Origin of the sequence: Streptomyces sp. BK340 (genome assembly GCF_007827595.1) — a bacterium.
Taxonomy (GTDB): Bacteria; Actinomycetota; Actinomycetes; order Streptomycetales; family Streptomycetaceae; genus Streptomyces.
On sequence record NZ_VISR01000012.1, the window covers coordinates 170,580 to 255,431 of the forward strand.

The window sequence follows — 84,852 nt, forward strand, 5'->3', positions numbered from 1 at the left end:
GCTCGCCCTCGCCGAAGGAGCGCAGGAGGAGGAAGGACCGCAGGGCCGCACGGACGGCGTCGCGGGAGTGCGCCGCCGGGACGACGCGCCCGAGTGGCGCGACCCCGGCACCGGCTACCGGCGCCGCCAGATCACCGGACCGCACTTCCCCGCGGAGATCGCCGAGATCCGCCTGCCCGCCGGTGCCCGGGTGCCGTATCCGGCCGCGGCCTTCGCCTTCGTCCGCCAGGTCGTCTGGGTCCTCGACGGCCGTCTGACCTTCCACGACGGCGAAACGGTCCACGAACTCGACGCGGGCGACACCATCGAACTCGGCGAGCCCGCCGAGCGCGTCTTCGTCAACGCCACCGACGCCGAGTGCCGCTACGCCGTCGTCCTCACCCGGGGCGCACAGCCGTGACCCACCCCCTTCCCCGGGGCGGCACGTTCCTGCTCGCCTCCATAGCCGGGACGGCGATCGCCAACAACTACGCCCTGCAGCCCGCGCTCACCGCGGTCGCCGCCGACCTCGGCGTCCCCCTATCCGTGATCGGCCTCGTGCCGACCGCCGCACTCGCCGGCTGTATGACGGGCTTCGCCCTCCTGCTCCCGCTCACCGACCACCTGGCGCCCAACCGCCTGGTGGCCGCACAGCTCACCGCCCTGGCCGCCGCCCTCACCCTCGCCGCGGAAGCACCCGGTGCACTCGCGCTCCTGGCCGCCTACCTGCTCATCGGCGCGGCCGCCAGTGTCGCGGCCCAGGCCGGCAGCATCGCGGGCCGGCACGCCCCGCCCGGAAGCCGGGGAACCGGAGTCGCCACCGTGGCCGCCGGCATGTCGGCCGGCATCCTGCTCAGCCGGCTGGCGGGGGGAACCCTCGCGGACGTCCTCGGCTGGCGGCGGATGCTCCTTGTGTTCGCCGCCCTCGCCCTGCTCGGGGCGGTCGCCGCCGCCACGCTCCTGCCCCGGCAGCGGCCGCACTCCGGCCGCGGCTACCGCGCGACCCTCGGCTCGCTTCCCCCGCTCCTGCGCCGCCACGCGCAGCTGCGCCGCGCGGTGGCCACCGGCGGGCTGTGGTACTTCGCCTTCAACCTCGTCTGGGTCGCCCTCGCGCTGGCTCTGGCCCAGCCGCCCCACTCCCTCGGCCCGACCACCATCGGCCTGTACAGCCTGGCCGGACTACTCGGTTTCGCCGCACTCCCGCTCACCGGACGCCTCGCCGACCGGTACGGTCCCCGCGCCGTGATCACCGCTTCCATGGCGGCCGCCGCGGCCGGGGCGGCCCTCCTCGCCACCGGCCTGAACACCCCGTCGGTCACGGCAGCCGGACTCGCGCTCTGCGACGCCGGCTGCTTCGCCGCCCAGGCCGCCAACCAGAGCCGCGTCATCGCCCTCGACCCCCAGCGCTCCGGCAGCCTCAGCAGCGTCTACCTCGTCCTGTACTTCACGATCGGCGCCGTCGGTACCGGCCTCGCCGCACCCCTGCTCAGCACCCTCGGCTGGCAGGGCACGGCCCTGACCGCCCTCGCCGCGCTGCTCCTCGCCGCCGCCTGCGGACGCGGCAACGCCCGGCAGACCTGAGCGCCTGCCGGCAGCCGGCTTCGCGACGACGGGTGCGGCCCGCTGTACGGGCAGCGGCCCGCTGTACGGGCAGCACAGGGCGCCGGGCGGGCGGACTGCCGTACGATCCGCGCGCCCCTGCCCGGCGCCTCCCCGTTGGTGTCCTCGGATTCCCCGGACCGCCCTAGGGCAGCAGCTTCTCCACGGCTGCCTGGCCCTCGGTCTCCAGCTTGCGGCGCGCCCAGTCGAGGTTCGCCGGAGTGACGTCCCTGCCCGCTGCCATCACCAGGTCCTCCGCGCTGACGTCCCTCGGCGGAGCGGAGTGGAGCAGGGCGTCCGGGGTGCAGTGGTCGTCGGACGAACGGGACTCTTCGGGTGTGGATGTCGACATGATGCCTCCTCCTCGGTCCGGATGACCGCATCCGTGCCGGTGCCGCCGAACGGGGCACACTCTCACCATTCCGCGCCTCGCCGCAGCCTGCATCCGGAAGGCGCCGCGGCGCGGGGTGACAGGCGTCCGCCCGCCCGGCGCCGAAGCACTCGCCCTCAGGGCCCGTCCGGCAATTCCCGCCTGCCTCGCGGCGTCCGGCACGCACGCTCGCCGCGAGGCCCGCCCTTCGGGCGGCCGACGGGAATCGCCGGACGGGCCCTAAGCTGGAATGCAGCCCGAGCTGGAATGCAGCCCGCACACCGCACCGGGAGGCCCGAGCGATGGCCGATGTCCCCTTCCCGCAGGACCTGTCCGGGAGCCCCCGCTACCTGCCGATCGCCGAACACGGCCTCATCGGCGATCTGCGCAGCGTCGCCCTGGTCGGCACCAACGGCACGATCGACTGGTACTGCTCCCCGTCCTTCGACGCACCCAGCGTCTTCGCGGCCATCCTCGACGCCGAGCGCGGCGGCCGCTTCGAGCTGGCCGCGGCGGTACCGGCGCGCACCAAACAGTTCTACTTCCCGGACACCAACGTGCTGATCACCCGGTTCTTCACCGAGGACGGCGTCGGCGAGGTCCAGGACTTCATGCCGGTCGGCGGGGAGGCGTCCGCCGTCGAGGGCCGGCACCGGCTCATCCGGCGCGTGGTGTGCGTCCGCGGCACCGTGCCCTTCCGGGCCCTGATCGCCCCGCGCTTCGACTACGGCTCCGACCCGCACACCCTGCGCACCCTCGACGGCCTCGTCGTCTTTGAGTCCGCCAAGTTGTCCCTCGCCCTCACGGCCACCGTCATCATGGAGTGCGACGGCCGGGACGCACGGGCCGACTTCAAGCTGAGCGAGGGTGAGACGGCGGTGTTCGCCCTGGACCAGCTCGGCACCGAGGTGACCCCCCGCGGCTGCGCCCACGCGGAGGCCGAGTACGAGTTCAACGCCACCGTCGCGTACTGGCGGCGCTGGCTGCACCAGTCCCGCTACCGGGGCCGCTGGCGCGAGATGGTGCACCGCTCCGCCCTCACCCTCAAGCTCCTCACCTACGCCCCCACCGGCGCCATCGTCGCCGCGCCCACCACCAGCCTGCCCGAGCAGCTCGGCGGCGAGCGCAACTGGGACTACCGCTACGTGTGGGTCCGCGACGCCGCCTTCGCCGTCTACGCCCTGCTCAGGCTCGGCTTCAGCAGCGAGGCCGCGGCCTTCATGAAGTTCCTGACCACGCACATCAGCCCCGGCTGCGGCGACGGCTCCGGCCCGCTGCAGGTCATGTACGGCATCGACGGCCGTGCCGACCTGCCCGAACGCGAACTGCCCCACCTGGAGGGACACCTCGGCTCCGCCCCGGTCCGGGTCGGCAACGCCGCCGCCGACCAGCTCCAGCTGGACATCTACGGTGCCCTGATCGACTCGATCTACCTCTACGACAAGTGGGCCGAGCCCATCTCGAGCGGCCAGTGGGACGACGTGTGCCACCTCGTCAACTGGGTGTGCGACCAATGGGACCAGCCCGACGAGGGCGTGTGGGAGACCCGCGGCGGGCGCAAGAACTTCCTGTACTCGCGGCTGATGTGCTGGGTCGCCATCGAGCGGGCCATCCGCCTCGCCACCCACCGCGGGCTGCCCGCCGACCATCGCCGCTGGCGCCAGGCCCGGGACGACATCTACCGGCGGATCATGGAGCGCGGCTGGTCGGAGCGCCGCAACGCCTTCGTGCAGTACGAGGGCGCCGATGTGGTCGACGCCTCCGTGCTGATGATGCCGCTGGCCAAGTTCATCGCACCGACCGACCCCAAGTGGCTGTCCACCCTGGACGCCCTCTCCGAGGACCTGGTCTCCGACTCCCTCGTCTACCGCTACGACCCGCAGGCCAGCCCCGACGGGCTGCGCGGCGACGAGGGCACCTTCTCCATCTGCTCCTTCTGGTACGTCGAGGCACTGGTCCGGGCCGGCCGGCTGGACGAGGCCCGGCTGGCCTTCGAGAAGATGCTCACCTACGCCAACCATCTCGGCCTGTACGCCGAGGAGATCGGCCGCACCGGCGAGCAGCAGGGCAACTTCCCGCAGGCGTTCACGCACCTGTCCCTCATCAGCGCCGCGTTCAATCTGGACCGCGCCCTGGGCTGACCGCCCTCCCGGGCTCAGGGCAGCGGCTGCTCCGCCCAGATGATCTTGCCGTTGTGGGTGTAGCGGGTGCCCCAGCGCTCGGCGAGCTGGGCGACGAGGAACAGGCCGCGGCCTCCCTCGTCGGTGGTGGCCGCGTACCGCAGATGCGGGGAGGTCGTGCTGCGGTCGGAGACCTCGCAGATCAGCGTGCGGTCGCGCAGCAGCCGTACGCCGATCGGCCCGCGTCCGTAGCGGATGGCGTTGGTGACCAGCTCGCTCAGGATCAGCTCCGTCGTGAACGACATCTCGTCCAGGTCCCATTCGGCCAGCTGCCGGGTGACCGAGGCCCGTACTTCGGAGACGGCCACCGGATCCGAGGGCACCTGCCACTCGGCGACCCGGTCGGCGCCGAGGACACGGGTGCTGGCCACGATCAGCGCGACGTCGTCGCTGGGCCGGTTCGGGAGGCTGTCGAGCACCGCCCGGCAGGTGTCCTCGGGCGAGGCGCCGGGTGCTCGGCCGAGGGCCTCGCGCAACAGCTCGAGGCCCTCGTCGATGTCCCGGTCCCGGTCCTCCACCAGGCCGTCGGTGTACAGGACGAGGCGGCTGCCCTCCTCCAGCTCCAGATCGGCCGTCTCGAACGGCAGCCCGCCGAGGCCCAGCGGGGGACCGGCGGCCACGTCCGGGAACTCCACGCGGCCGTCGGGATGCACCAGAGCGGGCGGCGGATGGCCGGCCCGGGCCACCGTGCAGACCCGGGACACCGGGTCGTACACCGCGTACAGACATGTCGCGCCGGTGACCGCGGCGGCGCCGTCGGCCGGGGTCTCGTCCTGGTCGATCCGGCCCACCAGCTCGTCCAGCAGACCGAGGAGTTCGTCGGGCGGCAGATCGAGCGAGGAGAAGTTGTGCACCGCCGTGCGCAGTCGCCCCATCGTCGCCGCCGCGTGGAGTCCGTGGCCCACGACGTCCCCCACCACCATGGCCACCCGGGTGCCGGACAGCGGCAGTACGTCGAACCAGTCGCCGCCCACCCCCGCCTGCGCCGGCAGATAGCGGTAGGCGATCTCCAGGGCGCCCTGCTCCGGCAGGGAGCGCGGCAGCAGGCTGCGCTGGAGGGTCACCGCCATGCTGTGCTCACGGGTGTAGCGGCGGGCGTTGTCGATGGACACGGCGGCCCGCGCGACCAGTTCCTCGGCGAGGGCCAGGTCCTCGGCGTCGAACGGCTGCGGCTTCTCCGACCGATAGAAGTTGGCCACACCGAGGACCAGGGTGCCCGCCCGCAGCGGAATGGTGATCAGGGAGTGGATGCCGTGGGCCACGATCTTCCCGGTGTGCTCCAGGTCCTGGGCGAGCCAGCCGGGCGCCTCCCGCAGCACCGGCTCGACCACGGACTGCCCCGTCGTCAGACTCCGGGCCTGCGGCGAGGTCGGCACGAACCGGATGCGCTCGCCCACCGGATACAGCGGGGCGTCGTCTCGGACGCCGTTGCAGGCCGCCCGGCGCAGCGAGGTCCCGGGCCGCGGCTCCTCTCCGTTCAGCACCGCGTCGAACAGGTCCACGGTGACGTAGTCCGCGAACCGCGGCACGGCCAGCTCGGCCAGTTCCTGTGCCGTGCGGGCCACGTCCAGGCTGGTGCCGATGCCCACGCCGGCGTCGTACAGCATGTTCAGCCGCTCGCGCGCCACCTCCGCGCGGCCCGACAGGGCGCGCAGCTCCGTGGAGTCGCGCAGCGTGGTGACGCTGCCGGCCGGGCCGCCGCGCAGGTCGGTGGGGCGCTGGTTGACGGCCAGCAGCCGGTCCTTGACCAGATGCACCTCGTCCGTGGCCACCCGTCCGGAGGCCAGCAGCCCGGCCGTGTCGTCGTCCAGACCCAGCTCCAGCACATGACGCTGCTCGGCGTCCTCGGGCAGGTCCAGCAGCCGCTGCGCCTCGTCGTTGGCGAGCACCAGCCGGCCGTCGCCGCCCACGATGAGCACCCCCTCGCGGACGGCGTGCAGCACCGCGTCGTGGTGCTCGTACATCCGGGTCATCTCGTACGGGCCGAGGCCGTGCGTCTGGCGCAACAGGCGCCTGCTGACCAGGGCCGTGCCCCCGGTGGCCAGCGCGAGTGCCGCCGCGGCCGCCGCGAGCAGCAGGGGCAGCTGCTGGTCGGCGGCCCCGCCCACGTGCTCGGTGGTGATGCCGGACGAGACCAGGCCGACCACCTTGCCGCCGGCGTCCTTCACGGGGACGACGACCTGTACCAGTTCGCCTATCGTCCCGTGGATCTTCTCGACGACCGTGCCCCCGGCCACCGCCGGCGCGATGGTCCCGACGAACTTCTTGCCGATGCGGTCCGGCTCGGGATGGGTGTAGCGGATGCCGTCGGTGTTCATCACCACGACGAAGTCCACGCCCGACCCCTCGCGGGCGGCCTCGGCCTTCGGCTGCAGGATGGCCGTCGGATCCGGGGCGCGCAGCGCGGCCGCCGTGCCGGGCGCGTTGGCGAACGTCTGGGCGACGGCCAGGGAGCGGTTGAGGGCCTCCCTGGTGCTGTCGCGCTGCACCTGGAGCACCTGCGCCACCACGGCCGAGACGACCAGCAGCAGCACGATCACCACCTGGAGGAGGAACACCTGCCCGGCGACGCTGCGCCCGGTCACCGCCGCCCGCAGCACGCCCGGACGGCCGCCCTTCGCGCCCGAAGTGTCCTTCCGCGGGCCCTGCGGTGCGCGCGGTTGCCCGGAAGGACGGGACCGCCGGGTCTCGGACCGGCCGGGCAGACGCACCATGTGCCCATGTCTACACTGCCCGGCCCCGTCAGGCGAGGCCTTCGCCCGAGGCGAGAGCCGCCTGTTCCGGCGGCGGGCTCCGGTCACCGGCGGTGCGGGGTGCGCCGGGTGGCGAGCAGCAGCGCCACGTCGTCGGGGCGGTCGACGGCGTGCCGGGCGGTGGCGGTGATCCGGTCCGCGACCCCGGCCAGGGACCGGCCGCCGCGCCGTCCGGCGACCCCGCCGGCCCTCGCCAGCGCGAGGCGCAGCGCGGTGATGCCGTCGTCGATGTCGGCGCCGGGCCGCTCCACGAGGCCGTCGGTGTACAGGGCGAGGATCGCGTCCGGCTCCAACCGCAGATCGGTCACCGGGTACTGGGCGCACGGATCCACCCCGAGGACGACACCGCCCGGGATGTCCAGTATCTCGGTACGTCCGTCGGGGCGGCGCAGCAGCGGCGGCGGATGTCCCGCCCGGGCGGCCCGGGCCTGCCCGGTGGCCGGGTCGAGACGGACGTAGCAGCAGCTGGCGAACTGGCCCGGATCGAGGTCGATGAGCAGGTGGTTCGTGCCGCTCAGCACCTCGTCGGGCGGCCGGTCGCCGAGCGCGAAGGCGCGTACGGCGCTGCGCAGCTGGCCCATGGTGGCCGCCGCCTGCACCCCGTGCCCCTGCACATCGCCGATGACCAGCGCCAGCCCGTCCCCGGCCTCGACGACGTCGTACCAGTCACCGCCGACGTCCATGCCCTGGGTGCCCGGCAGATAGCGGCCCGCCGTCTCCACCTGCGGGTGCGCCGACAGCCGCCGGGGCAGCAGGGCCTGCTGCAGGCCGCGGGCGAGCGCGGCCTCGGTGTCGTAGCGCTGTGCCTTCTCCATCGCGTGCGCGATCAGCCCGGCGAGCGCGGTCAGGACCGTCTGCTCCTCCGTGCTGAAGCTGCGCGACCGGTCGAAGCCGAGGATGCAGGAGCCGACCGGCCGCCCCGACGCGATCAGCGGCAGGAAGGCACGGGCGCCCTCCTCGGCGTCCAGGGGTATGCCCGGGTAGGTGGCCGCCAGCTGCTGCATGGACTCGAAGAAGATCGGACGGCCGGTCGTGAGGGTCTCCACGCCGGGCAGGTGCGCGTCGAGGCCGACGCCCTCGAAGGGGGAGAGGAAGCCCTGCGGGAATCCGGTCTCCCAGGCCAGGTACAGATGCCGGTCCTGGAGCAGGTAGATGGCCAGGCGGCGGCCGCCGAACGCGGGCAGCAGCTCCTGCATCACGACCGCAGACACCTGCCGGGCGGTCACGGCGTCCGTCAGCGCGATGGCGAGGGCGATGGGCCGGTACAGCGGCGTCAGCGAGTGATCGCCGGGCACCGAGTCCTCCGGGGTGTGCGGCTCGGCCTCGGCCGGGCCTTCGGAAGAGGGTTCGGCGGGCGCGTCGACATGGCTGGCCGGGACGAGCGTGCAGGTCAGGATGTCCGGGCCGGGATGCACCGAGAGGGCGAGCCAGTCGCCCCCACCGGTTGCCGCACGGCCGGCGGCCGGACGCCGGACGTGCACGTGCACTGGCTCCTGGGACAGCAGCGCGCTGCGCAGATGGTCGTCGTACGGCGGACCGCCCAGCCACGGCATCGCCTCCCACAGCGGACGGCCGAGCAGCCACGCCCGCTCCCGGCCCGCCATGCGCGCCGCGGCCGCGTTGACGTACACGAGCAGCCCGAGCCGGTCCAGGCAGAACACCCCTTGCGGCAGCATGTCGGCCGCGCCGTCAGCCGAGGCACCCGGGCCGGGGTCGAAGACGGTTCCGGCGACCAGGGACGCCTCGCGGGCCTCGGTCGCCGGGGCCAGGTCGACGAGGCGCGGGGTCCCTTCCGCCGACCACACGTTCAGGGGCGCGGCCGGCGGCTTCCCGGCGCCCGCGTCGCGCAGTGCGGCCAGGATCCGGTGCGCCTCGGCCGGGGACACGGCGTCCGCGAGCGCCGGGCCGGTCCCCGCGAACTCCGCCGGATCCAGCCCGAGCAGCGCGTACAGCCGGTCGTCCGGGTGCACCGCCGACGTTTCCGGATCCCAGGTGAAGCGCCCCACGCGCGCCTGCGCGGGCCGGGTGGCGGGCGGTCGTACACAATGGGGTTCCCCGTCCCAGGCGATGACCGCCTCGTCCCCGTCGGCGAGAGCGAGCAGCTCGGCTCCGAGGCCCTCGGCGAGCCGTGCGAGCAGTTCGCGGTCCAGCAGGTCGTCCACGGTGTCCGTCGCCGCCGGGCGCAGCACGGTGAGCACCCCGAGGGGCTCGGTCCCGCCCGGCACGGGCACGTGCACCGAGCCGAACGGGAAGGGCAGACCCGCCGCGAACTGGGGATACCGGCGCACCGTGTCCGTGGCGTTCGACAGCACCACCTGGACGCCCAGCCGGTAGGCGTCGGCCACCGGGAAGGGCCGGCCGACGTGCAGTCGCCACCAGGGCCGGAAGAGCGGGCCGGGCAGCCCGACGAGCACCGCGAGGCGCAGCAGCCCCGGGGTGCTGGAGCGCAGGTACACGCCCGCCACGTGCGCTCCGGCCGCGCCGAGCGCGCCGGTCGAGGCGTCGACCAGCAGCGTGGTCAGCCGCGCCCGCGAACGGACCGCCGGCTCTCCGCTCCCAGCCATGGGCCCTACCTCGTCCCGTACCGCCGGGTGGATGACACAAGAATGCGCCTCGTGGGTGGCGTGACGCACCTGGGCGGGAGAAGACGGTACTGCAGGGTCGCGGCCCTGGGGAGGGGCCCGTACGGACCTGGTACCGCGCACTTCACACCTGTGCCGCACCCGGGTGGCGGGGCGTCGTACGCGCTCCTAGTAATGGACTGCGTGATTCCGCCCCGCGGACTGCGTGATTCCGCGCCGCGCGCGGCACGCCGGTGTGGCCGCACCCTTCCTCTGGAGCCCAGATGACCAGCTCTCCGTCGCCCCGTCCCGACGACTCCTCCGGCATACCCGCCGCACCGGCCGCCACCGCGGTCGCCGCCCCGTCCCCCGACCCCGACACCTGGCCCGAGGTGCTCCTGGGGGCGAGCCCCGAGGCCCCGTGTGCGGAGGACCCCTGCGAGGATCCCCTGCCCGGTCTGGTCCGCGCGGCCGTGGCCGACCGCCCCCTGGAGGACGTCGTCCGGCTCATCACGCTGCTGGAACGGCGGCCCGAGCACGCCCGGACCACCACCGAGGCGCTGCGCGCGGCCGGTGTCGGCCGGTCCCTGGAGGACGTCACCCGCCTGGTCACCCTCCTCACCCGGCCGCCCCGCACCAGCGGCAGCGCCGACGAGGCGATCCGCGCCGCCGCCGAGTGCCGCCCGCTGGAGGAGGTCACCCGGCTGATGGAACTGCTGCGCAGTACCCCCGTGGAGCCCCACTGCGTGCGTGCCGCGGTCGAGGCGGTGGCCGTCGGCCGCCCCGTCGAGGAGCTCGCCGAGCTGATCGCCCGCCTCGCCGCCGAGCGGCCCGCGCACGGGACGGCGCTGCCCGAGCCGATGGTGGCGGAGGCCGCCGGGCCGGCACCGGTGCCCGTCGAGAGGGCCCCGGTGCCTGTCGACACGCAGCCCGCCGTCGCCATCGCCGTTCCGGCACCGGACGAAGCCACCCCGGTACCGGACGAGGCTGCCCCGGGGCCCGGGCGGACCGGCGAGCGCACCCCGGATGGCGGGTCCGGGTCCCCGAAGACGCCCAAGTGGCCGGCCCGCGTCGCCGCCCTGCTGATGTTCCTCTGCGGTGCGGCACACGCACCGCGCTACTGGGAGGGCCTGTCCCAGCCTGTCCTGCAGGCCACCCTGACGGCCTCGGGGCTCTGCGTCCTGCTGGCCCTCGTACTGCCGGTTCGGACGGTACCGGTCCGACTGGCCGCGGCCACCGTGTCGCTGCTGTTCACCACCGCGCTCGCCGCGGTGCAGGTACTCGGCGGCACCATCGGCCACCAGGACCGGACCTGGCTCCGGTCCGCCCTCCTGGCCCCACCGTGGCTCGCCGGCACGGTGGCAGCGACTGCCGCGGTCGCTGCGCTCGTGGGGCTGCTCGCCACGCTCGTGACGGCTGACGCCCGCCGTACGGAGGAATGCTGAGCGCGGCGCCGTGGCTGTGCCGGCGGACGGCGGGCCAGGCCGCCGCAGCCGCGCGGAGGGGTGTCGAGCCTGGCTGATGCACCCGCGCCGACCGGTGTCGGACCGGGCCGTCGTACCCGCGCCGACGGGCGTCGGACCGGGCCGCCGTAGCCGCGTGGACGGGCGCCCGGTCAGGCCCCCGCATCCACGGCCACCGGCCGGAGCACCAAGTGGCCGTCCATGCGGGTCGCCGCCATGGCGAACGGGAACGTGTCCGCCTCCAGGCACATCGCAGCGTCCTCGGGGTGGACACCCTCCCAGCCGAGTCGAACACCCTTCGCGAGCCGGGCGGCGCCGTCGGAGTGCCGGGCCCGGTCCAGGTAGGGCGCGGGATCGGCGGTGGGTGAGCCGGCGCGGGCCGCGATGTACTGGGCGCAGGCCAGATCCTCCTCGGCCCGCCCGCCGTCCCCGGTGACGACGAAGGTCACCGTGTCCGGCCGGGCTCGCCGCAGGACCTCGGCGGTCGCCCCGGCCACCAGGAAACTCGCGCACAGCAGCAGCCGCGCGTCCGCGACCGCCAGCGCTCCGGCCGTCCCGGCGGTGGTCTTCTGCACGACCGTGCGGCCCCGCACGTCGAGCGAGCGCAGCAGGGCGGGCGAGTTGGCCAGGTCGAACCCCGGCACCGGCGGCCCGTCCTGAAACGCCAGCCAGCCCGGGTGGCGGGTCTTCAGCCCCAGGGCCTCCTCCTGCGTACCGGCGAAGACGATCTTCTCCGCGCCGCGCCGGAACGCCCAGGCGGCGACGGTGAACGCGCGCATCACGTCGACGACCACGGCGACGTCGGGGGAGACCGGCCGATCGGGGATCCCGGTGAAAGTGGGCTGCATCGCTCCATGATGCGGCAACCGGCCCTCGCGCAGGGGAAGTTCAGTACTCCGCAGGTCCGGGCGGCAGCGTGCGGGCGGCGCGCAGGCTGCGCAGCGCGAGGAGCAGGACGGCGATGTCGTCCAGGTAGACCGGGTCGGGCAACAGGTCGGTGGGCAGCACCAGATACAGGATCGCGCCCCAGAACACCCAGCGCGGCCCCGTCGGCAGCCCGGCCCGCTGCAGGGTCCGCCGGGCGCGCACCAGCCGCACGAGCAGCCAGACGGCCACGCCGAGCAGCAGCGCCGCGACGACGCCGACGATCACCAGCAGGGTCGTGGTGGAATCCATGCGGCCTCCTGTCCCTCCTGGCTCACGCCGGGTCGGTGGTGTCCGTGCCGTCGCCGTCGGGGGAGGCGTCCGGGCGCGAACCCTTCGTGCTGAACTTCAGCCGTTCGAAGGTCCGTGTCAACTGCTGCAGCGCGGAGGGCGTCCGGTCGCCGGGCCGCTCCGGCCGGCGGGGCGAGGTGTGCGGGGCGGGCGCGTCGCGGTAGGCGGCCAGTGCCTGGTGGGCCTGCTCGGCGGCCTCCCGGTACAGGTCCCGGGACTTCGTCATGGCCTCCAGCGCCTCGGCGTACATCGCGACCAGTCGGCGTTCCCGCTCCAGCTCCTCCTGGAGGGTCAGCAGGGTCCAGTTGTCGCGCAGGTCCGCCAGCGCCTCCGCGGCGCCCCGCGGCAGCGGCCGGGGCAGGGCGGCGAACTGCCGCAGGGTCGCGACGAGTTCGGTCGGCTCGGAGCCGTCCAGGAAGACGCTGCGCACACTGTGTTCCCGGCGGTCGTAGCCCTCCGGCGCGGGGTCCGGTGGCAGCAGTACGGCACCGCCGCGCGGCACCTCGACGCCGAGGTCCTTCAACGCCCAGTTGACGGCTCGGAGCTGCTGCGGCGCGGCCCGGTGCTCCAGCACGCGGTGCCGCAGCCCGGGCGGCAGCAGCTGGGCCAGCGGCAGCCGGCCGCGCTCGTCCGGGGTCATCGCCTCGTGCACGACGAGGTTCACGCACCACGCCTCGCGGGACGCGCCCCGCAGCCGGCGCCGCATCTCCTTGTCGTCCTCGGGCAGCGCGTTCACCTGCCGGAAGCGCAGGCCCGCCACGGTGGGGTGGTGGTCCCAGGCACCGTCGGCGCCCTCCGCCGGCCCGGCCTCGGGCCAGAACAGCGTCGCAGGCGAGGGCCAGGCCTCGTCCCAGGGGCGCTCCGCCTCCGCGACGAGCGTCCACTGCCGCCCCTCGGGCCGGTCCTGCAGGGGGACGAGGGTGAGGCGGGCCCGCACGGCCACGGTGCTGTCGGCCCGCCAGCGCGCCTCGAAGATCTGTTCGCGGGATTGCTCGGGGGATTCCCCGGTCACAGGGGGCTCGGCGAAGTCGTCGATGTCCCCGCTCTCCCTGTGTCGGCGCAGGGTGCGGCGGACGACGTCCTCGGCGGTGGGACCGGTGTGGCGGCCCCGGGCCGCCCAGAGGGTCTGCGGAATGGTGGCGTGGTCGGTGGCGGAGTTCGACATGGGCCAATCTGCTGATGGGGGCGGGTGCGCCTCCCAGTATCACCGCCCGGGGGCGGTACGGGTCGGGCGGGGCCCCGGGGTGGCGCGCCGCCGCGGCCGTGCGCCCCGCGTACGGGGTGTGCGCCCCGCACCCGGGGGACGCGGCGCCCGCCTCACATGAGCGCTGTTCACACGTCCCCGGACCGTCCCTCGGTACCGAAAACTGTCCGTCGAACGGGGTCCGCCCTCCCATCCGTTCAGGGGCAGGCCCCGTTCACCATGCGCGGCGAGCCCGCCGGGTCTCGCCCGGGACGGCCGTGCCCGCCCGGCACACGACTCGATATATATCGGCTGCCGATATATTCTGCTCGCATGGCATCGAGGAACATGACCAGAGCGGCGTTCTTCGTCCTCACGGCGCTGGCCGACCAGCCGCGGCACGGCTACGGCATCCTGCGCGAGGTCGAGGAGCTGTCCGACGGAGAGGTGCAGTTGCGGGTCGGCACCCTTTACGGGGTGCTGGACCGGCTGACCGCCGACGGACTGATCGTGCTGGACCGGGAGGAGGTGCAGCAGGGCCGCCTGCGGCGCTACTACCGGCTCACCGAGGACGGAGTGGCGGCCCTCGACGCGGAGGCGGAGCGCATGGCCGCCGGCGCCGGTGCCGCCAAGCGGCGCATCGCCGAGGGCCGCCGGGCCGCCGCACCGGCCGACACCGCCCCCGAACGCCCCACGGCACCCGGACTCGCGGGAGGCTTCGCATGACCACGCTGCTGGAATCCCGCTACCGTGCCGTCCTTCGCCTGCTCCCCGCCTACTACCGGCGTGAACGGGAGGAGGAGATGGTCGAGACGTACCTGTGGGACGTCGACCGCGACACACAGGACCAGAGCCGGCCCACCCTGGGCGAGGCGGCGAGCATCGCGGCCCTCGCCGTGCGCAGCCGGCTGGGAGCGCCGGGGGCGCCGCGCCGCTACGTCCTCCTCGGCTCGACCGTCCGGCTCTTCGCGCTGTTCGCCGTGCTGGTCCAGGCGGCCGCGGGGGTCGTCGAGCTGGTCCTGGAGCTGACCTGGGCCGTCGGCCGGGGCGGCTCGGGGCGGCACCTGTTCCTGTCGCAGTTCACCGGCCAGGGACTGCTCACCGCGGTGGTCACCGCCGCCCAGTGGATCCTTCCGCTGCTGTGGACGGTCGCGTACTTCGCCCTCCTTCACGACCGCCGACGCCTCGCCCGGACGGCCGCGCTGTGCGCCGCGCTGCCCACCCTCTGGCCGCTGCTCGGCCCGCTGACGGGCGCCATGGTCCCCGCGGACCCGGCGTTCGCCGCCTCCTTCGGGCTTCTGGCCTGGCTGCCGGCCCTCGCGCTGTGCGCCTCCCACCACCGGGACGCACCCCCGGCCCGGCTCCCCGCCGGTACCCCAGGGCTGGTCCTCATGACCGCCTGCGTGGTGATGGGGGCGTCCATCGTGGTGCTGCCCGCCCTCCCCGACCTGGCGTGGGCCCCCGCGAGCTGCTTCGTCGTCGGCGCGTCCGGCTGGCTCCTGTGGCAGACCCGGAGCGGTGACCGTACGACACCGGGCGGCGCGCTCGCCCTGGCCGCTCTCGGCCTGCTGATCCTGGCCGTCCGGGTCGCGGCTCTCTATCCCTGGCTCCATGTGCCCGTGCCCGGCGCCTACCTCGGCGGCGGTCTCGTGCAGACGGCCGCGCTCGCCCTGCTGACCCCGACGCTCGCGGTGGTCGGCCGCCGGGACCTGGCCGCGGCCGAGCCGGAACTGTCGTGACCGGCGCGCCCCGGCTCAGTGCGGGAACGCCCGGGGCGCCCGCTGGCGCGGCAGCTCGTCCCGGAACCCGGCGATCGCCGAGCTGATCTGCCGCATCAGCATCGTGCCCTCCAGTCGGTCGAGGTAGAGGTTCGCACGGGCCAGCGCGGGCAGGTCCACACAGAAGTAGAGGGACATCAGCGGGTTGACGAACAGCTCGCTGTCCCGGGTGCGCTCGGTGAACCGCACGTCACCGAAGTCCCCGCGCACGGCGGCCGCGACCGAGCCGTGGACGATGCTGGGGTGGCTCTCGTGGCACTGCTGGGCGTGCGCCACCGCGTCGAGATAGAGCGCGCCCTCCTGGCTCGCCCCGGGGAGCGAGAACGCGCCGAGATAAGCGCCCTCGCGGTCCAGGGCGGCCAGGTTCTCCAGGAACAGGGAGTGGTTGACGCCGTGGTAGGCGTCCACCCCGAAGCCCAGGCAGGCCACCAGCCGGTGCGGGACCTCGTCGAGACCGGCGACGGCGGCCAGGCTCGCCATGTCCTCCTCCGGCGTGCCGAGCCCGTGTTCGTCCCCGCGCATCAGGATGTCGGTACCGCCGTCCACCAGCACGACGGCGTCCACGCCGCCCAGATGATCGAGGAGCGCCCGGTAGGCGGCGCGCAGCGGCTCGACGCCCGTACGGGGAAAGGCGTACACGGTGTCGGGCATCCCCTGCGACCCGAGCCATCGGGCGAGCGCGCGCTCGGGGAAGTAGTCGCCGCGCAGCGGGGTGTCCGGACGGACGGCGGCGACGTCCTCCGCCACCCAGGTGTCCAGATTCAGGCCGTACAGGTCGGAGAAGGACAGGTTGGCCAGGTGGACCTCCGCACCGGCCGACCGCAGTGCGAACGCCAGGGGCAGTCCGGCGTAGACGTCGAAACCGCCGCCCGCACCGGCGACGAGCACCCGGCGCGCCTCGCGCAGGCGGGTGAAGAAGAGGGGCTCACGCAGGGAGAACACCTCAGGACCCTAACAGGGGCCCTGGGAGGCCTCGTTGGACTCGCTTCCGAGGCCTCCCAGGGCGCTCCCGGGAATCAGGCTCCGCTCTCCCGGAGCATGTCCTCGCGCTCGACGATCTTCACGCGCTCACGGCCCTGCGGCTCGCCAAGGGCTCGCTCGGCGGCGTCCAGCTTGTACCAGCCCTCCCAGGTGGTGAAGCGGACCTCGCGCTCGGCGAGGAACGCGTCCACGGACTCCGGCGCGGGGGAGTCCGGGGTGTGCAGACGGCCGTTCGCGAAGTCGTCCAGCAGGTTGGACACGGTCTCGTTGGCGTCACCCTTGGTGTGGCCGATCAGGCCGACCGGGCCGCGCCGGATCCAGCCGGTGACGTACGTCGACCGGAGGTGGTTGCCGCTCTCCTCGATGACCCGGCCGCCCTGGTCCGGGACCGTGCCGGACTCGATGTCCCACGGCAGCTTGGGCAGCTTGTCGGAGAGGTAGCCGACGGCGCGGTAGACCGCGGTGACGTCCCAGTCCTTGAACTCGCCGGTGCCCTTGACGTTGCCGGTGCCGTCGAGGGCGGTGCGCTCGGTGCGCAGGCCGACCACCCTGCCGTCCTCGCCGAGGATCTCCGAGGGCGACTCGAAGAAGTGCAGGAACAGCTTGTGGGGCCGGTCGCCGACGTCCCGGATCGCCCAGTTCTCCAGGGTCTTGGCGACCATGTCGGCCTGCTTGTTGCCGCGCCGGGTCTCGATCGAGCCCGCGTCGTAGTCGATGTCCTCGGGGTCGACGATGACCTCGATGTTGGGGGAGTGGTCCAGCTCGCGCAGCTCCATCGGGCTGAACTTGGCCTGTGCCGGGCCACGGCGGCCGAAGACGTGGATCTCCACGGCCTTGTTCGCCTTCAGGCCGTCGTAGACGTTCGCGGGTATCTCGGTCGGCAGCAGCTCGTCCGCCGTCTTGGCGAGGATCCGGGCCACGTCGAGCGCCACGTTGCCGACGCCGAGCACGGCGACCTTCTCGGCCTCCAGCGGCCAGGTGCGCGGCACGTCCGGGTGGCCGTCGTACCAGGACACGAAGTCGGCGGCGCCGTACGAACCTTCCAGCTCGATGCCCGGGACCGGCAGATCCCGGTCGGCCGTCGCGCCGGTGGAGAAGATCACCGCGTCGTAGAAGGAACGCAGGTCGTCCAGGCTGATGTCGTTCGGGTAGTCGACGTTGCCGAACAGCCGGATCTGGGGCTTGTCGAGCACCTGGTGCAGGGCGGTGATGATGCCCTTGATGCGCGGGTGGTCGGGCGCCACGCCGTACCGGATCAGGCCGAACGGGGCGGGCATCCGCTCGAAGAGGTCGATGGAGACGCCGGGGTCGGCGGCCACCTCGGACTTGAGCAGGGCGTCGGCGGCGTAGATCCCGGCGGGGCCGGCTCCGACGATGGCTACCCGCAGGGGGCGCGGCATGATCAGTTCCCTTCGAGCGTGATCAGATACTCGAGTGGGAAGCCTAGACTAAGGCAGACCTAAGTTAGTACACGGGTCCGGTCTATGACCTCATAAGTGGATCTTATGACTTCTCCAGGGGTCTCTTATGGAGGTCTCCTGCCCGGGGTCTCGTCGGAGGAGGGCGCGTGGGCGGAGGCGGGGAGACGACCGTCGTGGTGACCGGCGGCAGCGGCTTCGTCGGCAGCCATCTCGTACGGCGGCTGCTGGAGCGGGGATACCAGGTCCGCACCACTGTACGCAGCACCGGCGACGCGGCGAAGGTGCGGCCGCTGTGGGAGATGCAGGAGGCGTTTCCGAACCGACTGGCGTTGTTCGAGGCGGACTTGCTGAAGGAGGGCTCGTTCGACGAGGCGTTCCGCGGCTGCCCGGTCGTCTTCCACGTGGCCTCGCCGTTCCTCATGCCGGAGCGGATCAGGGACGCCCGGCGGGACGTGGTGGACCCGGCGCTGCTCGGCACCCGCAACGTGCTGGCGAGCATCGAGCGGACCCCGGAGGCCCGGACCCTGGTGTTCACCTCCACCGTGGGCGCGGTGTTCGGTGACTACGCGGACGTCCTGCACATGGACGGCCAGGTGCTGTCCGAGCGGTACTTCAACACCACCAGCACGCCCGAGAACAACCCCTACCACTATGCCAAGACCGTCGCCGAACGCGCGGCCTGGGACGCCGAGGCCGCACAGGACCGCTGGCGCATGGTGTCCGTCAACCCCGGCCTGATACTGGGCCCTTCCCTCCCCCCCGCCTCCGAGTCCGGCAGTCTCTTCCTCCTCGACGAGCTGTTCAAGGGCTACTTCTGCTACGGCGCCCCCGACTTCAGCTTCACCACGGCCGACGTGCGGGACGTGGCCGACGCGCACATCGCGGCCGCCGAGAACCCCCGGGCCAGGGGCCGTTACATCGTGGCGGCCGAGGCGATGACGTCGTTCCACGAGATGGCACGCATCATCCGCACCCGCCACCCCTACGACCCGCGCCTGCCGCGCACCGCGCTCCCGCACTGGCCGGTACGCATCCTGGGTCCCTCCTTCGGCCTCACCCAGGACTACATGCGCAAGCACCTCGGCATCCGCTTCCGCGTCGACAACCGCCGCGGTGTCGACGAACTGGGGCTCACCTACCGGCCGGTGGCCGAGACCCTGCTCGACCACTACGAGAACTGGCGCGCGCGACGGCGCCGACCGGGCTGAGGCGAGCCCGCCCGCGGCGTCACGCCGGCCGGATCACCCGGTGGATCGCCGCCTCCCCGGCGCCGTAGATCGACTCCTCGCGGATGTACGACCCCGGGCCCGGCGCATGGATCATCATGCCGTCGCCGGTGTGCAGGCCCACATGCCGGTCGTCGTCGAAGAAGAGGACGAGGTCACCGGGTTCGAGACCGGCCAGCGTGACCGGCGTGCCCCCGAGCGCCTGCTGGTGCGCGGCCCGCGGCAGTGTGACCCCGGCCGTCTTCCATGCCGCCTGGGTGAGGCTGGAGCAGTCGTACGAGTCCGGCCCCGTCGCACCCCATACACACGGCTTCCCGACCTGCGCCCGAGCGAAGGCGATGGCCTTCTCGGCGCGTAGGGCGCGGGGCGACTGCGGGGTGGGGGTGACGGGCGCGTACGAGCCGGTGTCGGTCGTGGTGGAAACGGTCGTGGCGGAAACGGTGGTGACGGGCGCGGCGAAGGAGCCGGTGCCGGCCGGGAAGGGGACGACTGGGGCAGGGGCAGGGGCAGGGGCAGGGGCGGGGACTGGGGGTGGGGTGAACGTGGGGGTGCCGGCGGTTACGGGCGCGGTGAAGGCCCCGGTGTCGGTGGGGAGGGGTGCGGCGAAGGCGCCGGTGTCGGCCGGAAGGGGCGCCGCGAAGGATCCGGTGTCGGTGGGGAGGGGGAAGGTGAAGGCGCCGGTGTCGGTGGGAAGCGGTGCGGTGAAGGATCCGGTGTCGGTGGGGAGGGGTGCGGCGAAGGCGCCGGTGTCGGCCGGAAGCGGTGCGGTGAAGGCCCCGGTGTCGGTGGGGAGGGGTGCGGCGAAGGCGCCGGTGTCGGCCGGAAGCGGTGCGGCGAAGGCGCCGGTGTCGGTCGGGAGGGGGAAGGTGAAGGCGCCGGTGTCGGCCGGAAGGGGCGCCGCGAAGGACCCGGTGTCGGCCGGAAGGGGCGCCGCGAAGGACCCGGTGTCGGGCTGAAGGCCTGCGGGCAGTGGCGTGGCGAAGGAGCCCGTGTCGGTCAGAGGGGCTGTCGCGGCCGGGCGGTCGTAGGGCTCGGTGCCGGCGGGAAGCGCGGCCGCGCCGAGCGAGCCGGCCGCATCCTGTGCCGGGAACACACCGGGTGCCGCCCACTGCGGTGCGCGCCACTGGTCCCCGGCCGGCTGCGGCGCCTGGCCCCCCGCGGCGCCCAGGGCGTCCGGCGTGGCGGCCGTGGCGGCCAGGGTGTTGCCGCGGGACAACACGTCCCGGGCCGCGGCGAGTTTGCGCCGGTTCTCCGCCTTGGACGCCGCCGGGGCGGGTCGCCGGGACCCCGCGGCGGGGGCGGGCAGTGCCCGGGGCTCCTGCTGCGGGGCCGCGGGGGCGGCGGGGAGAGGCAGTGCGGCCGGCTGCGCCGAGGTACGGCCCGCCGGTTCCAGCATGGCCCGGCTCGGCGGCTCGGCAGCGGCTCGGCCGGGGAGTTCCAGCGCGGTGCGGTCGCCCGCTGCTTCCATGACCCGGCTGGTCAGTTCGGGAACTGCGCGGCTCGTCAGTTCGGGGACGGGCCGAGCGGTCAGCTCGGCCACGGCCCCACTCGGCAGCTCCGGCAGCGCACGGGCACCCGTCAGCCCCGAAGGTCCGGCGGGCAGCTCCGGCAGACCGCGTCCCGGTGCCTCCCGGTCACCACCGGGGCGATCGCCGCCACCGCGGTCCGAGGAGCGGTCCGGGGCGGCCCGCCGGTCGGGCATCCGGTCCGCCGGCAGGACCGCGGGTACGGAGGGGCCGAGCTTGGCCCGCGCCCCTTCGAACCACTCCCTGGCCACCTCGTCGAGCGCCGGATCCGAGCGCCGGTCCGGCCGCTTGGCCAGCGGAACACCACGAGTCCGTGTCGCCCCCGCCATGGCCCGTGTCGCGTTGAAGTTCCCCGTATCGACCTCGGCACGGTCGTAGAGGGAGTTGATCCGCTGCCGGACCTCGTCGCGGCTGTCCGTCGCCATGAAGGGACGCACTCCTTCCGTGCTCCGCCTACCGAGTCAGCTGTCGGGTTCGGGCGGTCGGTTCCGGAAGGCGTGCCCTACGGCCTTCGCCTGCAAGGGCGTTGGCCGATTCACCCCGAAGTCGGTCGGGTCCCCGGCTCCGGTCGCACTCCACGGTGCACCGGATTCGGCGGAGGCCACGCGGCCCGGCGCGGTTCGCCGGGGGAGCCGTGCGGCCTGGTCGTCAACCTAGCCAATTTGTGTGGCCCGTGTGAAGGTTGAAGTGCGTAATGTCCGATACAGATATGTGATGTTCGTCTTGGCATTCGAGATGAGGCACCCTCGGGTGGCGCGGTGCCTATGAGATTCTGATGAATTCTCGGGACGCCTGAACACTCGGGCGCTCGGATCCGTATGGGGCGGGGGATTTCCATGCGAGCCGCTCGACAGACTCAGAGGTACTTCCGTGGGACGCAACACGCGCAGACGCCCGACCCGTGCACGACGCGCGACCTTCGCAGCGGTCGCCCTGATGCTGGGCGGAGGCGGGCTCGTCGCGGCGAATGTCTACGCCTCGGCCACCGAGGGCACATGGGGCGGTGGCGGCACCGACGCGACCGGACAGGTCCGCTCCGCGGGCATGGCCACGATCGACTGCCCGGACGTCGGCAGCCGCCTGACGACGGTGCCGGACGACGCACGTGAGGCCGTCGACCGCGAACTCGCCCAGCTGGACCAGCAGACAGCGGCCGCGTACCAGCAACTTCAGGCGTCGGCCGAGTCCGTGCGCCAGGACCCCACGGCCGCGGACGAGCCCATCATGAACCCGCTGAAGGAGAAGCGGTCGGCCACGATCGAGCGGATCGCCGTCGCCATCGACCAGGCGGGTGACCGGCCGGAAGGACTGGAGTCCCTGGCCGCCTGCACCCTGCGCCCCGCCCAGGACGGCGCGGGCGGCGACACCGGCAACGCCGGCCAGGGCAGCGCCGCCCCGAGCGACGGAGCCCAGCAGGGCTCCGGCCAGGGCCAGAACGGCGCCGGCCAGGGCGGCAACGGTCCCGTCGCCTCCGACTACGCGGACATCACCTCCGTACAGCCGAACGTGCCTAACCCGCCCCAGCAGGACGACGCCTCGCGCGGCACGTTCACCTCCGAGTGCGGTGTCAACGCAGGCGGCTTGTTCAACTCGGACAACGTGATCGTGGCACCCGGCGTCTCCAACGGCGCCCACCACTTCCACGACTACATCGGCAACCAGTCCAACAACGCCTTCGCCAGCGACGACGTCCTGGCCAACGCCCAGACCAGCTGCGTGGACCAGGGCGACAAGTCCACGTACTACTGGCCGGTGCTGCGGCTGCAGAACGGCAAGCAGGAACGGGACGCCGGCGCCCCGGGCGGCGGCACGGAGGGCAACGCGGGCCAGATCGTCACGGCCAAGCAGGTGACGCTGACCTTCGTGGGCAGCCCGCGCGGCAAGGTCACGGAGATGCCACGCCTGCTGCGCATCATCACCGGCGACGCCAAGGCCTTCGTCAACGGCCCCACCAACGCCAACGCCTCCTGGAGCTGCACCGGTTTCGAGGACCGGCAGCTGAAGGACAAGTACCCGCTGTGTCCGTCCGGCAGCGACGTGGTGCGCACCTTCCGCTTCCAGAGCTGCTGGGACGGCCGCAACATCGACAGCGCCAACCACCGCACCCACGTGGCCTTCGCCGGCCCCGACGGTGCCTGTCCCGAGGGTTTCCGGGCGATCCCGCAGCTGGTCCAGCGCATCGTCTACGACGTCGCCGCGCCGAGCCTGGACGACGGCGGGCGGACGGTGCCGCTCTTCGCGGTGGACTCCTTCCCCGAGCAGCTGCACAAGCCGGTCACCGACCACGGCGACTTCATCAACGTCTTCGACGAGGACCTGATGCGCGAGATGGTCGACTGCATCAACTCCGGCCGGACCTGCGGACCCCGCGGCGGTGACGACTCCGGTGCCACCACGGCCCCGAGCCCGAGCGACGACAACGGTGCGTCGGACGCCCCGGGCACGGGCACCGGCGGAGCCACGGCCGACCCCGCCACGAGCGCCCCGGCCGAGCCCGCCCCGGCCTCCTCCGAAGCGACGCAGGAGCCCAGGACCGACGCGACGACCTCGCCGGCGAACACCACCAAGCACGACAAGCCCGCCAAGCACGACAGCCAGTCCTCCCAGCAGGACGGCCGCACCAAGCAGGACAGCGAGGGCGGGCAGACCGCTCCCGCGAAGGCCGACAAGGCTTCCCCGGCCGCGCCGTCCCACTCGGGCGCCGGCGAGGTCGGCCAGGCCACCCGGACCCCTGCCGGCGGTCAGGCCGCCAAGTCCCCGGCCGCGCAGGAGCAGCCCCCCGCCGACCGGACGGAACCCCAGGCGGTCCAGGGCGGCGGCCTCGCCGAGACCGGCGCACACCTGTGGCCCGCAGCCATCGGCATGTTGCTCGCCCTGTCCGGCCTCGTCATGCTGCTCCGGGCCAAGCGCCTGCGGTACTGACCGCACGGAACGGCGGAACGGCGGCCCCACCCTCCAGCGGTGCGGCCGCCGTTCCGTCGTTCGGAGCCGCGGTGCTCGTCAGCGGACGCGCAGGGTCTGCTTCGCGAGTTCGTAGGCGGGCACCATGGCGTTGTGCTCCTCGGTGTCCATCCCGCCGAGGTGCAGCACGACCGGGCCGTCGGGCGTGGAGACCGCCAGGGCGCTCTCCTTCTTCGTCTCTTCCAGCAGCTTGCTCGTGTAGAGGTACTCCACCTCCACGCCGGACAGACCGTTGGCCGTCCTGAAGGAGCGGTACTTCTCCTTGCTGGTGCTGTCCTCGGCGGCGACGAACTGCCGCAGGACGGTGCGTGCGTCGGCGTCGCCGGGCTCGCCGGTCCACACCCGCAGGAAGCCGATCCTGCCGGCGGGCTTGGCGTCGATCTCACAGGCGGTGGTGACCGGGCCCTGGCGGAGGAAGGCGTCGGCGACCGCTCCGCCGAGGTCGCCGTCCGACCCCTTCGACGCCTTCGACAGTTCCTTCTCGGCGTCGATCCCCTTGGGCTTCCAGCTCTTGGCGATGTCGAAGCTGACGGGCAGTTCGCAGGCCGAACCGGCGGCGCCGACGGTGCCGCCGCGCGCCGCGACGGCACTCTCGGCCCCCGCGCTCCCGGCGGCCGACGGGCTCCCCGTCGCCTTCGCCTCCCCGTCCGGCGATTGGGAGCAACCTCCCAGTACCGCCGCCAGCACCACCGCCTGGACCACCCTGCCCCGCACGGACCCAACCCTGACCTGCACTGTCGTTTCCCCTCCTGTTGAGCGCCGCCACTGTAACCGAGGGCATCGGCACAGCCGTACGCATCAGGAGGGGGCAGGTGAAGGGAGCGTGCTCAGTGCCTGTCGCGCCTGCAGTGCAGGAACAGATGCGGCTCGGGTACGGCGTCGGGACGGGCCGGGGAGAACGTGGCGTGCTCCTCGGACAGGACCGTCAGGCCCGCCCCGGTCACCAGCCGCGTGAAGTCCCCGGCGGCGAAGCTCGTCACCCGCACCGGCTGCCCCATGAACACCGCATCGACGGCCTCGACGTCGAGGGGCACGGTGGCCAGCACCGCGAGCCCGCCGGGCCGCAGGGCACGCGCCATGCGGCACACGACGGCGGACTGCTCGGCGCGGGACATCTGCAGCAGCGAGAAGTACCCGCACACCGCGTCGAACGAGCCCTCCGCGAGCGGCAGTTCACGGATGTCGGCCAGCCGGAACTCGGCCTCGGGCACCTGCCGGGCGGCGATGTCGACCATCACCGGGGACACGTCGACGCCCAGCACGCTGTGCCCCGCCTCGGCGAGGGTCTGCGCGGTCGGCCGTCCCGTCCCGCTGCCCACGTCCAGCACCCGGCTGCCCGGATCCAGCCGGTCCAGCAGCCACCGCAGCGAGGCGCGGTGCGCCTCGGACGACACGAACGCCTTCTCGTAGTCCAGACCCAGTGCGTCGAACACCACGGCTGCCGGCGCCCGCTGCTCGTCCTCGCCCAAGACCGCTCCTCCCGTGTCCCGCCAGGTGCCCGGCATCGTCGCACTCCCGTCCCACCGCCCACAATGCCGCGCGCCGGGTGCCGTTTGCGGACCGCGGCGCCCGCAGGGCAGGGTTCGGCACGTGCCTACCTTGCTGATCGTCCATCACACGCCCTCGCCCAACTGCCAGGCCATGTTCGAGGCCGTCGTCTCCGGCGCGACCACGCCGGAGATCGAGGGCGTCCGCGTCGTACGGCGGGCCGCCCTCTCCGCCACCGCCTCCGACGTCCTGGAGGCCGACGGCTACCTCCTCGGCACCCCGGCGAACCTCGGCTACATGTCCGGCGCCCTCAAGCACTTCTTCGACCAGGTCTACTACCCCTGCCTGGACGAGACCCGGGGCCGGCCCTTCGGCTACTACGTGCACGGCGGCAACGACGTCACCGGCGCCGTCCGCGCCATCGAGGCCCTCACCACCGGCCTCGGCTGGCGCCGCGCCACCGAGGCGGTGACCGTCACCGGCGAACCCGGCAAGGGCGATGTGCAGGCCTGCTGGGAGCTGGGCGCCACGGTCGCCGCCGGGCTCATGGCCGGGGCCTGACCGGGGAGTCGTCGGGGAGCGGGTCAGTAGGCCGTTCGGGTGTCGGACGGACGTGGCCGCGGCGCCCCTCGCGCGCGGGACCGGAGCCGGCACACATCCTCTACCTGGGTGGACGAAGGTGCGGGCGCGGTGCCGCTGGCCGACGATGAGGAGGGAGGCCGCGTCCCCGAGGGGCGGTCGTGCCCGTCGAACGTCGTCGAGCCGAGGGAGCGTCGCATGGGAGCGGACGGCCACATACGCGGACGGACCGCCCCGGACGAGCAGGACGCCGAGGAGTCGCTGCGCCGGTGCGCACGGGACGTGGTGGACGTCGCCGAAGGCATCCGCGAGGTGTCCACACGCACCCGCACCGCGCTGTTCGCGCCTGCCCTCACCGCTTCCGCGCGCCGCCGTCCCCGTACCGGTCTCGCCGCCCGGTGGGCGCTGCTGCGTGCCCTGACGAACAGGGACGGCCTCGGCGGCGCCGCGATCACGGAACCGAAGGGCATGGGACGTGTGCTCGGCGCGGCCGGCGAGGTGCTCGGCCGGGAGAGCCTGGCCGCGCTGGTGGCCGTCACCTCCCTGCGTCTGAGGATCGCCGCCGTGCTGTTCGACCGCCCCGAGTACGCACGCGACCCGGGCATGCGCCGGCTGACGACCGCGGTCACCGCCGACCGCGACCTGGAGGCGGTACGGGCCCTGCGCGCCCTGTTCAGGGACCAGGGAGCCCAGCGTGCCCTGTCCGGCCTTGTGCCGCTGACGGCCGAACTCCGCGCCGTCCGCGCCCTGCTGGACGAGGACCCGGAGAACGACGAGACCGGCTGGGCGCTCACAGCCGGTGCCGGCCGGTCCGCCGGTCCGGTGCACGGCGGCAGCGCCGCCCGTCCGGCGGGCACGGATCAGGGCGGGGGAGCGGCCGAGGCCGTCGATCTCTCCGGCCAGGAGCGGCAGACCATAGCCACCGAAGGCTCCCTCCTCGGCTTCCTGCGCAACATCGAGGTGGTGTCCGCGGGCGGGCGGATCCTGGTGCAGAACGTGCGCGGTCCCGACGGCGTCGTCCGGTACGTCGTCCAGGCGCCCGGTACGACGCCCGGACGCCCCCGCAACGACTCCCCGCAGGACTTCGTGGGCCCCTGGCGCAGCCTCTTCCCGGCCGAATCACCCCACACCAGCTCGATCCTGCTCGCGCTCGCGGACCACGGCATCCCCCGCGGCGCCGACCTCGCCCTGATCGGACACGGCGAGGGCGGGATCGCGCTGATGAACCTCGCTCAGGACGAGGAGTTCTGCCGCGCCTACCGGGTCACCCATGTGATCGCGGTGGGTTCCCCGGTCCACAACAGGAGGCCCGCCGACCCGCGCACCTGGGTCGCAGCCATCACCAACCAGCACGACCTCGTGCCCGTCCTCGCCGGCCGGGACGCCCGCTCCGCCTTCGACCCGCACCCCAACCGGTACGAGGCCGACTACGCCGGACCCACGCGCGAGTTCCCGCTGTGCCACATGCTCCGCGAGTACACCGAGCACCTGCGGACCGTCATCCCCGAGGTCCGCAAGGACGTCGACGAGGCGCTCGCCCCCTACCGCGGCCCCGTGGTGCGCACCCAGGCCTACCGGCTCAAGGACCGTGCCCGGCCGCCCGAGGGCTACCCCTTCCTCACCGTCCCCACCACCCCGCTCCCCACCACGACCGGCCCCGTCGACGTCCCGGTGCGCTACTACGACTCCTCAGCCGCCCACCTCTGCTTCGCCGTCGACGCCGCGGCCGCGCGCGGCCTGCTGCCCGACGTCACCTGGATGGTGCCGAGCAGGCTGGGCCGACGGGCGCTCGCGGTGCTGTCCCTGTACGAGCACCGCTGCTCCACGATCGGCCCGTACGCCGAGATCGCCCTGTCGGTGCTGGTGGACGACCTGTGGCGGCCGCGCCCCTACGACATCGCCGCCGACCTGCTGCGCCGCGTCGACCTGCGCCGCACCGGCCGTTACGTCCTCTCCCTCGCCGTCAGCAGCGAGGAGGCACGCGTCGTCTCCCGGCAGATCTGGGGCCAGCCCGCGGTGCGCATGGCCGCCGAAGCCGATCTGATGAGCCGCCACCTCGGCCTCACCGCACCGGGACTCGGGCTCGCCGTCAAGGGACGCCTCGGCCGGGGCCTGCGCTGCCCCGAGGCCGACTGGACCCTCTACGGCAGGCGCGGCGAGAGCACCGTGCGCACCCTGGTCCGGACCCACGGACGGCTGCGGCTGCACACCGGGACCGGGGTACGGCTGCGCCTTGGCACCGCCGCGGCCGAACCCATGGCCGGGCAGCTGCGCCGGCTCGGCATCGATACGGCCCTCCCGCACTTCGTGCTGTCCTGCCCGCAGTTCGTCTTCCACCGCAGCGCCGGCGCCGTCCTGCCGCGCTGACCCCGCACGCACACCCGTCAGTGGGAGCCACCATGGTCACCGAGTCCCTCCGCGCCCTGCCGTCGACCGACGAACTCCTCGACCAGGCGATCGGGTTGCGCGCCGACGCCGACCTGATGGACGGCTACGCCCGGCGACTGCTCGCCACCGCGGCCGAGCTGTCCGCCTGCTCGGCGGCACCCGAGTGGAGCCGCCCCGCCCTGGAACGTCAGGCGGCCGCCTGCGGCACGGCGGCGGAACAACTGCGCACCGCAGCCGCGGCGTTGCTCGCCCACTCGCGGGCCTGAGCCGGCCCGCTCGGAGCGCGGCGAAGCAGCGCCCCTCGGTTCGGGACGGGCCGCAGCTGCTCATCCACCCGGAGACCGGCCTGCCGCGCCACGACGCCTCGCACGACCACCCACCGGGTCGCCTCCGGAAGCCGCGCCGAGCAGCCGGCGGATGAGCCACCGCCCCCGCCCGCAGCCCCAGCGTCCCCGGTCCGCACCGCTCCCGCCGTCCCGCAGGCCGACTCGCCCCGCCCGCCGGACGACCTGGAGACCGCCCTCGCCGACCCCTGTTCGAGCGCGGTGCGGACGTTCGGAGTGACCGTTCGTCAGCGACGTTCGCACATCCGGGTGGTAGCGGCCGCCGTCCTGGGCCGAACGAGTTGTCGTAGCCCGGAACAGCCGCTTTCGGACCGGATAATCACGCCTCATGCAGCTTGTGAAAGCACGCGTCCCGGCACGGCGCGCCCCCGTGGCCGTCACCGGACTGGGACTGGTCACACCGGCCGGTATCGGCCGCGACGAGGCGTGGGCGGGCCTGTGCGCCGGACAGTCCACCGCGACCGCCGACCCCGGTCTCGACGGGCTGCCCGTGGCCTTCTCCTGCCGGGTGCCCGACCTCGACACGGCCGGACTGCTCGGGCACCGGCTCAGCCGCCGCCTGGACCGCTTCACCACCTTCGCGCTGCTCGCCGCCCGAGAGGCCGTCGCCGACGCCCGGCTCACCCCCCACGGCTGGGACGGGGCCCGCGTCGGCGTCGTGATGGGGGTCGGGACCGGGTCCATGCAGGGCTGGCAGGCCGAGTTCGACCGCCTCGCCCACAGCACCCCGGAGCGCGTCTCGCCGCTCGCGCTGCCGCGCAGCGTGCCGAACATGGCCGCCGCCGAGATCGCCCTCGACCTCGGTGCGCAGGGCCCGAACATGGTCGTGAGCACCGCCTGCGCCTCCGGCACCAGTGCGCTCGGCCTGGCCCGCGACTGGCTGCTGTCCGGTGCCTGTGACCTCGTCCTCGCCGGGGGCAGCGAGTCTGCCCGGCTGCGCATGACCGCGGCCTGCTTCGCCCAGATGCGCGCCCTGTCCCGCCGCGCCGAGTGCCCGCACGAGGCCTCCCGGCCGTTCGACCGCGACCGCGACGGATTCGTGCTCGGCGAGGGCGCCGCCGTGCTCGTCCTGGAACGCGTGGAGGACGCCCGCGCCCGCAGCGCCCGGCCCGCGGCCCTGCTCTCCGGGTTCGGCGCCTCCTGCGACGCCCACCACTTCACCGCCCCGCACCCGGACGGCGAGGGCGCCGCCCGCGCCATCCGGGGCGCCCTCGCCGACGCCGGCCTGGCCCCGGAGGACGTCGACCACGTCAACGCGCACGGCACCTCCACCCCGCAGGGCGACACGGCCGAGCACAACGCGCTGTACCAGGTCTTCCGCCGGCCCCCGCCCGTCACCGCAGTCAAGGGCACCATCGGGCACGCCATCGGCGGCGCCGGAGCCATCGAGGCGGCCTGCACCGTCCTCACCCTGCGCCACCAGCTGATCCCGCCCACCGCCAACCTGGACACCCTCGACCCGGCGATGGACCTGGACGTCGTCACCAAGGCGCCCCGCCCGCAGCGGATACGAGCCGCCGTCAGCAACTCCTTCGGCTTCGGCGGCCAGAACGCCGTGCTCGCCTTCACCGCTGTCGACTGACGGCCACTGCGCACCTGCCCCCGAGCCGAAAGGTCCCCCTGTTGTCGGAGTTCTCGGAACCCACCCCGCTGGCCGGCAGAGCGCGGTCCTGGCCCAGCGGCGAGCAGCTCATGATCGGCGTGTTCGTCGCCGTACCGTTCCTGGCGCTCCTCGCCGCCGTGCCGCTGGCCTGGCGGCACGGTCTGAGCCCCACGGACGCGGTGCTCGCCGTCGTCTTCTACCTCGTCAGCGGACTCGGCATCACCGTCGGCTTCCACCGGCACTTCACCCACGGTTCCTTCAAGGCCAGGCGGCCGCTCAGGATCGCCCTCGCGCTGGCCGGCAGCCTCGCCGTACAGGGCCCGCTGCTCACCTGGGTGGCCGACCACCGCAAGCACCATCGCTTCTCCGACCGCGACGGGGACCCGCACTCGCCCTGGCGGTACGGCCGCTCACCGCGCGCCCTGGCCAAGGGCATGTTCTACGCCCACCTGGGCTGGCTCTTCGAGACCGCGCACGCCTCGCCCCGCACCTACGCACCCGACCTGGTCCGCGACCGCGCGCTGATGCTCATCTCCAAGCGCTTCGGACTCGTGGTCCTGGCCTCCGTCACGCTCCCCGCGATGCTCGGCGCGGCGCTGACCCGGTCCTGGCAGGGGGCGCTCAGCGCGTTCTTCTGGGCCGGGCTGGTCCGGATCTGCCTCGTCCACCACGTCACCTGGTCCATCAACTCCATCTGCCACGCGAGCGGTTCGCAGCCCTTCCGCAGCCGGGACCGCTCGGGCAACGTGTGGTGGCTGGCCCCGCTGTCCTTCGGCGAGTCCTGGCACAACCTCCACCACGCCGACCCCACCAGCGCCCGGCACGGCGTGCTCACCGGCCAGCTCGACGCCAGCGCCCGGCTGATCCGCTGGCTCGAGCGACTCGGCTGGGCCTACGACGTCCGCTGGCCGGAACGGCACCGCATCACCGCCCGCCGACGGGAGAACGGGAGCCCACAGAAATGACCGTACGGCAGCACGTGCACGTCAGCGGCCGCGTCCAGGGCGTGTTCTACCGCGACACGTGTCGTCGGTTCGCCGAGGAACGGGGCGTGGCCGGCTGGGTGCGCAACCTCCACAACGGCGACGTGGAAGCCGTCTTCGAAGGGCGGCCCGACGACGTCGCCGAGATGGCCGGCTGGGCGGCCCAGGGCCCACCGGCGGCCCTGGTGATCCACTGCACGGGAGTGGCCGAGGAGCCCGAGGGCCTGTCCGGGTTCCGTGTCCTGCCCGACGCACCTCCGGGCGACGATGCCCGCGCCGGGTAGCCCCGTCACCAGGGGCCGGCGAGCGGCAGGGTGCAGGCACTCCCGGCCGGTCAGGCGCAGCGCGTGGCCGTCGGAGTGTCGTGGCGGACCCAGACGGACTCGATCACGCGCCCGTCCGGCAGGGTGTGCCGTGGCGGGCCCTCGTCCGGCACGAAGCCCGCCCGGGCCAGGGCCCGGCGGCTCGCGGTGTTCCCGGTCTCCGCGCCCGCCCGGGCCCGGGTCATGCCGAAGTGCGTGTGGGCGAGCAGCGCCCCGGCCCGGAACAACTCCGCGCCCAGGCCCTGCCCGCGGCAGCGCGGCGCCAGCCAGCCGCCCACCTCGCCCGTGTGGTGCTCCAGTTGCAGTCCTCCGGCATAGCTGAGGTCGGCCCTGCGCACACAGACCAGGAACACCGGGATGCCGGGGTCGGGGGTGAAGGGCTTGGCCAGCAGGCGGGGGACGCGGCGGCCGTCGTCGCCGGCGGGCCGCCACTCCAGCAGGGCGCGCCGGGTGCCGGGGTCGGGAGCGATCCGGTCGGCATGGTTGCCGAGCCACCGCTGGGCCTCGGCGTCCGCGCTGGCGGCGAGCGCCGCGGCCACGTCCAGGTGCGTCCGGGGCGTGAACAGCAACAGCCGCTCGGTGGCCAGGACGTGCCGGCCGGACTCGCACCGCCCGGGCACGGGGAGCCGGGACACGGCCCGGCTTCGGCGGACGAGCGACCAGACCATGGAACCCCCCGGCGGAACCGCTGCGTGGCGGACGGTCCGGGTCCCTCACGGGAAGCCGGGCCCGCCGACGGATGCGAACGGCTCGCATCGGGGTGAATCTACCGAGGAAACGGGTGGGGGTGGTTGCCTACGGCCGACGGCCCACGCCCGAGGGCCTGCGGATTCTTACGGCTGATGGCGTTCGGCCGGTCCGTCCGGACCCGGTTTCGGGCGGGTCCGGGTCCAGGAGGGGTCGGCGGACGGTTCAGGGACAGGGGTCGGCTGGTGCATGGGGCGGGGTTCCTTCGGACGAGTGGGGGGTGGTCCGGGGGAGGGGTTCGGGCGGTGTGGGGCCGGCCGGGGGTTCGGGCGTGGTCTTCAGGTCGGCCCAGACGATGCGCGCGGGCCGGTCGGGCGCGAGCGTCACGCCCCAGTCGGCGCTCAGCGCATCGACCAGCAGGAGCCCGCGTCCGTTCTGCTCGTCGGGGCCGGACCGCCGCTGGACGGGGCGGGCGGGGCCCCGGTTCTGGTCCTCGACCTCGAGACGGACCCGGTCCGCGGTGCTGCGCACCCGGCACACGATCCTTTCGCCGGCCGCGTGCACCAGCGCGTTGGTGACCAGTTCCGAGGCGACGAGGACCGCGTCTTCCCGGCCGGGTCCGGCGACGCCCCAGGCGGTCAGCAGATCGCGCAGCACGCGGCGGGCCGTGCCGACCGCCGACGGCAGGGCCGGCAGTTCGAAGGCGGCCGTGGGTCCGGGAGCCACGGCCCCGGAGGCGAGCGGGTCGGGGCCCTCGGGCCCAGGGAGTCGACCCGGGTGCTCGCCTCCGGGTGGTCTTGGGGCGCCGTCGGCCTCCGCGGGCCGGGGTGCGGGCTCCATGGCGTCGGGTATGCGGAGCGGAAGGCCGATCGGGGGCAGCCGCAGCGGGGGCGGACTCGCGGCCGGCGTGCCGGTGACCGGGACGTGGTGCTCGGACAGCCGGTGGAGCGGTTGGGGGAGGGAGGAGGGCGGAGCCATCGCCGTACGCCTTTCGTCCGGCCTCGTGTCGGGGGACGGTGTCGGAGAGCCGGCCGCCCAGGGGCCGGACGACGCGCACCGCCTCCCATGAGGCCGTGGTGCAGCCCGGTCTCCCCCGACTGGACTGCGTCGCCCGCTCCTTCGGTCAGCCGGAGCAGTGAGTCCACTGTGTCATCTGTCAACAACCGCTCGCAACACGCAAGTTGAAAATTGCAAGTAGCCAAGTGCATGCTGCTTCAGGCAAGAAATGATCGAAAGGGTTCGTGAGAGCGATCGAGTGAGACGGTGACCCTGAAACCCGGGTGAGGGGGTGGGCGTGACCGCGGAGACCGACTGGGGCGGTGCCCCTTCCGTGCTGCGCATGATCCTCGGCAGACAGCTGGAGGAACTGCGGACCCGGGCCGGCCTGACCTACGAGCAGGCGGGCGCGGCCATCGGCGTCAGCCACTCCACCATCCGCCGCATGGAGGCCGCCAGGGTCGCCCGGCTGCGCCTCGCGGACGCCGAGAAACTCCTCCAGGTGTACGGCGTGACGGACCGGCAGGAGATCGACACCTTCCTGCAGTCGGTGCGGGAGGCCAACAAGCGGGGCTGGTGGCACACCTACCGCGACGTCATGCCCGACTGGTTCGCCGCATACCTCAGCCTGGAGCAGGCGGCACTGCAGATCCGGGCCTACGAGAACCAGTTCGTGCACGGCCTGCTGCAGACCGAGGACTACGCGCGCGCCCTGCTCGGCGCCGGCAATCCGCACGCCCCGGCCGAGGCCACCGAACGCCGGGTCGCGCTGCGCATGCGCCGGCAGGAACTGCTGGCCCGGGAGGGGCCGCCGCGACTGTGGGTCGTCATGGACGAGACCGTGCTGCGCTGGCCGGTCGGCGGCCCGGAGGTGATGCGCGCCCAGATCGACCATCTCATCGAGGTCAACCGGCTGCCCCATGTCACCCTGCAGCTCATGCCGTTCGCCAACGGCCCGCACCCGGCGATGCGGGCGGGCGCGTACCACCTCTTCCGGTTCCGGGCCCGTGAACTGCCCGACATCGTCTACCTCAACGGCCTGGTCGGGGCGGTCTACCTCGACAAGGGCGGTGACGTCGTGGTGTACCGCGAGGCCCTGGACCGACTGGGTGCCCAGGCGGCGCCCGCCAGGAAGACCGAGACCGTGCTCGGCGCGATTCGCAAGGAGCTGTAACCGTGCACCCTCCCGTACACAACGGCATGCCGGCCCGGCAGCTGGGCGCCCGCGACTGGGCCAAGCCGTGGAGCGACGACGCCGGCGGCGCCTGCGTGGAAGTGAAGAGGCTCGCCGACGGACGTGTCGCCGTACGCCAGTCCACCGACCCCGACGGTCCGGCGCTGGTGTTCACCTCCGACGAGATGGCGAGGTTCGTGACCGGGGTGAAGGAGGGGGACGCCGACTTCCTGCTGTGACCGTGCCTGTTGTGGCGCACCCTTTCTGACGCGAGTCCGACACCCCCCGACCCGAATGGGAGACACGGCGTTGCCCGACAACGGATGGCCGGCCGACCGCATCGACACCGAGAACGCCCACTCCGCCCGCATCTACGACTACATCCTCGGCGGAAAGGACTACTACCCGGCCGACCAGGAGGCCGGCGACGCCATGTCCCGGGAGTGGCCCGCCCTCCCGGTCCACATGCGCGCCAACCGCGACTTCATGAACCGTGCCGTGCGCTGGCTCGCCGAGGAGGCGGGCATGCGCCAGTTCCTGGACATCGGCACCGGCATCCCCACCTCGCCCAACCTGCACGAGATCGCCCAGGCGGTGGCTCCCGGATCCCGGGTCGTCTACGTCGACAACGACCCGATCGTCCTCACCCTCTCGCAGGGCCTGCTGGCCAGCGCGCCCGAGGGCCGGACCTCGTACATCGAGGCCGACTTCCGTGACCCGGCCGCCATTCTGCAGGCCCCGGAACTGCGTGAGACCCTCGACCTGGACGAGCCTGTCGCCCTCACCGTCATCGCGATCGTCCACTTCATGCTGGACGAGCACGACGCGGTCGGCGTCGTCCGCCGCCTGCTGGAGCCGCTGCCGGCGGGCAGCTACCTGGCGATGTCCATCGGCACCGCGGAGTTCGCGCCCGACGAGGTGGGCCGGGTCGCCCGCGAGTACGCGGCCCGCGACATGCCGATGCGGCTGCGCACCATCGACGAGGCCCACGAGTTCTTCGAGGGCCTGGACCTGGTCGAACCCGGCATCGTCCAGGTCCACAAGTGGCACCCCGACGGCACCGGCGTCAAGCACGTCCGGGACGAGGACATAGCGATGTACGGCGCGGTCGCACGCAAGCCGTGAAGACCCGGGCCGGGGTCCGACCCACCTCCCGGACCCCGGCCCGCTCACCCTCACCGACGACGACCCGTTCGGCCCTGGAACACCTCGCCCGGCCGGTCGAAGAGCGGAATTCGCCGGTGACCTGAACGAATCTGGCCAAAAGACGGGGAAAGCGGTCCGGAATTCAGCACAACCTTTGCCGACGTGTCAGGCGCCGGGAAATGCGGGGAAGGAAGTTCTGGAGAAGCGGAACCGGGCGGAGGGAAATGCGGTCTTAAGGTCCGTCGACGGCCGGGATCGGGCCGGTCGCGAAGAAACCGGGGGAACGAGAAAAATGTCCGTGAGCCGCCGCAAGACCCTCCTGACCGCAGTCGCCCTCACCGCCGGGCTCTCCCTGGCAGCCGTGACGCCCGCCCTGGCCGGCTCCGGCGCGAGCCACGCCCCGCGTGCCGCCGCCGTGTCCTCCGCCCAGGGCGACCCGCGCAACGTCACCCAGCACGTGGCCGACTTCTACGGCGCCTACATCGACTCCGTCTGGGCCACCGAGGACCCGGCGGCCGGCACCTCCGCCAAGGCGCTGCGCGCCTTCTACCTCTCCTCCGCCGCCCAGAAGAAGGTCGCCGCGTACGAGAGGAAGAACCACGCCGACGGCATCCTGTTCGCGCAGAACGTGCCGGTGAAGTGGAAGGTCGCCTACACCGGCTCCGGCGCGGGCCACGCCACCAGCAGGGTCACCCTCACCTGGGGCGACGGTCCCCACGCCGAGGTCACCAGGATCGACGTCCGGTCCGACCTGACGACCCTGAAGATCACCGACCTCAAGCCGGCCCGCTGACCGGCTGCCGGGCGCAGTCCCGCCCCGCCCCCACTCGGGGCGGGGCTCGCGGCTTTCCGGGCCGGTCAGGACCGGCCGTGCGGGTGGTACGGGCGGGGCAGTCGCATCCCGCGGCCGGCCATGATATGCCGTACGTGGTCGGGGTGGTCGGTGATGATCCCGTCGACGCCGAAGTCCATCAGCGCCTCCACCGTCGCCGGGTCGTCGCAGGTCCAGGGGACCACCTTCAGGCCGCGGGCGTGCGCCTCGGCGCCCATCGCCGCATCCGAGTAGAAGCGGAAGCCGGGGTCGCCGGCCTTCCCGTGCTGCGGGAAACCGTAGTTGGGGGAGAGGGTCGTGACCCCGGGGACGGTGGCGGCGGCCTTCACGAAGTCACCGCCGTAGTCGTCGGCGTCGATTCCGCCGAGCCACGGGGACGCGCCCGGCCGGCCCACCTGCAGGAAGTCGTAGTTCGTCAGCGCCACCAGCGGCCGGCGCGGCGCCAGTCGGTGCATCAGCTTCAGCGCGCCCCAGTCGAACGACTGGATGGTGACCTGCCGCTCGATGCCGGAGCGGTGGAGCTCCTCGTACACCCGGCGGACGAACACCTCGCGCGGCGCGGTCTGTTCGGGCGCGCCCGCCTCCACCTTGGTCTCGACGTTCAGCTTGACCTGCCTGGCGTGGTAGCTCTCGACCAGGTCCAGGACGTCCTTCAGCTCCACCATCCGGAAGCCCTTGACGACCTCCTGCTCGGGGAAGCCGGGCAGCTGCTGGTAGCCGCAGTCGAGCGTCTTGATCTGGGCGAGCGTCAGGTCCTTGATGTACTTGCCCACATACGGGTACAGCGGGTCGCCGGGTGTGACCGGGCCCGTGTCGCGGCACTTGACGCCGCTGATCTGCCGGTCGTGGTTGACGACCACCCTCAGGTCCTTGGTGACGTGGGTGTCCAGCTCCAGCGTGGAGACCCCAAGCCGCATCGCCTTGCCGAAGCCCTCCAGCGACTCCTCGGTCGTCATACCGAGACCGCCGCGGTGGGCCTGGAGGTCGAAGCGGGCCTGCGGCGGGTCGGCCTGGGCCGCCTGCGCGGCGGTGGCGGGGAACGCGAGAGCCGGCAGCAGGGCGAGGCCGGCGAGCAGGTGTCGTACGGACATCGGAACTCCCTGTTCTCGGGGGCCCGGGATTCTCGCAACGACCGGCCGGGGCGGACCACCTCCGGAACCGAACATCGGCGCAAAGGCTGTTGAACGTGTGCACAGGAGCGGAGCGACAAAGGCTCCTAGGCGTCATGGGTCAGCAGCCGTGCGCCTTCGCGTCCGTGGTGACGGCGGCGGTCGACGGGCGTGCGGTGCAGGGCTATGAGGGCGGCGTCGTCGTCCAGCCGGCCGCCCACGTGGGCGAGCAGGTCGCGCCGCACATGGTGCATCAGCGCCTCCGGACTGTCGTCCGTCCAGCGCGCCACCCGCTCCGCCAGCGGATAGAACCGGCCCTGCGCGTCCCGGGCCTCCACCACACCGTCGGTGTACAGCAGCAGCGTGTCACCGGGCTCGAAGGAGAACACGTCCAGCGTGTGATCGGTGTTCCCGTGCACGCCGAGAGGCGGCGACGGGTGCAGGCTCGGGACCGTGACCGCGTGCCCCGGGCTCAGCAGCAGCGGCGGGGGATGGCCGCAGCTGGTCATCAGGGTGACCTGATCCTCGTCCGGGATGTCCACCAGCAGGGCGGTGGCGAAGCGCTCGCCCGCCTCCTCCTCCGTCTCGAGCTCGGTGGCGTAGCGGCTGATGCTCTGGTCGAGACCGGCCGCCAGGTCCGCCAGCGCGACGTTGCGGTGCGCGCTCTCCCGGAACGCGCCGAGCAGCAGTGCCGCCTCCCCGATGGCCGGCAGCCCCTTGCCCCGTACGTCGCCGATCAGCACCCGCACCGCGCCTTCGGAGCGGGTCACCGCGTACAGGTCGCCGCCGATCTGTGCCTCGTCCTCGGCGGCCAGGTAAAGGGAGGCGATCCGCAGCGGGCCGATGTGCTCGGGCAACGGCCACATCAGCACATGCTGTGCGGCCTCGGCGACCGTGCGTACCTGAGCCAGCTGGGCCTGGCGGCGCTCACGTACCGCGCTGTAGACCACACACATCACCGAGAGCACGGCTAGGGTGACGAGCTGCACGATGTGGTTCGAGGTGGCGATCCCCCCGTGGAGGAAGGCGATCAGCGTCTGGGCGGCCAGCGCGAGCGCCCCCACGAACGCCGTGGTCCGGGGCCCGGCGAACGACGGTGTGAGCGCCGGGGCGATGACCAGGGCCGGGCCCAGATGGATGCTCTCGGGGGAGCGGAGGTCCACCACGGTGATCACCACGATGAGCAGGATGGGGAGCAGCAGCAGCGCATGCGCCGACTGCCACGACTGCTGCGCACCCGCGCCCCTCTGCCGGAGCCTCATGCCTACCAGCGTGCTCCCGGACGAGCTGTACGGCACGTGGAGGAGCGGGAACAGGACGTCACGACGGACACACGGTCGGTCCGCCGCGGCCGCCCGCTCCCTCGTTCCCGGGCGCGACGCGCTCTTCCCCCGTACGGCGGAGGGAGGTTCGGCCCGCAGCGCGATTCGTGAGGGGTGCCCCCGCTGCGATCTTCGGTACCGGACGGGTCCGCCGGGCCCCTGACGCCGAGGAGCACGCATGCAGCCGCCGCCGAACGCGCCCACCACAGCCCGCCCGGAACGCCTGCGCGCCGCGTGGCGGGCGGCCCACGAGCCCGTCGAGGGAGTCTCCCGGAGGATGCGGCTCGTCGCCTGCGCCGTGCCGCTGACCGTCCTGCCCGCAGGCCTGTGGCGCCTGCCGGCCGCGTTCGACCCGGGTATCGGGATCGGGGAGCGGGCCTACATCGTGTTCCTGTCGATCTTCTCCGAGGCCGTCGCGTTCACCGCGTTCGGGTTGATCGCCCGCTGGGGCGAGGTCTTCCCGAGGTGGGTGCCGTACCTGCGCGGCCGACGGGTCCCGGTCAGCGCGGCCGTGCTCCCGGCCGCGCTCGGCGCCACCGTCCTGACTCTGCTCTGGACGGTCCTGACCCTCACCACCCAGATCATGGGCAGGACGATCCGGGGCGGGAAGCTGCCCGACGACTTCCCCAGCCGGGCGGGCGGCTGGGACGCCGTCTCCTTCTACGTCTGCTACACGCCCCTGATCCTGTGGGGTCCCCTGCTCGCCGTCCTGACCGTCGCCTACGCCAGGCGCCGTCGCAGGGGCGCCCCCTAGGCCCTGTCGTCAAATTCCCGTCTGCCCCACGACGCCTGGCACGCACTCACGCCGCACCGGGCGAAAGCCCAACTACGTCCAGTACGAGGACTTCCGCCCGGCACGCCGAGAGCACGCACCAGACGCCGCGAGGCCGCCCTTCGGGCGACGACGGGAATTTGACGACAGGACCTAGCGGTTCACCGAGCGCATCCCGGCCTCGTCGTAGCGCGCGCCCGCCGCCTCGGGCAGCTCGGCGTCGATGCGGGCCAGGTCCTCCTCGGACAGCTCGATGCCGGCAGCGGCGGCGTTCTGCTCCAGGTAGGTACGGCGCTTGGTGCCCGGGATCGGGACCAGGGCCTCGCCCTGGGCCAGCACCCAGGCGATGGCCAGCTGCGCCGGCGTCACGTCCTTCTCCGCGGCGATCTCCTTCACCTTCTCGGCGAGCCGGAGGTTCGCCTCGAAGTTGGTGTCGGTGAAGCGGGGGTTGGTGCGCCGGTAGTCGTTCTCGTCCAGCTCGGCGGGGGAGGAGAAGCGGCCGGCCAGGAAGCCGCGGCCGAGCGGGGAGTACGGGACGAAGCCGATGCCGAGTTCACGGCAGGCCGGCAGCACCTCGGCCTCCGGGTCCCGCGTCCACAGCGAGTACTCGGTCTGCACGGCGGTGATCGGGTGGACGGCGTGGGCGCGCCGGATGGTGTCCGCGCTCGCCTCGCTCAGCCCGATGTGCCGCACCTTGCCCTCGGCGACCAGCTCGGCCAGGGCGCCGACCGTCTCCTCGATGGGCACGTCCGGGTCGACCCGGTGCTGGTAGTAGAGGTCGATGTAGTCCGTGCCGAGCCGCTCCAGCGAGCCGTGGACGGAGCTGCGGACGTGCTCGGCCGAGCCGTCCTGCCGGCCCACCGTGCTCATGTCCCCCGGTACGGCGTTGTCCATCCGGTAGTTGAACTTGGTGGCGATGACGTACTCGTCGCGGTGTCCCCGGATCGCCTCGCCGACCAGCGACTCGTTGGTGAGCGGGCCGTAGAGCTGCGCGGTGTCGAGGAAGTCGATGCCGAGCTCCAGGGCCCGCCGGATGGTGGCGACGCCCTCGTCCTGGTCCGTGCTGCCGTAGAAGGCCGACATGCCCATGCACCCGAGGCCGATGGCCGATACCTGCAGATCCCGCAGACTGCGCTGTCGCATGAGGTGTCCCAGCCTTTCCTGCACACTTGATCGTCGTTCGGTACGGCACGGAGGCCCTCATCCATCTAGCGACGGATTCGGTCCCCCGGCATCCCGTGGGGGAGGCCGGGCGACGTGACCTTCGCGTGCCGGGTGTCTGCGACGCTATGACTTGGAGCGCACACGAAGTCAACTCGGCCGTTCAGCAGGAGCGGCAGCCCGAACAGGTCGTTCTGGGTGACGACCGGTCTGTCGCGCAGCTGCGCCGCCGGCACCGCCGGTTCCGGGGAGGGGTAGCGGGCGTGCAGCGCGGGCAGGCCACCCCCGCCTCCAGCCGGGACAGCGCGGCGCCGGGGCACACGTGCGGGCCGTGCCCGAACGAGATGTGACACCCCTGGACCGGCGGGTCGGCCGGGCGACGCGGGATCAGAGGACGGGTACGGGCGTGAACCGGACGGGCAGCTGGGTCAGTCCCCTGAGCCAGGGCGAGGGGCGGCGGGTGAGGGACTCGGCGGGCACCGCCAGGTCGATGTCCGGGAGCCGGTCCAGTACGACCTCGATACCGGTGCGCGCGATCACCTCGGCGATCTCCTGCGCGGGGAACGGGCAGCGGTGCTCGCCGTGGCCGAACGCGAAGTGCGCGCTGTTCCCGCCGGTCAGCGCGGCGGCGTCGGTACGGACCTGGGGATCGGAGTTGGCGCCCTGCAGTCCGAGCAGCAGCAGATCGCCGGCCCGGACCGGGCGGCCGCCGAGGTGGGTGTCGCGGGCGGCCCAGCGGCCGGCCACGTTCTGTGTGGGAGCGTCCTCCCACAGCACCTCGTTCATCGCCTCGGCGACGCTGCCCTGCCCGCCGAACAGGGAGGCGGCGAACCGGTCGTCGGTGAGCATCAGGCGGAGCGAGTTGCCGATCCAGTCGGCGGTCGGCTGGTGCCCGGCCGCCATCATCACCATCAGGTCCTGCGCGATCTCCTCGTCGGTGAAGCCGCCGTCGTCGGCGAGCATCCGGGAGACCACGTCGTCCGCCGGCCCCTCCTTGCGGTCGGCGAGCAACTGCCGCATGGAGGCGGCCAGATGGGCCTGGCCGGCCAGGGCCCGTTCGCTTCCGTCGATCATGTCGTTGAGGGAGGTGACCAGACCCGGACCGTCCTCGTCAGGGAAGCCGACCAGCCGGGCGAGGACCTGTACCGGCAGCAGCATCGCGTAGTGGGCGACCAGGTCGGTCTCACCCGTGGCACAGACCGCGTCGATCAGCTCGTCCGCGAACCGCTCGGCGTGGGCCCGCAGTTCGGAGGGGTCCACCGCCTCCAGCGCGTCGCTGATCATCGCGGCGCGCTGCCGGTGCCGTTCACCGACGGTGTAGAGGATCGACGGCTGCCGGTGGCCGATCATCGGCAGCAACGGCCAGTCGTCCGGGATCTTCGCCCACTGGTTCCACAGCCCGGAGTCCCGGCTGAACAGCACCGGGTCGCCGGTCACCTGGTGCAGTTCGCGGTAACCGAGCACCAGCCAGGCCGGCACGCCGCCGTCGAGCAGCACGGGGACCACGGCGCCGTGCTCGCCCCGCATCTCCCGGTACAGGCGGGCCGGTTCGGTCTGGAAGCGGGGGCCGGTCAGGGGGACGGCGCCGGGGATCACACGGACTCCTGTCGGTCAGAGGTTGCGGAGCGCAACGATCACCTGCTCCAGGATGTCGGGGTCGGCGACGGCCGGCGGGCGCGGATGCCGGGCGCTGACGCGGCCCGCCGCCAGCAGGTCGCACAGCAGCACCTTGGTGATGCCGACGGGCAGGCGCAGCTCGGCGGCGATCTCGACCACCGACGCGGGGAACTCGGTCATCCGCAGGATCGCCGCGTGCTCCGACTGCATTCCTGCCCCCGGCTCCGACTCGGCGACGACCAGCGTGACCAGGTCGAAGGGGTTGTCGCGGCCGGTCCGGCTGCGTCCCTGAGTGAGGGTGTAGAGACGGTCGGGGGCGTCGTCCCTGCCGGGCCGGCTCATGAGGTACGGGGTCGAGCGGTCAGGTGCTCGCCGAGCTGTTCGACCAGCTCGGTCATGTGGTGCCCGACGACCCCGGGGTCCGCTTCCTCCGTCGTGACGACGGCCAGGTGGGCGCCCGCGCCGGCCTCGACGATGAACAGCACGCCCCCGTAGAACTCGGTCATCGCCGAGCGCACACCTCCGCTGCCGTCACCGAACCCGGCGGACGCCCCGCGCGACAGCGACTGGATCCCGGCGGCGATCGCGGCGAGCTGGTCGGCCTGGTCCGGGCTCAACTCCGGCGACCGGCACAGCCTCAGCCCGTCCCGGGACAGTACGAGCGCGTGCCGCGCCCCCGGTGTCCTGTCCAGCAGCCCTTCCAGGAGCCAGGTGAGCGTCTCGTCGGCGGTGCTCGGGCCGTTCATGAGGTGGCCTCGCCTTCCGGGTGCGCGTGCGGGTGGGCGGAGGGGGAGCTGTGCTCGGGCTCGTCGGCCGATCCGGGCGCCGGTCGGACGGCCTGCCGGAAGGCGCCGAAGCGGGTGGCCCGGGTCCTGGCCTCGTCGGTCCCCGGTGCCGGGTGTGGCGCGCTGCTCGGGGGCGCCGGGTGGGACCGTTCGGCCTCGGCGGGAGTGCGGCCGCGGCTCCGCCTGGGCAGCCCTGCCGGGCCCTCGCCCGCGGCGGGCGAGGGGGACTCATGGACCGGGGAGGGGCCCGCGGTGACCGTCGGCTCGGCAGGCCGGCCGGCATCCGGACGTCTGGCGGGGCCGACGAGGATCTCCTGCGGGACGAGCATCAGCACACCCGTGCCGCCGCGCGCCGACGGCCGGAACGACACCTTCAGGCCGTGCTTGCGGGCCAGTCGGCCGACCACGGCGAGCCCGAGCCGCGTCCCCGTCAGGCCGCCCAGCTCGGATACGTCACCGGCGACCGCCCGCTCGGCCCGGCGCAGCTGTACGTCCCCCATCACCAGGCCGCTGTCCTCCACGGACACGAGGACCCCGGCCGCCACCTCCTCGACGTAGACGTGCACTTCGGCCGTCGGCGGCGAGAACTTGGCGGCGTTGTCGAGGAGTTCGGCGAGCGCGTGCATCACGCCCTCGGCCGCGTGCCCGGCGACGGTGGTCTCGCTGACCGAGTGGACCCGCACCCGCTGGTAGCCGGCGATCCGGCCCAGCGCGCCGCGCAGCAGGGACTCCATCCCTATGGGCCGCGCCCACCTGCGCCCCGAACGCGCGCCGGTCAGGACGGCGACGGAGTCGGCGAGCCGGCCGGCCTGGGCTGTGCGGTGGTCCAGGTGGAGGAGGTCGGCCAGGACGTCCTCGTCGGTGTGCCGGTCCTCCATCGCCCGCAGGTCCGCGAGGGTCGCCGTGGCGAGGGCCTGCATCCGGGCCGCCGCGTTGGCGGTCGCGGAGATCGCCGCTGCCCGCTCGCGCCGAGTCCGTCGCAACTCCTCGGCCAGCCGGGTGTTCTCGCCGCGGACCCGGTCCAGCTCCTGCGCGCCCTCCTCGGCGAGTCGTGCCCGGTCCGCCGTGAACTCCGCCTGCTGCGCGGCCAGTTCGTTGATGAGTCGCTGCTGTTCCCGGCGGTTCTCCTCGGTCGTGCGGGCCTGCTGCTGCAGAAGCCGGCCGATGTCCTGGGTCGCGCTGTCCAGCCTGCGCCGGGAGCCCCGCGCGGTGCGCCCGGCGTGGGCGGCCGTGGCCACGGCGGCACAGAGCACGACCGCCGCGGTGCCCGCACCCCAGGCCAGCGGCGCGCGCGCCGGGTCCGGCGCGGCCGACACGGCCGTGAGGACCACGAGCGCCGAGAGCGCACCGGACACGGCGAGGGCGACGGTGAGCGTACGGAGGGAGGGTCGTTCGCCGGGATGCGTGGGCACGGTCATCGGTCCGGTGTGGTCCTCGCGGCAGAGGGGGCGAGCAGGGGCGGGCGGGTGGCGGAGCGACTATCGAGAGTGAACTGGCGGTCACTATACGAGAGTTGGTGATCGAATCTGGAAGGTTCGGGTGTGTTTTCACGAAGTGGGTGCTCGAACCTGCGTTCGGTGATGCGCTCCGCCGGGCCGGCTCGAGTGCCGGCCCGGCGGAGCGCCCGGAGCCGATGTCAGCCGATGGTGACCTTGAGGATGCGGTCCTTGCTCGTGCCGTTGCCGCTGGAGCCCATCCACAACTGATCGGCGCCCGGCACCTTGACCAGCGCGCGCAGCCGTCCGTAGGCACCGTTGTAGTAGGACGTCGCGGAGCCGACGCCCACACCGCTCGCGTCGATCGGCAACCGCCACAGCCGCTTCCCGCTCAGCGTGATGACGTAGACGGCGTTGTCGACGATCGCGACCTGGGCGGGCACACCCCCGTCCTCCGGCTTCCAGACCTTCTTGGGGTGGACGTTCCCGCGGTGGAGCACGCTCCCTCACAGCTGGGCCAGCCGTAGTTCCTGCCCTTCGAGACGAGATTGAGCTCGTCCCACTCGGTATGGCCGATGTCGGCGCCCCACATCCTGCCCCGGGCGTCCCACGCGAAGCCCTCGGGGTTGCGCAGACCGTAGCTGTACACGCGGTTGCCGAAGGGGTTGCCGGGTGCACGACCCGGGTGCCGTCGGCGACCGTGTGGACGAAGAACACGTCCTTGTCCGTCGTCCCGTTCCAGGTCGGAGAGGCGCCCACACCCAGCAGTCCGCCGTCCGGGACGCGCCGTGCCCGGCGTCCCCGCCGCGGGGGGCGGACTGCGCGGCCGCCACCGGTGACTGGAGCAGGGCCGCGGCCGCCATTGCGGTGACGGCGGTGAGAGCGGATATACCCGGACGGACTCGTTACAGCGCCCGACATGCCCGACGTGACATCTGGTTGCCTTTCCTGTCGTGGGGGAGGGAACCGCGTCCCTTCGAGGAGTATTGGGCGCTCATCGAGACAGCAGCCGCCTGGACCGACCCATCCTGCTGAGGGCGGCAGCCCCCCACTGGCATGTCCGGACCACGTCAATGTGACGCTTTTCGCACTTCGACACGTGCGGGCAACCCCTAATGTTGCCGCGACGTACGGCAAGGCATGGCTGACACCATGGTGTTCGTCGCCGGCAGGCAGCTGAAGGGAATCCAGGATGTTCCGCAAGGTGCTGGTCGCCAACCGTGGAGAGATCGCGATCCGCGCGTTCCGGGCGGGCTATGAACTCGGCGCGCGCACAGTCGCCGTGTTCCCGCACGAGGACCGCAACTCGCTGCACCGGCTGAAGGCCGACGAGGCCTACGAGATCGGGGAACCGGGACATCCCGTGCGGGCGTATCTCTCCGTCGAGGAGATCGTGGGCGCCGCTCGCCGGGCGGGCGCCGACGCCGTCTATCCGGGTTACGGCTTCCTGTCCGAGAACCCCGAACTCGCCCGCGCCTGCGAGGACGCGGGCATCACCTTCGTCGGGCCGAGCGCGCACACGCTGGAGCTGACCGGCAACAAGGCCCGTGCGGTGGCCGCGGCCCGGGCGGCGGGCGTACCCGTGCTGGGCTCGTCCGAGCCCTCCACCGACGTCGACGAACTCGTCCGTGCCGCCGAGCAGATCGGTTTCCCGGTCTTCGTCAAGGCGGTCGCGGGCGGCGGTGGGCGCGGCATGCGCCGGGTGGAGGACCCCGCACAGCTGCGCGAGTCCATCGAGGCCGCGTCCCGTGAGGCCGCGTCCGCGTTCGGTGACCCGACCGTCTTCCTGGAGAAGGCCGTCGTGGACCCGCGCCACATCGAGGTGCAGATCCTCGCCGACGGCGAGGGCAACGTCATTCACCTCTTCGAGCGAGACTGCTCGCTGCAGCGCCGCCACCAGAAGGTCATCGAACTGGCGCCCGCACCCAACCTCGACCCGGCGCTGCGGGATCGGATCTGCGACGACGCCGTGCGCTTCGCCCGCGAGATCGGCTACCGCAACGCGGGCACCGTCGAGTTCCTCCTCGACCGCGACGGCAACCACGTCTTCATCGAGATGAACCCGCGCATCCAGGTCGAGCACACGGTCACCGAGGAGGTCACCGACGTCGACCTGGTCCAGGCCCAGCTGCGCATCGCCTCCGGCCAGACCCTCGCCGACCTCGGCCTGTCCCAGGACACCATCACCCTGCGCGGTGCCGCCCTGCAGTGCCGGATCACCACCGAGGACCCGGCCAACGGCTTCCGCCCGGACACCGGCCGGATCAGCGCCTACCGCTCACCCGGCGGCTCCGGTATCCGCCTCGACGGCGGCACCACCCACGCGGGTACGGAGATCAGCGCGCACTTCGACTCGATGCTGGTCAAACTCACCTGTCGGGGCCGTGACTTCAAGGCCGCCATCGGGCGCGCCCGGCGTGCCGTCGCCGAGTTCCGCATCCGCGGCGTGGCCACCAACATCCCGTTCCTGCAGGCGGTCCTGGACGACCCCGACTTCCAGGCGGGGCGGGTCACCACCTCCTTCATCGAGCAGCGCCCGCACCTGCTGACCTCGCGCAGCTCCGCCGACCGCGGGACCAAGCTGCTCACCTACCTCGCCGACGTCACCGTCAACAAGCCGCACGGCAAGCGCCCCGACCTGCTCGACCCGGTCACCAAGCTGCCGCCCCTGCCCGCCGGTGAGCCCCCGGCCGGTTCCCGGCAGCGGCTGGTCGACCTCGGTCCCGAGGGCTTCGCCCGGCACCTGCGCGAGTCGCCGACCATCGGGGTCACCGACACCACCTTCCGCGACGCCCACCAGTCGCTGCTCGCCACCCGGGTGCGCACCAGGGACCTCCTCGCCGTCGCCCCGGTCGTCGCCCGCACCCTGCCCGAGCTGCTCTCCCTGGAGTGCTGGGGCGGCGCGACGTACGACGTGGCGCTGCGCTTCCTCGCCGAGGACCCGTGGGAGCGGCTGGCCGCCCTGCGCGAGGCCGTCCCCAACATCTGCCTCCAGATGCTGCTGCGCGGCCGCAACACCGTCGGCTACACCCCGTACCCGACCGAGGTCACCGACGCCTTCGTGCAGGAGGCCGCCGCCACCGGCATCGACATCTTCCGCATCTTCGACGCCCTCAACGACGTCGGGCAGATGCGGCCCGCCATCGACGCCGTACGCGAGACCGGCACCGCCATCGCCGAGGTCGCCCTCTGCTACACCGCCGACCTCAACGACCCCGCCGAGCGGCTGTACACCCTCGACTACTACCTGCGCCTCGCCGAGCAGATCGTCGAGGCCGGCGCCCACGTCATCGCCGTGAAGGACATGGCCGGACTGCTGCGCGCCCCGGCCGCCGCCAAGCTGGTGTCCGCGCTGCGCCGCGAGTTCGACCTGCCGGTGCATCTGCACACGCACGACACGGCGGGCGGCCAGCTCGCCACCTACCTCGCCGCGATCCAGGCGGGCGCCGACGCGGTGGACGGCGCGGTGGCCTCCATGGCCGGCACGACCTCACAGCCGTCGCTGTCCGCGCTGGTCGCCGCCACCGACCACTCCGAGCGGCCCACCGGGCTCGACCTCCAGGCCGTCGGCGACCTGGAGCCGTACTGGGAGGGCGTCCGGAAGATCTACGCCCCGTTCGAGGCGGGCCTCGCCTCCCCGACCGGGCGTGTCTACCACCACGAGATCCCCGGCGGCCAGCTCTCCAACCTGCGCACCCAGGCCGTCGCCCTCGGTCTCGGCGACCGCTTCGAGGACATCGAGGCCATGTACGCCGCCGCCGACCGCATCCTGGGCCGGCTGGTGAAGGTCACCCCGTCGTCCAAGGTGGTCGGTGACCTCGCCCTGCACCTGGTGGGCGCCGGAGTCTCCCCGGCGGACTTCGAGGCGACCCCCGACCGGTTCGACATCCCCGACTCGGTCATCGGCTTCCTGCGCGGCGAGCTGGGCACGCCGCCCGGCGGCTGGCCCGAGCCGTTCCGCACCAAGGCCCTCCAGGGCCGCGGCGAGCCCAAGCCGGCCCCGGAACTGTCCGCCGAGGACCGCGACGGGCTGGCGAAGGAGCCCCGGGCGACCCTCAACCGTCTGCTGTTCCCCGGTCCGACCCGCGAGTTCGACAACCACCGCCAGAGCTTCGGCGACACCAGCGTCCTGGACAGCAAGGCCTTCTTCTACGGCCTGCGGCCCGCCAAGGAGTACGCCGTCGACCTGGAGCCGGGAGTGCGGCTGCTGATCGAGCTGCAGGCGGTCGGCGAGGCCGACGAGCGCGGCATGCGCACCGTGATGTCCTCGCTCAACGGTCAGCTGCGGCCCATCCAGGTCCGTGACCGGGCGGCCGCCTCGGACGTGCCGGTGACCGAGAAGGCCGACCGCACGAACCCGGGTCATGTGGCGGCGCCGTTCGCCGGTGTGGTGACGCTCGCGGTCACCGAGGGCGACGAGGTCGCGACCGGCGCGACGGTCGCCACCATCGAGGCGATGAAGATGGAGGCCACGATCACCGCGCCCAAGGCGGGCCGGGTGTCCCGGCTGGCCATCAACCGGATCCAGCAGGTGGAGGGCGGGGACCTGCTGGTCGAGATCGCCTGAGACGCCGCTCGCCGCGGCCGCCGGACACCGGCCCGGCCGCGGCGGGCGCACAGCGGGCTAGAGGCGGCCGAAGAGCTGCCGCAGACGGGCCAGGAGCAGATTCGGGTCCCGCCTGGTCGAGTACGCGGCGCCGGGCACGTAGACGGTCCGGCCGCGCACGGCCACCGAGGTCGGGTTGGACAGCCCGTCCCGACGGGTGAGGATCACCGAGTGGGTGCCGTCGCGGCGCGCCAGGGCCAGCTCGCTGGATCCGTTCAGCGCGGCCAGCACGGTGCTGCCGTGCCCGGGGAAGGTGAAGTCGTCGATGCCGGTGAGCCCGGTGGCCCGGGTCTCGACCGGCCCCGCGGAGCCGTCCGGGGCGAAGGGGAAGCGCAGCAGCGTCCCGCGGTCGCTGTTGGACACCCACACCGCTCCGCGGTGCACCTTGATGCCGTTGGCGCCGTACCCGGAGCCGGGCGGCACCGTGCCCGGTGCGAGCCGGGTGCCCCGCGCCCACACCGTGGGAGTGCCGCCCGACTGGGGGACGCGCCAGACGGTGCCCAGCACGGAGTCGGCGGCGTAGAGCACGCCGTCGCGCCCGTTGAGGGCCAGACCGTTGGGCAGTCCGTCCGGCGGCAGTTGGGCGATCTGCCGCGGTGCGCCGCCGCCGGCCGGGATCCGCCAGATGCCGGTCTCGCGGGTGCCGGTCGCGTAGTTGACGTAGAGCGTGCCGTCGTTCCCGCGGGCGATGCCGGTGACGACGGCGCCGTGCAGGACGGGCGTGTTCGGACGGGCCACGGCGGGCAGGGTCGCGAGGATCCGGGTGTCGCCGTCGAGCGTCACGTGGGCGACCTGCCGGGCGAGGGCGAAGGTGAGGTCGGCGGAGCCGTCGGGTTCGAGCGCGATGTTCTCGGGCGTCTGCCCGGCGGCCAGGCCGAAGTGGGCCACGACGCGTACATCGGTGAAGGTCGGCTCGTGGCCGCTGGCGGGCGCCGCCGCGATCAGGCCGAGCGCGAGCGCGGCCGCGGCCGCACCGGCCGGGCGGGGGAGACGGGGCATGTGACCTCTCTTCGTACGGCGCGCGGGGCGCCGGAGTGCGGGGTCACACAAAGATGGCCGGGTGCCGGTCACCGGGAAGGGGTGCCGGGCCGCGGGGTCGCCCGCGCGGCCCACGACATGGCGCCGCGAGCGGCCCGCGCGGGTGACGGGCCGCGGGCGGTCAGTCCCAGAGCGGATAGGTCATGACCTGGTTGAAGCCTTCCGGCCGGGCGTCCTCGTAGATGAGGCTCATCCGGGTGTAGTGCTCGGTGTCCGGGTGCTTCGTCCACGGCCGCGGGCGGTCCAGCACGACGGTCACCCGGTACGAGCGGAAGGTGCCCGCCGCGCAGTAGGGCTTGCAGTCGTTGACCGCGTTCAGGCCTTCGGCGGTCGCGGTTCGGGAGCCCCAGTGCGACCAGTCGAGCCCTGCCAGGCGGCTGTTGCCGTCGCCGCAGGCCAGGATGAAGTCGGCCGGGCGGACGTTGCGGTTCCAGAAGCAGTCGACCAGCACGGGCGTGGGAGGAAGGGCCTTCGGTGCAGAGGTGGGCGGACTCGCCGCGGCCGTGGTCATGGCCGCTGTCAGCATGGCCCCTGCGGCGAGGGTGACCGCTGTTCCCGCCAGTGATCCGCGCATGGTCGCTCCCACCCGTCGTGCCGTGTCCGACCGCGTGCATCTCGACGCTACGACCGTCCGCCCGGTTGCACCAGTCGCGCAGGTCGCGCCGCGTGTCACCCGTGCCGGACGGTCAGTCCGTAGAAGGCGACCCGGGCCCCGTTCGTGGTGCTGTCCGAAGAGGACTGGTTGTAGGAGCCGGCCTTGAAGTACTGCCTGTACGGTGCGAACGACGACGGGATGCCGTAGCGCGTGGTGGTGCCGTTGACGGTCAGCTCGATGGTGTTCCCGCCCGAGATCGCGATGGTGTAGTTCCACGTCCTGCCGATCGGCACGTGCCCCACGGTGTGCGGGGTCTGACCGCCGGACGGCAAGTTCTCCGTGCCCAGCACGATGTCGCCGTTCGCGTGGTAGTACAGCTCCAGCAGCGGCTTGGTGGACGAGCCGCCGGAGCCGAGGTGGATCTGGCCCACGCACACGTTCTTGGTCACCGAGACCACCCGCAGGGTCGCGCTCATCCGGTGCGAGCCGCTGAGCGGCCAGTCGGCGGAGCTGCCGTTGCGGTTCATCTCGCGCAGCTCGGAGCGGGCGTAGTTCGAGTTCGGCGTGGTCACGCCCTTCTCGGGCGCCCAGAAGGTCATCGCTCCGTCGCGGGTGTCGGTGTAGAAGTACGCGTCCTGGTAGCCGTTCGCGCCCTGCAGCCGGGACGAGGGGATGGTGGTCGGGGAGCCGGGTGAGCCGACGGGCTCCTGGAGCTGCCATATGGACAGGTCGAAGTTGCCTCCGGGCGCGACATGGGGGTCGGCCGCGTCGGCGCTGCCGCCGAGGGCGGTCAGGGTGAGGGCGATGCCCGCGGCGGTCGTGGCCGCGAGGAGCCGGGAGCGGGTCATGTGGGGGGTCCTTCCGCCGGGAGGATGCGTTCAGCCGTTCAGCCGTTCAGCCGCCCGTTCGTTCAGCATTCTGAACGCTGAACGCATCCTTGTTCATCGGTGACCCGTGAAGCTAGAGGTCTGAACCAGACGCGTCAAGAGGTTCAGCAGGCGCCCTCGTCCTGCCACGGCCCCCACTCGGAGGCGCCGGGCACCTCGTTCTGGGTCCACCACTTGGCCTTCCAGTTGTGCTTGTCGTACGAGACCTCGTTGCCGGAGGTGTACACCGCCGTCGAACTCCAGGCGGTCTTGCAGGACGTCGGGGTCGGCGACGGAGTGGGCGTGGGGGTGGGGGTGGGCGTGCCGGTCGGCGGCGTGACCCCGGCGAACTTCACCGAGTACTTCGCGAAGTCCCAGGAGTTCTGGGTCACGCTGGAGCAAGTGCCCGACGTACGGCCGCCGTTGTCGGCGGGTGTGCACTGGCGGTCGCGGTTGAGGGACCAGAAGGTGAACCGGTCCATGTTGTGGCTGGTGGCGTAGTCCAGCACGGTCTGGAAGTCAGCCTGCGTGAAGTACTCGCCGGTGTCGCTGCGGCCGTTCATGCCCGAGAACCCCTCGTGGGCGTAGGCGGTCGCCTGGTCCCAGCCGAAGGTGGACTGCAGGATCGCGTTGAAGTTGGTCAGTGCGCCGGTCTGGCTCGCCGCACCGTTGAAGCCGCCGTCGAACGGCATGATGGAGAAGTTGTTCGGCGTGAACCCCTGTGACTTGGCCTCCAGCAGCATCTGCTTGCCGAACCAGCCGGTGCCGTCCGCCGTGCCGGCCGTGGTCACGGACACGTACAGACCCGGGTTGTTCTGCTGCAGGATCTTCGCGGCGCCGATCTCGTTCCTGATCGCCGCGGTGTTCTCGTACTCCGGCTCCTCCAGGTCGAAGTCGATGGCGTGCAGCCCGTACTTGGTGATGACCTGCTGGTACGCGGCCGCCGTGGAGGCGGCGTCCGGGCAGGCCTGGCCGAGTTTGGTGCCGCCGTACCCGCCGATGGAGACGGAGACGTCGCCGCCCTTGGCGCGGATGGTGTCGATGACCGACCGAACCGCCGTGTCGGAGGAGACCGGTGCCGTGCCGCCCCAGGTCGGGGAGCAGCCGCCGCCGTTGGGTGCGAGGACGAAGGCCAGCTGGAAGGCCTTGAGGCCGGTGGCGTCCATGATGGCGGCCGCGTCCGGCGGGTCGTTGTCCAGCGGCATCAGGTAGGGGGCTGCGGCGTACCACCGGTTGCTCAGTGCGGTGGTCGCGCCCGAGGCGTTGCCCGCGACGAGCGCGGTCGTGCCCGCGGCGGCCAGTCCGACGGCGGCCGCCGCTCCCAGGCATGCCCGAAGACGTCTCACTGCGTGCCTCCAGAGGGGTGTGGGGTGGGGAGGTGCCCCAGCCTCCGGGGGGTGATGCGACCACGTCAATGGGTTGGTCTAGTCCAAAGAGCTCTTTGGACTAGACCATACGAGTTCTTTACTCGATGCTCCTCATGTGAGGCGAAGGGTGAAGCCGCGGCCGAGCGGCAGGCTCGGGGTGCGGATGGTCGTCACCCGGCTGTCGCCGTCGAACGACCAGGCGGAGGCCGGCAGTTGCCGCCCGTCGAGGTAGACGCGCTCCGGTGCCGTCCCGCCGTGCACCGTGAACCGGTACGTCCGCGCGTCCGCCTTGCCCGCGTAGTCGCCCTTGCTCGCGCCGACCGAGACGGTCGTCCCCTCGGCGCCGGTGCGCATCGACACGCGCTGGGTGGCAGCGGCACCCTTGGCGAAGTCTCGGGTCACCCCGTCGTCCTCGTACAGCGTGTAGCGGCCCGTGCCGTGGGCGGACGGATACAGGTCCCAGTCCAGCTCGTGCCGGTCGCGGGTCTGCCAGCTCGTCGTGCCCTTGGGCCACATGGGGACCATCGCACCCTCGCGCACGAACAGCGGGAGTGTGTCGAGCGGCGCGTGGTAGCCGTTCAGGGTGGTGGGACCCCGGTAGGTGCGGCCGGTCCAGTAGTCGGTCCAGGTGCCCTTGGGCAGGTAGATGCCGTCGCGCGTGTCGGAGTCCTGGTAGACCGGGGCGACGAGGAAGTCGCGGCCGGACAGGAACTCGTACCTGGCCTGCGCGCCCAGCGTGTTCGGGTCGTCCGGGTACTCCAGCCACAGCGGACGCACCGCGCCCACGCCCGTCTTCGCCGCCTCGGCGGACAGGGTGTACATGTACGGCAGCAGCCGCTCCTTCAGCTGCAGGTACTTGCGGTTGACCGAGGTGTAGGGCTCCCCGTCCCGCCACGGCTGCTGGTCGGCGGGCTTGCCGGTGGTGATGTCGGAGGCCCACCCGTCCATCGTCATGATCGCCGGCAGGAACGCCTTCCACTGCAGGTCCCGGGCGTACATCTTGGCGTCGTGCCGGTAGATGCTGCCCACGTCACCGGTGTTGTAGGCGATGCCGGACATGGTCGCTCCGGCGTAGGTCGGGATCTGCCAGCGGATGTAGTCCCAGGACAGCTTCTGGTCGCCGCTCCACAGCACCCCGCACCGCTGGGCACCCGCCCAGGACACCGGCAGCCACACGAAGCCGCGCGCGTCGCTGTTGTCCTCGATGCCCTTCTTCGCCGCGTCGCAGGCGTCCAGCGCGAACTTGTAGCCGTTGCCGACCCAGGCCACGTCCAGCTTGGCCACCCGCTGGCCGGCCTTGACCTGGTCGGCGAGCTTGTCGATGCCGTCCTGGGTCCACAGACCGAGCTGGGCGGCGTGGTCCTGCAGGCCCTTTGCGGTCTGCTCCAGGTTCTCGTACCCGCAGCCGTAGCCGTCGTTGACCAGCATCCAGCCGAGCGGCATCTGGTTGTCGGTGTAGCCGTCGGCGACCTTCAGGGCGTCCAGGGTGTGCCGCTCGCCCCGGTTGGCGTTGTGCAGATAGCAGTCCGAGTCACCGGGTTCGAGACCGTAGACCGGAGGCATGAAGGGCTTGCCCGTCAACTCCGTGTACTTCCCGATGACCTGCTTCGCATCGCCGAGGAAGTAGTAGGCGTCCAGACGCCGTTCCTGCTGTCCGGTCGTGACCGGTGACCCGAAGGTGTACACGCCCGGCGCGAAGGTGTTGCGGAAGACGCCGTAGCCCGCGCTCGAGAGGTAGAACGGCTGGGAGTTGTTGTAGCCGCCCTCGTTCCAGTCGAAGCTGTTGCCCACGTACATGGTCTGACCGCGGTGCGAGAAGCTGCCGTTCTGCTCGCCGCCGCCGAAGAACTGCTCGTCCGCGCCCCGTGCGAGGCTCTGCCGCATCCCGCCGGTCGACCAGCGCAGCGGCTTGTCCTCCTGCCAGATCCGGGTGCGGTTGTCGGGCTTGTACAGCCCGAACCGCAGCGGCTTCTTGTACACGCGCAGCACGGCTTCGGGGGAACGGACGCCGTAGTAGTCGCCCGCGTCGAAGGACGAGGTGTGCCGCTGGAACGCGGGCTGCCTGCGCACGATGGCCGTGCCGGCCGGATCGCTCAGTGAGCCCGACGGGTCCGCCTGGAGCCGGAGTCGCCCTCCCGTGAGGAAGTCGGCGCGGGCGGTGAGCGCGCCCGCGCCGATCGTGTAACTCCCGTTGCCGCCGGTGAAGGACGTGAGATCTCCGGCGTCCGTGGTCGCGGGCAGATAGGCGGTGCCCGTGAAGGAGTTGTCGTGCACGTCGTACGGCACGACCAGGACGTGGTACGTCCCCGACGCGCGCGGGATCACCGTGGCCTCGGGGTCGGCGGTGCCGGCGCTGGACGCCACCTGCTTGCCGTGGTCGTCGTAGACGTACAGGTCGAAGTCGTCGGAGGGCTTCTCCCACTTGACCGACAGCGGTACCCCGCCCTCGGGGTTGTCGTCCCAGTAGCCGTCCGGCACCGAGACGGTCAGGTCGAAGCGGTCACAGACCGAGCTGCCGGGGTCGGCGGCCGCGGCGGGGCAGCTCTCGGGGCCGCCGCCGGTGCCCTTGGCGTAGACCGGGCTCTGCCAGTCGACGCTGCTGTGGGCGGAGTCGAGTACGGCGCCGGCCGCTGTCGCGGCGGCCGCGGCGGGCGCCGGGGCGGTGAGCACGGTAGTGGCCAGGGCGGTCGCCAGCCCCAGCGGAACCCAGGCCGGCCACGGCACGCGGTGTCGGAATCTTCGCACTGCGGAACAGCTCCCATCGCACCATCGCGGATTGACTGTCCTTGCGCTTGTTGCTCGGAAGCGCTCGAAACATGGCTCAATCGAGCAACTTCACGCACGAAGCCTCGGGGTTGATGCAGGTTCATGTCAATACGGCGGCGCGGATCACGGCCGGGCACGACGAAGGCCGGCCCCGCCATCCGCAGGGGCCGGCCTTCGTGTCGCTGACGCTCAGCCGGTGTTCTTCCGGAGCACGATCTGGGTCTGCGTGGTCTGCCCGACCAGGCGGTCCCGGTCGTCGTGCAGGTCCGTCTGCACCACCAGCAGGGTGCCGCCGAGGTGCAGGGGGCGAGCCGTGGCACGGACGTGGCCGCTGGTGACCGCGCGCAGGAAGTTGGTCTTGGACTCCACCGTCGAGGTGCCGGACGCCCCCTCGGGCAGGTTCACGTAGGCGCACACGGCACCGACGCTGTCCGCCAGCGCCATCAGCGCTCCACCGTGCAGCGCACCGCCCGCCGTACAGAGCTCCGGTGACCAGGCCAGGCTCCCGACGCTGCGCTCGGCCGTGGCCTCCCGCAACTCGATGCCCAGCCCGGCCGCGAACGGCATGGCGGCCAGCAGATCACCGGGTTTCGGGACGACCGGCTCGGAGGGGGACATGAAGTACCGCCTTTCATGGGTGCCTTGGTGCTGCGGACGGTGATCAACTGTGGTGCCGCCGGGCAGGGTGCGCCAGTCAGTCCTCGGACGACTCCTGCAGCATGGCCAGGGTCAGTACACCGCCGCCGATGCCCCAGCCGCCGTCGGCGACCTCCTCGACCAGGACCATCGTGGCCGCGCGGGCGCGCTCGCCGTAGATCTCGGTGTACAGCTCGGTGGTGCGGGTGACGATCAGCTCCTTCTGCTTCTCGTCCAGGCTTCCGGCGGGGACCTTGAAGTTCGCGAACGGCATGGTGGATCTCCTTGGTCGTGGGGGTGTCAGAGCGAGCTGCCCGCGGTGAGCAGGTCCTGGAGTCCGGCGCGGCGGAAGAAGTCGGCGCGGATCCGGTCGGCGACCGCGGACACGACCTCACTGCCGTCGCGGCTCGGGTCGACGTGTGTGCGCAGCGGCCGCCGGCCGGCGGGCAGGCCCACCAGGCGTACGACCGCCTCGGCGACCTCGGCCACGTCCGCGTCCGGCGGCACGAGCGCCCCGAGCCGCTGGTCCAGGCCTGCCAGCAGGGAGCCGTAGCGCTCGTCGTAGGCGGCGGCGCGCCCGGTGTCGGCGGGCGTACCCGCGTGCGCGAAGTGATGGGTCCCTGAGGTGAAGGCACCGGGGACGACGATCGCGGTGTCGATGCCGAACCGGACCAGTTCGGCGGCGTAACTGACCGCCAGCGCGTCCATCGCCGCCTTCGCGGCGAAGTACGGCGCCAGGAACGGCGGGCAGCCGCCCCGGGTGCTGGAGCTGCCGATCCACACCAGCAGGCCCTCGCCGCGCTCCCGCAGGTGGGGCAGCGCGGCCCGGTTCACGCGCTGCGCGCCGAGCACGTTGACGTCGTACAACTGGGCCAGCTGCTCGGGGGTGAAGGCCTCGGCGGGTCCGGTGACCATGTGGCCCGCGTTGTGCACCAGCACGTCCAGGCGGCCCTCGGCGGCCAGAACCCGGGCGACGGCGGCGTCTGCGGAGTCCTGGGAGGTGACGTCGAGGTCGACCGCGTGCAGGGCCACGCCGTGCTCGGCCGCGTACCGGTCCAGTTCCGCCACGGCCTGCGCGTTGCGGGTGGCCGTCTGCCGGATGCCCGCGTGGACGGTGTGACCGGCGTCGGCGAGCGCGCGCACGGTCAGCGCGCCGAATCCGCTGGAGGCGCCGGTGACCAGGACGGTCAGGGGGGTGTCGGTGGTCATGATTCCTCGCAGAGAACGGGGAGGTGAGGTGAGGGGTGTCAGACGATGCCGCCGTTGGCGCGTACGACCTGCCCGTTGACCCAGTGGCCGGCCGGGGAGGCCAGGAAGGCCACCACCTCGGCGATGTCGGCGGGCGTGCCGAGCCGCTCCAGCGGGGGCTGGGCGGCCAGCGCGGCGACCGTCTGCTCGTCCTTGCCGTCCAGGAACAGATCGGTGGCCGTGGGCCCGGGCGCGACGGCGTTCACGGTGACGTCCCGGCCGCGCAGTTCCCGGGCCAGCACCATGGTCATCGCCTCGACCGCGCCCTTGCTGGCGCTGTAGGCGCCGTAGGCCGGGAAGGCCAGCCCCACCACGGAGGTGGAGAAGGCGATGAACGAGCCGCCCCGGCGCAGTGTCCGGGCCGCCTGCCGGGCGACCACGAAGGTGCCGCGGATGTTGGTGCGGTGCATGGCGTCCAGTTCCGCCAGGTCCAGCTCGGCGATCGGCGCCAGGTACATCCGGCCGGCCGCGTGGACCACGACGTCGACTCCGCCGAACTCGCGAGCGGCCGTCCCGAACAGCTCGGCGACCTGGGCTTCGTCGGCGACGTCGGCCCGGACCGCGACCGCACGGCCGCCGGCCGCGGTGACGTCCTTGACGGCGGCCTCGGCCAGGTCGCGGTTGCCCGCGTACCCGACCACCACGGCGTAGCCGTCGGCGGCGAGCCGGGCCACCGTCTCGCGGCCGATGCCGCGGGAGCCGCCGGTGACGACGGCGACGCGGGGAGCTGTGGTTTCCTGCGTGGACATGGGGACTCCTGGGGGCTGGAGGGGATGGTTCCCGGTTGCGCCTCCAGCCTGGGCCGCCGTCCGCGCGGCAGCCACGGCTCGCCTCACCCTGGGGTCGGCAACCCCTGGTTACGCGCCGTGGCAGGGGTGACCATGGGGGCGTGAACCACTCGGAGCTCGCCGCCTTCCTGAAGTCCCGCCGTGACCGGGTCCGTCCCGCGGACGCCGGCCTGCCCGCCGGGCCCCGCCGCCGCGTCCCGGGCCTGCGGCGCGAGGAGGTCGCGCAGCTGGCCGGGCTCTCCGCCGACTACTACACCGAGCTGGAACGCGGCCGCGGCGCCCAGCCCTCCGCACAGGTGCTGGCCGCCCTCGCCCGCGCCCTGCGGCTGAGCGGCGACGAACGCGACCACCTCTTCCACCTGGCCGAGCGCCCCGTTCCGACCGCCCACAGCACCGCGGCGCACGCCCAGCCCGCCCTGCTCGGCCTGCTGGACCGGCTCACCACCACCCCCGCGCAGATCATCAACGACCTGCACGAGACCCTCGCCCAGAACCCGCTGGCGCTGGCGCTCCTCGGCCCGCCCCCGGCCACCCGGGGTCCCGAGGCGAGCTTCGTCCACCGCTGGTTCACCGACCCCGCCGCTCGCGCCGTCTACCCCGTCGAGGACCACCCGCACCACTCCCGGGTCTTCGTCGCGGACCTGCAGGCGGTCGCCGCCCGCCGGGCCAAGGACGCCGAGGTCGCCCGCATGGTGGCCGCGCTGCGCCGGCGCAGCGAGGAGTTCGCCGCGCTCTGGGAGCAGCGGGACGTGGCGCTGCGGCGCACCGACCACAAACGGATCGTCCATCCCGCGCTCGGCGTCATCGAACTCGACTGCCACAACCTGTTCAGCGAGGACGGCCGCCAGCGCCTGCTGTGGTTCAGCGCCCCGCCCGGCACCGACGGCGCCGCACAGCTGGAACTGCTGTCGGTGATCGGCACCCAGGACATGACGGCGGGCGCGGACCGTTCGGAGCACCGGCCGGGCTGAGGCAGGGGGGCGCACGGTGCACGCCGTGCCGCCCCGATTCGTCTCCGATGTCCGCGGACCCGTGGCGGACCATCCGTCGCCTGAGGCACCCTTGACAGTGTGCGTACGGTTTCGCGACGTTTGAGCACTGGCGCACGGCGGGGAGTCGGAGTCAGCACAAGAGATGACAGGACGCGCCCGGCGCGTCATGGGGGGAGCGGTCGCCCATGCGTTCCATGAGTCACGGTCCACACGGTGTGCCACGCGCCTTGCCGGCCGGTGCGGTACGCGAGAGATCGCTCGCGGAGCCGGCGGAAGGGCGGGCGAGCTGACGTGCAGATCACGATTCACAGACCCGGTGACCTGACCTCCGCGCTGCGCACCGCCTGGCACCGGGCGATGGACGAGTCGCCGGAGTACGCCAACCCCTTCCTGGCACCGGAGTTCACCATCGCGGTGGGCCGCCGGCGGGGCGGGGCGCGGGTGGCGATCCTGCGGGAGGACGGGGACCCCGTCGGCTTCTTCCCGTACGAGAAAGGGCCCTTGGGCACCGGCCGGGCCATCGGACTCGGGCTGTCCGACTGCCAGGCCCTGGTGCACCGGCCCGGCGTCACCTGGGACGCCGCGGATCTGCTGCGCGCCTGCGGGCTCAGCATCTTCGAGTTCGACCATCTCGTCCAGGAGCAGCGGCCGTTCGCCCCGCACGTCACCGGCAGCTTCGCCTCACCGGTGATCGACGTGAAGCCCGGCGACGGCGGCTACGCCGAGTGGCTGCGCGGCAGCTACCCGGGGCTGGCCAAGACGACGCTGAAGAAGGAACGCCGGCTCGGGCGGGACATCGGGGAGGTGCGGTTCGAGTTCGACGAGCGGGATCCGCGGGCCCTGCGCACGCTCATGGAATGGAAGTCCGCCCAGTACCGCCGTACGGGACGCATGGACCGCTTCGCGCGGCCCTGGATCGTGGACCTGGTGGACCACCTCTTCCATGTACGCGAGGAGCACTTCACCGGGGTGCTGTCCGTGCTGTACGCCGGGGACCGCCCGGTGGCCGCCCACTTCGGCCCGCGCTCCAGCACGGTCCTGGCGGCCTGGTTCACCGCGTACGATCCCGAACTGCACTACTACTCGCCCGGGTTGATGATGCACCTGAGGACCGCCGAGGCGGCCGCCCGCAACGGGGTGACTCTGGTGGACCTGGGGCGCGGCGACAAGGAGTACAAGGACTGGCTGAAGACCCGTGAACTGCGGGTCGGCGAGGGCTTCGCCGCCCGCGCCCACCCCGTGGCCATGGCACAGCGGCTGTGGCGCAGACCGGTACGCGGCCTGCGTAACACGGTCCTCGCCCATCCCCGGCTGCGCGAGCCCGCAGACCGCCTGCTGAAGACCGCGGGCCGGCTGCGTACCCAGGGTCTGCCCGGCGCTTCAGGCCGCGGGGAGTGACGCGGAAGGACGCCACCCGGCGCCCGCCGCGCCCGAAGAACCCGGGCCGGACAGTTATCTACTGGCAGGTTCTTGTCAAAAGCGCGTCAAGTCGCGGACGATCCAGCGTCCGCGTGGTCGGGTCTCCTGCGACGGCAGTCGATGCCCCTCTGGGAGGTCCCCGTTGTCCGTGCCGACCCGCAGAAGACGGTGGTTCACCGTCTGTGCGCTCACCGCGTCCGCCGCGCTCGTCGCGATACCCCCGTCCGCCGCCTCCGGCCGCGGCGGTGTCAGTCCCTTCGGAGTCCGTACGCTCGGCCAACTCGCCAAGGAGCGGGTGCAGTCGGTGGGTGCCAGGTCGCCGCACCTGAAGGCCGATGACGACGACGGCAACGAGGCCGACGAGATCGCCGAGGGTGCCGACCAGTACGCGGAGGCCCGCACCTCACCCGGTGTCGTCCAACCCGGCGCGTACGGCGCCGCCTGGCGGGGCCTCAGGAACCTGCCGAGCACGGACGGCAGATGGCGCAACATCACCGACCTGCCGTACAACTCCGACGACCAGCGCTACCGGGACATCGACTCCAACTCCAGCGGCGGCTCGGGCAATGTGACCGGCCGGATGGCCGCGATCGCCGCCGACGACGGCGGCTACGTCTACGCGGGCAGCGCCGGCGGCGGGGTCTGGCGCTCGCGCAGCGGAGGCGGCCACTGGCAGCCCATCAGCGACCGGCTGCCGGCGCAGTCCACCGGCGCCCTCGCCCTCGACGGCGCGGGCCGGCTGTGGCTGGGCACCGGCGAGGCCACCACCAACGCCGACGCCTACCTCGGCAGCGGCGTCTACGTCCTGGCCCACCCGCACCACGGCACGTTCTCCCCGCGCCGCCGGGTCGGCGGCGACGAACTGGACAGCACCACCATCCACGAGCTGCGCTTCGGCGGCGGCAAGGTCTGGGCGGCCACCAGCAAGGGCGTCTGGAGCCATTCCACGAAGAAGCTGGGCGGCGCCTGGAAGCTGGAGTTCGCACCCAACCCCGACTATCTGCCGGGCGGTTCCAAGGCCGGCGACCCGAGCGCCCCGTACAAGAACATCGCCAACGACATCGCCATCGACCCCAAGGACCCGTCCAAGGTGGTCCTGGCCGTCGGCTGGCGCAGCGGCGACGACTACAACGGCTTCTACACCGAGACCGGCGGCACCTGGACGCGGATCACCGGCGGCCTCGGCGACCTGCCCGGCGACGCGGACAACGTCGGCAACGTCACCTTCGCCCGCTCCGCCGACGGCTCCCGCTACTACGCCATCGAGCAGTCGCCCGAGCAGCTGAGCACCAACCCGGACAGCGGTCTGGAGGGCATCTTCGTCTCCAGGTCCGGGTCCCCGACCGGCCCCTGGACGAAGATCGCCGACTACAAGGGACTGGCAGCCGACAACTCCGCGCTGACCACCGCGGGTTACATGCCGGGCGTCCAGGCCTGGTACAACCAGTTCCTCACCGTGGACCCGAGCGACCCGCAGCACGTGTACGCCGGTCTCGAGGAGGTCTACGAGACCAAGGACGGCGGCACGAACTGGTCCACCGTCGGGCCGTACTGGAACTTCACCTTCTCCTGCTGGAGCATCGACCCCGCCAAGCAGACCGGCGACTGCCACCAGACCACCCACTCCGACCAGCACGGCGTCGCGATCGGCCGCTACCACGGCAAGAGCTTCGTGTACGTCGGCAACGACGGCGGTGTCTACAAGCGCCCGGCCGACGGCTCCCAGGACGCCTCCGGCCACGCCACCGACTGGACCTCCCTCAACGACGGCACCATCGACACCCTCCAGTACTACTCCGTCGGCATCGGCAGGGACCTCGACCACGGCGGCCTGTCCGTCACCGGCGGTCTGCAGGACAACGGCCAGTCCGTCCTGCGCGGCAATGACAAGGTGATGGGCTCCAACTTCGGCGGCGACGGCGGCGACACCCTGACCGATCCCGCCAACGGCTGCAACATCGCCCAGGAGTACGTCTACCTCGCCGTCCAGGTCACCCAGAACTGCGCCGTCAACGACGGCAGCTGGACCACCGACGCAAGCAGGGCCACGTCGTACGGCGTCGCCCCGCCCGACAACGCCACCAGTGAGGCCCGCTTCATCGCCCCGCTCGCGACGGACCTGAAGAACGGCTCCACCTGGATCGCCGGCGGCCGTCACATCTGGGTGCAGACCCACGGCTACGCCATCCGCAGCGGCGCCGAGTGGACGAGCGTGCACGACTTCGGCGCCGGGCGCGTCGCGACCGCCGTCGCCGCCTCCGGCGGGAAGGTCTACGCCGCCTGGTGCGGACCGTGCAACAACCAGGGCTTCGCCCGTGGCATCGCCGTCGGCAACGCGGACGGCACCGGCTGGCACGACATCACCCTGCCGGTGGACGGGATCGTACCCAACCGCTACCTCAGCGGCTTCGCCGTCGACCCGAAGAACGCCGACCACGTCTTCCTCGCGGTCAACGGCTTCTCCCGGCACTGGACCGAGGGCCCGGGCGCGGGCGTCGGCCATGTCTTCGAGTCCACGGACGGCGGCACCACCTGGAAGGACGTCTCGGCGAACCTTCCCGACGTGCCGGCCGACTCCGCCCTGGTGACGGCGGACGGCGGTCTCGCCGTGGCCACGGACCTCGGCGTCGTCTACCGCGCACCGGGCCGTACGACGTGGCAGCGGGTCGGCGACCTGCCGGCCGTCGCCGTCCTCCAGTTGAAGACGAGCCCCGACGGCGGCACCCTGTACGCGGCCACCCACGGCCGGGGCATCTACACCATCAGGCTCCGCGACCTCGACTGAGCGGCGCGCACGAGCGCTGAACGGGTGACCCCGCTGATCCCGGAGTCACCCGTTCCGCGTGTACGGCACCACGTTCACGTCCAGTGTGAGGACACCCCGCGGGGCACCCGCCACGTCCGGAGCCTTCGCCGAGACGGTGATTCGGGCGGCACCGCCCCGGGTGCCCGCGCAGCGCAGGGTGGCATGCGCGCCGGCGTCCGGGTCCACCTGCCAGCCCGAGACCAGGACGAGGGCGGGCGCAGAACTCGTCACTCCGGTCCACCGCTTGTCGTCCTCGCGGGGCCGCAGCACCAACCGCACCACGGCCCCGGGCCGCACACACAGCTCCCGCCGCATCGGGTCACCGGGGGAGACGGCGACGTCGACGGTTCCGGCCGCACAGCGCACGGCCGGTGCCGAAGGGCTCCGGGCCTCGCCGGCGGTGGACGCGGGGGCGGCCGGGCTGCTGGACGTACCGCCGCCGCCCCCGGACGGAGAAGCCGGCCGTGACGCCCCGTTCCCGGCACCCCGCCCCGCCGATGCGCCGCACCCCGCCAGCAGGACCACCGCGGCCGCCGCACACCCGACCGTCCACCACCGCATACCGGACCTCCCACAGACGCCGCCCGCCACCGGGGGCGGCGAACCGAGTGACATGTGGACCAGCATGACGCCCAGGCCGGTACGGGTGTCCACCCCGGTCGGGGCTCCAAGCGCGCCCGGTGGCCGTGCAAGGCTCAGGCGACGCGGTCCAGCGACGCCTCCAGGTCGAGTTCGCCCTCGCGGGTCTGGGCGCCGGCTGCCAAGGCGGCTCGCGTCCGCTCGACCGCGGCGTCCGGTGCCGGGTAGACGCCGCCCAGGGCCCTGCTCTCCTCGCCGAGCCCCGCCGGCAGGCTTCCACTGGTGGCTGCGGCGCCGACCGCCGCCTTCGCCGCGGTGATCTGCTCCGGGCGCAGCGCCGCGATCCGCCGGGCGAGGGTCTCGACGAAGCCGTCCAGTTCCTCCGGCGGCAGGGCGCGGTTGATCCATCCGTAGCGTTCGGCCGTCTCGGCGTCGAACCTGTGCGCCGGATTCGAGGTCGTGCTGACTGCCAACCACACGCCGAAGCGGGTGCCGGAGCTGTACCGCCTCATTTTCGCCACTCCCTCGCTGCGTGCCCGCTCCATCGAGAAGCGGCTGCGCCGGCAGGCCGGACTCGTCCCGGTGATCCGGGCGCGGCTGGGCACCGGCCCCGGCCCCGCCTGCGATCCGCGTGCCAGGGCGATCGTCGCGACGGTCTTCGTCTGTGGCGACACGGCGGCCGAGCTCTGCGTCGAGCACGACGGACGTCCCGACCCGGCAGAGCTCTATGGCCGGTGCCTCGCGGCGGTGCGGGGCGGCGACTGAGAGCGGCGTCCGCCTTGAGTCGGGAAACCGATCGGTTTACGATGCTGGAAACCGATCGGTTTCACCTGTCTGGAGACTGCCGTGACCGCACTCAAGAACGCCGTCGTCCTCGTCACCGGTGGCAGCCGTGGCGTCGGAAAGGCCATCGTCGAGGAGCTGTACGAGCGGGGAGCGGGGAAGGTGTACGCCACCGCCCGCGACCCGCGCACCATCACCCACCCGGACGCCGTCGCGCTGCCTCTGGAGGTCACCGACCCCGCCTCGGTGGCGGCCCTGGCCGAGCAGGCGCCGGACGTGACCGTACTGATCAACAACGCCGGCATCTCGACCGGTGCCCGGGTGCTCACCTCCCCGCTGGAGGACGTGCGCCGAGAGTTCGAGATCAACTACTACGGCCCGCTGCTGCTCACCCGCGCCTTCGTGCCGGTCATCGAGCGCAACGGCGGCGGCCACATCCTGAACGTCCACTCCGCGCTGTCCTGGCTCGCCGACGGCAGCAGCTACAGCTCCACCAAGGCCGCCCTGTGGTCGCAGACCAACAGTCTGCGCCTGGACCTCCAGTCCCGCGGCATCCGGGTGACGGGTCTTCACATGGCTTACGTGGACACCGACATGACGGCCGGACTCGACGCCCCGAAGGCGAACGCCCGCGACATCGCGGTGGCCGCCCTCGACGGCATCGAGTCCGGAGCGCACGAGGTGCTCGGCGACGACACCACCCGCTGGGTCAAGTCCGTCCTCTCGCAGGACCTCGCGTCGATGTACCAGCAGCTCGCCGAGTGAGCCCGGAGTCCGGGCCGCCGGGGCGTGGCGCAGGTCAGGCCCCCGGACCCGTCCGGATGTGACACCACGTTCTTGCCCGCCCCGCCGTTCATGGCGTACCTGTGCCACCGGTCGAGGTACCGGAACGGGACGGTGGGGTGGATCCGATGGCACGCACACTGGTGATCGGCGGCGGCATCGCGGGCACGGCGGCAGCGCTGGGCCTGCAGAAGGCCGGACACGAGGTCGCCCTCTTCGAGGCGCACCCCGACACCGCCGAGGACATCGGCGCCTTCCTGACCCTGGCGACGAACGGCATGCGTGCCCTGGCCCAGCTGGACGCCACGGACGCCGTCACGACCATCGGTTTTCCGCTGACTTCGCTGCGCCTGCTCGACCGCACCGGCACCGAGGTGACACGCGCGCCGCTCGCCGGCGCGGACGACCCGGCCCTGCGCTACCGCTGCCTGCGCCGCGGCGAGCTGAACGCGGCCCTGCAGGCGGAGGCGGCCCGGCGCGGCATGGCCGTCGTCCACGGCGCCCGCCTGGTGTCCGTGGACGACGGCCCCGACGGCGTCACCGCGCACTTCGCGGACGGCAGTACTGCCACCGGAGACCTGCTGATCGGCGCGGACGGCCTCAACTCGGCCGTGCGCGGCCAGGTGGCAGCCCTCGAGGCACAGCCCCGGTACGCCGGCCAGCGCGTCTTCTACGGCTACACGGACGGCACCCCCGCCACCGAGGACGGCGGCGCCATGACCATGGTGCGCGGCAGCAAGTCCGCCTTCGGGTACGCGGTCTCGCCGGAGGGGGAGACGTACTGGTTCGCCCGCACCGCCGGCGCCCCGCTGCCCGCCGGCAGCCCCGCCCACCGCACGGCCGGCGGCCGGCGTGAGGAACTGCTCCTTCTGCTGCGCGAGGACGCCGGCCCGGCCGGCGACATCGTGGCGGCCGGCGCCGAGCGCATGATGGTCGTCAACGCCGCCGAGATGCCGCTCGGCACCCCCTGGCACGCGGGCCGCGTCCTCCTCATCGGTGACGCTGCCCACGCGGCCTCCCCGGCCACCGGGCAGGGTGCCTCGATGGCGCTCGAGGACGCGGTGGTCCTCGCCAAGGCCCTGCGCGACACCCCTGACCCGCGCACCGCGTTCGCCGTCTACGAGCAGCACCGCCGGCCGCGCGTCGAGCACAACATCACCGTCAGCGGCGGCATCTCCCGCGGCACCCACACCCCCTCGCGCGCCGGTTCCGCGGCTCCCGGCGCCACCCGCGTCGACGACGCGCTGATCCGCCAACTGGCCTGGGAGACACCGCTCCCGGCCGGTGCCGACGAGGAGCACTGAGCGGCGGGCCGCCGCGAAAGTGCAAGAGACGGAGCATGGGAGTCCATTGCCGGAGCAACCGCCGGGCCCGGATCGTTCCGGTGCAACCGGCCCTTCGGCAACAAGGAGCACCCGTGCGACTGTTGAGCAGAGCAGGCGGCGCCCTGGCCGCGGCCGCCGCCCTGACCCTGGGCGGCGGCACACCGGCCCCGGCGTCCGCCACGCCCCCGTCCGCCGACGCGACCTACAGCGTGAGCGTCGGGACACCGGTGCCGTTCACCCACCCCACGGACACCCCCGCCACCCCGTACACCGACCAGGACGGCACCTTCCACTACCAGCAGTCCGCCGCCCTCTACGGTGCGAAGGACCCGCGCACCTGGGACTTCTACACCGGCAGGGACTTCGACACCGCCAAGTTCGACAAGACGCTGAGCAAGGCCGCCGACCCGGCCAACTCGGCCGACCGCAACGACGACACCACCTGGCGGTGCAACAACAGCCCGACCGGCCGCGAGGCGACGTACGCCCCGAGCGGCTCCGGCTACGCGCAGAAGAACTACTGCGATCTGTCCGGGGTGTGGGTCGATCCCGACACCGGTGACTGGTACGGCCTCGTGCACAACGAGTTCACCCCGCAGCCCTTCGGGGACGGACTGCACTACGACGCCATCGACTACGCCGTCTCCACCGACCGGGGCCGCACCTGGACCATCGAGGACCACGTCCTGACCTCCCCGTACAGCACGCGGCGCGGGGACTCGACGGCCTTCCCGAACCAGACGTACTCCTACGGAGACGGCGACCAGCGCCTCTACGCGGACACCGCCTCCGGGTACTTCTACGTCTATTACGGCTCCCGGATCGTGGACAAGAAGGGCGGCTGGAAGGCCTTCTACGAACACGTGGCCCGCGCCCCGATCTCCGCCAAGATGGCCCCCGGTTCCTGGCGCAAGTGGTACGACGGCTCCTGGTCCCAGCCCGGCACCGGCGGCCGGGAGAGCAACATCGTGCCCGTCGACGCCGGGCACCCCACCGGCTACACCCCCGTCTCGGGCGAGTACGACCCGGCCGGCACCGGCACCGCGGCCGAGCAGATCGCGGCCGGCAAGATGCCCCCGACGTCACCGCTGTTCGTCATGAACATCGCCTACGACGCCCACCTCGGCCTCTACATCGGAGAACCGCAGGCCGTCGACCAGAGCGGCGACTCACCGCAGTACTTCTACGCCACCGACGACCTGGCCTCGCAGAGGTGGCACCTCATCGGCGACACCGGCGGCTACACGAACGCGTCCTGGTACCGCTGGTTCCTCGACCCCGCCAACCGGACCGGCTCCGCCGTGGTCGGCAGGACCTTCCGCTCGTACTGCTCCTTCGGCTGCTCCCACGACGCCTCCGGCGAGTACGTCGACGTCACCGTCGACTCCGACCGGCCCGCAGCCCCACCGGTGGACACCACCCGCCGCTACCGCATCACCGGCGGCACGGACCGGGTCCTCGCCCAGAGTTCCCGCGGCGCCGGCACGACGTCCGTCGCGTCCGCGACCGGCTCCGCCCGGGAGTCGTGGACCTTCACCGCCACCGGTGACGGCGCCTTCACCTTCGCCAACGCCGCCAGCGGCCGGCTGCTGGGCGTCGACTCCGCCAACGCCGCCGGCCGTGCCTGGGGCGCCCGGCCGACCGTCACCGCGGCACCGGCCGGCGGGCCGACCGTGGGCCAGCAGTGGTTCCTGATCCGCTGCGCCCGTGACGGCGGCGGCTACCGTCTCGTCAACCGCTACAGCGGCCTCGTCCTCGCCCTGTCCGGGACCTCCGGCCGGCACGCCGAGACCACCCCGGCACGCAACTGGACGGACATGAGCGGCAGTTCCGTCGGTGGTGGGCGCACCGCGGCCGAACAGACCCTGTCCCTCACGCCGACCGGACCAGCCCGCACACGGTGAACCGCTCCGGGCCCGCCGGCCCGGCGGGCCCGGAACCTATCCTGCTCGACATGCTGATCGACAACGGGGAGTCCGACGCCCAGCTGGCCCTGGCGGCCGCCAGGGCGGGCGCGGACGTGGTACGCGACATGTACGGGAAATCCCTCGCCCGCTTCGACAAGTCCGCCGGCGACTTCGCGACGGCGGCCGACCTCGCGGCGGAGCAGGCCATCGTGGGCGTGCTGCGCGAGGCGCGGCCCGACGACGCCGTCACGGGCGAGGAGAGCGGCAGCACCGGCGCCGCGGCGGCGCGGCGCCGCTGGCTGGTCGACCCGCTGTGCGGCACCCTCAACTACGCGGTGCGGAACATGCTGGTGGGGGTGAACGTGGCCCTGCGGACGGACGACGGGATCACGGCGGCCGCGACGGCCGACCCGTTCAGCGGCGAGGTGTTCTGGACCGACGGGCGGCGGGCCCTGGTCCGGAACGACGGCGGGGACGAGGAGTTGACGCCCTCGCCCGAATCGCAACTGGTGGACGTCAATCTCGACCCGCCGTTCCCCAACGCCCCGGGCTTCCGCGCGGTCCGCCTCCTGGCCGACCCGGGGTTCGTGCGGCGCTTCCGGCCCCGGGTGGTATCCACGACCCTCGCGGTCGCCTGGGTGGCCGCCGGCCGCCGGGCCGGGTACGTCACCGACGGCGACCTGCGCGACAGCGTGCACTTCTCCGCCGGCATCGCCCTCTGCAGGGCCGCCGGCTGCACGGTCACCGGCATCCACGGCGGGCCCCTGCACACCGGGGCGGGCGGCCTGATCGTGGCCGCCGACCCGGAGACGCACGCCGCACTGCTGGAGACGGTCGGGAACCAGACACGCCGGCAGGCGTAGCGCGAGCCGGAAGGCCCTCGGAGGTTTTGACTTCCGAAGGCTTGCCGCCCAGTTGCCTCACCACTTAAATCAAAACATGAACTAAGCCATGGGGTCAGCTTCTTGACCTCAGCAGCCGCATGGAGCCGCCACATGAGACTGAGATCCCTGGGCATCGCGCTCGCCGCCACGGCAGCGCTGATCGCCCTGCCCGCCACCCACCCACCGGCCGCCGCGGCCGACACCCCGCTGTCACAGGGGAAGACGGCCACCGCGTCCTCCACCGAGAACGCCGGCACCGCCGCGGCCAAGGCCGTCGACGGCGACACCGGTACCCGCTGGTCCTCGGCCGCCGCCGACGACCAGTGGTTCCAGGTCGACCTGGGCGCCACCGCCTCGGTCACCCAGGTGGTCCTGAACTGGGAGACCGCCTACGGCAAGGACTACAAGGTCCAGATGTCCACGGACGGGACCGACTGGACCGACCTGAAGTCCGTCACCGGCTCCGACGGAGGCGTCGACATCCTCGACGTGTCCGGGCAGGGCCGCTACGTCCGCATGCTGGGCGTGCACCGCGCGACCCCATGGGGCTACTCCCTGTGGGAGTTCCAGGTGTTCGGCTCGACGAGCGGCACCCAGCCCACCTGCGGCACCGCGAACGCCGCGCAGGGCAGGCCCGCCACCGCCTCCTCCACCGAGAACGCCGGCACCCCCGCCTCCGCCGCCTTCGACGGCGACACCGGAACCCGCTGGTCCAGCCAGGCCTCTGACCCACAGTGGCTCCAGGTCGACCTCGGCTCGGTCCAGGACCTGTGCAAGGTCGACCTGAACTGGGAGACGGCGTACGGCAAGGACTTCCAGATCCAGGCCTCCGCCGACGGCCAGAGCTGGAGCACCCTCAAGAGCGTCACCGGCGCGACCGGCGGCACCGCCTCCTACGACGTCAGCGGCTCCGGCCGCTACCTGAGGATCCACGGCACCGCACGCGGCACCGGCTACGGCTACTCGCTGTGGGAGGTCGCCGTGCACACCGGCTCCACCGGTACCCCGCCGGTCCAGGGCGGCGGTGACCTCGGCCCCAACGTGATCGTCGTCGACCCCTCCACCCCCGATCTCCAGAAGAAGTTCGACGACGTCTTCGCCCGGCAGGAGTCCAGCCAGTTCGGCACCGGGCGCTACCAGTTCCTGCTCAAGCCCGGCACCTACAACGGCATCAACGCCCAGCTCGGGTTCTACACCTCCGTCTCCGGGCTCGGCCTGAACCCCGACGACACCCAGATCAACGGCGACGTCACCGTGGACGCGGGCTGGTTCAACGGCAACGCCACCCAGAACTTCTGGCGTTCCGCGGAGAACCTCGCCATCAGGCCGTCCAACGGCACGGACCGCTGGGCGGTCGCCCAGGCGGCGCCCTTCCGCCGTATCCATGTCCAGGGCGGCCTCAACCTCGCCCCGAACGGCTACGGCTGGGCCTCCGGCGGCTACATCGCCGACTCGAAGATCGACGGCACGGTTGGCCCCTACTCCCAGCAGCAGTGGTACACCCGCGACAGCTCGGTCGGCGGCTGGACCAACGGCGTCTGGAACATGACCTTCTCCGGCGTCCAGGGAGCACCGGCCACCAACTTCGACAGCGGTCCGTACACGACCCTGGACACGACACCCGTCTCGCGCGAGAAGCCCTTCCTCTATCTGGACGGCTCCGCCTACAAGGTGTTCGTCCCGGCCAGACGCACCGGCGTCCGCGGAGTCTCCTGGCCGGCCGACGCGGGCACCTCGATCCCGCTGGACCAGTTCTACGTCGTGAAGCCGGGCGCCACCGCCGCCACCATCAACCAGGCCCTCGCCCAGGGGCTCAACCTCCTCTTCACGCCCGGGGTCTACCACCTCGACCGGACCATCGACGTCACCCGCGCGAACACCGTCGTCCTCGGCCTCGGTCTCGCCACCCTCGTCCCGGACAACGGCGTCGACGCGATGCACGTGGCCGACGTCGACGGAGTCAGGCTGGCCGGATTCCTGATCGACGCGGGCCCCGTCAACTCCGACACGCTCCTGCGGATCGGCACCCCCGGTGCCACCGCCGACCACTCCGCCAACCCCACCACCATGCAGGACGTGTTCGTGCGCATCGGCGGCGCCGGACCCGGCCTCGCCACCAACTCCGTGGTGGTCGACAGCGACGACGTCATCATCGACCACACCTGGATCTGGCGTGCCGACCACGGCAGCGGCGTCGGCTGGGACACCAACCGCGCCGACTACGGCCTTCGCGTCAACGGCGACGACGTCCTCGCCACGGGCCTGTTCGTCGAACACTTCAACAAGTACGACGTCTACTGGAACGGGGAACGCGGCCGGACGATCTTCTTCCAGAACGAGAAGGCGTACGACGCCCCGAACGCCGCCGCCATCACCCACGACGGCATCGTCGGCTACGCGGCCTACAAGGTCGCGGACTCCGTCACCACGCACGAGGCATGGGGGCTGGGCAGCTACTGCAACTACACGGCCGATCCCTCGATCGTCCAGGCCCACGGCTTCCAGGTACCGGCCACGGCAGGCATCAGGATGCACGACCTGCTGGTGATCTCCCTCGGCGGCAAGGGCCAGTACGCCCACGTCGTCGACGACACGGGAGCCCCCACGTCGGGCACGGACACCGTCCCCTCCAAGGTCACCCGGTTCCCGTAGTCCCGAACGGCGTACCAGAGCGGGCAGGTGTCGTCCGGTGCCGCTGAGATGGAAGGGTCCCTACGTCAACCAGTGAGGCAACTCATGCGTATGCGCAGCTTTGCTACCACAGCAGTTCTCGCAGGTGCCCTTGCCCTGACCGGCACTACGGCCGCCCACGCGGCCGACCCGAACCCGGTCGGCGTCGCCACCGACAGCCCGGGCGTCCTGTCCGGCAACGTCATCCAGATCCCGCTCGACCTCGACGCCAACCTGTGCGGCGACACCATCGACATCATCGGGTTGCTGAACCCGGCACTCGCCAACTCCTGCACCAACGGCTGAAAACGTCCCGTGCGCCGGTCCCTCCTGCAGGGGCCGGCGCACGGGCGTTCGCTCGAACGCCGGGTCAGTCGCGCGCCGCCGGTGCGGGAGCCTCACACCTGGAGGACAGGGCGTCCTGCTGCCGGGCGGACGCGCCTCCGGTCCGGCGGCGGCGCAGCAGCAGGCGTCTCGCCGGGCGTTCCACGGCCTCGTACAGGAGCCAGGACAGTCCGAGGGAGAGAGTGAAGGCGACGGCGGTGACCGCCAGACCCGCCAGGACCCCGAAGTGCGGCTTCGTGCCGAGCAGGTTGGTGCCCGCGCGCAGGACCAGCAGGTGAATCATGTAGAAGGCGAACGACAGTTCCCCCAGCCGCACCATCCGCGGGTGCCGCCACAGCGAGGGCAGTCCGTACGCATCCGCGACCGCCGCGGCCGGGATGAGGAGGGTGAACCCGGCGAGGGTGCAGACGGTGGCGGAGTAGCCGGGTGTGACCTGCGGGACCAGGAAGTAGCCGATGATCGCGAGGGCAAGCGACGCCTCCAGGCCGGGCCCGCGCCAGCGGCCGAGCAGCACCAGCCGGGCCGTGACGGCGCCCAGGACGAACTCCGGCAGCCGGGCGGCGGGCAGGGAGTAGATCGACTCGTCCATCCAGTGGTGTGCGTCCGCCCGGGCCAGGACCAGCACCGCCACGACCGAGAGTCCGCCCAGTGCCGTCGCGCCTCGCGCGCCCAGCCGGCGCAGCAGCAGGATCAGCAGCGGGAAGGCCGCGTAGAAGAACGCCTCGCAGGCCAGCGACCAGCTGACCGGGTTCAGCGTCTGCCACCAGGGGCGCCACCAGGAGTGCAGCAGGAAGACGTTGGCCAGCGCCTGCTTGGGTGTCGGCTTCGACTGATGGGCCAGCGTGTACGCCATGGCGAACGCGACGGTCAGGGTGACCAGGTGTACCGGGTAGACCCGCGCGATGCGCCGCCGCCAGAAGGCGAGCGCACGGTCACGCGGCCGCGCGGACCACGTCAGCACGAAACCGGACAGCACGAAGAAGAACGACACGCCCGTGGCGCCGGCCCCGAACGCCCAGGTCACGATGTGACCGGCTTCGCCTCCGAAGTAGCCGAAGTTGTTCACGTGCAGCCCGAACACCAGCAGCGCCGCGACCCAGCGCAGCCCGGTGAGGGACGGCAGGGAGGACATGGCGGCGGGCGGGGACGATCTCGCCGACGCCGTGGACGCGTCGGTTCGTACGGACGGCGTCCGGGACACCCGGGTCGTCGCCGTGCTCATCCAATCACCTGCCGGAGGAGGTTCGCGTGGGGCATGAAGGGGAGCGTTGCCCGTTCGCCCCCTCTCCATCACATCAAGTTGCAAACATCACACTTCTGCCGAACGACGCAACCCGCGGTATGCCACGGACGGCCGGACCTGGTGCACCCGTAAGAGTGAACGCTCGCGTCGTTCGCCCGGATCGGCGCGGGCGGTGCGGGTGGACGGTGAACTTGCCTCCGCGCGGGGCGAGTTCGGGCCGGTGCCGTACGACTCCCAGGACTCGGTGTTCTCGGCCAGTCGTTCGACCCGCGCGGCCGCTGTCCGGGCGCGGCGCCCGGCCTCGCGTACGTGCCGGCCGGCCTTCCGTGCCCGCTCACGGGCGTCCTGCTCATCGGCGCGGGCCCGCCCCTGCTCCGCCTGGACGCTCCGCGCCTCCTCCCGCAGCTCCCGCAGCCGCTTCTCCGCCTGCGCCGACCGCCGGGCGGCCTCCTCCGCGTCCGCCTCGGCGGCCGCCGCCTCCTCCTGCAGCGCGCGCAGCTCGCGCTCGGCGTCCCGGGCCGCCGTGCGCGCCCCGGCGAGCTGCCGGCGGCGCTCCTCGCCGCCCCCGTGCCGCACCGCCTTCGGCCCCGGCTCCGGCGTGGGGCGGGCGCGGCGCCCGGCGGCGGCCTCGTCCGCCTCCGGAAACCCGATCGCGGCGCGGAGCGGCTTCACCAGCCGGCCCGCCGCCCACTCCCGGGCGGCCTCCGGGTCGGCCAGGACGGCGTGCAGGGTCTCCTCGACCTCGCGCCGAACGCCCTCGCCGACCGGATGACCCGCCTCGGCGGCCAGCCGTCGTGCCTGGCCTGCGAGCGCGCCGGTCAGCTCGCGCTGCCTGCGGGCGAGCAGGCGCAGCTGCGGCCCGTCCAGTTCGCGATGTGCCCGGCGCAGCTCCTCACCGAGCACGAGCAGCGGCTGGACCTCGCCGGGCAGCCTGCGGACCAGGAGATTGCCGGCCCACGCGGCCAGGCTCGGGCGCCGCAACGCGGTGATCTCCTTGGCGAGCTCCTGCTCGCCGGACGTACGGGCCTGAGCGGCATACCGGTCGCGGGCGGCGACGAATTCCTCCGGCCGCAGCCCGTACAGCTCATCGGCGACGGTGTCGAGATCCACCGGAGTCCCTCTCGAACACCCCCCATGACGGACTCCGAGTCTCCCACCCGGTGGGCTTCACGGTCACCCGTCCCGTGCGCGACCACGACGGCCCGGGCGTCGACCGCATGGTCTTCCGGCTCGGGCTCCCGCACCTCGGTCCCGCGAGCCACCGCCCCTGACCACGTCGTTCGTTCTCGCCGACGCGGTCCGCGACGAGGGCAGCGCCACCGGGTTCCACGCCCCGCGACTTTCGCCGACCGATCCGCTTCCTTCGGCCCCGCGTCCTAGACCATCGGGGGACGGCGTCGCCGGGTGCGCGCCCGACAGGGTGTCCGTATGGAGAAGAAACAAGGGATCAACCGCGCACAGTTCCTCGCCGGGATGGCGTCCGCAGGGCTTGCCGCGACGGCGCTCAACGCGGGCCCGGCTCAGGCGGGGGAGAGGCCGCAGGGACTGCGTCACCGGGGTGTCGTCTACACCGTCGGCGAGGGCGAGACGCCTGCCACCGGCTTCCGTACGGCGCGGATGCGCAAGGACATCCGCGCCATCCGCGACGAGCTGCACGCGGACACCGTGGACGTCACCGGCGACGGCGTGGAGCGTCTCACGGCCACCGCCGCGGAGGCCGCCGAGCGGGGCCTGCACGTCTGGCTGCAGCCGACGCTCGGAGACGTCCCCGAACGGGACATCCTGGACCACCTCGCCGAGACCGGCCGGTTCGCGGAGCGGCTGCGCCGGCAGGGCGCGAGCGTCGACCTCAGCGTGGGCTGCGAGTTCTGGCTGTTCGTGCCGGGCATCGTCCCGGGCGACACCGTCCTCGAACGCATCCGGAACCTGCTGGACGGCAAGGTCGACCCCGTCAGGATGCAACGGCTGCTGGACCGCTTCACGGCCAGGGCGGCCGCGGTCGGCCGCTCCGTCTTCCACGGCCGGCTCGGTTACGCGGCCGCCCAGGAGGACACGGTCGACTGGCGGCTCTTCGACATCGTCGGCATCGACTACTACTCGTACTTCCCGCACCGCGCCGACTACGTACGCGAGCTGCGCAGCTACCTGCGCTGGGGCAAACCACTGGCGATCACCGAGTTCGGCACCTGCGCCTACGTCGGCGCGCCCGAGACCCGGGGCATGGGCTGGAACATCGTCGACCTGGACAAGCACCCCGAGGAGATCAAGGGCCACCCGGTCCGCAGCGAGCGCACCCAGGCCGACTACCTCATGCGCCTGCTCGACGCCTTCTCCTCGCTGAACCTGTACGCGGCGATGGCCTTCGAGTTCGTGGCCCTCGACGCCCCGCACCGCCCCGGCGACCCCCGGCACGACCTCGACCTCGCGACCTGCGCCGTCACCAAGACCCTCGAGGACCGCCCGTTCGACCCCGCCTCCCCTCGGCACTGGGAACCCAAGGAGGCCTTCCACGCCCTGGCCCGCCGGTACGCGAGCGAGGCGTCCCGCCGCTGACGCACAGACCCCGGTGCCGCGCGCTCACCCGTTCGGGGGACCCCTCGGCTCGGCGCGCGGCGGTCCCGGACTCGCGGCCGGATGATGCCTCCGTGTCCACCGGCCGGATTCCGGCCGACGACACGTGGCCAGAATTGCATCATTCGTTTTCTTGAATCTCTCGTGTTTATGAGGGTAGGTTCGGGGTCATGACCGCATCCCAGACTCCGACCACCGCCGAGGAGCTACGCGGTGCCGGCCTGCGGGTGACGGCCGCTCGTGTCGCGCTGCTCGAGACCGTCCGCCACGGCGATCACCTCGATGTCGAGGCGATCACGTCCGGCGTACGCGACCGTGTGGGCCACATCTCCGTCCAGGCCGTGTACGAGGCGCTCCACGCGCTCACCGCGGCCGGACTCGTACGCCGTATCGAACCGCCCGGCAGCCCGGCCCGGTTCGAGGGACGCGTCGGGGACAACCACCACCACCTCGTGTGCCGTTCGTGCGGCGTCGTCGCAGACGTCGACTGCGCGGTCGGCCACGCCCCCTGTCTTACCGCGGCCGACGACCGCGGCTTTTCGATCGACGAGGCCGAGGTCATCTACTGGGGCCTGTGCCCCGACTGTTCCAGCGCCGCTACCGCAGCCCCGTGAACCCCTCAGTTCGGAAGGATTCCCCATGTCCGAGAACACCCCTGCCGAGGCGAAGTGCCCGGTCGCGCACGACCGTGCCGCGCACCCGACCCAGGGCGGCGGGAACCGCCAGTGGTGGCCGGAGCGGCTCAACCTGAAGATCCTTGCGAAGAACCCCGCCGTGGCCAACCCGCTCGGTGAGGAGTTCGACTACGCCGAGGCCTTCAAGAGCCTTGACCTCCCCGCCGTGAAGCGGGACATCGCCGAGGTGCTCACCGACTCCCAGGACTGGTGGCCCGCCGACTTCGGCAACTACGGCCCGCTGATGATCCGTATGGCCTGGCACAGCGCGGGCACCTACCGCATCAGTGACGGCCGTGGCGGCGCCGGCGCCGGACAGCAGCGCTTCGCCCCCCTGAACAGCTGGCCGGACAACGGCAACCTCGACAAGGCCCGCCGTCTGCTGTGGCCGGTGAAGAAGAAGTACGGCAAGAGCCTGTCCTGGGCCGACCTCATGGTCCTCGCCGGCAACGTGGCGCTGGAGTCGATGGGCTTCAAGACCTTCGGCTTCGGCGGTGGCCGTGCGGACGTGTGGGAGTCGGAGGAGGACGTCTACTGGGGTCCCGAGCAGGTCTGGCTCGACGACCAGCGCTACACCGGCGACCGCGAGCTGGAGAACCCGCTCGGCGCGGTCCAGATGGGCCTGATCTACGTCAACCCGGAGGGCCCGAACGGCAACCCGGACCCGATCGCCGCGGCCCGCGACATCCGTGAGACCTTCCGCCGCATGGCGATGAACGACGAGGAGACCGTCGCCCTCATCGCCGGTGGTCACACCTTCGGCAAGACCCACGGTGCCGGCCCGGCCGAGAACGTCGGCCCCGAGCCCGAGGCCGCTCCGATCGAGCAGCAGGGCCTGGGCTGGAAGAGCACCTACGCCAGCGGCAAGGGCGGCGACGCGATCACGTCCGGCCTGGAGGTCACCTGGACCGCCACGCCGACCCAGTGGAGCAACGGCTTCTTCAAGAACCTGTTCGAGTACGAGTACGAGCTCACGCAGAGCCCCGCCGGTGCCCACCAGTGGGTGGCGAAGAACGCCGAGGCGATCATCCCCGACGCGCACGACGCGTCGAAGACGCACCTCCCGACGATGCTCACCACCGACCTCTCGCTGAAGTTCGACCCGGTCTACGAGCAGATCTCGCGTCGCTTCTACGAGAACCCGGAGGAGTTCGCGGACGCCTTCGCCCGCGCCTGGTACAAGCTGACCCACCGTGACATGGGCCCGAAGTCGCTGTACCTCGGCCCGGAGGTCCCGGCGGAGACCCTGCTGTGGCAGGACCCGCTGCCGCAGGCCGAGGGCGAGGCCATCGACGCCGCCGACGTCGCGGCCCTGAAGGCCAGGCTGCTCGACTCGGGCCTGTCCGTGTCCCAGCTGGTGTCCACCGCCTGGGCGTCGGCCTCGACGTTCCGCAACAGCGACAAGCGCGGCGGTGCCAACGGCGCCCGCATCCGGCTGCAGCCGCAGGCCGGCTGGGAGGTCAACCAGCCCGACCAGCTCGCCCAGGTGCTGCGCGTCCTCGAGGGCATCCAGGCGGAGTTCAACTCCGGCGCCAAGAAGGTCTCCCTGGCCGACCTGATCGTCCTCGGTGGTGTCGCCGCCGTGGAGAAGGCCGCCAAGGACGCCGGTCACGACGTCGAGGTGCCCTTCGCGCCGGGCCGCGTGGACGCCACGGCGGAGCACACCGACGCGGAGTCCTTCGCCGCGCTGGAGCCCATCGCCGACGGCTTCCGCAACTACGTGGGCAAGGGCAACCGCCTGCCGGCCGAGTACCTGCTGCTCGACAAGGCGAACCTGCTGGGCCTGAGCGCGCCCGAGATGACGGTCCTCGTCGGCGGCCTGCGCGTCCTCGGCGCCAACCACCAGCAGAGCTCGCACGGCGTCTTCACCGACGCCCCGGGCAAGCTGACCAACGACTTCTTCGTCAACCTGCTCGACCTGGGCACGACGTGGAAGTCCACCTCGGAGGACCAGGTCACCTTCGAGGGCCGCGACGACGCGACCGGCGAGATCAAGTGGACCGGCACCCGTGCCGACCTGGTCTTCGGCTCGAACTCCGAGCTGCGCGCGCTCGCCGAGGTCTACGCCGCGGACGACGCGAAGGAGAAGTTCGCCAAGGACTTCGCCGCCGCGTTCGGCAAGGTCATGAACCTCGACCGGTTCGACCTCGTCTGATCTCTGGTCGACACCCCTGAAGGCGTCAGGACCGGCCCCGCACGGGCCGGCCCGGACGCCTTCGGCGTTTCTGCGGCCAGGACACCTGGAAGGGTCCGGGGCTCGGGTCAGCGGCCCAGCGCCGCCACGCCCGCCTGGGCGTAACGCTCGTCCAGGTCGCCCGACGGGGCGCCCGCGACGCCGATGCCCGCGACCGGGGCACCCTTGGCGGTCACCGGGGCGCCGCCCCCGAGGAACAGCGTGCCCGGGATGTCCTTCAGGTCACCCCCCCGGCCGTGACCGCCGTGGCCACCACCGTCTACGTCGTCATGCAGCGCCAGTCCGCCCGCCGTGACGCCCTGATCGGCGACCTGGTCCGCACCCGCCGCGAACTCGCCGCCACCGAGCGCCGCGAGGGCACGCTCGCCGAACGGGAGCGGCTGGCCCGGGAGATCCACGACACCCTCGCCCAGGGGCTGTCCAGCCAGCGCATGCTCCTGCAGGCCGCGGACCGCCTCTGGGACACCGCCCGCGACCACGTCCGCACCGCGGCGGCGATCGCCGAACGCAGCCTCGCCGAGGCCCATCGCTTCGTCCACGACCTGGCCCCGGCCGACCTGGCCGAGGGCGGCGGCCTGCTCCAGGCGCTGCGCGCGGTCGCCGAGCGCGAGACGACGCCCGCGCTCACCGTCCGCGTCCACCTGGAGGGCGCCGCGCCCGCCGGACTGCCCGCCCCCGTGGTGTCCGCCCTGCTCCGCATCGCCCAGGGAGGCCTGGCCAACGTCCGCGAACACACGGCCGCCACGACCGCGACCCTCACCCTCACCTGCCTGGACGACCAGATCGTGCTGGACGTGACCGACGACGGCCGGGGCTTCGACACCGGCACGGTCCCGCAAGCCGAGGGACGCGGCCACGGTCTTCCCGCCATCCGTGCCCGCCTGGGCCAAGGAACAGCGGCTGCTGCCCTGAGCCGTCATGCCCCCGGCTGCGCTGCTGTGGCGGCACGGCGCGACCTCGCGCAGCGTGGGGCATGGGGGATCTCCGACGGCGAGGCCGGTGCTCCGGCCACCAGAGAGGCGGGACGCATGGACACGGAGGATTCCCGGCCCCGGATCGTGGCCGGCGTCGACGGCTCGCCGTCCTCGTACGCGGCCCTGCGCTGGGCCGTGCGTTACGCCGGGCTGATCGGCGGCACCGTGGACGCGGTGGCCGTCTGGGAACTGCCGGGCCTGTACGGCTGGTCGGGGCCCGCGGTGGACATGGACGTCGACGAGGAGGACGCCCGGCAACGGATGACACGGGAACTGACCGAGGCGCTCGGCGCCGAGGCGGTCGCCTCGGTACGGCCGCTGGTCGTGGAGGGCAATCCCACGGACGTCCTGCTCAGGGCAGCGGAGGGCGCCGAGTGCCTGGTCGTCGGGAGCCGGGGGCGGGGCGGTTTCGCCGCCGCCCTGCTCGGTTCCGTCAGCCAGCACCTGACGCAGCACGCCGGCTGCCCGGTGGTGATCGTGCGCCCCGGAACGGCCTGAGGCCGGGGCGCGGTCAGGGCGAACTCGTGCTGCGCTCCCGACCGGGAGCCAGGTCGAACCCCACGTCCACCACCCCCTCCACGGCCCGCACCAGGCGCGCGGCCACGGGTACCAGCTCCGGGTCCCGCACGCGGCCGACGAGCGTCACGACGCCGTCCTCCACCTCCACGTGCAGGGCCGAGCCCGGCGGCGGGAACAGCTCGGACACGACCTCGTGCCGCACTTGCTCGGCGATCTCCTCGTCCCCCCGCAGGAAGACCTTGAGCAGATCGGCGCGGCTGACGACACCCTCGAGGAGGCCGACCTCGTCGACCACGGGCAGCCGCTTGACCCCGGCCCGCGCCATCAGGTGCGCGGCCTCGGCGAGTGTGGCGCCCGGCCGGACGGTGACCGCGGGGGAGGACATCAGCTCGTCCGCGGTGAGCGCGTCGGCCTTGGCCACGTCGGATGGGCGGCGCAGCCGGACATACTCCTCCTCCGGAGTGTCCCGGAACTCCTCCTTGGGCAGCAGGTCGGCCTCGGAGACCACACCGACGACCCGGCCCTCTCCCTCCAGCACCGGCAGGGCGCTGACCCGCCAGTCCCGCATCAGCTGCACGATCTCCTTGAACGGGGCCCGTCGGCCGACGGCGGCGACCGTCTGCGTCATGACATCGCTGACGATGTACGGGGTGCCGTACATGATGACTCCCCTGGGTCTCGTGCGGACGGTCCTGCCGCTTCCAGCGTGGGCAGGCGCCGGATCCGCGCGCGAGGGCCGTCCGGGGACCGGCCGGGGCCGAGTGGCCCTTGCACCCGCGTGCCCCACAAGGCCAGGCTGGAGTCCGAATCCCCCCTCCGAGAGGTGGTGGCCATGCGCCTAGTCGTCGGCGTGGACGGTTCCGAATCGAGCCTCAGGGCCGTGGACTGGGCGGCCGACAACGCGGCCCTGCGCCGTACGCCACTGCGGCTGGTGTACGCGTCCCTCTGGGAGCGCTACGAAGGCGCCTCCCTCGGCCGGGACGCCGACCGGCCGTCCGAACAGGTGATGGCCGAGGACATCGTGGCGACCGCCGAGCGCCGCGCCCACCGCAGACAACCCGACGTGCACGTCAGCACCGACGTGCTGCCCGAGGAACCGGAACAGGCGCTGGTGCGGGAGAGCCACTCCGCGCTCGCGGTGGTCCTCGGGCACCGCGGCCGCGGCACCGTGGCCGAGGCGGTCCTCGGCTCGGTCGGCGTCACGCTGGCCGAGCACGCGCACTGCCCGGTCGTCGTGCTGCGCGGTGGCCACGACGACCGGGCCCTGCCCGGGAACCCCGGCAGGATCGTCCTCGGCGTCGACGAGAAGCCCGCGGGTTCGGCGGCCCTGCGATTCGCCGCGGAGGAGGCCGGACTGCGCGGGGTGCCCCTGGAGGCCGTGCACGTGTCGCGCCACGGGGTCACCGGCACCCTGCTCGGGAGCGGCGAGCGGGAGTCGGACGCCGCCCTGGCGCTGGACGAGGCGCTGCGGGACGTCCCGATCGGCCTGGAAGTGCTGCGGCGCACCGTCTCCGGCCGTCCCCGCGACGCCCTGCTGGCCGCCTCCAGCGATGCCGCCCTGCTGGTCGTGGGCGCCCGGCACCGCCCGGGGCGCTTCGGCCCGCACCTCGGCCGGGTCGTCCACGGCGTGCTGCACCACGCGGCATGCCCGGTGGCCGTGGTACCCGAACTTTCCTGACATTCCCGGCAGACTTGCCGACAAGCGACGATGATCTCCGGAGTCCTCATGCCCCAGGCTGCCCACCCGGACGCCCCCGCACCGACCGACGAGGAACTGCGCACCCTGGACGCGCACTGGCGCGCTGCCAACTACCTCGCGGCGGGCCAGATCTATCTCATGGCCAACCCGCTGCTGACCGAGCCACTGAAGCCCGAGCACATCAAGCCCCGGCTGCTGGGCCACTGGGGCACGTCCCCCGGCCTGAACCTCGTGTACACGCACCTCAACCGGGTCATCAGGGCGCGCGGCCTCGACGCGCTGTGCGTGTGGGGCCCGGGCCACGGAGGTCCGTCGGTCCTCGCCAACTCCTGGCTGGAGGGCAGCTACAGCGAGACGTATCCGGACGTCTCGCGGGACGCGCCGGGCATGGAGCGGCTGTTCCGGCAGTTCTCCTTCCCGGGCGGGGTGCCCAGCCACGTGGCTCCCGAGACCCCGGGCTCGATCCACGAGGGCGGCGAACTCGGCTACTCGCTCGCCCACGCCTACGGGGCGGCCTTCGACAACCCGGACCTGCTGGTGGCCTGCGTGATCGGCGACGGCGAGGCGGAGACCGGACCGCTGGCCGCCTCCTGGCACTCCAACAAGTTCCTCGACCCGGTGCACGACGGTGCCGTACTGCCGATCCTGCACCTCAACGGCTACAAGATCGCCAACCCGACGGTGCTGTCCCGGCTGCCGGAGCCCGAACTCGACGCCCTGCTACGGGGATACGGCCACGAACCCCTGCATGTGACGGGCGACGATCCCGAGCAGGTGCACCGGGCCATGGCCGCGGCGATGGACGACGCGCTGGACCGCATCGCCCGGATCCAGCGCACCGCCCGCGAGGAGGACGGCGCCGAACGGGCCCACTGGCCGGTGATCGTGCTGCGCACTCCCAAGGGCTGGACGGGGCCCGCCGAGGTGGACGGCGTGCCCGTCGAGGGCACCTGGCGCGCCCACCAGGTCCCGCTGGCCGGCGTCCGGGAAAACCCCGAGCATCTGCGGCAGTTGGAGCAGTGGCTGCGCTCGTACCGGCCCGAGGAGCTGTTCGGCCCCGACGGCCGGCCCGTCGCGGACGTCCTCGCCTGTGTCCCCGAGGGGACGAAGCGGCTCGGCGCGAGCCCGCACGCCAACGGCGGGCTCCTCGTGCGTGAGCTGCCCGTGCCGGCCCTGGAGGGCTTCGCCGTACCCGTCGACAAGCCCGGTACCACCCTGCACGAACCCACCCGGGTCCTGGGCGACCTGCTCGAACAGGTCATGCGGGACACCGGCTCGCGGCGGGACTTCCGGCTCGTCGGACCGGACGAGACCGCCTCCAACCGGCTCCAGGCCGTCTTCGAGGCCAGCGGAAAGGCCTGGCAGGCCGGGACACTCCCGGTCGACGAACACCTGGACCGGCACGGCCGGGTGATGGAGATCCTCTCCGAACACCTCTGCCAGGGCTGGCTGGAGGGCTATCTGCTCACCGGCCGGCACGGACTGTTCTCCTGCTACGAGGCGTTCGTGCACATCGTCGACTCCATGGTCAACCAGCACATCAAGTGGCTGAAGACCTCGCGCCTGCTGCCCTGGCGGGCCCCCGTCGCCTCCCTCAACTACCTGCTGACCTCGCACGTGTGGCGCCAGGACCACAACGGCTTCTCGCACCAGGACCCCGGATTCGTCGACCACGTCCTCAACAAGAGCCCGGAGGTGGTGCGCGTCTATCTGCCGCCGGACGCCAACACCCTGCTGTCCGTGACCGATCACGTCCTGCGCAGCCGGGACTACGTCAACGTGATCGTGGCCGGCAAGCAGCCCTGCTTCGACTGGCTGTCCCTGGACCAGGCCCGGGTCCACTGCGCCCGCGGCGCCGGGATCTGGGAATGGGCCGGCACCGAGAACGGCGGCGCACCGGACGTCGTCCTGGCCTGCGCGGGTGACGTACCCACGCAAGAGGTGCTGGCCGCCGCCCAGTTGCTGCGCCGGCACCTACCCGGCCTGGCGGTGCGGGTGGTCAACGTGGTCGACATGACCCGGCTGATGCCGCGTGAGGAACACCCGCACGGGATGAGCGACTTCGAGTTCGACGGCCTGTTCACCGCCGACAAACCGGTGATCTTCGCCTATCACGGCTACCCGTGGCTCATCCACCGCCTGGCCTACCGACGCACCGGGCACAAGAACCTGCACGTGCGCGGATACAAGGAGTCCGGGACCACGACCACCCCGTTCGACATGGTCGTGCGCAACGACCTCGACCGCTACCGGCTCGTCATGGACGTCATCGACCGCGTGCCCGGCCTCGCGATGCGCGCCGCCGGCGTCCGCCAGGCCATGGCCGACGCCCGCACCCGCCACCACGACTGGATCCGCGCCCACGGAACCGACCTGCCGGAGGTCGCGGACTGGAGCTGGCACAGCTGAACCGGCCCCGTCGTCCCGCGGCACGATCCGGCACCTCCCGGGCTCGCGGGAGGTGCCGCCGGGCTCCGGAGCCTAGGGGGTTTCGTTCGGGTCAGGTCGCCGCGGGCCCGGGCTGATCCGAACGAAGCCCCCTAGGTGTATTGACCCGCAGCGTTGTTCACTCGGCTGATCGGGGGCTGGCCTCCGAGTGCGGTGTGGCAGCGGTGGTGGTTGTAGGTGTGGAGA

At 72.6% G+C, this 84,852-nt stretch carries 71 protein-coding genes, 4 pseudogenes and 1 riboswitch (1 of these 76 cut by a window edge); of the genes and pseudogenes, 37 read left to right on the plus strand and 38 right to left on the minus strand.

The annotated features are described in order from the left end of the window. Together FB157_RS22235 and FB157_RS22240 are read left to right on the plus strand one after the other, a co-directional pair. Positions 1 to 400 carry the 3' portion of an XRE family transcriptional regulator gene (locus FB157_RS22235; RefSeq protein ID WP_145882347.1) on the plus strand. It extends 209 nt beyond the left edge of the window, so the window shows 400 of its 609 coding nt (coding positions 210–609); its start codon lies beyond the left edge, outside the window; its stop codon occupies positions 398 to 400. Further along, a complete protein-coding gene (locus FB157_RS22240) occupies positions 397 to 1,560 on the plus strand; it encodes an MFS transporter (RefSeq protein ID WP_145882349.1) in 1,164 nt (387 codons plus the stop codon). The genes FB157_RS22235 and FB157_RS22240 overlap by 4 nt, the downstream gene beginning before the upstream one ends. Positions 1,561 to 1,723: 163 nt before the next feature. Here the strand turns inward: FB157_RS22240 and FB157_RS22245 are convergent, their stop codons facing one another. Beyond that, the gene (locus FB157_RS22245; RefSeq protein WP_145882351.1) at positions 1,724 to 1,930 is read right to left on the minus strand and encodes a hypothetical protein; all 207 of its coding nucleotides are present in this window, start codon (positions 1,928 to 1,930) and stop codon (positions 1,724 to 1,726) included. Between the two features lie 320 nt (positions 1,931 to 2,250). Here FB157_RS22245 and FB157_RS22250 point away from each other — a divergent pair, with 320 nt between their 5' ends. Further along, positions 2,251 to 4,089, plus strand: a complete 1,839-nt coding sequence (locus tag FB157_RS22250; protein ID WP_145882353.1) for a glycoside hydrolase family 15 protein — start codon at positions 2,251 to 2,253, stop codon at positions 4,087 to 4,089. A 14-nt stretch (positions 4,090 to 4,103) separates the two neighbouring features. On the opposite strand, the gene FB157_RS22255 is transcribed toward FB157_RS22250, so the two are convergent. Beyond that, the gene (locus tag FB157_RS22255; protein ID WP_186581632.1) at positions 4,104 to 6,842 is read right to left on the minus strand and encodes a SpoIIE family protein phosphatase/ATP-binding protein; all 2,739 of its coding nucleotides are present in this window, start codon (positions 6,840 to 6,842) and stop codon (positions 4,104 to 4,106) included. Between the two features lie 83 nt (positions 6,843 to 6,925). Then, the gene (locus FB157_RS22260; RefSeq protein WP_145882355.1) at positions 6,926 to 9,445 is read right to left on the minus strand and encodes a SpoIIE family protein phosphatase; all 2,520 of its coding nucleotides are present in this window, start codon (positions 9,443 to 9,445) and stop codon (positions 6,926 to 6,928) included. Between the two features lie 281 nt (positions 9,446 to 9,726). On the opposite strand from FB157_RS22260, the gene FB157_RS22265 reads away from it, so the two are divergent. After that, positions 9,727 to 10,887 (plus strand): hypothetical protein, encoded by a 1,161-nt coding sequence (locus FB157_RS22265; protein ID WP_261386431.1) that lies wholly within the window; start codon positions 9,727 to 9,729, stop codon positions 10,885 to 10,887. 170 nt (positions 10,888 to 11,057) lie between these two features. On the opposite strand, the gene FB157_RS22270 is transcribed toward FB157_RS22265, so the two are convergent. The 3 genes from FB157_RS22270 to FB157_RS22280 are packed head-to-tail and all read right to left on the minus strand — an operon-like array spanning position 11,058 to position 13,285. Further along, on the minus strand, positions 11,058 to 11,753 hold the full coding sequence (locus FB157_RS22270) for a 2-phosphosulfolactate phosphatase (RefSeq protein WP_145882357.1): 696 nt from the start codon (positions 11,751 to 11,753) through the stop codon (positions 11,058 to 11,060). A gap of 40 nt (positions 11,754 to 11,793) precedes the next feature. Continuing rightward, the gene (locus FB157_RS22275; RefSeq protein WP_145882359.1) at positions 11,794 to 12,081 is read right to left on the minus strand and encodes a DUF1232 domain-containing protein; all 288 of its coding nucleotides are present in this window, start codon (positions 12,079 to 12,081) and stop codon (positions 11,794 to 11,796) included. Between the two features lie 22 nt (positions 12,082 to 12,103). After that, on the minus strand, positions 12,104 to 13,285 hold the full coding sequence (locus FB157_RS22280; protein ID WP_145882361.1) for a hypothetical protein: 1,182 nt from the start codon (positions 13,283 to 13,285) through the stop codon (positions 12,104 to 12,106). A gap of 366 nt (positions 13,286 to 13,651) precedes the next feature. On the opposite strand from FB157_RS22280, the gene FB157_RS22285 reads away from it, so the two are divergent. Beyond that, positions 13,652 to 14,029, plus strand: a complete 378-nt coding sequence (locus FB157_RS22285) for a PadR family transcriptional regulator (protein WP_145882426.1) — start codon at positions 13,652 to 13,654, stop codon at positions 14,027 to 14,029. Further along, positions 14,026 to 15,042 (plus strand): hypothetical protein, encoded by a 1,017-nt coding sequence (locus tag FB157_RS22290; RefSeq protein WP_145882363.1) that lies wholly within the window; start codon positions 14,026 to 14,028, stop codon positions 15,040 to 15,042. The genes FB157_RS22285 and FB157_RS22290 overlap by 4 nt, the downstream gene beginning before the upstream one ends. A gap of 15 nt (positions 15,043 to 15,057) precedes the next feature. Here FB157_RS22290 and FB157_RS22295 read toward each other — a convergent pair whose 3' ends face one another. Further along, positions 15,058 to 16,023 carry a DUF1152 domain-containing protein gene (locus FB157_RS22295; RefSeq protein WP_145882365.1) on the minus strand — a complete coding sequence of 322 codons (966 nt, stop codon included), beginning with the start codon at positions 16,021 to 16,023 and terminating at the stop codon, positions 15,058 to 15,060. Between the two features lie 74 nt (positions 16,024 to 16,097). Beyond that, on the minus strand, positions 16,098 to 17,462 hold the full coding sequence (locus FB157_RS22300) for an FAD-dependent oxidoreductase (protein ID WP_145882366.1): 1,365 nt from the start codon (positions 17,460 to 17,462) through the stop codon (positions 16,098 to 16,100). 167 nt (positions 17,463 to 17,629) lie between these two features. On the opposite strand from FB157_RS22300, the gene FB157_RS22305 reads away from it, so the two are divergent. Continuing rightward, positions 17,630 to 18,691, plus strand: coding sequence for an NAD-dependent epimerase/dehydratase family protein (locus tag FB157_RS22305; protein ID WP_145882367.1), 1,062 nt, complete (start codon positions 17,630 to 17,632; stop codon positions 18,689 to 18,691). A gap of 19 nt (positions 18,692 to 18,710) precedes the next feature. On the opposite strand, the gene FB157_RS48595 is transcribed toward FB157_RS22305, so the two are convergent. Continuing rightward, positions 18,711 to 20,660 (minus strand): NlpC/P60 family protein, encoded by a 1,950-nt coding sequence (locus FB157_RS48595; protein WP_261386434.1) that lies wholly within the window; start codon positions 20,658 to 20,660, stop codon positions 18,711 to 18,713. 10 nt (positions 20,661 to 20,670) lie between these two features. Next, positions 20,671 to 20,842, minus strand: a riboswitch (cyclic di-AMP (ydaO/yuaA leader). 329 nt (positions 20,843 to 21,171) lie between these two features. On the opposite strand from FB157_RS48595, the gene FB157_RS22315 reads away from it, so the two are divergent. Next, positions 21,172 to 23,157 (plus strand): DUF1996 domain-containing protein, encoded by a 1,986-nt coding sequence (locus tag FB157_RS22315; protein ID WP_145882427.1) that lies wholly within the window; start codon positions 21,172 to 21,174, stop codon positions 23,155 to 23,157. A 78-nt stretch (positions 23,158 to 23,235) separates the two neighbouring features. Here FB157_RS22315 and FB157_RS22320 read toward each other — a convergent pair whose 3' ends face one another. Next, positions 23,236 to 23,931, minus strand: a complete 696-nt coding sequence (locus tag FB157_RS22320; RefSeq protein ID WP_145882368.1) for a lipoprotein — start codon at positions 23,929 to 23,931, stop codon at positions 23,236 to 23,238. 92 nt (positions 23,932 to 24,023) lie between these two features. Further along, on the minus strand, positions 24,024 to 24,701 hold the full coding sequence (locus FB157_RS22325) for a bifunctional 2-polyprenyl-6-hydroxyphenol methylase/3-demethylubiquinol 3-O-methyltransferase UbiG (protein WP_145882369.1): 678 nt from the start codon (positions 24,699 to 24,701) through the stop codon (positions 24,024 to 24,026). An 85-nt stretch (positions 24,702 to 24,786) separates the two neighbouring features. Between FB157_RS22325 and FB157_RS22330 the strand changes: the two genes are divergently transcribed. The 6 genes from FB157_RS22330 (at position 24,787) to FB157_RS22355 (ending at position 30,865) form a co-directional block, all read left to right on the plus strand. Then, positions 24,787 to 25,245, plus strand: coding sequence for a flavodoxin family protein (locus tag FB157_RS22330; protein ID WP_145882370.1), 459 nt, complete (start codon positions 24,787 to 24,789; stop codon positions 25,243 to 25,245). Positions 25,246 to 25,461: 216 nt separating this feature from the next. Next, positions 25,462 to 27,630: an acetoacetate decarboxylase family protein gene (locus FB157_RS22335; protein ID WP_145882371.1), complete on the plus strand. Its 2,169-nt coding sequence runs from the start codon at positions 25,462 to 25,464 to the stop codon at positions 27,628 to 27,630. 32 nt (positions 27,631 to 27,662) lie between these two features. After that, positions 27,663 to 27,917 (plus strand): hypothetical protein, encoded by a 255-nt coding sequence (locus FB157_RS22340; RefSeq protein ID WP_145882372.1) that lies wholly within the window; start codon positions 27,663 to 27,665, stop codon positions 27,915 to 27,917. 406 nt (positions 27,918 to 28,323) lie between these two features. Beyond that, entirely contained in the window at positions 28,324 to 29,577 is a 1,254-nt protein-coding gene (locus tag FB157_RS22345; RefSeq protein ID WP_145882373.1) for a beta-ketoacyl synthase, read from the plus strand. Between the two features lie 41 nt (positions 29,578 to 29,618). After that, a complete protein-coding gene (locus FB157_RS22350; protein WP_261386435.1) occupies positions 29,619 to 30,563 on the plus strand; it encodes a fatty acid desaturase in 945 nt (314 codons plus the stop codon). Then, on the plus strand, positions 30,560 to 30,865 hold the full coding sequence (locus FB157_RS22355; protein WP_145882374.1) for an acylphosphatase: 306 nt from the start codon (positions 30,560 to 30,562) through the stop codon (positions 30,863 to 30,865). The genes FB157_RS22350 and FB157_RS22355 overlap by 4 nt, the downstream gene beginning before the upstream one ends. A gap of 50 nt (positions 30,866 to 30,915) precedes the next feature. Here the strand turns inward: FB157_RS22355 and FB157_RS22360 are convergent, their stop codons facing one another. Continuing rightward, complete coding sequence (locus FB157_RS22360) at positions 30,916 to 31,572, minus strand: GNAT family N-acetyltransferase (protein WP_145882375.1); 657 nt, start codon at positions 31,570 to 31,572, stop codon at positions 30,916 to 30,918. A 244-nt stretch (positions 31,573 to 31,816) separates the two neighbouring features. Continuing rightward, a complete protein-coding gene (locus tag FB157_RS22365) occupies positions 31,817 to 32,569 on the minus strand; it encodes an ATP-binding protein (protein WP_145882376.1) in 753 nt (250 codons plus the stop codon). Positions 32,570 to 32,885: 316 nt separating this feature from the next. On the opposite strand from FB157_RS22365, the gene FB157_RS22370 reads away from it, so the two are divergent. The 4 genes from FB157_RS22370 to FB157_RS22385 all read left to right on the plus strand — a co-directional run bounded on the left by FB157_RS22370 (position 32,886) and on the right by FB157_RS22385 (position 35,700). After that, the gene (locus FB157_RS22370) at positions 32,886 to 33,761 is read left to right on the plus strand and encodes a helix-turn-helix transcriptional regulator (RefSeq protein WP_145882377.1); all 876 of its coding nucleotides are present in this window, start codon (positions 32,886 to 32,888) and stop codon (positions 33,759 to 33,761) included. Between the two features lie 26 nt (positions 33,762 to 33,787). Further along, a complete protein-coding gene (locus tag FB157_RS22375; RefSeq protein ID WP_145882429.1) occupies positions 33,788 to 34,000 on the plus strand; it encodes a DUF397 domain-containing protein in 213 nt (70 codons plus the stop codon). A 70-nt stretch (positions 34,001 to 34,070) separates the two neighbouring features. Then, positions 34,071 to 34,886 (plus strand): SAM-dependent methyltransferase, encoded by an 816-nt coding sequence (locus tag FB157_RS22380; RefSeq protein WP_145882378.1) that lies wholly within the window; start codon positions 34,071 to 34,073, stop codon positions 34,884 to 34,886. Positions 34,887 to 35,199: 313 nt separating this feature from the next. Then, on the plus strand, positions 35,200 to 35,700 hold the full coding sequence (locus tag FB157_RS22385; protein ID WP_145882379.1) for a hypothetical protein: 501 nt from the start codon (positions 35,200 to 35,202) through the stop codon (positions 35,698 to 35,700). A gap of 65 nt (positions 35,701 to 35,765) precedes the next feature. Here the strand turns inward: FB157_RS22385 and FB157_RS22390 are convergent, their stop codons facing one another. Together FB157_RS22390 and FB157_RS22395 are read right to left on the minus strand one after the other, a co-directional pair. Continuing rightward, on the minus strand, positions 35,766 to 36,830 hold the full coding sequence (locus FB157_RS22390) for a glycerophosphodiester phosphodiesterase family protein (protein ID WP_145882380.1): 1,065 nt from the start codon (positions 36,828 to 36,830) through the stop codon (positions 35,766 to 35,768). A gap of 125 nt (positions 36,831 to 36,955) precedes the next feature. Next, complete coding sequence (locus FB157_RS22395; protein ID WP_145882381.1) at positions 36,956 to 38,110, minus strand: PP2C family protein-serine/threonine phosphatase; 1,155 nt, start codon at positions 38,108 to 38,110, stop codon at positions 36,956 to 36,958. Between the two features lie 238 nt (positions 38,111 to 38,348). Between FB157_RS22395 and FB157_RS22400 the strand changes: the two genes are divergently transcribed. Further along, positions 38,349 to 38,924 carry a hypothetical protein gene (locus tag FB157_RS22400; RefSeq protein ID WP_145882382.1) on the plus strand — a complete coding sequence of 192 codons (576 nt, stop codon included), beginning with the start codon at positions 38,349 to 38,351 and terminating at the stop codon, positions 38,922 to 38,924. A 171-nt stretch (positions 38,925 to 39,095) separates the two neighbouring features. Here the strand turns inward: FB157_RS22400 and FB157_RS22410 are convergent, their stop codons facing one another. The 8 genes and pseudogenes from FB157_RS22410 to FB157_RS48610 all read right to left on the minus strand — a co-directional run bounded on the left by FB157_RS22410 (position 39,096) and on the right by FB157_RS48610 (position 44,590). After that, positions 39,096 to 40,085, minus strand: a complete 990-nt coding sequence (locus FB157_RS22410; protein ID WP_145882383.1) for an aldo/keto reductase — start codon at positions 40,083 to 40,085, stop codon at positions 39,096 to 39,098. Between the two features lie 182 nt (positions 40,086 to 40,267). Continuing rightward, a pseudogene (locus FB157_RS48600) lies at positions 40,268 to 40,452 on the minus strand (cytochrome P450); the annotation flags it as partial. Positions 40,453 to 40,490: 38 nt separating this feature from the next. Next, positions 40,491 to 41,699, minus strand: coding sequence for a cytochrome P450 (locus FB157_RS22420; protein ID WP_145882384.1), 1,209 nt, complete (start codon positions 41,697 to 41,699; stop codon positions 40,491 to 40,493). A 15-nt stretch (positions 41,700 to 41,714) separates the two neighbouring features. Next, a complete protein-coding gene (locus tag FB157_RS22425) occupies positions 41,715 to 42,062 on the minus strand; it encodes a DUF742 domain-containing protein (RefSeq protein ID WP_145882385.1) in 348 nt (115 codons plus the stop codon). Beyond that, positions 42,059 to 42,466, minus strand: coding sequence for a roadblock/LC7 domain-containing protein (locus tag FB157_RS22430; protein ID WP_145882386.1), 408 nt, complete (start codon positions 42,464 to 42,466; stop codon positions 42,059 to 42,061). The genes FB157_RS22425 and FB157_RS22430 overlap by 4 nt, the downstream gene beginning before the upstream one ends. Next, positions 42,463 to 43,923 (minus strand): ATP-binding protein, encoded by a 1,461-nt coding sequence (locus tag FB157_RS22435; protein WP_145882387.1) that lies wholly within the window; start codon positions 43,921 to 43,923, stop codon positions 42,463 to 42,465. Before FB157_RS22435 ends, FB157_RS22430 begins: the two co-directional genes overlap by 4 nt. A gap of 218 nt (positions 43,924 to 44,141) precedes the next feature. After that, positions 44,142 to 44,441, minus strand: coding sequence for a hypothetical protein (locus FB157_RS48605; RefSeq protein ID WP_261386443.1), 300 nt, complete (start codon positions 44,439 to 44,441; stop codon positions 44,142 to 44,144). Beyond that, a complete protein-coding gene (locus tag FB157_RS48610) occupies positions 44,333 to 44,590 on the minus strand; it encodes a PQQ-dependent sugar dehydrogenase (RefSeq protein ID WP_261386436.1) in 258 nt (85 codons plus the stop codon). The genes FB157_RS48605 and FB157_RS48610 overlap by 109 nt, the downstream gene beginning before the upstream one ends. Before the next feature lie 543 nt (positions 44,591 to 45,133). On the opposite strand from FB157_RS48610, the gene FB157_RS22445 reads away from it, so the two are divergent. Further along, on the plus strand, positions 45,134 to 48,508 hold the full coding sequence (locus FB157_RS22445; protein ID WP_145882388.1) for a pyruvate carboxylase: 3,375 nt from the start codon (positions 45,134 to 45,136) through the stop codon (positions 48,506 to 48,508). A 57-nt stretch (positions 48,509 to 48,565) separates the two neighbouring features. Here the strand turns inward: FB157_RS22445 and FB157_RS22450 are convergent, their stop codons facing one another. From FB157_RS22450 to FB157_RS22490, 9 genes are all read right to left on the minus strand, one after another. Continuing rightward, positions 48,566 to 49,546, minus strand: a complete 981-nt coding sequence (locus FB157_RS22450) for a hypothetical protein (protein WP_145882389.1) — start codon at positions 49,544 to 49,546, stop codon at positions 48,566 to 48,568. A 160-nt stretch (positions 49,547 to 49,706) separates the two neighbouring features. Further along, a complete protein-coding gene (locus FB157_RS22455; protein ID WP_145882390.1) occupies positions 49,707 to 50,159 on the minus strand; it encodes a hypothetical protein in 453 nt (150 codons plus the stop codon). Between the two features lie 95 nt (positions 50,160 to 50,254). After that, positions 50,255 to 51,028, minus strand: coding sequence for a polysaccharide lyase family 7 protein (locus tag FB157_RS22460; protein WP_145882391.1), 774 nt, complete (start codon positions 51,026 to 51,028; stop codon positions 50,255 to 50,257). Between the two features lie 143 nt (positions 51,029 to 51,171). Further along, positions 51,172 to 52,392, minus strand: coding sequence for a chitinase (locus FB157_RS22465; protein WP_186581633.1), 1,221 nt, complete (start codon positions 52,390 to 52,392; stop codon positions 51,172 to 51,174). A gap of 132 nt (positions 52,393 to 52,524) precedes the next feature. After that, positions 52,525 to 54,687 (minus strand): TIM-barrel domain-containing protein, encoded by a 2,163-nt coding sequence (locus tag FB157_RS22470; protein ID WP_398947090.1) that lies wholly within the window; start codon positions 54,685 to 54,687, stop codon positions 52,525 to 52,527. Between the two features lie 681 nt (positions 54,688 to 55,368). Further along, on the minus strand, positions 55,369 to 55,797 hold the full coding sequence (locus FB157_RS22475; RefSeq protein ID WP_145882392.1) for a PaaI family thioesterase: 429 nt from the start codon (positions 55,795 to 55,797) through the stop codon (positions 55,369 to 55,371). Positions 55,798 to 55,873: 76 nt separating this feature from the next. After that, positions 55,874 to 56,089: a tautomerase family protein gene (locus FB157_RS22480; RefSeq protein WP_145882393.1), complete on the minus strand. Its 216-nt coding sequence runs from the start codon at positions 56,087 to 56,089 to the stop codon at positions 55,874 to 55,876. A gap of 26 nt (positions 56,090 to 56,115) precedes the next feature. Continuing rightward, positions 56,116 to 57,024, minus strand: a complete 909-nt coding sequence (locus tag FB157_RS22485) for an SDR family NAD(P)-dependent oxidoreductase (protein ID WP_145882394.1) — start codon at positions 57,022 to 57,024, stop codon at positions 56,116 to 56,118. Between the two features lie 38 nt (positions 57,025 to 57,062). After that, a complete protein-coding gene (locus tag FB157_RS22490) occupies positions 57,063 to 57,812 on the minus strand; it encodes an SDR family oxidoreductase (RefSeq protein ID WP_145882395.1) in 750 nt (249 codons plus the stop codon). A 140-nt stretch (positions 57,813 to 57,952) separates the two neighbouring features. Here FB157_RS22490 and FB157_RS22495 point away from each other — a divergent pair, with 140 nt between their 5' ends. The 3 genes from FB157_RS22495 (at position 57,953) to FB157_RS22505 (ending at position 63,047) form a co-directional block, all read left to right on the plus strand. Next, complete coding sequence (locus FB157_RS22495) at positions 57,953 to 58,822, plus strand: helix-turn-helix transcriptional regulator (protein ID WP_145882396.1); 870 nt, start codon at positions 57,953 to 57,955, stop codon at positions 58,820 to 58,822. Between the two features lie 312 nt (positions 58,823 to 59,134). Then, entirely contained in the window at positions 59,135 to 60,241 is a 1,107-nt protein-coding gene (locus tag FB157_RS22500) for a GNAT family N-acetyltransferase (protein WP_145882397.1), read from the plus strand. A gap of 163 nt (positions 60,242 to 60,404) precedes the next feature. Further along, positions 60,405 to 63,047, plus strand: coding sequence for a glycosyl hydrolase (locus FB157_RS22505; RefSeq protein WP_145882398.1), 2,643 nt, complete (start codon positions 60,405 to 60,407; stop codon positions 63,045 to 63,047). 45 nt (positions 63,048 to 63,092) lie between these two features. On the opposite strand, the gene FB157_RS48615 is transcribed toward FB157_RS22505, so the two are convergent. Beyond that, positions 63,093 to 63,722, minus strand: coding sequence for a hypothetical protein (locus FB157_RS48615; RefSeq protein WP_261386437.1), 630 nt, complete (start codon positions 63,720 to 63,722; stop codon positions 63,093 to 63,095). Positions 63,723 to 63,763: 41 nt separating this feature from the next. Then, positions 63,764 to 64,120: a hypothetical protein gene (locus FB157_RS22515; RefSeq protein ID WP_145882399.1), complete on the minus strand. Its 357-nt coding sequence runs from the start codon at positions 64,118 to 64,120 to the stop codon at positions 63,764 to 63,766. On the opposite strand from FB157_RS22515, the gene FB157_RS22520 reads away from it, so the two are divergent. The 7 genes from FB157_RS22520 (at position 64,107) to FB157_RS22550 (ending at position 72,305) form a co-directional block, all read left to right on the plus strand. Beyond that, on the plus strand, positions 64,107 to 64,412 hold the full coding sequence (locus tag FB157_RS22520) for a hypothetical protein (protein ID WP_261386439.1): 306 nt from the start codon (positions 64,107 to 64,109) through the stop codon (positions 64,410 to 64,412). The genes FB157_RS22515 and FB157_RS22520 overlap by 14 nt on opposite strands. A gap of 81 nt (positions 64,413 to 64,493) precedes the next feature. Continuing rightward, entirely contained in the window at positions 64,494 to 65,195 is a 702-nt protein-coding gene (locus FB157_RS22525; RefSeq protein WP_145882400.1) for an SDR family oxidoreductase, read from the plus strand. Between the two features lie 146 nt (positions 65,196 to 65,341). Beyond that, on the plus strand, positions 65,342 to 66,517 hold the full coding sequence (locus FB157_RS22530) for an FAD-dependent oxidoreductase (protein ID WP_145882401.1): 1,176 nt from the start codon (positions 65,342 to 65,344) through the stop codon (positions 66,515 to 66,517). A 113-nt stretch (positions 66,518 to 66,630) separates the two neighbouring features. Further along, entirely contained in the window at positions 66,631 to 68,442 is a 1,812-nt protein-coding gene (locus FB157_RS22535; RefSeq protein ID WP_261386440.1) for an RICIN domain-containing protein, read from the plus strand. Between the two features lie 50 nt (positions 68,443 to 68,492). Further along, positions 68,493 to 69,308, plus strand: coding sequence for an inositol monophosphatase family protein (locus FB157_RS22540; protein WP_145882403.1), 816 nt, complete (start codon positions 68,493 to 68,495; stop codon positions 69,306 to 69,308). 132 nt (positions 69,309 to 69,440) lie between these two features. Continuing rightward, positions 69,441 to 71,981: a discoidin domain-containing protein gene (locus FB157_RS22545; RefSeq protein WP_145882404.1), complete on the plus strand. Its 2,541-nt coding sequence runs from the start codon at positions 69,441 to 69,443 to the stop codon at positions 71,979 to 71,981. 90 nt (positions 71,982 to 72,071) lie between these two features. Next, positions 72,072 to 72,305, plus strand: a complete 234-nt coding sequence (locus FB157_RS22550; RefSeq protein ID WP_145882405.1) for a chaplin — start codon at positions 72,072 to 72,074, stop codon at positions 72,303 to 72,305. Between the two features lie 64 nt (positions 72,306 to 72,369). Here FB157_RS22550 and FB157_RS22555 read toward each other — a convergent pair whose 3' ends face one another. Then, positions 72,370 to 73,566, minus strand: a complete 1,197-nt coding sequence (locus tag FB157_RS22555) for an acyltransferase (protein WP_145882406.1) — start codon at positions 73,564 to 73,566, stop codon at positions 72,370 to 72,372. An 87-nt stretch (positions 73,567 to 73,653) separates the two neighbouring features. Then, positions 73,654 to 74,697 (minus strand): hypothetical protein, encoded by a 1,044-nt coding sequence (locus tag FB157_RS22560; protein ID WP_186581634.1) that lies wholly within the window; start codon positions 74,695 to 74,697, stop codon positions 73,654 to 73,656. 318 nt (positions 74,698 to 75,015) lie between these two features. Between FB157_RS22560 and FB157_RS22565 the strand changes: the two genes are divergently transcribed. The 3 genes from FB157_RS22565 to katG all read left to right on the plus strand — a co-directional run bounded on the left by FB157_RS22565 (position 75,016) and on the right by katG (position 78,987). Further along, positions 75,016 to 76,140, plus strand: a complete 1,125-nt coding sequence (locus FB157_RS22565; protein WP_145882407.1) for an abortive phage infection protein — start codon at positions 75,016 to 75,018, stop codon at positions 76,138 to 76,140. Between the two features lie 188 nt (positions 76,141 to 76,328). Continuing rightward, a complete protein-coding gene (locus FB157_RS22570; protein WP_145882408.1) occupies positions 76,329 to 76,772 on the plus strand; it encodes a Fur family transcriptional regulator in 444 nt (147 codons plus the stop codon). Positions 76,773 to 76,797: 25 nt separating this feature from the next. Further along, positions 76,798 to 78,987: a catalase/peroxidase HPI gene (gene katG / locus FB157_RS22575; RefSeq protein ID WP_145882409.1), complete on the plus strand. Its 2,190-nt coding sequence runs from the start codon at positions 76,798 to 76,800 to the stop codon at positions 78,985 to 78,987. A 107-nt stretch (positions 78,988 to 79,094) separates the two neighbouring features. Here katG and FB157_RS22580 read toward each other — a convergent pair. Further along, positions 79,095 to 79,250: pseudogene (locus FB157_RS22580) on the minus strand (heme-binding protein); the annotation flags it as partial. Here FB157_RS22580 and FB157_RS47420 point away from each other — a divergent pair. Together FB157_RS47420 and FB157_RS48620 are read left to right on the plus strand one after the other, a co-directional pair. Continuing rightward, positions 79,242 to 79,916 (plus strand): annotated as a pseudogene (locus FB157_RS47420) (sensor histidine kinase); the annotation flags it as partial. The pseudogenes FB157_RS22580 and FB157_RS47420 sit on opposite strands and share 9 nt — an antisense overlap. A gap of 174 nt (positions 79,917 to 80,090) precedes the next feature. Next, positions 80,091 to 80,498, plus strand: a pseudogene (locus FB157_RS48620) (universal stress protein); the annotation flags it as partial. Between the two features lie 13 nt (positions 80,499 to 80,511). Here the strand turns inward: FB157_RS48620 and FB157_RS22590 are convergent. Beyond that, on the minus strand, positions 80,512 to 81,180 hold the full coding sequence (locus FB157_RS22590; protein ID WP_145882411.1) for a CBS domain-containing protein: 669 nt from the start codon (positions 81,178 to 81,180) through the stop codon (positions 80,512 to 80,514). 171 nt (positions 81,181 to 81,351) lie between these two features. Between FB157_RS22590 and FB157_RS22595 the strand changes: the two genes are divergently transcribed. Continuing rightward, the gene (locus tag FB157_RS22595) at positions 81,352 to 82,197 is read left to right on the plus strand and encodes a universal stress protein (RefSeq protein WP_186581635.1); all 846 of its coding nucleotides are present in this window, start codon (positions 81,352 to 81,354) and stop codon (positions 82,195 to 82,197) included. Positions 82,198 to 82,245: 48 nt separating this feature from the next. Beyond that, complete coding sequence (locus FB157_RS22600; RefSeq protein WP_145882413.1) at positions 82,246 to 84,627, plus strand: phosphoketolase; 2,382 nt, start codon at positions 82,246 to 82,248, stop codon at positions 84,625 to 84,627. Positions 84,628 to 84,852: the final 225 nt, after the last annotated feature.

What these genes read in the sequence shown, in the direction of transcription:
- FB157_RS22245 (WP_145882351.1), bottom strand. Translation starts at nt 1,930, where the DNA reads ATGTCGACATCCACACCCGAAGAGTCCCGTTCGTCCGACGACCACTGC.
- FB157_RS22250 (WP_145882353.1), top strand. Translation starts at nt 2,251, where the DNA reads ATGGCCGATGTCCCCTTCCCGCAGGACCTGTCCGGGAGCCCCCGCTAC.
- FB157_RS22255 (WP_186581632.1), bottom strand. Translation starts at nt 6,842, where the DNA reads ATGGTGCGTCTGCCCGGCCGGTCCGAGACCCGGCGGTCCCGTCCTTCC.
- FB157_RS22260 (WP_145882355.1), bottom strand. Translation starts at nt 9,445, where the DNA reads ATGGCTGGGAGCGGAGAGCCGGCGGTCCGTTCGCGGGCGCGGCTGACC.
- FB157_RS22265 (WP_261386431.1), top strand. Translation starts at nt 9,727, where the DNA reads ATGACCAGCTCTCCGTCGCCCCGTCCCGACGACTCCTCCGGCATACCC.
- FB157_RS22270 (WP_145882357.1), bottom strand. Translation starts at nt 11,753, where the DNA reads ATGCAGCCCACTTTCACCGGGATCCCCGATCGGCCGGTCTCCCCCGAC.
- FB157_RS22275 (WP_145882359.1), bottom strand. Translation starts at nt 12,081, where the DNA reads ATGGATTCCACCACGACCCTGCTGGTGATCGTCGGCGTCGTCGCGGCG.
- FB157_RS22280 (WP_145882361.1), bottom strand. Translation starts at nt 13,285, where the DNA reads ATGTCGAACTCCGCCACCGACCACGCCACCATTCCGCAGACCCTCTGG.
- FB157_RS22285 (WP_145882426.1), top strand. Translation starts at nt 13,652, where the DNA reads ATGACCAGAGCGGCGTTCTTCGTCCTCACGGCGCTGGCCGACCAGCCG.
- FB157_RS22290 (WP_145882363.1), top strand. Translation starts at nt 14,026, where the DNA reads ATGACCACGCTGCTGGAATCCCGCTACCGTGCCGTCCTTCGCCTGCTC.
- FB157_RS22300 (WP_145882366.1), bottom strand. Translation starts at nt 17,462, where the DNA reads ATGCCGCGCCCCCTGCGGGTAGCCATCGTCGGAGCCGGCCCCGCCGGG.
- FB157_RS48595 (WP_261386434.1), bottom strand. Translation starts at nt 20,660, where the DNA reads ATGGCGACGGACAGCCGCGACGAGGTCCGGCAGCGGATCAACTCCCTC.
- FB157_RS22315 (WP_145882427.1), top strand. Translation starts at nt 21,172, where the DNA reads ATGCTGGGCGGAGGCGGGCTCGTCGCGGCGAATGTCTACGCCTCGGCC.
- FB157_RS22325 (WP_145882369.1), bottom strand. Translation starts at nt 24,701, where the DNA reads ATGCCGGGCACCTGGCGGGACACGGGAGGAGCGGTCTTGGGCGAGGAC.
- FB157_RS22335 (WP_145882371.1), top strand. Translation starts at nt 25,462, where the DNA reads ATGGGAGCGGACGGCCACATACGCGGACGGACCGCCCCGGACGAGCAG.
- FB157_RS22340 (WP_145882372.1), top strand. Translation starts at nt 27,663, where the DNA reads ATGGTCACCGAGTCCCTCCGCGCCCTGCCGTCGACCGACGAACTCCTC.
- FB157_RS22345 (WP_145882373.1), top strand. Translation starts at nt 28,324, where the DNA reads ATGCAGCTTGTGAAAGCACGCGTCCCGGCACGGCGCGCCCCCGTGGCC.
- FB157_RS22355 (WP_145882374.1), top strand. Translation starts at nt 30,560, where the DNA reads ATGACCGTACGGCAGCACGTGCACGTCAGCGGCCGCGTCCAGGGCGTG.
- FB157_RS22360 (WP_145882375.1), bottom strand. Translation starts at nt 31,572, where the DNA reads ATGGTCTGGTCGCTCGTCCGCCGAAGCCGGGCCGTGTCCCGGCTCCCC.
- FB157_RS22365 (WP_145882376.1), bottom strand. Translation starts at nt 32,569, where the DNA reads ATGGCTCCGCCCTCCTCCCTCCCCCAACCGCTCCACCGGCTGTCCGAG.
- FB157_RS22375 (WP_145882429.1), top strand. Translation starts at nt 33,788, where the DNA reads ATGCCGGCCCGGCAGCTGGGCGCCCGCGACTGGGCCAAGCCGTGGAGC.
- FB157_RS22385 (WP_145882379.1), top strand. Translation starts at nt 35,200, where the DNA reads ATGTCCGTGAGCCGCCGCAAGACCCTCCTGACCGCAGTCGCCCTCACC.
- FB157_RS22390 (WP_145882380.1), bottom strand. Translation starts at nt 36,830, where the DNA reads ATGTCCGTACGACACCTGCTCGCCGGCCTCGCCCTGCTGCCGGCTCTC.
- FB157_RS22395 (WP_145882381.1), bottom strand. Translation starts at nt 38,110, where the DNA reads ATGAGGCTCCGGCAGAGGGGCGCGGGTGCGCAGCAGTCGTGGCAGTCG.
- FB157_RS22400 (WP_145882382.1), top strand. Translation starts at nt 38,349, where the DNA reads ATGCAGCCGCCGCCGAACGCGCCCACCACAGCCCGCCCGGAACGCCTG.
- FB157_RS22410 (WP_145882383.1), bottom strand. Translation starts at nt 40,085, where the DNA reads ATGCGACAGCGCAGTCTGCGGGATCTGCAGGTATCGGCCATCGGCCTC.
- FB157_RS22425 (WP_145882385.1), bottom strand. Translation starts at nt 42,062, where the DNA reads ATGAGCCGGCCCGGCAGGGACGACGCCCCCGACCGTCTCTACACCCTC.
- FB157_RS22430 (WP_145882386.1), bottom strand. Translation starts at nt 42,466, where the DNA reads ATGAACGGCCCGAGCACCGCCGACGAGACGCTCACCTGGCTCCTGGAA.
- FB157_RS22435 (WP_145882387.1), bottom strand. Translation starts at nt 43,923, where the DNA reads ATGACCGTGCCCACGCATCCCGGCGAACGACCCTCCCTCCGTACGCTC.
- FB157_RS22445 (WP_145882388.1), top strand. Translation starts at nt 45,134, where the DNA reads ATGTTCCGCAAGGTGCTGGTCGCCAACCGTGGAGAGATCGCGATCCGC.
- FB157_RS22450 (WP_145882389.1), bottom strand. Translation starts at nt 49,546, where the DNA reads ATGCCCCGTCTCCCCCGCCCGGCCGGTGCGGCCGCGGCCGCGCTCGCG.
- FB157_RS22455 (WP_145882390.1), bottom strand. Translation starts at nt 50,159, where the DNA reads ATGCGCGGATCACTGGCGGGAACAGCGGTCACCCTCGCCGCAGGGGCC.
- FB157_RS22460 (WP_145882391.1), bottom strand. Translation starts at nt 51,028, where the DNA reads ATGACCCGCTCCCGGCTCCTCGCGGCCACGACCGCCGCGGGCATCGCC.
- FB157_RS22475 (WP_145882392.1), bottom strand. Translation starts at nt 55,797, where the DNA reads ATGTCCCCCTCCGAGCCGGTCGTCCCGAAACCCGGTGATCTGCTGGCC.
- FB157_RS22480 (WP_145882393.1), bottom strand. Translation starts at nt 56,089, where the DNA reads ATGCCGTTCGCGAACTTCAAGGTCCCCGCCGGAAGCCTGGACGAGAAG.
- FB157_RS22485 (WP_145882394.1), bottom strand. Translation starts at nt 57,024, where the DNA reads ATGACCACCGACACCCCCCTGACCGTCCTGGTCACCGGCGCCTCCAGC.
- FB157_RS22490 (WP_145882395.1), bottom strand. Translation starts at nt 57,812, where the DNA reads ATGTCCACGCAGGAAACCACAGCTCCCCGCGTCGCCGTCGTCACCGGC.
- FB157_RS22530 (WP_145882401.1), top strand. Translation starts at nt 65,342, where the DNA reads ATGGCACGCACACTGGTGATCGGCGGCGGCATCGCGGGCACGGCGGCA.
- FB157_RS22540 (WP_145882403.1), top strand. Translation starts at nt 68,493, where the DNA reads ATGCTGATCGACAACGGGGAGTCCGACGCCCAGCTGGCCCTGGCGGCC.
- FB157_RS22545 (WP_145882404.1), top strand. Translation starts at nt 69,441, where the DNA reads ATGAGACTGAGATCCCTGGGCATCGCGCTCGCCGCCACGGCAGCGCTG.
- FB157_RS22550 (WP_145882405.1), top strand. Translation starts at nt 72,072, where the DNA reads ATGCGCAGCTTTGCTACCACAGCAGTTCTCGCAGGTGCCCTTGCCCTG.
- FB157_RS22555 (WP_145882406.1), bottom strand. Translation starts at nt 73,566, where the DNA reads ATGAGCACGGCGACGACCCGGGTGTCCCGGACGCCGTCCGTACGAACC.
- FB157_RS22565 (WP_145882407.1), top strand. Translation starts at nt 75,016, where the DNA reads ATGGAGAAGAAACAAGGGATCAACCGCGCACAGTTCCTCGCCGGGATG.
- FB157_RS22570 (WP_145882408.1), top strand. Translation starts at nt 76,329, where the DNA reads ATGACCGCATCCCAGACTCCGACCACCGCCGAGGAGCTACGCGGTGCC.
- katG (WP_145882409.1), top strand. Translation starts at nt 76,798, where the DNA reads ATGTCCGAGAACACCCCTGCCGAGGCGAAGTGCCCGGTCGCGCACGAC.
- FB157_RS22590 (WP_145882411.1), bottom strand. Translation starts at nt 81,180, where the DNA reads ATGTACGGCACCCCGTACATCGTCAGCGATGTCATGACGCAGACGGTC.
- FB157_RS22595 (WP_186581635.1), top strand. Translation starts at nt 81,352, where the DNA reads ATGCGCCTAGTCGTCGGCGTGGACGGTTCCGAATCGAGCCTCAGGGCC.
- FB157_RS22600 (WP_145882413.1), top strand. Translation starts at nt 82,246, where the DNA reads ATGCCCCAGGCTGCCCACCCGGACGCCCCCGCACCGACCGACGAGGAA.